Annotated in this window: 107 protein-coding genes, 1 tRNA gene and 2 pseudogenes (2 of these 110 only partly in view); 77 read left to right on the forward strand and 33 right to left on the reverse strand. The window is 72.0% G+C overall.

The window, feature by feature from the left end:
- The 20 genes and pseudogenes from murF to OH804_RS02545 form a co-directional block, all read left to right on the forward strand.
- Positions 1–1021 carry the 3' portion of a UDP-N-acetylmuramoyl-tripeptide--D-alanyl-D-alanine ligase gene (gene murF, locus OH804_RS02450; RefSeq protein ID WP_406062469.1) on the forward strand. The gene continues 377 nt to the left of window position 1, outside the view, so only the last 1021 of its 1398 coding nucleotides appear in the window; its start codon lies off the left edge, out of view; it ends in the stop codon at positions 1019–1021.
- Positions 1018–2142 (forward strand): phospho-N-acetylmuramoyl-pentapeptide-transferase, encoded by a 1125-nt coding sequence (gene mraY / locus OH804_RS02455; RefSeq protein WP_030334519.1) that lies wholly within the window; start codon positions 1018–1020, stop codon positions 2140–2142. The genes murF and mraY overlap by 4 nt, the downstream gene beginning before the upstream one ends.
- A 211-nt stretch (positions 2143–2353) precedes the next feature.
- On the forward strand, positions 2354–3799 hold the full coding sequence (locus OH804_RS02460; RefSeq protein WP_196918908.1) for an FtsW/RodA/SpoVE family cell cycle protein: 1446 nt from the start codon (positions 2354–2356) through the stop codon (positions 3797–3799).
- Positions 3799–4905, forward strand: coding sequence for an undecaprenyldiphospho-muramoylpentapeptide beta-N-acetylglucosaminyltransferase (murG, locus tag OH804_RS02465; protein WP_196918907.1), 1107 nt, complete (start codon positions 3799–3801; stop codon positions 4903–4905). Before OH804_RS02460 ends, murG begins: the two co-directional genes overlap by 1 nt.
- Positions 4902–6467: a UDP-N-acetylmuramate--L-alanine ligase gene (gene murC / locus OH804_RS02470; protein ID WP_406062472.1), complete on the forward strand. Its 1566-nt coding sequence runs from the start codon at positions 4902–4904 to the stop codon at positions 6465–6467. Before murG ends, murC begins: the two co-directional genes overlap by 4 nt.
- Complete coding sequence (locus tag OH804_RS02475; protein WP_196918905.1) at positions 6464–7282, forward strand: cell division protein FtsQ/DivIB; 819 nt, start codon at positions 6464–6466, stop codon at positions 7280–7282. Before murC ends, OH804_RS02475 begins: the two co-directional genes overlap by 4 nt.
- Before the next feature lie 245 nt (positions 7283–7527).
- On the forward strand, positions 7528–8643 hold the full coding sequence (ftsZ, locus tag OH804_RS02480) for a cell division protein FtsZ (protein ID WP_196918904.1): 1116 nt from the start codon (positions 7528–7530) through the stop codon (positions 8641–8643).
- A gap of 9 nt (positions 8644–8652) precedes the next feature.
- Entirely contained in the window at positions 8653–9396 is a 744-nt protein-coding gene (locus OH804_RS02485; protein ID WP_406062475.1) for a YggS family pyridoxal phosphate-dependent enzyme, read from the forward strand.
- Positions 9397–9587: 191 nt separating this feature from the next.
- Complete coding sequence (locus OH804_RS02490; protein WP_406062477.1) at positions 9588–10280, forward strand: cell division protein SepF; 693 nt, start codon at positions 9588–9590, stop codon at positions 10278–10280.
- A gap of 30 nt (positions 10281–10310) precedes the next feature.
- The gene (locus tag OH804_RS02495; protein ID WP_030334503.1) at positions 10311–10616 is read left to right on the forward strand and encodes a YggT family protein; all 306 of its coding nucleotides are present in this window, start codon (positions 10311–10313) and stop codon (positions 10614–10616) included.
- Between the two features lie 44 nt (positions 10617–10660).
- A complete protein-coding gene (locus OH804_RS02500) occupies positions 10661–11470 on the forward strand; it encodes a DivIVA domain-containing protein (protein ID WP_036411965.1) in 810 nt (269 codons plus the stop codon).
- Positions 11471–11550: 80 nt separating this feature from the next.
- Positions 11551–11895: pseudogene (locus OH804_RS02505) on the forward strand (hypothetical protein); the annotation flags it as partial.
- Positions 11896–12340: 445 nt separating this feature from the next.
- Complete coding sequence (locus tag OH804_RS02510) at positions 12341–12646, forward strand: DUF167 domain-containing protein (protein WP_196918900.1); 306 nt, start codon at positions 12341–12343, stop codon at positions 12644–12646.
- Positions 12647–12668: 22 nt separating this feature from the next.
- Positions 12669–14168, forward strand: coding sequence for a potassium/proton antiporter (locus OH804_RS02515; protein ID WP_196918899.1), 1500 nt, complete (start codon positions 12669–12671; stop codon positions 14166–14168).
- Between the two features lie 225 nt (positions 14169–14393).
- The gene (locus OH804_RS02520; RefSeq protein ID WP_091407724.1) at positions 14394–14813 is read left to right on the forward strand and encodes a TraR/DksA C4-type zinc finger protein; all 420 of its coding nucleotides are present in this window, start codon (positions 14394–14396) and stop codon (positions 14811–14813) included.
- Between the two features lie 64 nt (positions 14814–14877).
- Entirely contained in the window at positions 14878–15492 is a 615-nt protein-coding gene (gene lspA / locus OH804_RS02525; RefSeq protein ID WP_196918898.1) for a signal peptidase II, read from the forward strand.
- On the forward strand, positions 15489–16433 hold the full coding sequence (locus OH804_RS02530) for an RluA family pseudouridine synthase (RefSeq protein ID WP_091407730.1): 945 nt from the start codon (positions 15489–15491) through the stop codon (positions 16431–16433). Before lspA ends, OH804_RS02530 begins: the two co-directional genes overlap by 4 nt.
- Before the next feature lie 42 nt (positions 16434–16475).
- Entirely contained in the window at positions 16476–17507 is a 1032-nt protein-coding gene (locus tag OH804_RS02535) for a hypothetical protein (RefSeq protein WP_406062481.1), read from the forward strand.
- A 95-nt stretch (positions 17508–17602) separates the two neighbouring features.
- Entirely contained in the window at positions 17603–19258 is a 1656-nt protein-coding gene (locus OH804_RS02540; RefSeq protein WP_406062483.1) for an AAA family ATPase, read from the forward strand.
- Between the two features lie 56 nt (positions 19259–19314).
- Positions 19315–20145, forward strand: coding sequence for a DUF2567 domain-containing protein (locus OH804_RS02545; RefSeq protein ID WP_196918895.1), 831 nt, complete (start codon positions 19315–19317; stop codon positions 20143–20145).
- Here the strand turns inward: OH804_RS02545 and OH804_RS02550 are convergent.
- Entirely contained in the window at positions 20060–20764 is a 705-nt protein-coding gene (locus OH804_RS02550) for an LON peptidase substrate-binding domain-containing protein (protein ID WP_406062485.1), read from the reverse strand. The genes OH804_RS02545 and OH804_RS02550 overlap by 86 nt on opposite strands.
- A gap of 106 nt (positions 20765–20870) precedes the next feature.
- On the opposite strand from OH804_RS02550, the gene hisD reads away from it, so the two are divergent.
- The 12 genes from hisD to hisF all read left to right on the forward strand — a co-directional run bounded on the left by hisD (position 20871) and on the right by hisF (position 29085).
- Positions 20871–22196 (forward strand): histidinol dehydrogenase, encoded by a 1326-nt coding sequence (hisD, locus tag OH804_RS02555; protein WP_406062487.1) that lies wholly within the window; start codon positions 20871–20873, stop codon positions 22194–22196.
- On the forward strand, positions 22193–23266 hold the full coding sequence (locus OH804_RS02560) for a histidinol-phosphate transaminase (protein ID WP_406062489.1): 1074 nt from the start codon (positions 22193–22195) through the stop codon (positions 23264–23266). The genes hisD and OH804_RS02560 overlap by 4 nt, the downstream gene beginning before the upstream one ends.
- Entirely contained in the window at positions 23263–23874 is a 612-nt protein-coding gene (hisB, locus tag OH804_RS02565) for an imidazoleglycerol-phosphate dehydratase HisB (RefSeq protein ID WP_030334475.1), read from the forward strand. Before OH804_RS02560 ends, hisB begins: the two co-directional genes overlap by 4 nt.
- 58 nt (positions 23875–23932) lie before the next feature.
- On the forward strand, positions 23933–24103 hold the full coding sequence (locus tag OH804_RS02570; protein ID WP_196918891.1) for a hypothetical protein: 171 nt from the start codon (positions 23933–23935) through the stop codon (positions 24101–24103).
- 13 nt (positions 24104–24116) lie between these two features.
- Positions 24117–24749 (forward strand): imidazole glycerol phosphate synthase subunit HisH, encoded by a 633-nt coding sequence (hisH, locus tag OH804_RS02575; RefSeq protein ID WP_406062492.1) that lies wholly within the window; start codon positions 24117–24119, stop codon positions 24747–24749.
- A 36-nt stretch (positions 24750–24785) separates the two neighbouring features.
- The gene (locus OH804_RS02580; RefSeq protein WP_196918889.1) at positions 24786–25109 is read left to right on the forward strand and encodes a hypothetical protein; all 324 of its coding nucleotides are present in this window, start codon (positions 24786–24788) and stop codon (positions 25107–25109) included.
- Between the two features lie 14 nt (positions 25110–25123).
- Complete coding sequence (priA, locus tag OH804_RS02585) at positions 25124–25849, forward strand: bifunctional 1-(5-phosphoribosyl)-5-((5-phosphoribosylamino)methylideneamino)imidazole-4-carboxamide isomerase/phosphoribosylanthranilate isomerase PriA (protein ID WP_091407754.1); 726 nt, start codon at positions 25124–25126, stop codon at positions 25847–25849.
- Positions 25846–26235: a RidA family protein gene (locus tag OH804_RS02590; RefSeq protein WP_112582733.1), complete on the forward strand. Its 390-nt coding sequence runs from the start codon at positions 25846–25848 to the stop codon at positions 26233–26235. Before priA ends, OH804_RS02590 begins: the two co-directional genes overlap by 4 nt.
- Before the next feature lie 80 nt (positions 26236–26315).
- Positions 26316–26762 (forward strand): MarR family winged helix-turn-helix transcriptional regulator, encoded by a 447-nt coding sequence (locus OH804_RS02595; protein WP_406062495.1) that lies wholly within the window; start codon positions 26316–26318, stop codon positions 26760–26762.
- Between the two features lie 5 nt (positions 26763–26767).
- Positions 26768–27199 carry an organic hydroperoxide resistance protein gene (locus OH804_RS02600; RefSeq protein ID WP_406062497.1) on the forward strand — a complete coding sequence of 144 codons (432 nt, stop codon included), beginning with the start codon at positions 26768–26770 and terminating at the stop codon, positions 27197–27199.
- 46 nt (positions 27200–27245) lie between these two features.
- Positions 27246–28244, forward strand: coding sequence for an NADP-dependent oxidoreductase (locus OH804_RS02605; RefSeq protein WP_406062499.1), 999 nt, complete (start codon positions 27246–27248; stop codon positions 28242–28244).
- A gap of 73 nt (positions 28245–28317) precedes the next feature.
- Positions 28318–29085: an imidazole glycerol phosphate synthase subunit HisF gene (gene hisF, locus OH804_RS02610; RefSeq protein ID WP_112582731.1), complete on the forward strand. Its 768-nt coding sequence runs from the start codon at positions 28318–28320 to the stop codon at positions 29083–29085.
- Positions 29086–29089: 4 nt separating this feature from the next.
- Here the strand turns inward: hisF and OH804_RS02615 are convergent, their stop codons facing one another.
- Both OH804_RS02615 and OH804_RS02620 read right to left on the reverse strand, forming a co-directional pair.
- On the reverse strand, positions 29090–29551 hold the full coding sequence (locus OH804_RS02615; protein ID WP_196924558.1) for a hypothetical protein: 462 nt from the start codon (positions 29549–29551) through the stop codon (positions 29090–29092).
- 101 nt (positions 29552–29652) lie between these two features.
- Positions 29653–30354 carry a YitT family protein gene (locus OH804_RS02620; RefSeq protein WP_406062501.1) on the reverse strand — a complete coding sequence of 234 codons (702 nt, stop codon included), beginning with the start codon at positions 30352–30354 and terminating at the stop codon, positions 29653–29655.
- Between the two features lie 59 nt (positions 30355–30413).
- Between OH804_RS02620 and OH804_RS02625 the strand changes: the two genes are divergently transcribed.
- Positions 30414–31868, forward strand: a complete 1455-nt coding sequence (locus tag OH804_RS02625; protein WP_196924556.1) for a PLP-dependent aminotransferase family protein — start codon at positions 30414–30416, stop codon at positions 31866–31868.
- Positions 31869–31956: 88 nt separating this feature from the next.
- A complete protein-coding gene (locus OH804_RS02630; protein ID WP_307788803.1) occupies positions 31957–33261 on the forward strand; it encodes a low temperature requirement protein A in 1305 nt (434 codons plus the stop codon).
- 45 nt (positions 33262–33306) lie between these two features.
- Here OH804_RS02630 and OH804_RS02635 read toward each other — a convergent pair whose 3' ends face one another.
- From OH804_RS02635 to OH804_RS02645, 3 genes are all read right to left on the reverse strand, one after another.
- Entirely contained in the window at positions 33307–35133 is a 1827-nt protein-coding gene (locus OH804_RS02635) for an AMP-dependent synthetase/ligase (protein WP_406062503.1), read from the reverse strand.
- A 137-nt stretch (positions 35134–35270) separates the two neighbouring features.
- Positions 35271–36146 (reverse strand): terpene synthase, encoded by an 876-nt coding sequence (locus tag OH804_RS02640; RefSeq protein WP_406062505.1) that lies wholly within the window; start codon positions 36144–36146, stop codon positions 35271–35273.
- A 198-nt stretch (positions 36147–36344) separates the two neighbouring features.
- Entirely contained in the window at positions 36345–36974 is a 630-nt protein-coding gene (locus OH804_RS02645; protein WP_196924552.1) for a TIGR03085 family metal-binding protein, read from the reverse strand.
- 172 nt (positions 36975–37146) lie between these two features.
- On the opposite strand from OH804_RS02645, the gene OH804_RS02650 reads away from it, so the two are divergent.
- The 3 genes from OH804_RS02650 to OH804_RS02660 all read left to right on the forward strand — a co-directional run bounded on the left by OH804_RS02650 (position 37147) and on the right by OH804_RS02660 (position 41710).
- Complete coding sequence (locus OH804_RS02650; protein WP_196924551.1) at positions 37147–39030, forward strand: ABC transporter ATP-binding protein; 1884 nt, start codon at positions 37147–37149, stop codon at positions 39028–39030.
- 55 nt (positions 39031–39085) lie between these two features.
- On the forward strand, positions 39086–40876 hold the full coding sequence (locus OH804_RS02655) for an ABC transporter ATP-binding protein (RefSeq protein ID WP_406062507.1): 1791 nt from the start codon (positions 39086–39088) through the stop codon (positions 40874–40876).
- Positions 40877–40960: 84 nt separating this feature from the next.
- Positions 40961–41710, forward strand: coding sequence for a DUF2470 domain-containing protein (locus tag OH804_RS02660; RefSeq protein ID WP_406062509.1), 750 nt, complete (start codon positions 40961–40963; stop codon positions 41708–41710).
- 42 nt (positions 41711–41752) lie between these two features.
- On the opposite strand, the gene OH804_RS02665 is transcribed toward OH804_RS02660, so the two are convergent.
- From OH804_RS02665 to OH804_RS02690, 6 genes are all read right to left on the reverse strand, one after another.
- Positions 41753–42319: a hypothetical protein gene (locus OH804_RS02665; protein ID WP_406062511.1), complete on the reverse strand. Its 567-nt coding sequence runs from the start codon at positions 42317–42319 to the stop codon at positions 41753–41755.
- A 68-nt stretch (positions 42320–42387) separates the two neighbouring features.
- Positions 42388–43338 (reverse strand): hypothetical protein, encoded by a 951-nt coding sequence (locus OH804_RS02670; RefSeq protein ID WP_406062513.1) that lies wholly within the window; start codon positions 43336–43338, stop codon positions 42388–42390.
- Between the two features lie 39 nt (positions 43339–43377).
- Complete coding sequence (locus OH804_RS02675) at positions 43378–43785, reverse strand: sigma-70 family RNA polymerase sigma factor (protein WP_406062515.1); 408 nt, start codon at positions 43783–43785, stop codon at positions 43378–43380.
- A gap of 624 nt (positions 43786–44409) precedes the next feature.
- The gene (locus tag OH804_RS02680; protein WP_196924545.1) at positions 44410–45006 is read right to left on the reverse strand and encodes a TetR family transcriptional regulator; all 597 of its coding nucleotides are present in this window, start codon (positions 45004–45006) and stop codon (positions 44410–44412) included.
- A 94-nt stretch (positions 45007–45100) separates the two neighbouring features.
- Entirely contained in the window at positions 45101–45856 is a 756-nt protein-coding gene (locus tag OH804_RS02685) for an ABC transporter permease (RefSeq protein ID WP_196924543.1), read from the reverse strand.
- The gene (locus OH804_RS02690) at positions 45853–46608 is read right to left on the reverse strand and encodes an ABC transporter ATP-binding protein (RefSeq protein WP_406062518.1); all 756 of its coding nucleotides are present in this window, start codon (positions 46606–46608) and stop codon (positions 45853–45855) included. Before OH804_RS02690 ends, OH804_RS02685 begins: the two co-directional genes overlap by 4 nt.
- Positions 46609–47165: 557 nt before the next feature.
- Between OH804_RS02690 and OH804_RS02695 the strand changes: the two are divergent.
- From OH804_RS02695 to OH804_RS02710, 4 genes and pseudogenes are all read left to right on the forward strand, one after another.
- Positions 47166–47489, forward strand: a pseudogene (locus OH804_RS02695) (phosphoribosyl-AMP cyclohydrolase); the annotation flags it as partial.
- Between the two features lie 180 nt (positions 47490–47669).
- The gene (gene hisI / locus OH804_RS02700) at positions 47670–48104 is read left to right on the forward strand and encodes a phosphoribosyl-AMP cyclohydrolase (protein WP_307788846.1); all 435 of its coding nucleotides are present in this window, start codon (positions 47670–47672) and stop codon (positions 48102–48104) included.
- Positions 48101–49654 carry an anthranilate synthase component I gene (locus OH804_RS02705; protein WP_406062520.1) on the forward strand — a complete coding sequence of 518 codons (1554 nt, stop codon included), beginning with the start codon at positions 48101–48103 and terminating at the stop codon, positions 49652–49654. Before hisI ends, OH804_RS02705 begins: the two co-directional genes overlap by 4 nt.
- Positions 49651–50241: a Trp biosynthesis-associated membrane protein gene (locus OH804_RS02710; protein ID WP_196924539.1), complete on the forward strand. Its 591-nt coding sequence runs from the start codon at positions 49651–49653 to the stop codon at positions 50239–50241. Before OH804_RS02705 ends, OH804_RS02710 begins: the two co-directional genes overlap by 4 nt.
- A 44-nt stretch (positions 50242–50285) precedes the next feature.
- On the opposite strand, the gene OH804_RS02715 is transcribed toward OH804_RS02710, so the two are convergent.
- The gene (locus OH804_RS02715; protein WP_196924537.1) at positions 50286–50555 is read right to left on the reverse strand and encodes a hypothetical protein; all 270 of its coding nucleotides are present in this window, start codon (positions 50553–50555) and stop codon (positions 50286–50288) included.
- A gap of 487 nt (positions 50556–51042) precedes the next feature.
- Between OH804_RS02715 and trpC the strand changes: the two genes are divergently transcribed.
- Genes trpC through trpA form a run of 3 tightly spaced genes read left to right on the forward strand, consistent with a single transcriptional unit; the run spans position 51043 to position 53931 of the window.
- Complete coding sequence (trpC, locus tag OH804_RS02720) at positions 51043–51846, forward strand: indole-3-glycerol phosphate synthase TrpC (RefSeq protein WP_030334428.1); 804 nt, start codon at positions 51043–51045, stop codon at positions 51844–51846.
- A gap of 41 nt (positions 51847–51887) precedes the next feature.
- Positions 51888–53126 (forward strand): tryptophan synthase subunit beta, encoded by a 1239-nt coding sequence (gene trpB / locus OH804_RS02725; protein ID WP_196924535.1) that lies wholly within the window; start codon positions 51888–51890, stop codon positions 53124–53126.
- 1 nt (position 53127) lies between these two features.
- Positions 53128–53931 (forward strand): tryptophan synthase subunit alpha, encoded by an 804-nt coding sequence (gene trpA / locus OH804_RS02730; protein ID WP_196924533.1) that lies wholly within the window; start codon positions 53128–53130, stop codon positions 53929–53931.
- Between the two features lie 204 nt (positions 53932–54135).
- Here trpA and OH804_RS02735 read toward each other — a convergent pair whose 3' ends face one another.
- Complete coding sequence (locus OH804_RS02735; protein WP_406062523.1) at positions 54136–54666, reverse strand: NUDIX hydrolase; 531 nt, start codon at positions 54664–54666, stop codon at positions 54136–54138.
- Positions 54667–54768: 102 nt separating this feature from the next.
- On the opposite strand from OH804_RS02735, the gene lgt reads away from it, so the two are divergent.
- Together lgt and OH804_RS02745 are read left to right on the forward strand one after the other, a co-directional pair.
- Positions 54769–55950: a prolipoprotein diacylglyceryl transferase gene (lgt, locus tag OH804_RS02740; protein WP_196924529.1), complete on the forward strand. Its 1182-nt coding sequence runs from the start codon at positions 54769–54771 to the stop codon at positions 55948–55950.
- A gap of 15 nt (positions 55951–55965) precedes the next feature.
- On the forward strand, positions 55966–57153 hold the full coding sequence (locus OH804_RS02745) for an NAD(P)/FAD-dependent oxidoreductase (protein WP_196924527.1): 1188 nt from the start codon (positions 55966–55968) through the stop codon (positions 57151–57153).
- Between the two features lie 18 nt (positions 57154–57171).
- Here the strand turns inward: OH804_RS02745 and OH804_RS02750 are convergent, their stop codons facing one another.
- A complete protein-coding gene (locus tag OH804_RS02750; RefSeq protein WP_406062526.1) occupies positions 57172–58017 on the reverse strand; it encodes a GNAT family N-acetyltransferase in 846 nt (281 codons plus the stop codon).
- 144 nt (positions 58018–58161) lie between these two features.
- Here OH804_RS02750 and gltB point away from each other — a divergent pair, with 144 nt between their 5' ends.
- From gltB to OH804_RS02770, 4 genes are all read left to right on the forward strand, one after another.
- Positions 58162–62874, forward strand: coding sequence for a glutamate synthase large subunit (gene gltB / locus OH804_RS02755; RefSeq protein ID WP_406062528.1), 4713 nt, complete (start codon positions 58162–58164; stop codon positions 62872–62874).
- Positions 62867–64402 (forward strand): glutamate synthase subunit beta, encoded by a 1536-nt coding sequence (locus tag OH804_RS02760; protein ID WP_196924522.1) that lies wholly within the window; start codon positions 62867–62869, stop codon positions 64400–64402. The genes gltB and OH804_RS02760 overlap by 8 nt, the downstream gene beginning before the upstream one ends.
- A 175-nt stretch (positions 64403–64577) precedes the next feature.
- Positions 64578–65975, forward strand: coding sequence for an MFS transporter (locus tag OH804_RS02765; protein WP_406062530.1), 1398 nt, complete (start codon positions 64578–64580; stop codon positions 65973–65975).
- Positions 65976–66044: 69 nt separating this feature from the next.
- Complete coding sequence (locus tag OH804_RS02770; protein ID WP_196924518.1) at positions 66045–66554, forward strand: hypothetical protein; 510 nt, start codon at positions 66045–66047, stop codon at positions 66552–66554.
- A 319-nt stretch (positions 66555–66873) separates the two neighbouring features.
- Here the strand turns inward: OH804_RS02770 and OH804_RS02775 are convergent, their stop codons facing one another.
- A complete protein-coding gene (locus OH804_RS02775; RefSeq protein WP_196924515.1) occupies positions 66874–68406 on the reverse strand; it encodes a M1 family metallopeptidase in 1533 nt (510 codons plus the stop codon).
- A gap of 145 nt (positions 68407–68551) precedes the next feature.
- Between OH804_RS02775 and OH804_RS02780 the strand changes: the two genes are divergently transcribed.
- The 3 genes from OH804_RS02780 to OH804_RS02790 all read left to right on the forward strand — a co-directional run bounded on the left by OH804_RS02780 (position 68552) and on the right by OH804_RS02790 (position 74674).
- Complete coding sequence (locus tag OH804_RS02780; RefSeq protein WP_406062532.1) at positions 68552–71248, forward strand: hypothetical protein; 2697 nt, start codon at positions 68552–68554, stop codon at positions 71246–71248.
- A 97-nt stretch (positions 71249–71345) separates the two neighbouring features.
- On the forward strand, positions 71346–73874 hold the full coding sequence (locus OH804_RS02785; RefSeq protein WP_406062534.1) for an FtsK/SpoIIIE domain-containing protein: 2529 nt from the start codon (positions 71346–71348) through the stop codon (positions 73872–73874).
- A 2-nt stretch (positions 73875–73876) separates the two neighbouring features.
- A complete protein-coding gene (locus OH804_RS02790) occupies positions 73877–74674 on the forward strand; it encodes a hypothetical protein (RefSeq protein WP_406062536.1) in 798 nt (265 codons plus the stop codon).
- 30 nt (positions 74675–74704) lie between these two features.
- Here the strand turns inward: OH804_RS02790 and OH804_RS02795 are convergent, their stop codons facing one another.
- Positions 74705–75262, reverse strand: a complete 558-nt coding sequence (locus tag OH804_RS02795; protein WP_196924511.1) for a hypothetical protein — start codon at positions 75260–75262, stop codon at positions 74705–74707.
- A 316-nt stretch (positions 75263–75578) separates the two neighbouring features.
- Between OH804_RS02795 and OH804_RS02800 the strand changes: the two genes are divergently transcribed.
- Positions 75579–76223, forward strand: coding sequence for a hypothetical protein (locus OH804_RS02800; protein WP_406062538.1), 645 nt, complete (start codon positions 75579–75581; stop codon positions 76221–76223).
- A gap of 130 nt (positions 76224–76353) precedes the next feature.
- Here the strand turns inward: OH804_RS02800 and OH804_RS02805 are convergent, their stop codons facing one another.
- The 3 genes from OH804_RS02805 to OH804_RS02815 are packed head-to-tail and all read right to left on the reverse strand — an operon-like array spanning position 76354 to position 77716.
- Positions 76354–76818 (reverse strand): hypothetical protein, encoded by a 465-nt coding sequence (locus OH804_RS02805; protein ID WP_406062540.1) that lies wholly within the window; start codon positions 76816–76818, stop codon positions 76354–76356.
- Positions 76812–77492, reverse strand: a complete 681-nt coding sequence (locus OH804_RS02810) for a hypothetical protein (RefSeq protein ID WP_406062542.1) — start codon at positions 77490–77492, stop codon at positions 76812–76814. Before OH804_RS02810 ends, OH804_RS02805 begins: the two co-directional genes overlap by 7 nt.
- Entirely contained in the window at positions 77489–77716 is a 228-nt protein-coding gene (locus OH804_RS02815; protein ID WP_196924503.1) for a hypothetical protein, read from the reverse strand. Before OH804_RS02815 ends, OH804_RS02810 begins: the two co-directional genes overlap by 4 nt.
- A 244-nt stretch (positions 77717–77960) precedes the next feature.
- Between OH804_RS02815 and OH804_RS02820 the strand changes: the two genes are divergently transcribed.
- Positions 77961–78206 carry a winged helix-turn-helix domain-containing protein gene (locus tag OH804_RS02820; RefSeq protein WP_406062543.1) on the forward strand — a complete coding sequence of 82 codons (246 nt, stop codon included), beginning with the start codon at positions 77961–77963 and terminating at the stop codon, positions 78204–78206.
- A 239-nt stretch (positions 78207–78445) separates the two neighbouring features.
- Positions 78446–78757 (forward strand): DUF6244 family protein, encoded by a 312-nt coding sequence (locus tag OH804_RS02825; protein WP_307788798.1) that lies wholly within the window; start codon positions 78446–78448, stop codon positions 78755–78757.
- Positions 78758–78815: 58 nt separating this feature from the next.
- Here the strand turns inward: OH804_RS02825 and OH804_RS02830 are convergent, their stop codons facing one another.
- The 4 genes from OH804_RS02830 to OH804_RS02845 all read right to left on the reverse strand — a co-directional run bounded on the left by OH804_RS02830 (position 78816) and on the right by OH804_RS02845 (position 82500).
- Entirely contained in the window at positions 78816–79226 is a 411-nt protein-coding gene (locus tag OH804_RS02830) for a hypothetical protein (protein WP_406062545.1), read from the reverse strand.
- A gap of 69 nt (positions 79227–79295) precedes the next feature.
- Positions 79296–79739: a nitroreductase family deazaflavin-dependent oxidoreductase gene (locus OH804_RS02835; RefSeq protein ID WP_406062547.1), complete on the reverse strand. Its 444-nt coding sequence runs from the start codon at positions 79737–79739 to the stop codon at positions 79296–79298.
- A 202-nt stretch (positions 79740–79941) separates the two neighbouring features.
- Positions 79942–80928, reverse strand: coding sequence for an SEC-C domain-containing protein (locus tag OH804_RS02840; protein WP_406062549.1), 987 nt, complete (start codon positions 80926–80928; stop codon positions 79942–79944).
- A 105-nt stretch (positions 80929–81033) separates the two neighbouring features.
- Complete coding sequence (locus tag OH804_RS02845) at positions 81034–82500, reverse strand: MFS transporter (RefSeq protein WP_406062551.1); 1467 nt, start codon at positions 82498–82500, stop codon at positions 81034–81036.
- A 221-nt stretch (positions 82501–82721) separates the two neighbouring features.
- Here OH804_RS02845 and OH804_RS02850 point away from each other — a divergent pair, with 221 nt between their 5' ends.
- Positions 82722–83303: a TetR/AcrR family transcriptional regulator gene (locus OH804_RS02850; RefSeq protein ID WP_406062553.1), complete on the forward strand. Its 582-nt coding sequence runs from the start codon at positions 82722–82724 to the stop codon at positions 83301–83303.
- 41 nt (positions 83304–83344) lie between these two features.
- Here the strand turns inward: OH804_RS02850 and OH804_RS02855 are convergent, their stop codons facing one another.
- A complete protein-coding gene (locus OH804_RS02855; protein ID WP_406062555.1) occupies positions 83345–84703 on the reverse strand; it encodes a pentapeptide repeat-containing protein in 1359 nt (452 codons plus the stop codon).
- Positions 84704–84906: 203 nt separating this feature from the next.
- Here OH804_RS02855 and OH804_RS02860 point away from each other — a divergent pair, with 203 nt between their 5' ends.
- The 3 genes from OH804_RS02860 to OH804_RS02870 all read left to right on the forward strand — a co-directional run bounded on the left by OH804_RS02860 (position 84907) and on the right by OH804_RS02870 (position 88511).
- Positions 84907–85701: an alpha/beta fold hydrolase gene (locus tag OH804_RS02860; RefSeq protein ID WP_196924489.1), complete on the forward strand. Its 795-nt coding sequence runs from the start codon at positions 84907–84909 to the stop codon at positions 85699–85701.
- A 174-nt stretch (positions 85702–85875) separates the two neighbouring features.
- Entirely contained in the window at positions 85876–88092 is a 2217-nt protein-coding gene (locus OH804_RS02865) for a M48 family metalloprotease (protein ID WP_406062557.1), read from the forward strand.
- Between the two features lie 2 nt (positions 88093–88094).
- The gene (locus OH804_RS02870; RefSeq protein WP_406062559.1) at positions 88095–88511 is read left to right on the forward strand and encodes a hypothetical protein; all 417 of its coding nucleotides are present in this window, start codon (positions 88095–88097) and stop codon (positions 88509–88511) included.
- Positions 88512–88579: 68 nt separating this feature from the next.
- Here OH804_RS02870 and OH804_RS02875 read toward each other — a convergent pair whose 3' ends face one another.
- On the reverse strand, positions 88580–89452 hold the full coding sequence (locus OH804_RS02875) for an aldo/keto reductase (protein WP_196924484.1): 873 nt from the start codon (positions 89450–89452) through the stop codon (positions 88580–88582).
- A gap of 242 nt (positions 89453–89694) precedes the next feature.
- On the opposite strand from OH804_RS02875, the gene OH804_RS02880 reads away from it, so the two are divergent.
- From OH804_RS02880 to OH804_RS02895, 4 genes are all read left to right on the forward strand, one after another.
- Positions 89695–90057 (forward strand): YciI family protein, encoded by a 363-nt coding sequence (locus tag OH804_RS02880; RefSeq protein WP_091407872.1) that lies wholly within the window; start codon positions 89695–89697, stop codon positions 90055–90057.
- A 132-nt stretch (positions 90058–90189) separates the two neighbouring features.
- Complete coding sequence (locus OH804_RS02885) at positions 90190–91572, forward strand: FAD-binding oxidoreductase (protein WP_406062562.1); 1383 nt, start codon at positions 90190–90192, stop codon at positions 91570–91572.
- A gap of 234 nt (positions 91573–91806) precedes the next feature.
- The gene (pyk, locus tag OH804_RS02890; protein ID WP_196924481.1) at positions 91807–93255 is read left to right on the forward strand and encodes a pyruvate kinase; all 1449 of its coding nucleotides are present in this window, start codon (positions 91807–91809) and stop codon (positions 93253–93255) included.
- Entirely contained in the window at positions 93252–94136 is an 885-nt protein-coding gene (locus OH804_RS02895; protein ID WP_196924479.1) for an acyl-CoA thioesterase II, read from the forward strand. Before pyk ends, OH804_RS02895 begins: the two co-directional genes overlap by 4 nt.
- A gap of 68 nt (positions 94137–94204) precedes the next feature.
- On the opposite strand, the gene OH804_RS02900 is transcribed toward OH804_RS02895, so the two are convergent.
- Positions 94205–94873 carry a YceI family protein gene (locus OH804_RS02900; protein ID WP_406066399.1) on the reverse strand — a complete coding sequence of 223 codons (669 nt, stop codon included), beginning with the start codon at positions 94871–94873 and terminating at the stop codon, positions 94205–94207.
- 290 nt (positions 94874–95163) lie between these two features.
- Here OH804_RS02900 and OH804_RS02905 point away from each other — a divergent pair, with 290 nt between their 5' ends.
- A complete protein-coding gene (locus OH804_RS02905; protein ID WP_091407884.1) occupies positions 95164–95628 on the forward strand; it encodes an Rrf2 family transcriptional regulator in 465 nt (154 codons plus the stop codon).
- A 213-nt stretch (positions 95629–95841) separates the two neighbouring features.
- Positions 95842–96831, forward strand: a complete 990-nt coding sequence (locus OH804_RS02910) for a sulfite exporter TauE/SafE family protein (protein WP_406062564.1) — start codon at positions 95842–95844, stop codon at positions 96829–96831.
- Positions 96832–97187: 356 nt separating this feature from the next.
- Here the strand turns inward: OH804_RS02910 and OH804_RS02915 are convergent, their stop codons facing one another.
- Positions 97188–98627: a pyridoxal-dependent decarboxylase gene (locus OH804_RS02915; RefSeq protein WP_406062566.1), complete on the reverse strand. Its 1440-nt coding sequence runs from the start codon at positions 98625–98627 to the stop codon at positions 97188–97190.
- A gap of 242 nt (positions 98628–98869) precedes the next feature.
- Here OH804_RS02915 and OH804_RS02920 point away from each other — a divergent pair, with 242 nt between their 5' ends.
- Positions 98870–101116: a cellulose binding domain-containing protein gene (locus OH804_RS02920; protein ID WP_406062567.1), complete on the forward strand. Its 2247-nt coding sequence runs from the start codon at positions 98870–98872 to the stop codon at positions 101114–101116.
- 200 nt (positions 101117–101316) lie between these two features.
- Here the strand turns inward: OH804_RS02920 and OH804_RS02925 are convergent, their stop codons facing one another.
- Both OH804_RS02925 and OH804_RS02930 read right to left on the reverse strand, forming a co-directional pair.
- Positions 101317–102327 carry an LLM class flavin-dependent oxidoreductase gene (locus OH804_RS02925; protein WP_406062569.1) on the reverse strand — a complete coding sequence of 337 codons (1011 nt, stop codon included), beginning with the start codon at positions 102325–102327 and terminating at the stop codon, positions 101317–101319.
- Between the two features lie 72 nt (positions 102328–102399).
- Positions 102400–102879 (reverse strand): Lrp/AsnC family transcriptional regulator, encoded by a 480-nt coding sequence (locus OH804_RS02930; protein ID WP_030334356.1) that lies wholly within the window; start codon positions 102877–102879, stop codon positions 102400–102402.
- A gap of 83 nt (positions 102880–102962) precedes the next feature.
- Here OH804_RS02930 and OH804_RS02935 point away from each other — a divergent pair, with 83 nt between their 5' ends.
- Complete coding sequence (locus tag OH804_RS02935; RefSeq protein ID WP_406062572.1) at positions 102963–104141, forward strand: trans-sulfuration enzyme family protein; 1179 nt, start codon at positions 102963–102965, stop codon at positions 104139–104141.
- Between the two features lie 3 nt (positions 104142–104144).
- On the opposite strand, the gene OH804_RS02940 is transcribed toward OH804_RS02935, so the two are convergent.
- A complete protein-coding gene (locus OH804_RS02940) occupies positions 104145–104795 on the reverse strand; it encodes an NAD-dependent epimerase/dehydratase family protein (RefSeq protein WP_406062574.1) in 651 nt (216 codons plus the stop codon).
- Positions 104796–104921: 126 nt separating this feature from the next.
- On the opposite strand from OH804_RS02940, the gene OH804_RS02945 reads away from it, so the two are divergent.
- Positions 104922–105773: an alpha/beta fold hydrolase gene (locus OH804_RS02945; RefSeq protein WP_406062576.1), complete on the forward strand. Its 852-nt coding sequence runs from the start codon at positions 104922–104924 to the stop codon at positions 105771–105773.
- An 8-nt stretch (positions 105774–105781) separates the two neighbouring features.
- On the opposite strand, the gene OH804_RS02950 is transcribed toward OH804_RS02945, so the two are convergent.
- Complete coding sequence (locus OH804_RS02950; RefSeq protein WP_406062577.1) at positions 105782–106045, reverse strand: hypothetical protein; 264 nt, start codon at positions 106043–106045, stop codon at positions 105782–105784.
- A 518-nt stretch (positions 106046–106563) separates the two neighbouring features.
- A tRNA-Leu gene (locus OH804_RS02955) sits at positions 106564–106640 on the reverse strand.
- Positions 106641–106745: 105 nt separating this feature from the next.
- Between OH804_RS02955 and OH804_RS02960 the strand changes: the two genes are divergently transcribed.
- The 8 genes from OH804_RS02960 to polA form a co-directional block, all read left to right on the forward strand.
- Positions 106746–107369, forward strand: a complete 624-nt coding sequence (locus OH804_RS02960) for an ANTAR domain-containing response regulator (protein WP_130402813.1) — start codon at positions 106746–106748, stop codon at positions 107367–107369.
- 66 nt (positions 107370–107435) lie between these two features.
- Positions 107436–108623, forward strand: a complete 1188-nt coding sequence (locus OH804_RS02965; RefSeq protein WP_406062579.1) for a hypothetical protein — start codon at positions 107436–107438, stop codon at positions 108621–108623.
- A gap of 369 nt (positions 108624–108992) precedes the next feature.
- Complete coding sequence (locus tag OH804_RS02970) at positions 108993–110144, forward strand: branched-chain amino acid ABC transporter substrate-binding protein (RefSeq protein ID WP_196924464.1); 1152 nt, start codon at positions 108993–108995, stop codon at positions 110142–110144.
- 66 nt (positions 110145–110210) lie between these two features.
- Complete coding sequence (locus tag OH804_RS02975) at positions 110211–111194, forward strand: branched-chain amino acid ABC transporter permease (RefSeq protein ID WP_196924463.1); 984 nt, start codon at positions 110211–110213, stop codon at positions 111192–111194.
- On the forward strand, positions 111191–112348 hold the full coding sequence (locus OH804_RS02980) for a branched-chain amino acid ABC transporter permease (protein ID WP_196924461.1): 1158 nt from the start codon (positions 111191–111193) through the stop codon (positions 112346–112348). The genes OH804_RS02975 and OH804_RS02980 overlap by 4 nt, the downstream gene beginning before the upstream one ends.
- On the forward strand, positions 112341–113282 hold the full coding sequence (locus OH804_RS02985; protein WP_406062582.1) for an ABC transporter ATP-binding protein: 942 nt from the start codon (positions 112341–112343) through the stop codon (positions 113280–113282). The genes OH804_RS02980 and OH804_RS02985 overlap by 8 nt, the downstream gene beginning before the upstream one ends.
- Positions 113269–113982 carry an ABC transporter ATP-binding protein gene (locus tag OH804_RS02990; protein ID WP_196924460.1) on the forward strand — a complete coding sequence of 238 codons (714 nt, stop codon included), beginning with the start codon at positions 113269–113271 and terminating at the stop codon, positions 113980–113982. The genes OH804_RS02985 and OH804_RS02990 overlap by 14 nt, the downstream gene beginning before the upstream one ends.
- A gap of 125 nt (positions 113983–114107) precedes the next feature.
- Positions 114108–114942: the 5' end (the start) of a DNA polymerase I gene (gene polA, locus OH804_RS02995; protein WP_406062584.1), read on the forward strand. It continues 1865 nt past the right edge of the window; 835 of the gene's 2700 nt are visible here — the first part of the coding sequence; the start codon lies at positions 114108–114110; its stop codon lies off the right edge, out of view.

Raw genomic sequence — 114942 nt, forward strand, 5'->3', positions numbered from 1 at the left:
CCGCCTCGGGGCCACTGTGGCGCCGCCCGGCTCGTTCAACAACGAGCTGGGGCACCCGTACACCGCCCTGCGGGCTGATCCGGACACCCGCTACCTGGTGATGGAGAAGGGCGCGCGGGGGGTCGGGCACGTGCGGTACCTGTGCGAGCTGGTGCCGCCCCGGATCTCCGTGGTACTCAACGTCGGCACCTCGCACATCGGGGAGTTCGGCTCGCAGGACGCCATCGCCCTGGCCAAGGGCGAGCTGGTGGAGGCGCTGCCGCCGGACGGGCTGGCAGTGCTGAACGCCGACGACCACCGGGTGGACGCGATGGCGAGCCGCACGCAGGCCCGGGTGGTCCGCTACGGCGAGGCGCCCGACGCCGACGTGCGCGCCGAGGACGTCACGCTGGACGAGCGGGGGCACCCGTCGTACACCCTGGTGACCCCGGAGGGTCGGGCGCCGGTGCGGCTGCGGCTGGCCGGCCGCCACCAGGTCGGGAACACGCTCGCCGCGGCGGCGGTCGCCCGGGAGCTGGGCATGCCGCTGGCCGAGCTGGCCACGGCCCTCGGCGAGCTGGGGCTGGTCTCGACCCGACGGATGGACGTCTTCGACCGCCCTGACGGGGTGACAGTGATCGACGACTCGTACAACGCCAACCCGGCCTCGATGGCGGTTGCGGTGCGGGCGCTGGCCAGCATGGGTCAGGGGCGGCGTACCGTCGCGGTGCTTGGTTACATGGCCGAGCTGGGCCCGTTCGAGTACGACGGCCATGCCGAGGTCGGCCGACTCGCGGCCGAGCTGGGTGTCGACCGGCTGCTCGTGGTGGGTGAGCCGGCCGCGCCGATCCACGAAGGCGCGACAGCTGTAGCAAACTGGGGAGGAGAGTCGGTGCTGCTCACCGATCAGGCGGCGGCCGTCGAGGTGCTGCGGAGCGAGCTACGACCGGGTGATGTCGTCCTGGTCAAGGGCTCCCGGTACCGCACCTGGGAGGTGGCCGACGCCCTGCGCGCCGACGCCGGTGGGGAGCCGACCCGATGAGGGCCGTCATCGTGGCCATCGGGGTGGCCTTCCTCGTCTCGCTCTTCTGCACCCCGATTGCGATCAAGGTGTTCACCCGGCTCAAGGCCGGTCAGCCGATCCGGTCCGACGGCCCGGCCATGCACCAGGGCAAGAAGGGCACGCCCACGATGGGTGGCGTGGTCTTCATCCTGGCCACGGTGATCGCGTACGTGGCCGGGCACCTCGCCCTGACCACGCTGCCGGACCAGCAGATCGCCCAGGTGGAGCCGACCATCACCGCTCTGGTGCTGCTGGGGCTGATGGTCTTCTCCGGCGCTGTGGGTTTCCTCGACGACTTCCTCAAGGTGCGCAAGCGCAACAGCGCCGGGCTGAACAAGCGCGGCAAGTTGCTCGGGCAGATCCTGGTCGGTGCGGTCTTCGGGGTGATCGCGCTGTGGTTCCCGAGCACGATGACAAACGGTTCGGGCCTGGCGACGAACACCGAGACGGTGGGCAGCACCACGCTGAGCTTCATCCGGGACATCGACTTCCTGGAGGTCAGCAAGGTCGGCGCGGTGATCATCTTCATCTTCGTGGTGATGGCCGCGACGAACGGTGTCAACCTCACCGACGGCCTGGACGGTCTGGCCACCGGCGCGTCGGTGATGGTGCTCGCCGCGTACGCGTTGATCGCGTTCTGGCAGTACCGGCACTGGTGCGCCGACCCGAACTACACCCAGCCGTACTGCTACGAGGTCCGCGACCCGTTGGAGATCGCGTTGATCGCCGGGGCGGCGGCCGGGGCCTGTGTGGGCTTCCTCTGGTGGAACACGTCCCCGGCGCGGATCTTCATGGGTGACACCGGGGCGTTGGGGCTGGGCGGTCTGATCGCCGGCATGGCGATGTCCACCCGCACCATCCTGCTGCTGCCGATCATCGGCGGGCTCTTCGTGATCATCACGATGTCCGTGGTGATCCAGATCATCTCCTTCAAGACCACCGGTAAACGCGTGTTCCGAATGTCTCCGCTCCAGCACCACTTCGAACTGGCCGGCTGGAGCGAGGTCAACATCGTGGTGCGTTTCTGGATCATCGCCGGCATCGGTGTGGCCATCGCCCTGGGCCTGTTCTACAGCGAGTTCCTCGCCAACATGACCTGATCCGCGGGGCCGACACGCCCGAGGGGGCGTTCTGGGGGTGTCGGGCGTGTTTAGCGGTGATGATGTCGGGGTGGGGGAGGACATCGGCACTGAGGGCAGGGCAGGCGGGCGGGCGCGGCGGTCGCCGGGCGCGGCGGGGCGTACCGCGGAGGCGGTATCAACCGACGACGCGCGGGGGCCGGAGCCGCGTGCGGCGGAACCGGCGGCGCCCGTGCCGTTGCGCGGCATCGACGCGGCCGGCGGGCTCGCCGCGCTGCGCGGCCTACTGGACCGGCCGCTGACCTCCTACTACCTGCTGCTGTCCTGCGCCGGCCTGCTGTTGCTGATCGGGCTGACCATGGTCTTCTCGGCGACCAGCGTGAAGGACTACGCCGAGGACGGCAACGCCTCGGCCTCGGTGACCAAGCAGGCCATCTTCGCGATGATCGGCATCGGCGCGTTCTGGGTCTGCCAGCGCCTGCCGGCCAGCACCTACCGGTCGCTGGGCCGGCCGCTGCTGTTCACCTCGATCGGGTTGCTGCTCCTGCTCAACCTGCTGCTCGCCTACGCCCGGCTGACCGACCAGGAATCAGGGCGGATCGGCCCGATCGAGGCGCGACTGAACTGGCTGTTCGTCGGCGGGATCCAGCTACAGCCATCGGAGCTGGCCAAGTTCGCGATGGTGCTCTGGGGTGCCCACCTGGTCGCCCGCAAGGGCGCCGCGTTGGGCTGGTGGCGCGAGCTGGCCACCCCGCTCTTCCCGGTGGTCGGCCTGCTCTTCGTCCTGGTCGGCTACAACGACACCGGCACCATGCTCTGTCTACTGGCCCTGGTCGTGGGCCTGCTCTGGGCCGCCGGCGTGCGGATGCGGGTCTTCGGCGCCCTGGCGGCGGCCGGTCTGGTCGGGATCGGCCTGCTCGTCGCGGTGGCCTCGCTGGGTGCCGGCTCCGGCGAGCGCGGCGAGGACAACTACCGCTTCGCCCGGCTGGCCATGTTCTTCAATCCGCCGGACCCGGAGACCTGCAAGCTCGGCGACTGTCTCCAGTTCTACCAGGGTCGGCTGGCCATCGAGCACGGTGGCTGGTTCGGCGTCGGGCTGGGCAAGGGCAGCCTGAAGTGGGACTGGCTGCCCGAGGCACACAACGACTTCATCTTCGCGATCATCTCCGAGGAGCTGGGCGTGATCGGGTGCGTCGTGGTGCTCACCCTGTTCGCCGTCATCGCGTACACCGGGTTCCGGATCGCCCGGCGGGTCGACGACCCGTTCCGCCGGCTCGCCGCCACCGCCGTGACCACCTGGCTGGTCAGCCAGGCTGTGATCAACATCGGTGGGGTGGTCGGGCTGCTGCCGATCACCGGCCTGCCGCTGCCGTTCATCTCCGACGGCGGAAGTGCGCTGGTGGTGACGTTGGCCGGCATCGGCATGCTGGCCTCCTTCGCCCGCGCCGAACCCGATGCGGCCAGAGCACTGCATGCCCGTCCGCCGGCCCGGTGGGTCCGACTACTCTGGGCCCCGTTGCCGCCGCTTCCCGGCCGGCGTCGCCGACCGGCGACGCCGCCCGCTGGCCGAGGGTCCGTGCCCCGGTCCCGCGAGCGGCGCCATGACGATCAGGCCGCACCGCGCGGGGTCCGACAGGACCGCAGCCGCAAGGGTACGGCGAGCGAGAGGAGACGCTGATGGGTCCGCTGCGTTCGGTGGTGCTCGCGGGAGGTGGCACCGGGGGGCACGTCTACCCGCTGCTCGCCTTCGCCGACTGCCTGCGCCGACACGACCCGGGCGTCCGGATCACCTGCCTCGGCACACCCCGGGGCATGGAGAACGACCTGATCCCGCCCCAGGGCTACGACCTGCGGCAGATCCCGGCCTACCAGCTGCCCCGGTCGGTCAACATGAACCTGGTCCGCACCCCGGGCCGGATGTGGACCGCGGCGCGCGCCGCGGGCAAGGTGATCGACGAGGTGCGCGCCGACGTGGTCGTCGGCTTCGGCGGGTACGTCGCGGTGCCGGCCTACCTGGCCGCGTGGCGTCGTGAGCTGCCCATGGTGATCCACGAGGTGAATGTGCCACCGGGCGTGGCCAACCGGCTGGGCATGAAGTTCACCAAGAACGTCGCCGTCGGCTTCCCGAACCAGCCGAGCCAGGCCGAGTCGCTGCGCGACGCCACAGTGGTCGGGGTGCCGCTGCGTCGCGCCATCACCGGTCTGGACCGGTACGCGCTGCGCAACGCCGCCCGCGCCCACTTCGGGCTCCGTCCGGACCTGCCGGTGCTCTTCGTGTCCGGCGGCTCGTCCGGCGCCCGTTCGATCAACCTGGCGGTCTCCGGGGCGGCCAAGGAGTTGGCCCGCAACGGCGTGCAGGTGCTGCACGTGATGGGCGCCCGCAACGAGCCGGTGCCGATCCCCACCGACCTGCCGGTGCCGTACGTGACGCTGCCGTACCTGTCCGAGATGGAGCTGGGCTACGCCGCGGCCGACCTGATGCTGGCCCGGGGCGGGGCGATGACCGTCGCCGAGGTGGCAGCGATCGGGCTGCCCACGATCTACGTGCCGTACCCGCACAGCAACCAGGAGCAGCGGCGCAACGCGCTGCCCGTGGTGGAGGCAGGCGGCGGGCTGCTGGTCGACGACGCGGAGCTCACCCCGGACTGGCTGGAGCGCACAGTCATCCCGCTCATCCGCGACCCACAGCGGCTGTACACGATGGGTGCCGCCGCCGCGTCGTACGGCCGGCGCGACGGCGACGAGGCGCTGCGGTCCTTCGTGCTGGCGGCGGTGGCCCGATGACCGCGCAGTTCACCCCGGCCGGCACGCTCACCGCCGAGGACCTGGGCGCCGTCCACCTGATCGGCGTGGGTGGGGTGGGCATGCTCGGCGTGGCCCGGCTGCTGCTCACCCGGGGCATCCGCGTCTCCGGCAGCGACCTGCGGGAGTGGCCGTCGCTGGCGGGCCTGCGGGCGCTCGGCGGCACCATCCACCTCAGCCACGAGGTGACCAACCTCGACGGTGTGGACACCGTCGTCTACTCGTCGGCCATTCCCCAGGACCACCTGGAGCTGGTCGAGGCGCGTCGGCGCGGCCTGCGGGTGCTGCACCGCTCGGAGGCGCTCGCCGCGGCGATGACCGGCCGTCGGGCGGTTGCCGTCGCCGGCACGCACGGCAAGACCACCACCACCTCGATGGTGACGATGGTGCTCCAGCAGGCCGGTGTGGACCCGTCCTTCGTGATCGGTGGGGAGATCTCCGAGGTCGGCTCGGGCGCCCACCACGGCACCGGCGAGCACTTCGTGGTCGAGGCGGACGAGAGCGACCGCTCGTTCCTCATCTACCGCCCGTACGTCTCGATCATCACGAACGTCGAGGCGGACCACCTGAACACCTACGGCGACTACGCGACGCTGGAGGCGGCGTTCGTGGAGTTCGCGCGCCTCACCGACCCGGACGGGTTCATCATCACCTGCGCCGACGACCCGGGCGGTCGGCGGCTGGCCGAGAGCCTGCGGTCCGAGGGGCGGCGGGTCTACACCTACGGCGAGGCGGCCGACGCCGACCTGCGGTTGACCGAGATCGTCTCCTCCGCGCGGGGGGTGCGCTACCTGGCCGCTGTCGACGGCCGGTCGCTGGGCGAGTTCCGGCTGCCGGTGCCGGGACGGCACATGGGGCTGAACAGCGCCGCCGCGGTGCTTGCCGCGTACCTGCTGGAACTGCCGTTGGAGGCGGCGGAGGCCGCGCTGGCGGTCTTCCCCGGAGTGCGGCGGCGCTTCGAGCGCAAGGGTGTCGCGGACGGCGTGCTGGTCTACGACGAGTACGCGTACCACCCGACCTCGATGACGTTGGCGATGCAGACGCTGCGGGAGGTCGCCGGGGACGGCCGCCTGATCGTCGTGTTCCAGCCGTACCGGCTGTACCGCACCCGCGACAACCAGGCGGAGATCGCCGAGGCGCTGGCCCTCGCCGACGAGGTGGTGCTGTTGGAGGTCTTCGGGCCGGGTGAGTTGCGTCAGCCCGGCGAGGGCTCGGCGGCGCTGATCGCGGCCGTGGACCTGCCCGACGACCGCAAGGTCTTCGTGGAGTCGTGGGAACAGGCCCCGGTCGAGGTGGCCCTTCGCGCCCGCTCGGGGGACGTGGTGGTCACCATGGGCGCCCCGCCGATCTCGCTGATGGGTGACGAGCTGCTGGCCGCCCTGGGTGAGCGTACGGACGGTTCGGCACCGACAGCGACCGTCGACCCGGTGGCCACCACCCCGGCGATCGGTGACCCGGTGCCGGGTGGGGCCACGTCCGGCGGTGACGGCGCGGCTCTCGGTGGCACCGCCGTGCCTGGTGGCTCGGCACCCACGGCCGGATGAGTCCCGGCCCGGCCCGAGGGCGGACCAGCGCCGCCGACGGCGGTGCCCCGCGCCGCGGTCCGGCCCGGCGGTGGCAGCTGGTCCGGGCGGGCCGCGACGCGGTGCCGCCCTCGACCCGCCGGTTCATGGCCCGTGCCCGGCAGCGTCGCATGCGGGCGGCGCTGCCGTGGGCGGTGGCCGCCGGGGTGCTCGCCCTGGCCGGGCTGGTCGCCTGGACGGTGCTCGGCACCGGGCTGTTCGGCGTTCGGGAGGTACGGGTGGAGGGTGCCGACCTGGTCACCCCGGTGCAGGTGCACGACGCGGTCGGGGTGCCGGACGGGGTGCCGCTGGCCCGGGTGGACCTGGCCGCCGCCGCCCGTCGGGTCGGCGCGCTGCCGGCGGTGGAGCGGGCCACTGTCTCCCGGGACTGGCCCGGCGCGCTGGTGGTGCGGGTGACCGAGCGGACCGCGGTGGCGGTGGTGCCGCAGGGCGAGGCGTTCGCCCTGATCGACCGTTCCGGGGTGGCGTTTCGGACGGTGGAGCGACGCCCCGCCGACCTGCCGCAGGTGACGGTGGCCCGGCCGGCCGCCGACGACCCGGGCACCCGGGCCGCACTGGAGGTGCTCGTCGCGCTGACGCCGCAGTTGCGCGCGGAGCTGGTGGACGTGAACGTGGAGGGGCTGGCCCGGATCAGCCTGCGGCTGCGGGGGGACCGGACGGTGGTCTGGGGCGACGCGACCCGGGGCACGGACAAGGCCCGGGTGGCCACCGCGCTGCTCGACCAGGACACCGACCGGATCGACGTGAGCGCGCCGGATGTGGTGACCTTTCGTTGACCGGTGAGCGTGCGGGGACGTGACCCGCCGCGCTCCGCTCGGCGACACGCCGCCCGGGTCCTTGGCTCATCGCGTGGTGGCGCTTACGTTGCCTCGAAGAGCTTCAGTGGTTGACATAACTGTAAGCCTCTAGTAGAGGGTTAGGGTTTACCCCTGATCCTCGTTGGTGACAGCTGTCGTCGGCCGCTGGTCTGGCCACGCCGTACCCGGTCGGCCGAAGCCAATCTCGAAGGAAAGGACCGGAGATGACACCTCCGCACAACTACCTGGCGGTCATCAAGGTCGTCGGCATCGGGGGTGGCGGCGTCAACGCCGTCAACCGGATGATCGAGGTTGGGCTCAAGGGCGTCGAGTTCATCGCGATCAACACCGACGCGCAGGCGCTGCTGATGAGCGACGCCGACGTCAAGCTCGACGTCGGCCGGGAGCTGACCCGTGGCCTGGGTGCCGGGGCCAACCCGGACGTCGGCAAGAACGCCGCCGAGGACCACCGCGACGAGATCGAGGAGGTGCTCAAGGGCGCCGACATGGTCTTCGTGACCTGCGGTGAGGGCGGCGGCACCGGCACCGGCGGCGCGCCCGTGGTGGCCAACATCGCCCGCAAACTCGGCGCGCTGACCATCGGCGTGGTGACCCGGCCGTTCTCCTTCGAGGGCAAGCGCCGGCAGGTGCAGGCCGAGACGGGGATAGACGAACTCCGCAACCAGTGCGACACGCTGATCGTCATCCCGAACGACCGGCTGCTGGCCCTGGGCGACCGCAACATCAGCATGATGGACGCGTTCCGCACGGCCGACCAGGTGCTGCTCTCGGGTGTGCAGGGCATCACCGACCTGATCACCACCCCGGGTCTGATCAACCTGGACTTCGCCGACGTCAAGAGCGTGATGAGCGGCGCCGGCAGCGCGTTGATGGGCATCGGCAGCGCCCGCGGCGAGAACCGCGCGGTCGAGGCGGCCGAGGCGGCCATCTCCAGCCCGCTGCTGGAGCAGAGCATGGACGGCGCGCGGGGTGTGCTGCTCTCCATCGCCGGCGGCTCGGACCTTGGCCTGTTCGAGATCAACGACGCGGCCCAGCTGGTCACCGACGCGGCCCACCCGGACGCCAACATCATCTTCGGCGCGGTCATCGACGACGCGCTCGGTGACGAGGTGCGGGTGACGGTCATCGCGGCGGGCTTCGACGGCGGCACGCCCGCGTACAAGGCGGCCGAGCCGACCCGCAAGACCAACACCAACCAGCCGGCACCGCAGAGCTCTCCGACGCCGGCGCCGGCCAGCAACCCGGCTCCGGCCCAGTCGCCGCGCCGGGTGCTCTTCGACGACGTGGACGTTCCCGACTTTCTCAAGAACGGGTCCTGAGCACCGCCGATGACCGACAGCTCAGCCACTGTGGGACCGGATCGGCAGGCCGAACTCGCGGCGGGTCTGGCACAGGTGCGGTCCCGGGTCGACGATGCCTGCGTGCAGGCCGGCCGGGACCGCGCCGAGGTCACGATGATCGCGGTGACGAAGACCTACCCCGCCAGCGACGTGTTGGCGCTGGCCGGGCTCGGGGTGACCGACGTGGGGGAGAACCGCGACCAGGAGGCAGCCGGCAAGGCCGCCGAGGTGGCTGCCGCAGGGGTGCGTCCCCGCTGGCACTTCATCGGGCAGTTGCAGCGCAACAAGGCCCGCTCGGTGGTCCGCTACGCCGACGTGGTGCACTCCGTCGACAGTGTCCGGCTGGCCCGGGCGTTGGCCACCGCGACCGCCGACCGGCAGGCGCCGCTCGACGCCCTGATCCAGGTGAGCATCGACGGCGACGCGGCCCGGGGCGGGGCCCTGCCCGACTCGGCGGATCCGGGCTCCGGATTGGAGCCGGTGGCCGAGGCGGTGGCCGACGCGCCGGGGCTGCGTCTGATCGGTCTCATGGCGGTCGCTCCGCTGGGGTGGGAGCCGGAGCGGGCGTTCGCCCGGCTCGCGGAGGTTGCCGACGCGTTTCGGGCTGTCCATCCGGGAGCCACCGCGCTGTCCGCCGGTATGAGTGGGGATTTCGAAATCGCGATCCGTTACGGCGCGACACATGTCCGCGTCGGTAGCGCGTTGCTCGGAATGCGTCCCACGCTGCGGTAGCCTGACCGCGAGACAAGCAAATTACATCAGTGTTGTTTCAGGGGCGGGCGTCTCCTAGTCGGGGGTCGTGGCGTGCGACGCGAATCGCGCGCCGGGGGATTGCCGTTCCGGTCCGATGGGCATGGTTGTCCACTCGCGACGGGCGACATGGCACGGGGGCGCGTGCCGCACGGCGGACGGAAGGGCGCGGGATGGGTGCACTGCGCAAGGCGGGGGTCTGGCTCGGTCTGGTCGAAGAAGACGACGAGCGGGCCTACGACGACGGTGGCTACGACAAGGGTGGCTACCGCGACTCGCGTTACCGGCAGAGCCGGTACGCCGAGGAGTTCACCGACGACGACGAGGACGACACCGAGGAGCCGCCGGCTCCCCGGCCGCGCGACACCGGGCGGGGTCGACTCTCCGAGCGGCCGAGCGGGCGGTTGAGCGAGTCCGAGCGCGGTGACGGTGAGCGGCCGGAGCGGATCGAGCGGTCCAGTGTCCGGTCGATCACCAGGTCGTCGGCGGGCGAGACGTCCGGTGCGCTGACCTACCACACTCGGGACAACCTGGCCCTCGCGCCGCAGGTCACGTCGCGCGAGCGCGCCCTGCCCGAGGAGGAGCAGCGCTACCAGATCACCACGCTGCACCCCACCACCTACCGCGAGGCGCGCACCATCGGGGAGCACTTCCGCGACGGTGTCCCGGTGATCATCAATCTCACCGAGATGGATGAGGCCGATGCCCGCCGTCTGGTGGACTTCGCCGCCGGGCTGGCGTTCGGCCTGCGCGGTACGATCGAGCGCGTGACCAATCGGGTGTTCCTGCTCTCACCGGCTAACGTCCAGGTCACCGCTGAGGACAAAGCCAAGATCGCTGAGGGCGGCTTTTTCAGTCTGAGTTGATCCCGCCCGACCCGAGGGACGTCGCTGACCGTGTTGTCGATCTTACTGCAAGTGCTGTACCTGATCCTTTATGTCTTCCTGCTCCTTCTTCTGTCCCGGTTCGTGTTGAGCGCCGTCCTGCAGTACGGCCGTCGCTGGCAACCGGGGCGTGGAGCATCGGCAGGATTGGAATCCGTGTGGAGCGTCACTGATCCCCCTCTCAACGCGTTGAGGCGTGTGATCCCTCCGCTGCGAATTGGTACCGTGAGCATCGACCTGGCCTCCCTTGTGCTCCTGGTTATCCTGTTCGTGCTGATGGAGTTCGTGTTAGGGCCGTCGATCAGGGCATCTGCCTGATGACCGACGCGCTTTCGCGGCCGCAACTGACCCGAGGAGTTTCGATGCCGCTGACCCCGGCCGACGTCCACAACGTCGCCTTCAAAAAGCCGCCGATCGGCAAGCGGGGGTATGACGAGGAGGAGGTCGACGCCTTCCTTGATGAGGTCGAGCGCGAGCTCGCCCGTCTCATCGAGGAGAACAACGAGCTGCGCGCCCAGGTGGAGCGCGGCGGCCGTGGCGGTGCCCCCGCCGGCCCCGGCGGCGACGCCCGACTGGCGGCGGAGCTCAACGACGTCAAGGCCCAACTGGACCGGGTGCAGCGCGACAAGTCGGCGGCCGAGCAGGCTGCCCGCGCGATGCAGGCCGAGCTGGAGCAGGTCCGCGCGACCGGCGGCCCGGCCGGCGGCGTCACCGGTGACGGTGAGCAGCAGGCCCTGCGCGTGCTGATGATGGCCCAGCGCACCGCCGACGACCACGTGTCCGACGCTCGCCGCGAGGCCGACCAGCTGCTCTCCGAGGCTCGCAGCAAGGCCGAGGAGGTGACCCGGGAGGCGCGCGCCAAGGCTGACGCCCTTGAGCGGGACGCCCGCCAGCGGCACCAGGAGGCCATGGGCGGCCTGGACGCCAAGCGCACGGCGTTGCAGAAGCACATCGAGGAGCTCAAGCAGTTCGAGCGCGAGTACCGCACCCGGCTCAAGGCGTACCTGGAGAGCCAGCTGCGTGACCTCGACGGTCGTGGCCAGGGCCTCGAGGCCGAGATGACCCGCTCCGAAGCCGGCCGGGTTGCTGGCGGCAACGGGCTGGCCGCAGCAGGTCTCGCTGGTTCGTACGGCGGCGGCGGGCGCTCCGGCGCCCTCGAAGCCGGACGCTGAGCACCGGCCGGCGATCGCTGTCCGCCAATGGTGACGGTCGCCGGCCCCGCCTGGACGGTTCGACGCGGCGGGGGTGAGCCGTGATAGTCGCAAGTCTTCTGCTCATCCTCGTCGCGGTGGTGCTACTGGTGCTCGGCCTGGCCGGTGGCTCCAGCTTCCTGTTGGTCATCTCCATCGCGGCCAGTCTGCTGGCCGCCGTGGCGTTGGTGGCGGGTGCCCGCCAGGCAGCCGCCAACCGCGCCATGGCGGATCCCGGCCGGACCGACCGACGGCCCCCCGACGCTCCCCGCACGGCCAGCCAGGCCACATCGGGTGTCGCGTACGGGCCGCCGCTGGTCGAGCCGGAGGTGCCGGTCCAGCACGTGCCCACGACGTTTGGTACCGGCGGCGCCGGGTGGCGGCAACCACCCGCGTCGCCGGTCGACCATGTGCCGCCGGTCGATGAGGCGTCGCCGCTCGACCCGCCACGCGTCGACGACGAGTCGCCGTTCGACTCGCGGGGCGACGACGAGTCGCCGTTCGTGGCCGCGACGGACGAGGGGCCCTCGCGTGCCCGGCCGGTCAGCCCGGCGTCGTCGGTCGCGGCGTCGACCGACGACGTGTTCGATCCGGCGGTCGCGGCGGTCGACGAGCCGGCCGCCCAGCAGATCACGGCCGCCGAGGCGGCCCGGGTGGCCCGACTGCTCGACGACGTCGAGGTCGTCGACGGCCGACCTCGTTACCACCTCGACGGCTGCCCCCACCTGATCGGCTGGCAGCCCGAGACGTTGCCGGTCGCCGAGGCCGTGGAACTCGGCTTCACTCCGTGCGCGCACTGCGCGCCGGCGACCGCTCTCCTCGCCGACGCCCGGCCGATCTGAAGCGGCGCCGGTGCCCGCGCAGGACACGCTCACCGTTGCGGTACGGGTGAAGCCCGGCGCCTCCCGGGACCGGGTGGGTGGCCGCTTCGACGGCCCGCACGGGCCCGCTCTCGTGATCGCGGTCCACGACCCGGCCGTCGACGGTCGGGCCACCGAGGCGGCCCGCCGGGCGTTGGCCGGCGCGTTGGGCGTCCGGCCGGCCGCCGTGTCGCTGCGTACCGGCGCGGCCAGCCGGGACAAGCTCTTCCTCGTCGATCGGCCCGGCCCGGAGTTGCCCGAGGTGCTGCGCCGCCTGCGCGACGGATCCGCCGAGTGAGGACAGCCCAGGCAAGGCAGCCGTGACGCCCGGCTTGGACATCGCGCTGCTGCTCGGTGCGGCGGTGCTGCTGGTCGCTGTCGGCGCGGTGCGACTGTCCACCCGGCTCGGCGTGCCCAGCCTCCTGGTCTACCTGGCGTTGGGTGTGGCGATCGGCGAGAGCGGGCTGGGCATCCAGTTCGACGACGTCGAGCTGACCCGGACCCTCGGCTTCTGCGCGCTGATCGTGATCATCGCCGAGGGCGGTCTCACCGCCCGGTGGACCACGCTGCGCCCGGTGCTCGGGCTGGCCTCCGCGCTCTCCACTGTCGGCGTGATCGTCAGCATCGTGGTGGTCGGCGTGGCCGTGCACCTGCTGCTGGGGCTGGACTGGCGTTTGGCGCTGCTCTACGGCGCGGTGCTCTCGTCCACCGACGCGGCGGCCGTCTTCGCCACCCTGCGCCGGCTGCGGTTGCCGCCCCGGCTGGTGGCGACCCTGGAGGCCGAGTCGGGGATGAACGACGCCCCGGTGGTGCTGCTGGTGGTGCTGCTCTCCCACCAGGGCTGGGCGCACCCGTGGTGGTACGAGACCGCGCTCGTCTTCTACGAGCTGGGCGTCGGCGCGGCGGTGGGTGTGGCCGCGGGCGTCGCCGGCACCTGGGCGCTGCGCCGGGCGGCGCTGCCCTCGGCCGGGCTCTACCCGATCGCCGCGGTGGGCATCACAGTGCTGGCGTACGCCGCGGGGGCGGTTCTGCACGCCTCGGGCTTCCTCGCCGTCTACGTGGCCGGGGTGTTGCTGGGCAATGCCCGCCTGTCGCACCGGCAGGCGATTCTCGGTTTCGCGGACGGGCTGGCCTGGCTCGCCCAGATCGGGTTGTTCGTGCTGCTCGGGTTGCTGGCCTCGCCGGGCCGGCTGGACGCGGCGGTGCTGCCGGCTGTGGTCGCCGGGCTGGCGTTGGTGCTGCTGGCCCGGCCTCTCTCGGTGGCCGTCTCGGCGGTGCCGTTCCGGGTCGGCCTTCGAGAACAGGCGTTCCTGTCCTGGGCCGGGCTGCGCGGGGCGGTGCCGATCGTGTTGGCCACCATTCCGCTCTCCGAGCGGGTGCCCGGCGCGGAGCGGCTCTTCGACGTGGTCTTCGTGCTGGTGGTGATCTTCACGCTGGTGCAGACCGGGACGCTGGGGCCGTTCGCCCGCCGGTTGGGGGTGACAGCGCCGGCCGAGGCCGCCGAGATCCATGTGGAGACCGCGCCGCTGGAGCGGATGCGGGCGGACCTGCTCCAGGTGGAGGTGCCGCCCGGCTCGCGACTGGCCGGCGTGCACGTCGACGAGCTGCGGCTTCCACTGGGCGCGTCGGTGACCCTGGTGCTGCGCGACGGCGTGGGATTCGTGCCCGCGCCGGACACCCGGTTCAAGACCGGCGACAGTTTGCTGATCGTGGCGACCGCCGGGGTGCGGGACGCGGCGGAACGGCGGTTGCGGGCGGTCAGTCGGCGGGGTCGCCTGGCCCGATGGTTTGGTGAGTACGGGGATGAGGCGGTCGAATGATCTGCTAGCGTTCCCTTTGCCCCAGTTAGGCAGGGCTAGGGGCTGTTAGACGGCGCGACGGTGCGGCACGTTGTCGGACGCCTGTACGTTCCGTATTCTTGCCAACCTCCGGAGTGCGCGGCCATCGTCGCCGCGCGCCCCTTTTCGTACATAGGGGACGCCGTGGTTGGCGCCCCCTGTCCAGGCGCCGCGGACCGCGCGGTTCCCCGGCCGAGGGAGCGACCCATGGCGAAGCCATCCGACACCAGGACCGCCGGGCGCAAGCCGGTGGCCAAGGCCACCCGCAGCACCGCGGAGACCGAGAAGATCCGGGCGGCGCTGGCGGCGCGGCGGGACGAGCTTCGTGCCGAGTACGATCAGACGCTGAGTGAGATCACCGAGCTGCAGCGCGATCGGCTGACCGACTCGGCCGGGGACGACCAGGCCGACACGGGCACCAAGACGCTCGAGCGGGAGCAGGAGATCTCTCTCGCCAACAGCATTCTGGAACGGATCACGCAGGTGGAGCGCGCTCTGGAGCGCCTCGACGAGGGTGGTTACGGCTGGTGCGAGCGGTGCGGCAACCCGATCCCGGTCGAGCGCCTCGCCGCCTTCCCGTCAGCCACCCTGTGTGTGACGTGCAAGCAGCTGGAGGAGCGGCGCTGAGGTCCGTTCCCCGGCGGCGATGAGACGGTGAGCGATCACCGCCAAGACTGTCGATGGGGAGCGCATGACCGCAGTACCGTCCGCCGAACCCGGCCGCACCGACCCGGGCGGCGGCACCCGCCGGCCCCGGGCCGTCGCGATTCTCGCCGGAGTCGCCCTGGTGGCCCTGCTGGCCGACCTGGTCACCAAGCACCTGGCGCTGGCCGCGCTGACCGACCGCGAGCCGGTCCGGCTGCTCGGCGGGTTCGTCTACCTGAGCCTGACCCGCAACAGCGGCGCGGCCTGGAGCATCGGCGCGGACCACACCTGGGTCTTCCCGCTGATCACCATCGGGGTGGTCGGCTGGATCGTCTGGATGGCACTGCGGCTGCGCTCGCTGCCCTGGGCGGTCTCCCTCGGCCTGGTGCTCGGCGGCGCGTTGGGCAACCTCGTCGACCGGATCTTCCGGGCGCCGTCCCCCTTCCACGGGCACGTGGTCGACATGATCAGCCTCTTCGACCCGTACGGTCAGGTCTGGCCGGTGTTCAACCTGGCCGACAGTTCGCTGGTCTGCGGTGTGTTGCTGGCCGTCCTGTTGGAGCTGACCGGCCGCCAGCGTGACGGCCGGCGGGCGGGCCGCGACAGCGACCCGGCCACCACTGACGCCACCTCGGGCGCCGAGCAGAGGGAGCGGGCATGACCTCCGCGTTCGCCGCTGGCGGCGACCACCGTTCCCTTCCCGTTCCGGACGGCCTCGACGGCATGCGCCTGGACCAGGCCGTGTCCCGCCTGTTCGGGCTCTCCCGCACCGCCGCCGCGGCCCTGGTCGACGCCGGCGACGCACTGGTGGACGGCTCCGCCCGACCCAACTCGCACAAGGTCAAGGCCGGCTCCTGGCTGGACGTCACGCTGCCCGCCCCGGTCGCACCGCCGACAGTGGTGCCGCAGGCGGTGCCCGGCCTGCGGGTGGTCTACGCCGACGACGACATCGTCGTGGTCGACAAGCCGGTCGGGGTGGCCGCGCACCCGAGCCCCGGGTGGACCGGGCCGACGGTGATCGGCGCGCTCGCCGCGATCGGGCACCGCATCTCCACCAGCGGCGCCGCCGAGCGCCAGGGTGTGGTGCACCGGCTCGACGTGGGCACCACCGGGATCATGGTGGTGGCCAAGAGCGAGCAGGCGTACACGGCGTTGAAGCGGGCCTTCAAGTACCGCGAGGTCGACAAGGGCTACCACGCGGTGGTGCAGGGGCACCTGGACCCGCTGCGGGGCACCGTCGACGCTCCGATCGACAGGCATCCCACCCACGACTACCGGTGGGCGGTGGTCTCCGGCGGCAAGCCGAGCATCACCCACTACGACACCCTGGAGGCGTTCCCGGCGGCGAGCCTGGTCGACGTCCGGCTGGAGACCGGCCGGACCCACCAGATCCGGGTCCACTTCTCCACCCTGCGGCACCCCTGCGTGGGTGACCTCACCTACGGCGCCGATCCCACCCTCTCGGCCCGTCTCGGCCTGGCCCGACAGTGGCTGCACGCCCGCGAACTGAGCTTTTTGCACCCCCGAACGGGGGACGAGGTCCGGTTCGTCAGCGACTACCCTGACGACCTGGACCGTGCGCTCCAGATCCTGCGTGACTGAGCGGCGACCGCCCGACACCGTTCCACAGAGGGGATCTCGCCCGTGCGCGCCGGCAACCTGCTGCGGCAGCTGGACCAGCGGCTGCTGCCGCCGCTGACCCGGGCCGTGGCCCGGCTGGGCGACCGGTCGGCGCGATCCGGTGTGCTCAGCTGGGCCGCCGTGCTCTCGGCGGCGGCGGTGCTGGGCACCGCGGTCTGGGCCGTCGACGACACTCCGGTCGGCGACCGGACGGTCGGCGAGGTGACCCGGGTCGGCGTCGCCGACGGCGACTCCGTCCCCGGCTACCTGCGGTCCGCCGCGGCCGACCTGGCCGCGCTGCCCGGGTCCGCCCCGGCCGCCGAGGGCGGGACGTACGCGCTGGTCACGCTCGAGGCGTACCTGCCACCGCAGCGGCTGGCGACGGTGCTCGGCGACGTCGGGGTCTCGACCGTCTTCGGGCGGGTTCCGCTGCCCGGCAGGCAGACCGAGATCGTCAAGATCCCCGCGCTGCGGGTGCCCGACGACGTGGTCGCCGGTATGCGGCAGGTGGCGGCCCGCAAGGAGACCGAGGCCGCCGACTACCGGGCCAGGGCCGCCGCGGTCGACGGCGACGGGGTGGGCGAGCGGGAGTTGCGGGAGCAGTACGCCAGCGGCGCCGAGGTGGCCGCCGCCGAGGCGGCCGCGTACCGCACCGGCTGCGCCTGCGTCTACGCGGCGGTGGTTCGCGCGACGCCGGTGGCGCTGCGCGGCGTCGCCGCCCGGCCGGACGTGCGGGCGGTCGACCCCGCCCCCGAGGTGTACCGGTTGGACCGCACGGTCTTCACGCCACCCCTGCCCGAGCAGTTCGACGTGGTGCGCCCGCCGGCCGACACCGGGTCGAGCCCCGCACCGACCCAGACCGAGCGGCCGGCGCCGGCGATCACCGCACCGGCGCCCTCGGCCCCCGTGGGCGAATCGTCGGAACCCGCACCGGTCGTGACGACCCCGTCACCCGAACCGTCGAAGCCGGAGCCCACCGAGTCGGCGCCGCCGAGCGCCACCACCTCGCCGGACACCACCGTCGCCGAGCAGTCGTCGTCGCCACCGTCGTCGTGATCTGCGTCGGCTGGTGTGCGCTCTGAGGTGTGGTCCGAATAGGGTTGGGTTCGTAGCCTGTCAGACAGAGATCGATGGCGCTGGGAGGGCGGGCCGTGGAGGGCAGTGAGACCGGCTGGGGCCGGCCGGCCGAACCAGCGCCGCGGTGGCGCGCGTTGTTGGACCGTGCCCGGCTGGGCGGTCGCGGCACGGAGCAGACCGAGCCGGAGCGGCACGGTGAGGAGCCGCCACCGGATCCGCTGCCACGGCGTGCGGCCCCCAACGGCTACGCCGGGCGGGCACCCGCCATCGGGCATCCGGCCGACCTGTCGTACGGCGCGGAGCCTGGTTACCGGGCCGAGGCGACCTACCGGGTCGACAGTGCCTACCGGGCCGAGCCCGCCTACCGGGCGGAGCCGGCGTACCGCGCGGAGCCGGCGTACCGGACCGAGCCGGGTTATCAGGCCGAGCCGGACTATCGAGCGGAGCCGGCGTACCGGACCGAGCAGCCGGACTACCGCGCTGAGCCCGGCTACCGGGCTGAGCCGGGCTACCGCGCTGAGCCGGGCTACCGCGTCGAGCCGGGTTATCGCGCTGAGCCGGACTATCGCGCCGAGCCGGGCTACCGCGCCGAGCCGGACTACCGGGCCGAGCCGACGTACCGGCCCGAACCCGAGCCGCCGGCGCGCGGCCCCGACCCGGTTCCGTCGCGCTACGCCTTGCTCGACAACGGCTACCGGCCGGGCGACCCGCCGATCGAGTCGCGGTACGCGCTGCTGGAGACCGGCTACCAGCCGGAGACCGGCTACCCGGCCGCCGCGCCGCCACCCCCGCCGATCGCCCCGCCGCCCGCGCCGCCGGTCGTCCTACCCGTTCCGCCGGCACCCGCCCCGGCGGTCGGCTCGGCGGTCGCCGAGCGTGCCTACCCGGCGCGGATCGAGTGGCGGCCACCGGCCGTGGACCCGGAGCAGGAACGCGCCAACGGGGTGCTCCAGCGGGACCTGGGCACGCCCCGGGTGTTCGCCTTCGCCAACCCCAAGGGCGGGGTGCACAAGACCACCGCCACAGTGCTCGCCGCAGCGACCGTCGGCAGCGTCCGCGGCAAGGGCGTGCTGGCCTGGGATGACAACGAGCTGCGCGGCACCCTCGGCCTGCGCGCCGGCAGCGCCCGGCACGCCCGGACGATCCGGCACCTGATCAGCGACCTGGCCCAGATCGAGATCCTGGAGGGCGCGACCCTGCTGGACCGGCTGGACGACTACCTGCGGCACGCCTCCGACGGCTCGTACGACGTGCTGGCCGGGGAGGAGAGCCCGCGCTTCGCCCAGCGACTGGACCAGTTCACCGTCCGGCGGGTGCTGGAGCTGCTGCGGCGCACCCACGACGTGGTCTGCGTGGACACCGGCAACAACGTGGAGAGCCCCAACTGGCGCACGGTGATGCAGGCCGCCGACCAGCTGGTGGTGACCACAGTGCCCAGGGAGGACGCGGCGTTCAGCGCGGACTGGATGCTCGACCTGCTGCATGAGGAGGGCATGGGCGAGTTGGCGGACAACGCGATCACCCTCATCTCCTGCCCGACCCCGGGTCGCTCGACCCTCCAGGACGACCTGGAGCGGCACTTCGCCACCCGTACCCGGGGCGTGGCCGTCGTGCCGTACGACCCGGCTCTGGAGACCGGGTCGTCGATCGAGTACCACCAGCTCCAGCCGGAGACCCGGCAGGCGTGGCTGCGGGCCGCGGCGATGATGGTCGAGCCGTTCGCCCGGTGAGCTGGTCTGCCGCCACCGGAGCCCCGGCCCCGCACCGGGCCTGAGAGGATCATCGGGTGAGCCCGGACAACCCCGACCCTGAGCGGCCCGTCGACGAGCCCGACCAACCCGCGCCACCCCGTACGCCGGACGAGAAACCGTCGCAGGTCGACCCGTCGGCGGAGACGGCGCCGAGCGGGTCCGACCCTGGCCAGGTGCCGGCCTCGGCGGCGTACCAGAGCTCGCTGGAGCTTCGGTTCGACGAGCCGCGTCGACCGCTGCGTGCCGTGGCGACCGTGCTGGGGGCCGTGCTCGCGCTGGCCGCGCTGGGTGTCCCGCTCGGGTTGCTCTGGGCCGCGCTCGCGCCGGACACTCCGGTGCTCAAGACCGCCGAGGGGGCGATCTACGCCGAGCCGCAACCGGAACAGCCGATCGCCGCCGACGGCTGGTTCAGCCTGCTCGGGCTGGCCTTCGGGCTGATCGTGGCGCTCGCCCTGTGGTTCGTGCTGCGTCGGCGGCGCGGCCCGGTCGGGCTGCTCGCCGCGGTGCTCGGCGCGCTTGTCGCCGCGCCGGTGGCCTGGCAGGTGGGGCGACGGATCGGCCTGGCGACCTTCGACCGGTTGCTGGCCACCGCCCCGGCCGGGCAGGCGTTCAGCAAACCCGCCGACCTGCGCGCCGGTGGGGTGGACTGGCTGCTCGGCGTGCTGCCGGTGCCGCACGGCAACCTGCTGCTGCCGGCGTTCGGGGCCGCTGTCATGTACACCCTGCTGGCCGGCTGGTCGCGGTGGCCGGGGCTACGCCCGGAGCCCGAGCCGGGGGAGTTCAGTTGGGTGTCGGCGGGGACGCCAGCTCCGACAGCGGCACCGGAACCGCCCGCACCTGACGCAGCAGAGCCGCCTCGCGGTTGAGCAGCCGCAGCTCGGCGCGGAGCCGGGAGGCGGTGTCGTCGATGGCCAGCAGCCGCTGCCGGTCGTCGACGGTGAGCGCCGCGGTCGCCGCCACCAGGTGCGAGAGCACGGTCGGGTCCTCCGGCAGTTGCTCGGAGATCTCCTCCGGGTCGGAGCGGATCAGGCCGAGGTACTGCCGGAACACAGCGATCACCCGGGCGGCCAGCAGATCGGCCACCTCGTCCGGGCCGCCCGGGTCGGGCAGCCACTCGACGTCGGCGGTCAGGTAGGGCTCGGCGCTGTCGTCGACCTCGGCGATCCGGAACCGACGGCGACCGACGGTGACGATGTCGAAACCACCATCGGCCAGCTCGGTCACCTGGCGCAGCTCGGCGGTGCAGCCCACCTCGTGCAGCGTCACCTCGCCGACGCCCGGCGTCGCCCGGCCGCCGGGACCGGCGGGCGCGACCTCCCAGCCGGCCTGGATGGCCACCACGCCGAACTCCCGCGGGGCGCCCTCGGGCAGGTCGACCAGGTGTCGGACCAGCGCCCGGTAACGCTCCTCGAAGATGTGCAGCGGCAGCACCAACCCGGGAAAGAGCACCGTTGCGAGCGGGAACACCGGCAGCCGTGCGGTCACATGGTCGAGCCTAACCAATCTCGACCCCGGGGGCGTGGCCCGGCTCACCGTCCCGGCGGACGGGCGGCCCGGGTGGACGTCGGGCCGGCCGCCTAGACTCGCAAGGGTGCTGAATCGGATCGACCTGCGCGACGGTCTCGGTGACCCGCGCCGCCTGCTGCCCCGTGCCCAGCTCGACGTGTCCGTCGCCGTCGAGCGCATCCGGCCCCTGGTGGAGGCGGTCCGTGAGCATGGGTACCCAGCGATCCGGGAGGCGAGCGAACGGTTCGACGGCATCTCCCCGGAGGTGCTGCGGGTGCCCGTCGAGGCGATCACCGCTGCGGAGGGCGTGCTCGACCCGGCGGTGCGTGCCGCGCTGCTGGAGTCCATCGCCCGGGCCCGTCGGGTGCACGCCGACCAGCGGCGCACCGACCACACCACCCAGGTGGTGCCCGGCGGCACTGTCACCGAGCGGTGGCTGCCGGTCGACCGGGTCGGCCTCTACGTGCCCGGTGGCCTGGCGATGTACCCGTCGACGGTGGTGATGAACGTGGTGCCGGCCCAGGCGGCCGGGGTGCGCTCACTGGTGGTGGTCAGCCCGCCGCAGAAGGACAACGGCGGCCTGCCCGACCCCCGGGTGCTCGCCGCGTGCGCGCTGCTCGGCGTCGACGAGGTGTACGCGGTGGGCGGGGCCCAGGCGGTGGCGATGCTGGCGTACGGCGCTGCGGTGGACCCGGCGGGTGAGCTGCGGTGCGACCCGGTCGACCTGATCACCGGCCCCGGCAACATCTGGGTGACCGCCGCGAAGCGGCTGCTGCGCGGCGTGGTCGGCATCGACGCCGAGGCCGGGCCGACCGAGATCGCCATCCTGGCCGACGACACGGCCGACCCGGCGCACGTGGCCGCCGACCTGATCAGTCAGGCCGAGCACGACCCGCTCGCCGCGAGCGTGCTGGTCACCCCGTCGGTGGCCTTGGTCGAGGCGGTCGAGGCGGAGTTGGCCCGGCAGGTGCCGGCGACCAAGCACACCGAGCGGGTCACCACGGCGCTGACCGGTGAGCAGAGCGGCGTGGTCCTGGTCGACGACCTCGAGGCGGGACTGCGGGTGGTCGACGCGTACGCGGCCGAGCACCTGGAGATCCAGACGGTCGACGCCCGGGAGTGGGCGCTGCGCGTCCGCAACGCCGGGGCGATCTTCGTGGGCGCCTGGTCGCCGGTGTCGCTCGGCGACTACTGCGCCGGGTCCAACCACGTGCTGCCCACCGGAGGCTGTTCCCGGCACTCCTCCGGCCTGTCGGTGCAGTCCTTCCTGCGCGGCGTGCACCTGATCGAATACACCGAGGCCGCGCTGCGCGACGTGGCCCCGCACGTGGTCACCCTTGCCAACGTGGAGGACCTGCCCGCGCACGGCCAGGCGGTCCAGGCCCGCTTCCCGGGAGGGGGACCGGCGTGACCAGCCTGGACGATCTGCCGATCCGCGCCGACCTGCGCGGGCTGTCGCCGTACGGGGCGCCGCAACTGGACGTGCCGGTGCGGCTCAACACCAACGAGAACTCGCACCCGGTGCCGGAGCCGGTGGTCGAGGCGATCGGCAAGGCGCTCGCGGCCGAGCTGCGCGAGCTGAACCGCTACCCGGACCGGGACGCGGTGGCGCTCCGCGCCGACCTGGCCGAATATCTCGGGCACGGGCTCACCGTCGACCAGGTGTGGGCGGCCAACGGCTCCAACGAGATCCAGCAGCAACTGCTCCAGGCGTTCGGCGGGCCGGGGCGCACCGCGCTCGGTTTCGTTCCGGCGTACTCGATGCACCCGCTGCTGGCCCTCGGCACCAGCACCCGGTGGGTGCCCGCGGCGCGCGGCGTCGACTTCGGGCTGACCGCCGCGGAGGCGGTCGACCAGGTCCGCGAGCACCGGCCGGACGTGGTCTTCCTCTGCTCGCCGAACAACCCCACCGGCACGGCACTGGACCCGGCGGTGATCGCCGCGGTGCTCGACGTCGCGCCCGGCATGGTGGTCGTCGACGAGGCGTACGCCGAGTTCGCCCGGCCGGGGACGGTCAGCGCCCTCGCGGTGCTGCCCGGCCACCCGCGGCTGGTGGTCACCCGGACGATGAGCAAGGCTTTCGGCTTCGCCGGCGGCCGGCTGGGTTACCTGGCCGCCGACCCGGCGGTGGTGCGGGCGGTGCAGCTCGTCCGTTTGCCGTACCATCTCTCCGCGCTCACCCAGGCCGCCGCACGCGCGGCGGTGGCCCACCGTGATGCCCTTCTCGGTACGGTGAGCGCGATCATGGCGCAGCGGGACCGGATCGTGGCGACGCTGCGCGAGCGGGGGTTGCGGGTCGCCGACAGCGACGCCAACTTCGTGCTCTTCGAGGTGGGCGGCGACCAGACCGTCGTCTGGAACGCCCTGCTGGCGCAGGGGGTGCTGGTCCGTGACGTCGGCCTGCCCGGCTGGCTGCGGGTGACCGCCGGCACCGCCGCCGAGACCGACGCCTTCCTTTCTGCAATGGAGACTTCGCAATGAGTCGGACCGCCCGGGTGGAACGGATCACCAAGGAGACCAAGGTCCTCGTCGAGATCGATCTCGACGGCACCGGTGCCGCCGAGATCAGCACCGGCGTCGGTTTCTACGACCACATGCTGCACCAGATCGCCCGGCACGGCGGCTTCGACCTGACCGTGCGCACCGTGGGTGACCTGGAGATCGACGCGCACCACACGATCGAGGACACCGCACTCGCCCTGGGCGCGGCGTTCGACCAGGCGCTGGGCGACAAGGCCGGCATCCGGCGGTACGGTTCGGCGACGGTGCCGATGGACGAGGTGCTGGTCCGGGCCGCCGTGGACCTCTCCGGTCGGCCCTACGTGGTGCACGACGAGCCGGTGCTCGCGCCGTACATCGGGCCGGTGTACGCGACAAGCATGACCCGGCACATCTGGGAGTCCTTCGGCCAGGCGGCCCGGGTCACGCTGCACGTCGACGTGCTGCGGGCGGCCCGGCCGGGTGGTCACCCGGACGCGCACCACGTGGTGGAGGCCCAGTTCAAGGCGGTCTCCCGTGCGTTGCGCGAGGCCACCTCGATCGACCCGCGTTCGGCCGGGGCGATCCCGAGCACGAAGGGCGCGCTCTGATGAGCGCGAGGAGTGCAGCGAAGCGGAGCCCCGCAGTCGCGAATGGAAGGCGGGTCTGATGGGCGGCGCGTTGCCGACGTTGCTGCTGATCCTGGCCGGGGTGCTGGTCGGTGGCACCTGGTCGCTCTACCGGCAGGGCGCGCCGAAGGCCGCCGTGTTGATCACCGCGGCGCTCGCGGTGCTCGCCACTGTCGCCGGGGTGCTGCGGCTGCTGCCGGAGAACGGGTGATCGGGGTGACGACATGAGTGACGTGGTGGTGCTCGACTACGGTTCGGGCAACCTGCGATCGGCGGAGCGGGCGCTGGCCGCCGCCGGAGCGGACGTCCGGGTGACCGACGACCTGGCCGCGGCGGCTGCCGCCGACGGTCTGGTGGTGCCGGGTGTGGGCGCGTACGCGGCGTGCATGGCCGGGATCGAGGCGCTGGGCGCCGGCCCGGTGATCGCCGAGCGGGTGGCCGCTGGCCGGCCGGTGCTCGGCATCTGCGTGGGCATGCAGGTGCTCTTCGAGCACGGCGACGAGCACGGCGTGGTGACGAAGGGGCTGGGGTTGCTGCCCGGCGGGGTGACCCGGCTGGCCGCCACCCGGTTGCCGCACATGGGCTGGAACACGGTCCGGGCTCCCCGGGAGTCGGTGCTGTTCGCCGGGCTGACCGAGGAGAGCCGGTTCTACTTCGTCCACTCGTACGCGATGGGCGACCCGGCGGCGCTGGCCGCTGCCGGTGCCACTGTGACCACCGCCCACCACGACACGGATTTCGTCGCGGCGGTGGAGCGCGGCTCGTTGTCGGCGGCCCAGTTCCACCCGGAGAAGTCCGCCGACACCGGTGCCGCGCTGCTGCGCAACTGGCTCGCCACGTTGCCCAGCGGTGACTGAGCGTCGTCGCGCGGTGCCCGACCGCCGGGTGTCGCGGTGAGCCGGGAGCGCGCCCGCCGGCGGGCGGAGCGGGAGGCGCAGCAGGCCCGGGAGCGGGCGGTCCGGCAGCGCCAGGTCGCTCGCCGGCAGCGCCGTCGCGCTGTGGTCCGCGGGTTGACGCCGCGGCTGCGGCGGGGTCGCTCTGGGCGGCTGGCCCGGCACACTCGGGGTGAGCGGGCCGCGATCGTGCTGCTCACCGGCGCGGCGTTGATCCTGATCTGGACGTTCGTCGACAACATGGCGTTGCGTATCGCGCTGATCGTGCTCTTGCTGCTCGTACTGCCGGCGATCGTCGTGATCGCCCTGGACCGTCGTACCTGATCGAGGAGAAGACCTTGAGCCTCACCCTGTTACCCGCCGTGGATGTCGCTGACGGCCGGGCTGTCCGGCTCGTGCAGGGCGCCGTCGGAAGCGAGAGCATCTACGGCGACCCGTTGGACGCGGCGCTGGCCTGGCAGCAGGACGGCGCGGAGTGGATCCACCTGGTCGACCTGGACGCGGCGTTCGGTCGGGGCACCAACGCGCACCTGCTGGCGGAGGTGGTGCGGCAGTTGGACGTGAAGGTGGAGCTCTCCGGCGGTATCCGTGATGACGAGTCGCTGCGCGCGGCGTTGGGCACCGGGGCGGCCAGGGTGAACATCGGGACCGCCGCCCTGGAGGACCCGGTCTGGTGTGACCGGGTGGTCGCGGAGTACGGCGACCGGGTGGCCATCGGGCTGGACGTGCGGGGTCACACCCTGTCGGCGCGGGGTTGGACCCGCGACGGCGGTGACCTGTACGAGGTGCTGGAGCGGCTGGACAAGGCGGGCGCGAGCCGGTACGTGGTCACCGACATCACCAAGGACGGCACGATGCGCGGGCCGAACCTGGATCTGCTGCGCGAGGTGTGTGCCCGTACCGACCGGCCGGTGATCGCCTCGGGTGGCGTGTCCACACTCGATGACCTGCGGGCGTTGGCGACCCTGGAGTCGGCCGGGGTGGAGGGCGTGATCGCCGGCAAGGCGCTCTACGCGGGTGCCTTCACTGTGGCCGAGGCGCTGCGGACGCTGGCCGAGGCGTGACGACGACCCGGCTGGGGTCGGGTGGCCCGTGGGAGCAGCGCTACGGCTACTCCCGGGTGGTCCGGGCCGGTGAGCGGGCCTGGACGGCCGGGTGCACGGCGACTGTGGACGGGCGGGTGGTGCACGTCGGTGACGCGGCCGCGCAGACCGCGCAGGCGCTGCGGATCGGGTTGGCCGCGCTCGCCGAGGTGGGTGCGGAGCCGGGCGACGTGGTTCGGACCAGGATGTACGTGACGGACCGGTTGCACGCCGACGAGGTGGGCCGGGCGCACAACGCGGTGTTCGGCGCGGTCCGGCCGGCGGCGACTCTGGTGGTGGTGGCCGGTCTGCTGGACCCGGAGCACCTGGTGGAGGTGGAGTTGGAGGCGTACCTCGGCGATCGCTGAGGTACGCCGCCCTGCGGCCCTGGCGGTCACCCGCGCCCCGATAAGTTGTGCACAATTTAATTGTGGGCTACGGTTCGGCGGTGACCGATGACCTGCTGTTGCGCCGACAGGTGTGCTTCGCGCTCTACGCCGCGTCGCGTGCCCTGACCGACGTCTACCGGCCGATCCTCGACGAGTTCGGGCTGACCTACCCGCAGTACCTGGTGCTGCTGGTGCTCTGGGAGCGCCCCGACGACGCCCCCACGGTGTCCGAGCTGGGCACCGAGCTGCGACTGGACTCCGGCACGCTCTCCCCGCTGCTCAAGCGGCTGGAAGGAGCGGGCCTGGTGGTTCGGCGGCGGTCGGCGCGGGACGAACGGCGGGTCGAGGTGGGCCTCACCGAGCAGGGGCTGGCGCTGCGGGAGCAGCTCTGCGACGTCCCGCTGCGGATCGCCCTGGCCACCGGGCTGGGCATCGATGAGCTCGTCGCGTTGCGCGACACGCTCACCCGGGTCACCGACACCATCCACCGACAGAAGGAGCAGTGACTCTCATGCAGGCTGTCTACACCGCGTCCGCGACCGCTACCGGCGATGGCCGCGACGGCCACGTCGAGACCTCCGACGGCACCCTCGTGCTCGACCTGGCCGTGCCGAAGGAGATGGGTGGCGCCGGCGGTGCCGCCAACCCCGAGCAGCTCTTCGCCGCCGGCTACGCGGCCTGCTTCCACAGCGCGCTGCGGCTGGTGGGTCGTCGGGCCAAGGCCGACGTGAGCGGCTCCGTCGTCGCGGTTGAGGTGGGCATCGGCCCGAACGGCAGCGGCGGTTTCGGGCTCACCGTGCAGCTCGTCGTCGACCTCCCCGCCGTGTCCCGCGAGACCGCCGAGCAGATCGTCGAGCAGGCCCACCAGGTCTGCCCGTACTCGAACGCGACCCGCGGCAACGTCGACGTCACGCTGACCGTCCGCGAGACCCTGGCCGCGTGACCTCGCGGCCCAGGCCCCCATCCGCGGACGAGAGGACGACCACCCCGTGACCAGCAACCGCGAGATCCACCTGGCCAGCCGCCCCCAGGGCTGGCCCACCGAGGACACCTTCCGGCTCGTCGAGACCGAGGTTCCGACGCCCGGACCGGGCCAGATCGTGGTCCGCAACCAGTACATGTCCGTCGACCCGTACATGCGGGGACGGATGAACGACGTCAAGTCGTACGTCGCGCCGTTCGCCCTCGACGCGCCGCTCGACGGTGCCGCGATCGGCGAGGTGGTGGCCAGCGAGGCGGCGGACATCGCCGTCGGGACCACAGTCCTGCACGGGCTGGGCTGGCGGGAGTACGCGCTGCTCGACGCCACCGCCGCCCGGCCGGTCGACCCGAGCGTCGCCCCGGTCAGCGCGTACCTCAGCGTGCTGGGCATGACCGGGCTGACCGCGTACGCCGGGCTGCTGGAGGTCGCCGCGATGAAGCCCGGCGAGACGGTGTTCGTCTCCGCCGCGGCGGGCGCGGTCGGCAGCCTGGTCGGCCAGATCGCCAAGCTCAAGGGCGCTGGCCGGGTGGTCGGCAGCGCTGGCTCCCCGGCCAAGGTCGAGCGGCTGCGGGCCCTGGGCTTCGACGCCGCCTTCGACTACCACGACGGGCCGGTCCGTGAGTCGTTGCGGGCGGCCGCCCCGGACGGTGTCGACGTCTACTTCGACAACGTCGGCGGCGATCACCTGGAGGCGGCGATCTCGGCCATGAACCTGCACGGCCGGGCCGCGATCTGCGGCATGATCTCGCAGTACAACGCCACCGAGCCGTCGCCCGCGCCGCGCAACCTGGCGCTGGTCATCGGCAAGCGGCTCACCCTGCGCGGCTTCCTGGTCAGCGACCACAACGACGTGCGGGGGGCGTTCGTCAGCGACGTCGCCGGCTGGCTGCGCGAGGGCACGCTGTCCTACGACGAGACGATCGTGGACGGCATCGAGAACGCCCCGGAGGCGTTCATCGGCGTGCTGCGCGGCGACAACCTCGGCAAGATGCTCGTCAAGGTGTGACCCAGGCCTCGTTAACGGCGGTCGACCCGATCGGGTCGACCGCCGTGCCGCGGGCGGAGGATAGGCTCGCGGCATGACGGTGGCGGTGCGGGTGATCCCCTGTCTGGACGTGGACGCCGGGCGGGTGGTCAAGGGGGTCAACTTCCTCGACCTGCGCGACGCCGGCGACCCGGTGGAGTTGGCCGCCGCCTACGACCGGGCCGGCGCGGACGAGCTGACCTTCCTCGACGTCACGGCGTCCTCCAGCGACCGGGGCACCATGCTCGACGTGGTGCGCCGCACCGCCGAGTCGGTGTTCATCCCGCTGACCGTCGGCGGTGGGGTCCGGCAGGTCGCCGACGTGGACACGCTGCTGCGTGCCGGCGCGGACAAGGTCGGCGTGAACACCGCCGCCATCGCCCGTCCGGAACTGATCGCCGAGATCGCCGACCGGTTCGGCCGGCAGGTGCTCGTGCTCTCCCTCGACGTGCGGCGCTCGCCGAACGGCGGCACGCCCAGTGGCTTCGAGGTCACCACCCACGGGGGTCGGCGTGGCACCGGCATCGACGCGGTGTGGTGGGCGCACCGGGGCGCCGAGTTGGGCGCGGGGGAGATCCTGCTCAACTCGATGGACGCCGACGGCACCAAGGCGGGCTTCGACCTGGAGTTGATCGCCGCCGTGCGAGCGGTGGTGGACGTGCCGGTGGTGGCCAGCGGCGGCGCCGGCGAGGTGGCCCACTTCCCACCCGCGATCGGCGCCGGCGCGGACGCGGTGCTCGCCGCCAGCGTCTTCCACTTCGGCGAGCTGACCGTCGCCGAGGTCAAGGACGCGCTGCGCCTCGGCGGCCATCCGGTGCGCTGAACCCTCAGCGCTCGCCGGAGTGCCCCTCCGGTGACCGGCGCGGGCTGGGGATCGAACGGACCGCGTACTCCTGAACGGCGGCCGCGTGGTCGGCCTCGTCCAGGATCCAGTCGGCGCTGCCAGGCGCGTGCCGGCGGGTCAACACTCCCTGCACGGTGTCCACCATCGTCGCCACACCCGCGCGCGGGCGGGTCCGCCACAGTTGCTCGCCCTCGGCGGTGATCCGGAACCAGCCGTCGGCGACGCTGACCAGCCCGGCGCCGACCAACCGCTGGACCGCGGCCTCCACCTCGTGTCGCTGCGGAATCGCGTGGTTGAGGTGGTCGGCGGTGGAGAGCACGTCGGTCAGGCGGACGCCCTCCGGCCGCCGGCTCGTCGCCGACCGACGGTGCCGTCCGGCCCCACTCGCGATGACGAGCGACACGAAGATCCAGGCGTCGTTCCAGCGCCAACCGTTCTCCCCCATGCAGAGATGATGACGGCGCGCGTCGCGGAAGGGAACACCCACCCGCCAACCGGTGCGCGGCACCACCGCCACGTACCGGTTCGCAAACGGTCGGTGAGGGTTCAGCCGGCCGGGGTGGCCGGCGCGGGGCTACCCGGCGGGGGCGCGGCGCTGTCGGGTGCGGTGCCCTCCGGCACGGCGCTGTCGGGTGCGGTGCCCTCCGGCACGGCGAACAGCGGGATGAAGAACTGGGCCAACGGACCGATGGCCAGCGCGTACGCGACGGTGCCCACGCCGACCGTGCCGCCGAGCAGCCAGCCCAGCGCCAGCACGGTGACCTCGATGACGGTGCGCACCAGCCGGACCGACCGGCCGGGTCGGCGGGCCACGTACCCGGTCATCAGACCGTCACGGGGGCCGGGCCCCAACCGGGCGCCGAGGTAGAGAGCGGTGGCGGCACCGTTGGCGACGATCCCGGTGACCAGCATCGCGATCCGGACGCTGAGTGGGCCACCCGCGGGCAGCAGGGCCACCGTGGCGTCCACGACCAGGCCGATCACCACGACGTTGCTGACCGTGCCGAGGCCGGGCCGCTGCCGCAGCGGGATCCAGAGCAGCAGGACCAGCGCGCCGACGCCGATGGTGACAGTGCCGAAGGAGAGGTCGGTCAGCTCGGAGAGCCCCTGGTGGAACACGTCCCACGGGTCGAGGCCCAGGTGGGAGCGGATCATCAGGGCCATGCTGACGCCGTAGAGCGCGAGCCCGAGGTAGAGCTGGACCAGCCGTCGAACCGGCCGGTGCCGCAGATTGCCAAGCAGTGCCATGCATGCCACCCTAGGTGCCAATCCTCGTTGAGGAAGAAGCCAATATCCGAGGAGTGGCTATGACTGGGCAGGTGCGCGGCGTCCAATTGGCCCGTCTGCTCGGGCAGTGGCACGCCCTGCCGGGCCGCCGACGCAGCCCCGACTACGCCGCGCTGGCCGGCTCGGTGCGTGGGCTGCTCGCCGACGGCCGGCTGCCATTGGGCGTCCGCCTCCCGGCGGAACGGGAGCTGGCCGAGGCGCTGCGGATCAGCCGGACCACTGTCACCGCCGCCTACCGGGAGCTACGCGAGACCGGGCACCTGGCCAGCCGTCGGGGCGCCGGCAGCTGGACCATGCTGCCCGGCAACCACCGGGTGGCCAGCACCGGCCTGTGGACCCCGCTGGACGACCGGGAGATGCTCGACCTCGGCGTCGCCGCGCTGGCCGCCCCGCCGCAACTGCTGTCGGCCGCACGGGCGGCCACCGAGGACCTGCCCCGCTACCTGAGCGGGGCCGGTTACCACCCGACCGGCATCATCGAGCTGCGCGAGGCGGTGGCCGAGGCGTACACCGCCCGGGGTCTGCCCACCTCGGCCGACCAGATCATGGTCACCAGCGGCACCCAGCACGCACTGGATCTGGTGCTGCGGCTCGCCCTGGCACCGGGTGGCACCGTGCTGGTCGAGTCCCCGACCTACCCCAACGCCCTCGCCGCGCTGGCCGGCCGGCGGGCCCGGATCAGCACCCACGGTCTGGCCGCCGACGCCGGCTGGGAGCCCGACCTGCTGCTGGGCAGTCTCCGACAGACCCGGCCCAACCTGGCCTACCTGATTCCGGAGTTTCAGAACCCGACGGGGCACCTGATGCCCGCCTCGCTGCGCGAGCGCGTGGTGGCCGCCGCGCACGCGGTCGGCACCGATCTGATCATCGACGAGTCCTTCGTGGACCTGTCGATGGACGGCACCGAGGTGCCACCCCCGGTCGCCACGTACGACCGGCACAGCCGGGTGGTCAGCATCGGCGGAATGAGCAAGCCCTACTGGGGTGGCCTGCGGATCGGTTGGGTGCGGGCGTCCGCGCCGCAGGTGCAGCGGCTGGCCGCCGTGCGGGTCGGGGTCGACATGGCCAGCCCGGTGCTGGACCAACTGGTCGCGGTGCACCTGCTCGCCGACGCCGAGGCCATCGTCGCCGACCGCCGCGTGCAGTTGTCCGTCCAGCGGGACGCCCTGCTCGGCGCGCTGGCGCACCAACTGCCGGAGTGGCGGGTCACAGTGCCACGCGGCGGTGTGACGCTCTGGGCCGAGTTGGACGGCCCGGTCTCGAGCGCGCTGGCCCGGGCCGCAGAGGAGGTCGGCGTACGCCTGGCCCCCGGCCCCCGGTTCGGCCTGGACGGCACCCTGGAGCGCTTCCTGCGGCTGCCGTTCACCCTGCCCGCGGCGGACCTCGTGGAGGCCGTCGGGCGGATCGCGGCGATCCGCTACGACCTGGACCGGGCCGGCCGCCAACGGTGGCGGGAGCCCGCCGTCATCGCCTGAGCCAGCGCCGAACCAACCACCGACATCCGCCGGCACCATTATGCCGGGAATATGTCATTCGCCCCAGCTCGGCTGCCAGACTCTCCTGGTGGACCAGGGTGGCGGGACACGCGGGGTCCGCCGCAGTGCGCCGGGCTCGCGGGCGACCCCGCTCGAACTCTTCTACGACCTGGTCTTCGTGTTCGCCTTCCTGCACGTCACCACGGCCACCGCGGGCAATCTGACTGTCCGGGGCCTGGCCCAGTGCCTGGTGCTGCTGGCCCTGCTCTGGTGGTGCTGGTCGGGGTTCGCCGTGCTGGGCAACCTGATCCGTACCGACCAGGGGATCGTCCCGGCGGTCGGCTTCGTCACCATCGCCGCCGCCTTCGTGCTGGCGCTGAGTCTGCCGAAGGCGTTCGTCGACCGTCCCGGTGGGCTGTTCGGTCCGCTGGTCTTCGCGACCTGCTACTTCCTGGTTCGGGTGAGCGAGAGTGTGATCTTCCTGTGGATCGGCCGCCGGAACCGCGACGTGCGTCGACGCTGGCAACTGCTCGCCCTGCCGGCGTTCGTGGCCACGAGCCTCATCGTGGTTGCCGGGTTGCTGCCGCAGCGACTCTTCGACGGTACGGCCGAGTCGGTGGCCCGCCTGCTGTGCTGGCTCGCGGCCCTCGGCGTGGAGTACGGGGCCGGACTGGCGCTGCGGGGCACCGGGTGGACGGTGCTCTCCGCCGGGCACTGGGCGGAGCGGCACGGCCAGATCGTCCTGGTCGCCCTCGGCGAGGCGATCATCGCGCTCGGGTTCAGCCCCAGCGCCACCGCCAATCTGCCGCTGACCTGGCCGGTGCTCTTCGCCGCGGTTCTCGGCATCGCGGTGGCCGCCGCGATGTGGTGGGCGTACTTCGACACACTGGCGCTCGGCATGGAGCAGACCCTGCACCGCACCCGCGACCCGGACGCGCGCGCCACCCTGGCCCGGAACGCCTACAGCTACCTGCACCTGCCGGTCATCGCCGGCGTCATCCTGTTCGCGCTCGGACTCAAGGGGTTGATCCACGAAGGCGCCGATCCCAACACACCGAGCTGGGGCGTTCCGCTGCCGAGCTTCGACCTGCTGGCGCTCTACGGTGGGGTCGCGCTCTACCTGCTCGCGCTCATCGTGCTCGGCCGGCTGATGCTCGGCGCCCCCCGCTGGCCCACCATCGGCGGGATCCTGCTGCTGGCCGCGCTGGTGCCGGTTGCCGGGTCGCTGCCGGAGCTGATCGCGTTGGGCATGTTGGCAGTGGCCACGATGCTGGCCGTGGCCGCGCAGACGGTCGTCGACTCGCGGCGCCGGGCCGGGGTCCGGCAGATGGCGTTCGAGGAGCAACTCGCCGCGGAAGAGGAACACACGAGGTGGCGGGGTCACCACCTGTGAGGGCCCCGTGCCGGCCTCCTCGCCGGCACGGGACCCTCGGTCGGCTCAGAGTTCGGCGAGGGTGCCGGCGTACATCTTGTCGATCTCGGCGGCGAAGTTGCTCTCCACACCACGCCGCTTGATCTTCAACGACGGTGTGATCTCGCCGTCCTCGATCGTCAGGTCGCGCGGCAGGATGGCCACCTTCTTGATCGTCTCCCAGCGGTTGAGCTTGGCGTTGAGCTGGGCGACGTACTCCTCGACCATCGTCTGGGCCTCAGCCGACGCGACGATCTCGGTGTAGCTGCGCCCTTCGAGGGGGCCGCCGGCGACCCAGCCCCGGACCGCGTCCGGGTCGAGGGTGACCAGCATCGTGCAGAAGTTGCGCGCCTGGCCGACGACGACCGCCTGCGAGGTGTACGGGCAGATGGCCTTGAACATGCCCTCGATGTGCGACGGCGCGATGTACTTGCCGCCCGAGGTCTTGACCAGGTCCTTCTTGCGGTCGGTGATGCGCAGGTAGCCCTGCTCGTCGAGGGTGCCGATGTCACCGGTACGGAAGAAGCCGTCCTCGGTGAACGAGGCGGCGGTCTCCTCCGGCAGGTTGTGGTAGCCACGCATCACCGGGCGACCCCGCACCAGGATCTCCCCGTCGGTGTCGATCTTGCACTCCAGGTCGCCCATCGCCCGGCCCACGGTGCCGATCCGCAGACCGGCCGGGGGGTTGACGAAGTTGCCGGCGCTGGTCTCGGTCAGGCCGTAGCCCTCGGAGATCGGCAGGTTCGCGGCGGCGAAGAAGGTGGCGATCTCCGGGCTGAGCGGTGCCGCGCCGGACACCAGCACCCGCATCCGGCCGCCCAGCCGGGCCTGGAGCTTGCTGAACACCAGCTTCTCGGCCAGCCCGTAGCGCAGCTTCAGCCCGGCCGGCACCGGCTTGCCGGCCTGCTCCAGGGTGACCTTCTCCTTGCCGACGCCGACGGCCCAGCCGAAGATCTTCGCCTTCGCGCCGCCAGCGCCCTGCGCGGTGGTCACGGCCTTGTTGTAGACCTTCTCGAAGACGCGGGGGGCGCCGCACATCAGGGTCGGACGGATGACCGAGAGGAGGTCGACCAGCTTGTCCACCCGCCCGTCGACGTAGGTGGGCAGGCCGACGTGGATGGCGCCGCACAGCAGGGTCTTGCCGAACGAGTGGGCCAGCGGCAGCCACAGGTACTGCAGGTCGTCGTCGCGCAGCAGCCCGACCTCCGCCTGCGCCACGGCCTCCCAGCACCAGCCGCCGTGCAGCAGCTCGACGCCCTTGGGTTGGCCGGTGGTGCCGGAGGTGTAGATAAGGGTGGCCAGGTGGTCCGGGCCGATGCCCGCCACCAGCATGTCGATCAGCTCCGGCTCGGCGGCCAGCGCCTGGACGCCGCGCTCCTCCAGGTCGGCGAGCGTCAACTGCGTGATCGCGGCGGTCGGGTCGACCGCGCCGTCGAGGAGCACCACATGGGTGAGCGCGGGCACTGTCGCCCCGGCGATCTTCGCCGCCTGGGCCGGGTTCTCCGCGAACAGCACCTTCGACCCGGAGTCGGCGATGATGTACGTCGCGTCCGCCGGCTCGGTGGTCGGGTAGACGGTGGTGGTCGCGCCGCCGGCGCACATGATGCCGAGGTCGGCGATCACCCACTCCAGCCGGGTGTTGGCGAGGATCGCGACCGGGTCCTCCTGGCCGACGCCCAGGCCGTGCAGGCCGGCGGCGACCGCCTTGGCGCGCTGGCCGACCTGCGCCCAGGTCAGCCAGACGGGCCCCGAGTCGTCAGGGTTCGGGGACGCGAACGCGTTCCGGTCGGGGGTGGCCGCCACGCGCTTGAGGAACATGTCCGGGATGGAGCGGTACGGTACATCGAGAGCCATCGCTGTAGCCGCCTTCGGGGGTGGTGGCGTGACGGTCGTCACGTCATGATGGTTACCGAAGAGTATTGCGTGGCACCGTGCATCGGCTAGTCCTGGTGATCGTCCGGCCGTCCCATCCCACCAACCGGTACGGCCGATCAGGCGTACCGGGCGGCCACCACCGACCAGTCGTAGGTGGCCCGGACCCAGTTGCGCCGAGTGGCCAACACGTCGCGCATCCCGTCGTCGCCGGCGGCGCGGAGCACCTCCTCCGCGTCCAGGTACGTCGCCAGCCCCTGGTTGAACCGGTGCGCCGCACTCCGGAGCGCGGTCGCCTCGTCGGCGTTGCTGGCCTGGGCGATCACAGTGACCAGGTTGTGCGCGTCCGGGTCGGCCTGGCTCTCCTTGCCGTAGGAGAAGAGGTCGTTGCACCAGCAGACCAGGTCCACCGCCAGAAGGTCCAGGGCGACCAGCCCGGGGTCGGCCCGCTGGGCTGGCCCCGAGGGCCGCGTCGACGCCAGGTCGGTCAGGGTGAGGCAGGGGTGCACCCCGCCGATGTGCCGGCGCAGCTGCACGTACTCCGCAACCTCGGGCACGCGCCGACGCTCCCGGTTGGCCGCCTCCCAGAGCAGCGCCAACAGGTACTCCCGCATCTGGCTGACGAACCGCAGCAGCAGTCCGGCGTGAGCGTGCAGTCGGGTCCGGCGGCAGAGGTCGTGCAACGCGTCGCCCAGTGGCCCGACGGCGGGCGGTGCGGCGTCCGGGTCACCGCACCGGTCCAGCACGTCGAGCAGGGTGCTGATCGCCGGGCCCAGTCGGGTCGGGTCGGCGCCGAGGCCGTCCTCGTCGCAGGCGTCGTCCATCACGAAGAGCCAGCTGATCAGGTCGGTGAGCAGACGCAGGCCCTCCACCGAGCCGTCCGGGCAGGCGCGGCCGGCCAGCCCGGCGGCGTCAGCCCGTTCCAGCCGACGCACACGTTGGCTGGAATCGACCAGCCCGAACGTGCCGGCCCAGTCGATGCTCTCACTCGCCACCTGGTCCGTGGCCCCATGGCGCCCGGTGGGAAACGGGGGTTCCCGCAGCGCCGAAATCGCGAAGTCCCGCACAATGTGCCCCCACTCCGTGCCGCTCGGCGCGGAGCGGCGCGGTGAAGCGTACGGGAGGAAGTATCAATGTGTGTCGCTGGGTGTGGAATTTCTACAGTTATCCCGTGACCGTTTATGCACAAACAGTCACATGCCCAGGTTGGCGGCGCGCAGTCGCCGAGCCGCCTCCGCCGAACCGTTGAGTTGGACCCGGGCGACCCGTTGCCGGCCGGAGAAGAACAGCACCAACTCCGCCGGGGCGCCGACCAGGCGCAGCGGCTCACCACCGCGACCGACGGAGACCTCACCATGGCCGGGCGCCTGCACGTAGAGGTCCGCCGGAAAGCGGCGCAGTGCCAGCCGGGCCATCGGAGCGGCCCGCTTCCAGAGCGCGCTCTGCAGGCCGACGGGCAGATCGCGCGGCTGCCACCCGGAGCCGGCCCGCCGGACGTCCTCGTGGTGGATGAAGAACTCCATCGTGTTGGCCAACTCGTCGGTCACCGGGTTGCTGATCGGGCTCCACAGCGGCGGTCGCCGCACCTGCGCCACCAGGTCGGGATAGGGCCCTGCGGCGAGTCGCCGACGGACCCGCTCGGCGTAGCCGCGCAGCGGCGGCAGCACGATCCCGCCCGCCGCGTCCGGACGGCGCTCCCGCAGCACCAGATGCGCGGCCAGGTCACGGGTCGCCCAGCCTTCGTTGATCGTCGGGGCGGACGGCCCGAGGGCCAGGAGAAGATCGGCCAGCGCCTCGCGCTCGGCTCGGGCGTACCGCGGCATGGCCCGATCGTAGGCCCGGTGGCCCGTCGGCGCGCGACAGCGGACGCCGGTCGGCGCCGACGGTACGCCGACGTCCGGTACGTGACGGTCGACATATCCGGTCAGGGTCGGCGGTGCTGGCCCTGACCGGTAAGGATGAGGGAGATAATTGCGGCTTACGGCGGGGGAGAGCGTGGCGAGCAAGACAAGTCGGGACGTTCTCAGTCGAGGGCTGGGCGTCCTGCGACAGGCGATCCGTGAGCAGCCACGGATCTTCTCGGTGGCGGTCGTCGGCAGCGTGCTCTTCGGCGGGATGATCATTGTCAGCGCCCGGGTCGTCGGGTCGGTCATCGGTGAGGTGGCGCTTCCGGCCATCGAACGCGGCGAGGTGGGCGCCGGCACCCTGGCACTGGCCGCTACCGCGTTGTTCGGGATCAGCGTGCTGCGGGTGGCGGGCATCTTCGGCCGCCGGCTCGGCGCCGGCTACATGCAGTACCGACTCCAGGCCTCCTACCGCCGCAGGGTCACCCGCCGGTACCTGGAGCTGCCGCTGTCCTGGCACCACCGCAACTCCACCGGCACCCTGCTGTCCAACGCCAACTCCGACGTGGAGGCGGCCTGGTATCCGATCGCGCCGCTGCCGTTCGCCGTCGGCACGTTGGTGATGCTGGTCGGCGCGATCGTGTCGCTCTTCGCCACCGACTGGGCGCTCGCCCTGGTCGGCCTCGCGGTCTTCCCCGCGCTGTTCGCGCTCAACGTCGTCTACTCCCGCCGGATGGCCCCCCGGCAGGCCCGGGCGCAGCGCCTGCGCGCCGAGGTCAGCGGGATCGCCCACGAGAGCTTCGACGGCGCCCTGGTGGTCAAGACGATGGGCCGCGAGGCCCAGGAGACCGCCCGGTTCGCGGGCCGCGCCGGTGAGTTGCGCGACTCGCTGATCGCTGTCGGCCGGCTGCGCGGCATCTTCGACCCGCTGCTGGAGACGCTGCCCAGCCTCGGCACCCTCGCCGTACTGGTGGTCGGGGCGTTCCGGCTGCGCCAGGGCGCGATCAGCGTGACCGAACTGGTCAGCGTGGCCTTCCTCTTCACAGTGCTGGCCTTTCCGGTGCGGGCCATCGGCTGGGTGCTGGCCGAGCTGCCACGCAGCGTCGCCGGCTGGGACCGGGTGCGCCGGGTGCTCGACGCCACCGGCGAGATGCCGTACGGGCAGCGGGTGCTCGATAGGGCCGGCGCCGGTCCGGCCACCCTCACCTTCGACGACGTGCACTACTCCTACCCGCCGGCCGAAGCACACCCGCCCGGCGCGCAGGTCCTCGGCGAGGTCGGCTTCACGGTGCCCGCCGGTCGGACGGTCGCCCTGGTGGGGCCCACCGGCGCCGGCAAGTCCACCATCGCGTCGCTGGCGGTGCGCCTCGTCGACCCGGACTCCGGCACCGTGTGCCTGGACGGCGTGGACGTGCGCGAGCTGACCTCCGCGTCGCTGGCCGGCACTGTGGCCCTGGTCGCCCAGGTGCCCTTCATCTTCGACGACACGGTCCGCGCCAACATCGCCCTCGACCGGCCCGGTGTCGACGACGAGGTGGTCTGGGCGGCGCTGCGGCTGGCCGAGGCGGACGGTTTCGTCGCCGCGCTGCCCGACGGCCTGGACACCATGGTCGGCGAGCGGGGCACCTCGCTCTCCGGCGGTCAGCGCCAGCGGCTCACCCTGGCCCGCGCGCTGGCCGGTCGACCGCGCCTGCTGGTGCTCGACGACGCGACCAGCGCTGTCGATCCTCGAGTGGAGGCGGCCATCCTGGCGGGGCTGCGGTCGTCGACCGCGGCGGCGGGGGTTCCGGCCGCGTCGATCCTGGTGGTGGCGTACCGCCGGGCCACCATCGCGCTCGCCGACGAGGTCATCTACGTGGAGCAGGGCCGGGTGGTCGCCCGGGGCACCCACAGCGAGTTGTTGGCCACCGTGCCCGGCTACGTCGACCTGGTCACCGCCTACGAGCAGGCCGAGGTCGAGCGTGCGCAGGAAAGTTCGTACGGCGACGACGTGGCGCCGCTGCCGTCGGGCCTGGAAATCGAGGTGGATCGGTGAGCGCGAGGAGTGCAGCGCAGCGGAGCCCCGCAGTCGCGAACGAAAGGCGGGCCCGGTGAGCGCGGCTACGGAAACGAGTGACACGCAGGAGGCGCGGGAGGAGACCACCTGGCAGACCCTGCGTCGGGGCCTGGCGCTCTCGCCGGAGCTACGGATCGGCCTGGTCGGCACGCTGGGCCTGGCGTTGGTCTACATGGTCGGTCGGGTCGCCGTGCCGGTCGCCGTGCAGCAGGGCATCGACAAGGGCCTCGTCGGCGGTCTGAATCTGAACGTGGTCTGGACGGTGGTGGCGATCACCGCGGCGATCCTGACGATCACCACGCTCTGCGGCTACCTGATGATGCGCCGGCTGTTCACGGTCAGCGAGACGGCGCTGGCCAACGTCCGGACCCGGGCCTTCCGGCACGTGCACGACCTGTCGATGTTGCACCAGCAGTCGGAGCGGCGGGGTTCGCTGGTCTCGCGGGTGACCAGCGACGTGGACCAGATCACCCAGTTCCTCCAGTGGGGCGGGGTGATCCTGCTGGTCAACCTCGGTCAGCTGGTGGTCACCACCGCCGTCATGCTGGCGTACTCCTGGCAGTTGACAGTTGTGGTGTTGGCCGCGTTCCTGCCGGCGGTGTTCGTCATCCGGCAGTTGCAGCGCCGCCTCGGCAGCGCGTACGCGACGGTGCGCCAACGCACCGGCACGTTGCTGGGCGCGATCGGCGAGAGTGTGGTGGGCGCGCCGGTGATCAGGGCGTACGGCATCGCCGGGCGCACCGAGCGGCGGCTGGACGAGGCGATCGACAGGCAGCGGCTGGCGCAGCAGCGGGCGATCCGGATCAGCATCGTGGGCAGCTCGGTCGGGGAGCTGGCGGCGGGGGTGGCGCTGGCCGGCGTGGTGGTGCTCGGCGTGCTGTTGGGGGTGGACGGCACGCTGTCGATCGGCCAGTTGACCGCGTTCCTCTTCCTGGTGACGCTCTTCATCCAGCCGGTGCAGATCGCCACCGAGGTGCTCAACGAGGCGCAGAACGCGATCGCCGGCTGGCGTCGGGTGCTGGACGTGCTGGACGTCGCCCCGGACGTGGCCGACCCGGGGGAGCAGGGGCGGGAGTTGCCGGGCGGGCCGCTGGACATCCGGTTCGCCGGGGTGCGGTTCGCCTATCCGGGTGGTCCGCCGGTGCTGCACGACATCGACCTGGAGATCCCGGCGAAGAGCCGGGTGGCGGTGGTCGGTGAGACCGGCAGCGGCAAGACCACCTTCGCCAAGTTGCTGACCCGGCTGATGGACCCGTCGGACGGGGCGGTGCTGCTGTCCGGGGTGCCGCTGACGGATGTCCGGTTCGGCTCGCTGCGCTCCCGCGTGGTGATGGTGCCGCAGGACGGGTTCCTCTTCGACGCCACAGTGGGGGACAACGTCCGGTTCGCCCGGCCGGAGTTGACCGACGAGCAGCTGAGGGCCGCCTTCACCGAGCTGGGCCTGTCGGACTGGCTGGAGGGTCTGCCGGCGGGTCTGGACACCCCGGTCGGGGAGCGCGGCGAGGCGCTCAGCGTCGGGGAGCGACAGCTCGTCGCGTTGGCCCGCGCGTACGTGGCCGACCCGGACCTGCTGGTGCTCGACGAGGCGACCAGCGCGGTGGACCCGGCGACGGAGGTGCGGCTGCAACGCACGCTGGACGCGGTCACCCGGGGTCGGACCACCCTCGCGATCGCGCACCGGCTCTCCACGGCGCAGGCCGCCGACGAGGTGATCGTGGTGGACCGGGGTCGGGTGGTGCAGCGCGGCCCGCACGACGAGTTGGTCCGCGACGCCGACTCGGTGTACGGCCTGCTCTACGCCTCCTGGCTGGAGCAGACCCGGTGAGGTGCGGCGGTGTGGTGGACGCCGACGGGTGGGTGCTCTAGGCTCCGGGTTAGGTAAGCCTAACCTCTGAAGGAGGTCGCGCCCATGCGGCCCAACTCCGCCGAGATCGTCCGTACCCTCGTCGCCGGCCGCCTGCCCGGCCTCGTGCACCTGGCCCACCGGCCGGGCCCGCACCACGCACGGCACGTCACCGACTCGGACGGGCGGGTGCTGCTGCTGGTGCCGGTGGCCAGCCACCTGGCCGCCGCCCTGCAACCGGCCGCCGGGGGCAGCGACGTCGCGGTGGTCCTCGACGTGCTCGACCTGCCGCCCGCCGCAGGCGCGCCCGGCCTGGGTCGCGCCTGGGTGTCCGGCTGGGCGGCCGAGCTGCGCGGCGACGAGGCCCGCCAGGCGGCTGTCGACTTCGCCGCGGTGGAGCCGACCGGTGACCTGCTCGACCTGGGCACCCGGTTCCGGCTGTTCCGCTTCGAGGTGGTCGAGGTCCGCTGGGAGCGGGCCGGCGTCGTGCACCGGATCGACCCGGTGGAGTACGCCGAGGCCGAGCCGGACCCGGTCCACCCGGTCGAGGCCCGCCTGCTCGCCGACCTCGCCGAGTGCCACGGCGCCCAGGTGGCCGATTACCTGCGCCGGCAACTCGGGCTGACCGAGCAGACGCCGGACGGGCCGCCCCGGGTGGTGCGCATCGACCGCTACGGGCTGGTGGTGGCCCTCGGCCGACCCGGCGCCCGGCGTCGGGTCCGGCTGGCCTTCCCCGGCCCGGTAACGGACCCGGCCGACCTGCCCCGGCTGCTGCCGCCGCTGCGCCTCACGGCCGACGCCCGCCCGCCGCGCTGACCCCTCCCCGCCCCGTCGAGAGTGCACTCGGACATGAGACTGTCAGTCGAGTTGGGCCACGATCTGGCCAGTGGTGTCGCGGCCGACAACGGCGGTGATATCGGTGAGGTTCATCCCGTCGGGCTCGGCGTCGCCGCGGGGAAGCCAGACCGCATACGCGCCGACCTGGCGACCGCCGGTCGCGGGCAGCGGATGGACAGCGGCCGTGGCAGTCTGGTCGAACATGGTCACGGAGACGCTGGTGACAGCACCGCGCACGGCCCCAACCAGAATGATCTCCCGCGATTGTGGGTCCAACGGCGCGGGGTAGGGCAGCGGTTTGGCAGGCAGCAGCGGTGGACCGATGGTGTCCAGAGCCGAGGGCGCGGGGTCGCAGAAGACGCTCTCGTTCTCCTTGCCTTTTTCGTGCTTCCCTCCGGCGCGGGCCGCGCGTACACAGAACGCGCCCTCGGCCAACCAGGCGGAGGTCTCCCAGCCGGGTATACGCGCGTCCAACAATACGGGGCGGCCTGTGGTCGGCGGATGCCCGGCGGAGGCGGTATGCCCGGCAGCACAACCCTGCACGGCGAGCAGTCCGGCTACGACGATCGCGATGATGCGAGTGCGCATGTCTTGAGTATTCCGGCTAGATGTCCCCGCGGCGACCAATAGCCCGCCGCGGGGACGAAGTTGTCACGTCAGCAGAAGCAGGCGTATTGCCAGCCGATGCGGTAGTTCATGTACACGGTGGGAGTGCTCCACGGCAGCCTTACCGTGCTGGCACCCGACGCGCTGCGGCTGTCGTTGGAACCGCCTGCGCTACCGCCGTGCCATTCCACCTTGTGGACCGTCTGGTTCCAGGTCACGTTCCAGCCGTCGTTGCAGAGCGGCACCTGGTACGAGAGTTCGACGACCTGGCTCAGACCGACGGTGAACTGGCCGCAGTTGATCCCGTTCTGGTTGGCAGACGGTGATGCCTCGATAATCTCGGCGCCGGAACCGGACCAGGTGATCTCGGTGAATCCCTTCGATAGTTCCTTGCCGCCGCCGAGCACGCCGGTGCCCCAGCCGTGCGCTGTCCCGGAGCCCGCCCCGTACCAAGCTGAGGCGTCTGCATCATCCACGTTGTACAGCTTGTAGCAGCCGGACCACTCGAATTCGGGGTCCGGGTAGTTGGTCTCGCTGTAGACACAGCCGGAGGCCGCAATCGGTGGCTCATCCAGGAGTGCGACGCCCTGTGGTTGTGCCTCCCGCCACGCCTCGGCAGGGCTGAATCCCGCAGCGAGTGCGTCGGCGTAGACGCTGCGGCCCGCAGCCGAGTATGCGGCGGCCTCGGCCGAGGACTGGCCTACGCCCTGTGGGTCAACGATCTGCACCTCGCGGTCGTAAACGCGCCGACCGTCCTGCGTGGTGGTCGGAGACAGGGAACCCGTGAAGATCACCTTCGCGCCGGCGGACGCGACGACGGTGATCCCTTCGGTGTAGCGCAGGCGAACGGCCGAGCCGCTGTACAGAGGCTCGGCGGACAGCAGGGCCGGGCTCCAGGCCTTCTCTTCGCCTGCCGGCGCGGCTTGCGCCGCTACCGCCATCAGCATCGGACCGGCCACTAGTGCGGCGGTCACGGTGCCGAGTGTGCGATGCAACTTCATTGACTGGCTCCTCCGTTAACCATTGATGCACGCTGCTACTTACACGCGAGGTCGGGCGGCGCATGCTGCACGCGGCGGCGGTCGACTTCCTAGATCGCGACGCAGTGCCTCGAGCGCTCGCGCGGTCTGGCTGGTCACCGTTCCCGTCGTGCACCCGAGCGCCTGTGCTGTCTGCGTGACGCTGAGGTCGCAGAAGAAGCGCAAGGTGAGGACGGCCCGCTGACGCGGACCTAGCCGTTGCAGCATGGGCAACAGGGATAAACGATCATCGACGGCAGTATGCGACGCAGGAGCCAGCACGATATCCGTTGCGGTGATGGGCATTGTGGTGCTCTCGTGTCGCCAGCGCGGCCGACGACGTTCTGTCAGAAAGTTGCGGACCACGACACGGTGGGCGTAGGCGCCGAGTCCTGTCCGCCGATCCAACCGGTTCCAGCGCTGGTACACCTTGAGTAGCGCCGCCTAAACAAGATCCTCCGCCTCGTACCAGTCGCCGCAGATGTAATAAGCCTCACGCCGTAGCCAATGTTGAATTGAGCGGACAAATCTTTCGAACTCCACCTTGTCTACTTCGTTCGTCATTGGCAGCGTCGCCTCCCCCGCAACTCTGGCTATGCAGCAAGCGGGGGTCAGCGCTGCGTGTACGCCTGAGAACCCCGTGCTACTCAGGTAGGCCAACATATCGACATAAGTCGATTAGGTCCAGTATTGATCTGCTATGTAACGTTTAGTTCGTAATCGTTGTGGCCTGTGGCCTGTGGCCTGTGGCCTGTGGCCTGTGGCCTGTGGCCTGTGGCCTGTGGCCTCGCGTCCCAGTCAAGATCAAACATGAATGCGGTCCGCCGCTACCAACTCGGCGTTGACCAGCCAATCCAGCGCCCGCTAGTGCTCGCGTCCCACGTGCCGGGATCACGGGAAGCGAGGTGACTGTCCGGCGACCGTCAGCTGGAGGAAGTCACCAAGGTTAGCGCCTAGATCAACTGCTTACCGTTGTTGTGGTCTGGAAACCACGGGCGGGCCCTTGGGTCGGGACAGAAAGTGCAAGATCGCGAGGGGTGGGCGGGGTTGGGGTCAGCCCGGCAGCGGACCGGCGAGGTAACGCTGAATGGTCGGACCGACCGCGGCGGCCAGCACTTCCGGGTCCGCTGAGGCGACCGGCTCCAGGCGCACCACGTGCCGCATCATGGCCAGGCCGATCATCTGGGTGGCCACCAGGGAGCCCCGCAGCGGTAGTTCGGCCGGGTCGACGTCGAAGTTTTCGAGCACCCGGCGCAGCACCTGCGTGGTGATGAACTCGCGGAGCAGCCGCGCGGTCCACTCGTTGCTGACCGCCGAGCGCAGCAGGGCCACCCCGGCGCTGCCGGCCGGAGAGTCCCAGACGCCGAGGAAGATCCGCACCATGCGTTCACCGACGGCGTCCCGGTCACCGGCGAGCACCTGCGGCACCAGCTGACCGGGGTCGACCGGGAAGTTCATCGCGGCCAGGAAGAGCTGGTCCTTGCTGCCGAAGTAGTGGTGCACCAGCGCCGGGTCGACCTGCGCCGTGCCGGCGATGGCCCGGATCGACGCAGCGTCGAAGCCACGTTCGGCGAACGCCGTCCGCGCCGCGTCGAGAATCGCCTCCCGGGTGCCCGGATTGCCGGGTCGCCGGCCGGTTCGCCGCGTCATCGCCGCCCTTCGTTCGTCCGCCTGGCCCGTCGTGGCCCGGCCCGCCCCGCGCCGGGGTCGGCTGCCGCACTGGCGGCCGGCCCCGGCACGGACGTCAGCCGCTGCGTCGGCGCAGGGTGGCCGCCGCGAGCACCAGCGCCAGCACCACCGCACCGAACACCACAGCGACGTCGCGCCACATCCGGCCGGTCGGTTCGGCGTGGGCGCCGACCTCCTGCAACGCCTCGATGGCGTACGACAGGGGGAAGGCGTCACTGAGCGCCTGGAGCCAGCCGGCCATCTGGTCGCGGGCCACGAACAGCCCGCAGAGCAGCAGTTGGGGGATCACCACGACTGGCAGGAACTGTACTGCCTGGAACTCGGTGCGCGCGAAAGCACTGCACAGCAGCCCGAGGGCGACGCCGAGCACGGCGTCGAGCACGGCGATCCCGAGCACCAGCCCGATGCTGCCGGCGGTGTCCAGATCGAAGATCCAGTACGCCACGGCGGCGGCGACGGCGGCCTGCACGGCGGCGGCCAACCCGAACGCGATGCCGTACCCGAAGAGCAGATCGAGCTTGCCCAGCGGGGTGGTGAGCAGCCGCTCCAACGTGCCCGAGGTGCGTTCCCGCAGCATGGCGATGCTGGTCACCAGAAACATGATCACGAAGGGGAAGATGCCGAGCATCACCAGCGCGATCCGGTCGAAGGTGCTCGGCTGCCCGGGTGGGGTCGGCTGGTCGGCGTACATGAAGTAGACCAGGGTGAGCAGGACAGCCGGCACCACCACGAGCAGCGCGATGGTCCGCCGGTCGTGCCGGAGCTGACGCAGGATGCGGCCGGTGGTGGCGGCGAGGATTCGCGGGTTCATGCTGTCTCCCGTGCGGCTGTCGCGTCGGTGCTGGTGGCGGCGGCCTCGCCGGCCCGGATGAGCCGTAGGAACGCCTCGTCGAGGTCGTCCACTCCGGCTGCGGCGCGGACCGCGGCCGGGCTGTCGTCGGCGATCAGCCGCCCCTGGCGGATCAGCAGCAGTTGGTCGCAGCGCGCCGCCTCGTCCATCACGTGGCTGGAGACCAGCAGGGTGGTGCCGGCGGCGGCCATCGCGTGGAACCGCGCCCACAGGTCGGCCCGCAGCACCGGGTCCTGGCCGACGGTCGGCTCGTCGAGGATGACCAGCTCGGGCTCCCCGACCAGGGCGCACGCCAGCGAGGCTCGGCTGCGTTGACCGCCGGACAGGGTGCCGACCAGTTGCCCGGCGGCCTCGGCCAGCCCGACGTCGCTGATCGCCCGGTCGGCCTCGACGCGCCCTCGCCCGTACAGGGCCGCGAAGTAGCGGGCGTTCTCCCGGACGGTCAGGTCGGCGTAGACGCTCGGCGCCTGGGTCAGGTAGCCCACCCGGTGCCGCAGCGCTGGGGTGCCCGCCGGTTGACCGAGCACGGTGACCGTCCCGCCACCGACCAGCTGCACCCCCACCACCGCGCGCATGAACGTGGTCTTGCCGCTGCCGCTGGGGCCGAGCAGCCCGGTCACCGCGCCGCGCGGGACCCGGCAGCTGATGCCGTCCAGCACCCGCCGCCCACCCCGGTCGACGACCAGGTCTCGGACGGCTATCGCATCGCCCATCACGCACCTCCACGGAAACTCATCATCTGTTGAACTCAACGCTAGATGAAATACCGCGTACCGCGCAACGTCCGCGCCGGTGGCCGACTGTCGGCCGTTGCGCGCAGCGCGAGAACGGGCAGTAGGCTCCGGACCGGACACGAAGTCCGCCAACGGGCATTGCGCGCTGATCGGACGTGCGGCACGATGGCGCGGTGGGTCACGCTCCGTTACCGGATAGCGGTTTTCTTGAGGACTGGGCCGCGCGGTTGCGGCAGGCCGCCGAGCGGCCGGTCGTCGGCATCCTGTTGCGCGGCAGCCACGCCCGCCGTGCCGCCACCGCGCACAGCGACGTCGACCTCGACGTGTTGGTCGGCGGCGCCCCGTACGCGGCCCGGCGGGCCTACCTGGCGGAGTCCGCAGGTCAGGTCACCCACGTCTCGGTGGCCGCCCGCGACGTCCGGTCCTGGGTGCACCACCTCGGCGAACCGGCCGACTGGGCCTTCGGGCTGCCGGTGACCGCGCCGGCACGGCTGCTGTGGGCCGACCCGCACTGGCGGCCCCGGATCGACCTGCCGGTGCTCTGTCAGCCCGCCGAGCCACCCCGCCTGGAAGAGCTGATCGCCACGCTGGGTAAGGCCGCCGCCGCCCGCGCCGCCAGCGACCGCCTCGGTGTCCGGCTCGCCGTCGCCGACCTGGCGCGGCTCTGCCCCTCGGTGCTGCGCCCGGCCAACCCGTCCGTGCGGGTCCACTCCCGCCGGGCGGCCTTCGCCGCGGCCCTGGAACTGCCGGTGGCCCCACCCGGCTACCGGACGGACATGCTGCTGTGCCTCGGGCTGCGTCCGGGCGCCACCGGGCAGCTCTGGGCCGCCGCCGTACGGCTGGTCGCCGGCACGCTGCCGTTGATTCGGCCGTACGCCGAGGAGATCGCCGACACGGCCGGCGCGGACCTGGCCGCCGCCCTGGTCGACGGTCGGCTGGACCGCTACGTCGCCCAGCTGGCCCGGCCGGCCGGGCCCCCGCCGCAGCCCTGCCGGGAGCGGTCGGCGGTGCCCGCGCCGCGTGCGGGAGAATTGGTGACTGTGCCCGTACCTGACCCGCCGGTGACCGGCGTCCCCAGCGATCCGAACGAGCTGGCCGCGCCCGCGCCGGCGCGCCCGTCCCGGCTCGACCCGGCCATCGCGGCCCAGCTGCGCCGCACCGCCGACGGCCTGGTCGCCGCCGTGGTGCGCGCACACGACTCCGGTGAGGTGCTGATGGTCGCCTGGATGGACGACGAGGCGTTGCACCGCACCCTCACCACCGGCCGGGCCACCTACTGGTCGCGCAGCCGACGCGAATACTGGGTCAAGGGCGCCACCTCGGGGCACCACCAGTACGTGCGGTCGGTCGCCCTGGACTGCGACGGGGACGCGCTGCTGGTGAGCGTGGACCAGGTCGGCGCGGCCTGCCACACCGGCCACCGGACGTGCTTCTTCACCGAGCTGCCCGTCACCGGGACGGAGGCACACCGATGACCGACGGCACACTCAGCCCCGACCTGGGCACCTTCACCGAGCTGGCCGCCGAGTGGCGGGTCGTGCCGGTCACCCGGCGGCTGCTGGCCGACGCGGAGACCCCGGTCGGGGTCTACCGGAAGCTGGCCGGTGGGCCGGGCACGTTCCTGTTGGAATCGGCCGAGCAGGGCGTCGGCTCGGCCGGCATGGCCTGGTCGCGGTACTCGTTCATCGGCGTACGCAGCAGCGCCACCCTGATCGAACGCGACGGCGTGGCGACCTGGCTCGGTCAGCCGCCGGCCGGGCTGAGCACCGAGGGTGACCCGGTGCGGATGCTGCGGGAGACGGTGGCGGCGCTGGCCGGCCCGGTCGGCGACCCGTCCAACGGCCTGCCGCCGCTGACCGGGGGCATGGTCGGCTACCTCGGCTACGACCTGATCCGGCGCTTCGAGCGGTTGCCCGAGCTGACCGACGACGACCTGGGCGTCCCGGAGCTGGGTATGATGCTCGCCACCGACCTGGTGGTGCTGGACCACTACGACGGCTCGGCGATCCTGGTCGCCAACGCGGTGCTGCCGCCGTTGGACGCCCCGGACCGCGCCCCGCAGGTCGCCGCCGCCTACCACCACGCGGTGGGCCGGTTGGACGCGATGACCACGGCGCTGTCCCGGCCCATCCCGCCGATGATCTCCACCGTCGAGCGTCCGCCGGCCGGCGAGGTGCTCTGCCGTACGCCCGACGGCGGTTACCCGAAGGCGGTGGAGGCGGCCAAGGAGGCGATCCGGGCCGGTGAGTGCTTCCAGATCGTGCTGTCCCAGCGTTTCGAGCGGACCACCCACGCCGACCCGCTGGACGTCTACCGGGTGCTGCGCACCAGCAATCCCAGCCCGTACATGTACCTGCTGCGCTTCGACGGGTTCGACATCGTCGGCTCGTCCCCGGAGGCGCACCTGAAGGTCACCGGGGCCGCGGACGGGCGGCGCCGGGCGTTGCTGCACCCGATCGCCGGCACCCGGCCGCGGGGCGGCACCCCCGCCGCCGACGCCGCGCTCGCCGCCGAGCTGCTCGCCGACCCGAAGGAACGGGCCGAGCACGTGATGCTTGTCGACCTCGGCCGCAACGACCTGGGTCGGGTCTGTCAGCCCGGCAGCGTGGAGGTGCCCGAGTTCGCCACCATCGAGCGGTACAGCCACGTCATGCACATCGTCTCCACAGTCACCGGCACGCTGCGTGACGACCAGAGCGCCTTCGACGCGCTGGCCGCGACCTTCCCGGCCGGCACGCTCTCCGGGGCACCAAAGGTGCGCGCCATGGAGATCATCGAGGAGTTGGAGCCGGTCCGTCGTGGCCTCTACGGCGGCACCGTCGGCTACTTCGGCTTCGGCGGCGACCTGGACATGGCGATCGCCATCCGGACCGCGCTCATCCGGGACGGCCGCGCCTACGTGCAGGCCGGGGCGGGGGTGGTCGCCGACTCGGACCCGGCCGCCGAGGACCAGGAGACGCGCAACAAGGCTGCGGCCGTGCTGGCCGCGATCGCGGCGGCCGAAACCCTCCGGCCGGCCCGATGAGTGGCGGGGAGCCCTCCGTCGTGGGCCGGCGCGCGTTGACGTACGCCGTGCTGCTCTGCCTGGCCGGCGCGGGCCTGGCGCTCTGGGCCGCGACGCGTAGCTGGTCGGTCGAGCTGACGGTGCGTCCGGCGCCGCTGCCACCGGTGCGTGAGGCCCGCAGCGGTGCGAGCCTGCTGCCCTGGCTGCCGGCGTTGGCCCTGGTGACCTTGGCCGGGGGTGGTGCGGTGCTGGCCACCCGGGGCCGCCCGCGGCGGGTGCTCGGTGTGCTGCTCGGCGTGCTCGGTCTGGCCGTGGCGGCCGGAGGTGGGTACGGGCTGGTAGCCGACGTGGGCGGCGCGGTGAGCCGGCAGTGGCCGGCGCTCTGCCTGCTCGGCGGCCTGCTGGCCGCGGTGGGCGGCTGGTGGACGGCGTTACGTGGCGGTGACTGGCCGGCGATGGGCGCGCGGTACGAACGTCCGGCGCGGACCGCTCCGGAGGCCGCGTCGACGCAGAGTGACCCGGCTGGGCCGCCGACGCCGCTGGCGGGGCGGCGGACCACCGAGGCGTGGGACGCGCTGGACCGGGGCGAGGACCCCACGACCGACTGAGGTGGTGGCCGCGACGGCCGACCGACGTGGGTGGCCGTCGGTTGTCAGCCGACCGGCTGGCGCTCCCACTGGGTACGGCTACTGGCGGCGCGGGCGGCGGTCAGTTCGGCGACCAGGCGGTTCAGCTCGGCGCGTTGGTCGGCGCGGGCCCGGTCGGCGCAGACCGCCTCCCAGGCGTTGCCCCGTGCCGTCCGCATCCGTCCTTCGCCCACCACGGCCCGCTCCACGGTGTGCACCACTCCGACGGCGAGCGACGCCACCGTCCGCGAGATGGTGGTCAGTCCGATGGTCGGGTGCGGCTCGGAAATGCTCATGGTCACCTCGCACGAGGAGTTGCTGCGGTCGGGGCAGGCGCGCCATCGAGTCTGCCCGAGGACGATGCTGGCCCGTCGACGTTTCGCCGCGGTGACCGCCCGGTCAACTGTCCCGCCTCGGCCGTGACCAGGGACCGTCCGTTCGGCCTTGAGCTTGCTCACAGCATCGATCGGCGTCGTTGTCGTGGGGCGCGGAACAGAAACTGGTGGCATGATCGATGGATCGGCCCGGTCTGACTGCGGCCGCCAGGCTCCCTACCGCGTGACGGTGGTCGATACCGGAGGTGGCGCTGCGTGACAACCCGTTCACGGCAAGTCGGCCATTATGCCGCAGCCCTTTTCGTGAGCAGCGCCATACCCCCGGCGTCCGGCGTCGATCGGCTGCCCCTAGCATCGGCCCATGACGCCCGGAGAGGGGAGTCCATTCGTGACTGCTGAGCATGCGCACGCGGAGGGGGACGAGGCCGGCCAGGCAGCGTCCGTAAGCGTGCTCGACGAGATCCTGGCTGGCGTACGTGAAGACGTCGCCCGCCGTCAGGAGCAGGTTCCGCTGGAGCGGATCCGTGAACTGGCAGCGGCTGCGCCGCCGCCCATGGACGCGTACGCGGCGCTGCGCAAGCCCGGCGTGGCCGTGATCGCCGAGGTGAAGCGCTCGTCGCCGTCCAAGGGCCGGCTGGCCGAGATCGCCGATCCGGCCGACCTCGCGGTCGACTACGCTGCCGGTGGGGCGCGGGCGATCAGCGTGCTGACCGAGGGGCGCTGGTTCGGCGGGTCGCTGGACGACCTGGCGGCCGTCCGTGCCGCGGTCACCGTGCCGGTGCTGCGCAAGGACTTCGTGGTCTCCAGCTACCAGATCCACGAGGCGCGCGCACACGGCGCCGACCTGGTCCTGCTGATCGTCGCCGCCCTCGAGCAGAACGTCCTGATGGGTCTGCTGGAGCGAATCGAGTCGCTGGGCATGACCGCCCTGGTCGAGGTGCACGACGAGGAAGAGGCCGACCGCGCGCTGGAGGCCGGCGCGCAGGTGATCGGGGTCAACGCCCGTGACCTGCGTACCCTTGAGGTCGACCGGTCGGTGTTCGAGCGGATCGCGCCCGGCCTGCCCAGCAGCGTCGTCAAGATCGCCGAGTCCGGCGTTCGTGGCCCGCACGACCTGATCCGATACGCCTCCGCGGGCGCCGACGCGGTCCTCGTGGGCGAGGGCCTGGTCACCCAGAAGAGCCCCCGCGAGGCGGTCGCCGAGTTGGTCAACGCCGGCAACCACCCGGCAACGCCCCGGCCGGTGCGCTGACCCCGCGCCGGTCTGACGTCCCAGCAGCGAGAGGATTCCCGATGAGCGCCGACGCGCTGGCCCCGGTGGCCGGCCCGCAGCCCGACTCCGCCGGCCACTTCGGCCGCTTCGGCGGTCGGTTCGTTCCCGAGGCCCTGGTGGCCGCGCTGGACGAGCTCGACGGGGCGTGGCGTACGGCGATGGCGGACGAGTCCTTCCGGGCCGAGTTCGGCGCGCTGCTGCGCGACTACGCCGGCACGCCGTCGCTGCTCTACGAGGCCCGGCGGTTCTCCGCGAAGGTCGGCGCGCGGGTGCTGCTCAAGCGGGAGGACCTCAACCACACCGGTGCGCACAAGGTGCGCAACGTGCTCGGCCAGGCGCTGCTCACCAAGCGGATGGGCAAGACCCGGGTGATCGCGGAGACCGGTGCCGGCCAGCACGGTGTCGCCACCGCGACCGCCGCCGCCCTGTTCGACCTGGAGTGCGTGGTCTACATGGGCCAGGTCGACACCGAGCGGCAGGCGCTCAACGTGGCCCGGATGCGGATGCTCGGCGCGACGGTCGTCCCGGTCACCAACGGCTCGCGCACCCTCAAGGACGCGATGAACGAGGCGATGCGCGACTGGGTGGCCAACGTCGACGAGACGCACTACCTGATCGGCACCGCCGCGGGCCCGCACCCGTTCCCGGCGATGGTGCGCGACTTCGTCCGGGGCATCGGTGACGAGGCCCGCCAGCAGTGCCTGGACCTCACCGGCGCGCTGCCGGACGCCGTCACCGCCTGCGTCGGCGGCGGTTCCAACGCGCTCGGCATCTTCCACGCGTTCGTGGGCGACGAGGCCGTGCGGCTGTACGGCTTCGAAGCCGGTGGCGACGGGGTGGCCACCGGCCGGCACGCGGCGAGCATCACCGGCGGGTCCGCCGGGGTGCTGCACGGCACCCGCACGTTCGTGCTCCAGGACGCTGACGGGCAGACCCTGGAGTCGCACTCGATCTCCGCCGGCCTGGACTACCCCGGCGTCGGCCCCGAGCACGCGTGGCTGCACGACACCGGCCGGGCGAACTACCTGCCGGTCACCGACGACGAGGCGATGGCCGCCTTCGAGCTGCTCTGCCGCACCGAGGGGATCATCCCGGCGATCGAGAGCGCGCACGCGCTCGCCGGCACCGTCGCGCTGGCCCCGAAGCTCGCCGCGGAGCTGGGCCGGGAGCCCACCATCGTGGTCAACCTCTCCGGGCGGGGCGACAAGGACGTGCACACCGCCGGTGACTACTTCGGCATCCTCGACAAGGAGCGGTGAGATGAGCCGGATCGGGGTGGCCTTCGACAAGGCCCGCGCCGACGGACGGGCACTGCTGGTCGGCTGCATGCCGGCTGGTTTCCCCACCGTCGAGGGCAGCATCGCCGCGATGACCGCCATGGTCGAGGCCGGCGTCGACGTCATCGAGGTGGAGATCCCCTACTCCGACCCGGTGATGGACGGGCCGGTGATCCAGCGGGCCAGTGACATCGCGCTGGCCGGGGGCGTACGCACCGCGGACACGATGCGCATCATCGAGGCGGTGGCGGCGACGGGCGCTCCGGTGGTCACCATGACCTACTGGAACCCGGTCGAGCGCTACGGCGTGGACGTCTTCGCCCGTGACCTCGCCTCCGCCGGCGGCACCGGCCTGATCACTCCGGACCTCATCCCGGACGAGGCCGACGAGTGGCTGGCCGCCTCGGACGCGCACGGGCTGGACCGCACGTTCCTGGTCTCGCCGTCGTCCACCGACGCCCGGCTGGCGATGACGGTGCGGCACTGCCGTGGCTTCGTCTACGCGACCGCCGTGATGGGGGTGACCGGCGCCCGGGCGCGTACCTCCGACGCCGCCCCGACGCTGGTCTCCCGGGCCCGCGCGGTCACCGACCTGCCGATCGGTGTCGGCCTGGGGGTGGGCACCGGCGCACAGGCCGGCACCGTCGCCGGTTACGCCGACGGTGTGATCGTGGGTAGCGCGCTGGTCCGGTGTGTGCTGGACGCGCCCACCGAGGCCGACGGGCTGGCCGCACTGCGCACCCTCAGCGCCGAACTCGCCGAGGGCGTCCGCAACCCCACCCGCTGAGCCGGCCCTCACTGAGCCGGCCCTCACTGAGCCGGCCCTAGCTGAGTCCGGCCGGACCGCGCAGCGCGGGGGCATGTCTTGTCTGTTGAGCCTGATGCCTGTGAGTCATATTGATGACTCACAGGCATCACGCTCAATCGAATCTGGCCTGGCAGGCGAGGCTGTCCGCGACCACGCGGCGAACCTCGGAACGGTTGCGGCTTGTCAGGGGTGCAGGGACCGTGCCGGACGGCCGTCCTCGGCTGGGCGGGCCGCCGGCAGCGGCGCGGAGGCGACGGTTCCTGGCGCGCAGCCGACGTCGCGGAGCACGCCGGAGCAGCCGGCGGTCGCGTCGGCGACGGCGGCTCGGGTGAGCGGGGTGACCACCTCGGGCAGCGCCTCGGGGAAGTGCCAGGACAATCGGCAGCCCGGTGGTGGGTCGGTGGCGGGTCGGATCCCGGCCGCGCGGGCCCGGAACACGTGCACGAGGACGTCGGGCAGTGGCCCGGCGCGTCCGGCCGCGGCCTCCCCGGGAGGGCCGGTCAGCTGGTAGACGCCGACCAGGTCGATCAGCTCGATGTCCCAGCCGGTCTCCGCGCGGATGTCCCGTAGGGCCGCCCGCACCGGGCCCTCGGCCGGGCGCAGCCGTCCGCCGGGCAACGCGTAGCGGCGCGCACCCCGGCCCTGCTGGCAGAGCAGCACCCGCCCGGTGTCGTCGGTGACGACCGCGGCGACCGCCCAGGTGAGCGCGCTCATGGACAAAGAGCCTACGGCGGTGCAAACCAGAAGTCACCGGGATGCGCGCTCCAGCGGCCCGGGGTGCCGCTGCGGGGGTGTGCAGCGGTAGCGTGTGCACCCGTGACCCTCGCCTCGCTCTCCCCCCAGGCGGCCCTGCCCAGCCCCAGCACCGCGGTCTGGCAGCTCGGGCCGGTGCCGATCCGGGCCTACGCGCTCTGCATCATCGCCGGCATCGTGCTGGCCTGCTGGGTGACGGAGCGCCGGCTGCGGCAGCGCGGTGTCGCGCCCGGCGCGGTGCTCGACATCGCCGTCTGGGCGGTGCCCGCGGGCATCATCGGCGCCCGGATCTACCACGTGGTCACCTCACCGGAGAAGTACTTCGGCGCCGGTGGGGACCCGATGAAGGCGTTCGCCATCTGGGAGGGCGGTCTCGGCATCTGGGGCGCGGTCGCCGGTGGCGCGCTCGGTGCCTGGATCGCGGCCCGACAGCTCGGCATTCCGTTCGGCGTGGTGGCCGACGCGCTGGCCCCCGGGCTGCCGCTGGCCCAGGCGGTCGGCCGGATCGGCAACTGGTTCAACAACGAACTCTTCGGTGGCCGGACGACGCTGCCGTGGGGCCTGGAGATCCATCGGATGGACCCGGACAACCCCGGGCACGCGCTCCGGGACGACGCCGGGCAGCCGATCCTCGAACCGGGCCTCTACCAGCCCACCTTCCTCTACGAGGCGCTGTGGAACCTCGGCGTCGTGGCCCTGGTCCTCATCCTCGACCGCCGGCTCAAGCTGGGCCGGGGCCGGGCGTTCGCGCTCTACGTGATGGGTTACACCGCCGGCCGGTTCTGGATCGAGCTGATGCGCACCGACGAGGCCAACCAGATCCTCGGCGTCCGGCTCAACGTCTGGACCGCCGCCCTGGTCTTCCTCGGCGCCCTGATCTACTTCGTCCGGGTGCGCGGCCCCCGGGACTACCTGATCCCGCTCGGTCCGGCGGCGACGACGACCCCGCCCCCCGCGTCCGACCTGTCCCAGGTCGACCTCTCCGAGCGGGAGACCCCGTCGCGGGCCGCCGCGCCGGAGGGCTACCGGGTGGTGAGCGAGGAGCAGTACGCCACCTGGCAGGACACCGGCGTCGTACCGCCGACGACCGACGACGACTCCCGGCCGGACGACGGCGAGCCGTCCGACGACGCCGCCGCGACTGACCTCGCGTCGAGCGACGACGAGCCGGCGGACGATCCGTCCGCCGCTCGCACCGACCGGGCCGACGCCACTGGCGCGCGTCCCGCCGACCGGGACAGCTGAGCGGGGGCGGCACCGATGCGAAGCGCGGTGGTGGTCGGCGCGGGGGTCGGTGGCCTCGCGGTGGCCGGCGCGCTGGCCCGTTCCGGCTGGCAGGTCACAGTGCTGGAACGCGCCGAACGGGTCCGACCCGAGCCGACCGCCGTCGTGCTCTGGCCCAACGGCGTCCGTGCGCTCCAGGCCCTCGGCCTCGGCGCCGGCCTGGCCGCCATCGCCACCCCGTTGCCCGACGGCGGGGTTCGTCGCCCGGACGGGCACTGGCTCGTGCAGCCCCGGCCCATCCCGGCCGACCGGATGCCGGTGGTGGTGCACCGGGAGGATCTGCACGACGCGCTGATCGCCGGCCTCGGTGAGCGGGTCGAACTGCGGACCGGGGTGACAGTGCGCCACGTCCGCGTCGAGCCGGGCGAGCGACCGGGAGTCAACGACGGGCGGCACACCATCGAAGCCGATCTGGTGGTTGCCGCCGACGGCACGGACAGCGGCATCCGCCGCCAACTCGCGCCCGAGTCCCGGGTGGTCAGCTCCGGGTGCGCCGCCTGGCGGGCCGTCATCCCCTGGTACCAGGCACCTCGACTCCCCGACGATCAGCCACTGGCCGGCGAGATTCTCGGCGCGGGTTACCGGTTCGTGGCCGCGTCGCTGGGCGAGCGCGGCTCCTCGGGCGGGTCCACCCGGGGCGGCATCTACTGGGTGGCCACCGCCGCCGGCGCGCCCCGCCCGGAGCCGCCGGAGACCCAACTCGCCCTCCTGCGCCGCTGGTACGCGGGCTGGCCCGCGCCGGTCGGCGCGCTGCTCGACGCCACCGACCCGGCCGACCTGGTCCAACAGGAGGTTCGCGAGCTGCGTCCGCTGCCCCGGGCGTACGGCTTTCCGGTCGGGCCCGGTGGGGTGGTGCTGCTCGGCGACGCGGCGCACGCCATGCCGCCGCACCTCGGGCAGGGCGCCTGCCTCGCGTTCGAGGACGCCGCCACGCTCGCGTCGCTGCTGCGGGAGGCTCGACTGCCCGACGCCGTCCAGGCGTACGACCGGGTGCGTCGCCCCCGGGCCGCGACGGTGGTCCGGCAGACCCGGCGGATGTCGGCGGTGCTCCAGACCCGGGGCCGGTTGGCGCTGCGCGCCCGGGACGCCGCGCTGGGCACGATCAACTCACGGCTGCTCTCCAGCGCCGTCGCCACCGCCGCCCAGTGGCGCCCCCCGACCTGAGCCGGGTCGCCGGGCAGGTCAGGGGATGAGGGCGGCGGGTTCGGCGATGCAGGCGGTGCCGATCCGGCGGAAGCCGACCCGCAGGTAGACCCGCGCGATCTCCTCGCTGCCCGCGGAGAGAAAGACCAGCTCGGTGCCGGCCGCCAGCAGTTCCCGGGCCAGGGTGGCGGTGAGCGCCGCGCCCAGCCCGCGTCGCCGGGCGGACGGCAGGGTGGCCACGCCGGCGATCTCCGCGACGTCGTCCACCCGCATCGCCATGCCGCTGGCCAGCGCCCCCTCGGTCGGCGTGCCGGCCAGCGCGGAGATCCGTCGGCCGTCGGCGATCCGGGCGCGTTCCTCGTCGAGCGCGGCCAGTTCGAGTTCGGTGACGGCGGCGTCGCGTTCGGCCGGGCCGGCCTCACCGGGGGCGGTGCCGGCGGCGGCGAACGACACCGCTGCCACCGCACGCCGGGCGGCGACGTCGGCGGCGAAGCCGGGGGAGTCCGCTGCCAGCACCCGCACCGCCGCGTCGGACAGCGTCGCCGGGTCGGGCAGCGCGCTCGGGTCGAGCACCATCAGCGGCGCCTCCAGCACGCTGAGCCCCGCCGAGCGGGCCACCGCCAGCAGTTCGGGGGTCGTCTCGTGCACCCACTCGAAGGCTTCCGGCAGGCCAAGCTTCCGCTGGCGCTCGCGGACCGCTGTCACGTCGGCCAGCGACGGCGGCTCGGTGGCGTCGATCCGGGGGCGGGCGTAGAACGGCCACCCGGTGCCTTCGCGGACGAACAGCACCAGCCCGCCATGATCCTCCGCACCGGCGACGTCGCGGGGCACCGCGTCGTAGAACTGTTCCAACCGGTCGAAGACGTGCTTGTGTCGCGGATCCACCGCGCGAGACTACACGTCCCAGCCAGTGGACGGTGTGATCAATCTCGGGTGGCCGTGCGACCCCGGCCCTAACGTAGACTCAATAGACCCACGGGCCGACGTCGTCCCCACCATGATCCAACCTGAGTGACGACAGGAGGCCCGGTGGCTCAGCCGTACGCGGACACAGAACAGCCGCACCCGCACAGCCCGCAGGCGTCCCCGACGCCCCACCCCCGTCCGTCGGCCCAGGGCCTCTACGACCCAGCCCAGGAGCACGATGCCTGCGGCGTGGCCTTCGTGGCGGACCTGCACGGCCGGCGTTCACACTCGGTCGTCGCCAACGGGCTCGGCGCGCTCTGTCGGCTGGACCACCGGGGCGCCCGCGGCGCGGAGCCGAACACCGGCGACGGCGCGGGCATCATGATCCAGGTGCCGGACGCGTTCCTCCGCGCGGTGGCTGACGTCGCGCTTCCCCCGGCGGGCGAGTACGCCACGGGGCTGGTCTTCCTTCCCGACGACGATGTCGCCGAGGCGCGTGCCCGTCGGGTGGTCGAGAAGTACGCGCTGGTCGAGGGCGCCGACGTGCTCGGTTGGCGGGACGTGCCGATCGACCCGAGTGACCTGGGCGAGACGGCCCTGGCGGCGATGCCCCGGGTCCGGCAGCTCTTCCTGGCCGCGCACCGCCTGACCGACGCGCCCGACGGGCCGGCCGGTTCCCCGCTGCGCGGCATCGAGCTGGACCGGGTGGCGTTCTGCCTGCGTAAGCAGGCCGAACGGGAGACCGCCGAGCGGGGCGTCCCGGCGTACTTCCCGTCGCTGTCCAGCCGCACCATGGTCTACAAGGGCATGCTCACGCCCGACCAGTTGCCGGCGTTCTACCCGGACCTGCGCGACGAGCGGGTGGACAGCGCCATCGCGCTGGTGCACTCCCGCTTCTCCACAAACACCTTCCCGTCCTGGCCGCTGGCGCACCCGTACCGGTTCATCGCCCACAACGGCGAGATCAACACGATCCGGGGCAACCGCAACTGGATGCAGGCCCGCGAGGCGCTGCTGCGCTCGCCGAACGTGCCGGGCAACATCCGGCGGGTCTTCCCGGTCTGCACCCCGGCCGCCTCGGACTCGGCGAACTTCGACGAGGTCCTGGAGTTGCTGCACCTGGCCGGGCGGAGCCTGCCGCACGCGGTGCTCATGATGATCCCCGAGGCCTGGGAGAACGACCCGGGGATGGATCCGGCCAAGCGTGCCTTCTACCGCTTCCACGCCAGCCTCATGGAGCCGTGGGACGGTCCGGCGTCGGTGGCCTTCACCGACGGCGAGATCGTCGGCGCGGTGCTGGACCGCAACGGGCTGCGTCCGGGGCGCTGGTGGCAGACCGACGACGGGCTCGTGGTGCTCGGCTCCGAGGCGGGCGTGCTCGACCTCGACCCGGCCCACGTTGTCGCCAAGGGGCGCCTCCAGCCGGGCCGGATGTTCCTGGTCGACACCGTGGCCGGGCGGATCGTGCACGACGAGGAGATCAAGTCCGAGTTGGCCGCCGCCCAGCCGTACGGCGAGTGGCTGCACGCCGGGCTGATCGAGCTGAACGACCTGCCGGCCCGCGAGCACACCGTCTACACGCACGACTCGGTACGCCGCCGGCAGCAGACCTTCGGCTACACCGAGGAGGAGCTGAAGATCCTGCTCGGGCCGATGGCCCGCACCGGCGCCGAGCCGCTCGGCTCGATGGGCACGGACACCCCGATCTCGCCGCTGTCCACCCGGCCGCGGCTGCTCTACGACTACTTCCACCAGCTCTTCGCCCAGGTCACCAACCCGCCGCTGGACGCCATCCGCGAGGAGCTGGTGACCAGCCTGGCGTCGACGATCGGGCCGGAGGGCAACCTGCTCGACCCGGGTGCGGCGAGCTGCCGGCAGATCGTGCTCCCACACCCGATCCTCGACAACGACGAGCTGGCGAAGATCCTCTCCATCGACGAGGACGGCGACCTGCCCGGCTTCAAGGCGGTCCGGGTCTCCGGGCTGTACCGGATCCGGGAGGGCGCCGCCGGGATCAAGGCACGGCTGACCGAGATCTGCCGGCACGTCTCCGAGGCGATCGAGGACGGCGTGCGCATCCTGGTGCTCTCCGACCGGGACTCCAACGCCGACCTGGCGCCGATCCCGTCGCTGCTGCTCACCGCCGCCGTGCACCAGCACCTGGTGCGCGAGCAGACGCGTACGCAGGCGGCGCTGATCGTCGAGTCCGGCGACTGCCGGGAGGTGCACCACGCGGCGGTGCTGATCGGCTATGGCGCGGCGGCGGTCAACCCGTACCTGGCGTTCGAGTCGGTGGAGGACATGATCGCCACCGGCGCGTTGGCCGGGGTGGAGCCCGCCGCGGCGGTGCGCAACTACGCGAAGGCGCTCGGCAAGGGCGTCCTGAAGATCATGTCCAAGATGGGCATCTCGACTGTCTCCTCGTACTGCGGTGCGCAGGTCTTCGAGGCGGTCGGCCTGGACAGCCGGCTGGTCGAGCGCTACTTCCGGGGCACCCCCAGCCGTATCGGCGGGGTGGGTCTCGCGGGCGTGCACACCGAGGTGGCCGCCCGGCACGCGCTGGCCTGGCCCCCGGCCGGCACCGCCACCTCCGACCGGTTGGAGGTCGGTGGCGAGTACCAGTGGCGCCGCGAGGGTGAGCTGCACCTGTTCAACCCGGAGACGGTCTTCCTGCTGCAACACGCGACCCGCAGCCGGCAGTACGACGTCTTCCGGCAGTACACCGGCAAGGTCGACGCGCTCGCCGCGCAGGCCGGCTCGCTGCGCGGGCTGTTCACACTGCGCACGGGGGTCCGGCCGGCGGTGCCGATCGAGGAGGTCGAGCCGGCCACCGAGATCGTCAAGCGGTTCGCCACCGGCGCCATGTCGTACGGGTCGATCTCCGCGGAGGCGCACGAGACGCTCGCCATCGCCATGAACCGGCTCGGCGGCAAGTCCAACACCGGTGAGGGCGGCGAGGACGTCGAGCGGTTGCACGACCCGGCGCGTCGTTCGGCGGTCAAGCAGATCGCCAGCGGCCGGTTCGGTGTGACAAGCGAATATCTGGTCAACGCCGACGACCTCCAGATCAAGATGGCCCAGGGCGCCAAGCCGGGCGAGGGCGGTCAGCTGCCCGGCAACAAGGTCTGGCCGTGGATCGCCCGGACCCGGCACGCCACTCCCGGCGTGGGTCTGATCTCCCCGCCGCCGCACCACGACATCTACTCCATCGAGGACCTCGCCCAGTTGGTGCACGACCTGAAGTGCGTCAACCCGGCTGCCCGGGTGCACGTCAAGCTGGTCAGCGAGGTCGGCGTCGGCACCGTCGCCGCCGGTGTGGCGAAGCTCAAGGCGGACGTCATCCTGATCTCCGGCCACGACGGCGGCACGGGTGCCTCCCCGATGAACTCGCTCAAGCACGCCGGCACCCCCTGGGAGCTGGGGCTGGCCGAGGCGCAGCAGACGCTGTTGCTCAACAAGCTGCGCGACCGGGTCACGGTGCAGGTCGACGGCCAGCTCAAGACCGGCCGGGACGTGCTGATCGCGGCGCTGCTCGGCGCGGAGGAGTTCGGCTTCGCGACCGCGCCGCTGATCGTCGAGGGCTGCGTGATGATGCGGGTCTGCCACCTGGACACCTGCCCGGTCGGCATCGCCACCCAGAACCCGGTGCTGCGGGAGCGCTTCACCGGCAAGCCGGAGTTCGTGGAGAACTTCTTCCTCTTCCTCGCCGAGGAGGTCCGGGGTTACCTGGCCGAGTTGGGCTTCCGGTCGATCGAGGAGGCGATCGGGCAGTCCGAGGTGCTCGACGTGGTCCCGGCGGTGACGCACTGGAAGGCGCACGGGTTGGACCTGGCGCCCGTCCTGCACCTGCCGGAGCTGCCCGCGGGTGCGGCCCGACGCGGGGTCCGCGCGCAGGATCACGGCCTGGAACAGGCGCTCGACAACGAGCTGATCGCGCTGGCCCGTCCGGCCCTCGAGGATGGGGCGCCGGTGCGGGTCGAGGTGGCGGTGCGCAACGAGCACCGCAGCGTCGGCGCGATGCTCGGCGGTGAGGTGACCCGTCGCTTCGGTGGCGCCGGCCTTCCCGAGGACACCATCGAGTTCGTGCTGCACGGCACGGCTGGGCAGTCGTTCGGGGCGTTCCTGCCGCGCGGGGTGACCCTGCGCCTGCACGGCGACGCCAACGACTACGTGGGCAAGGGCCTCTCCGGGGGCCGGCTCATCGTCCGTCCCGACGCTGCGGCGCCGTTCCTCGACCCGGACGCCGAGCCGGGCCAGCGGGCCGAGGATCAGATCATCGCCGGCAACACCATCCTGTACGGGGCCACGGCGGGCGAGGTCTTCCTGCGTGGCCGGGTGGGGGAGCGGTTCGCGGTCCGCAACTCGGGCGCGATCGCCGTGGTCGAGGGCGTCGGCGACCATGGCTGCGAGTACATGACCGGCGGCACGGTGGTGGTGCTCGGCGCGACCGGCCGGAACTTCGCGGCCGGCATGTCCGGCGGCACGGCGTTCGTGCACCACCTGGACCGGGCCCGGGTCAACGCGGAGCTGGTCGACCTGATGCCGCTGGGCGAGCAGGAGCAGTCGCTCCTGCACGAGCTGGTCCAGCGGCACGTGGCCGAGACCGGGTCGGCGGTCGCCGAGGAGCTGCTCAAGCGGTGGCCGGAGGCGGTCGCCGAGTTCACGGCGGTGGTACCCCGCGACTACCGCCGGGTGCTGGAGATCATGCGGGCCGCCGAAGCCGCCGGCCGCGACGTCGACGACGCGGTCATGACAGAACTGACCGCACCCGCTGTGCCGGCGATGCCGGTGCCGCCCGCCCCGCGGGTGGCTGCCCAGGAGGTGGCACGTGCCTGACCCGAACGGTTTCCTGCGCTACGACCGGCGGCTGCCGGCCCGCCGCCCGGTGCCGGTGCGGATCAGCGACTGGCGGGAGGTGTACCCGCCGGCCGGTGAGGAACTGGTCCGTGAGCAGGCCACCCGATGCATGGACTGCGGCATCCCGTTCTGCCACGACGGCTGCCCGCTGGGCAACCGCATCCCGGACTGGAACGACCTCGTGCGTACCGGCAACTGGGACGCCGCGGTGGAGTCGCTGCACGCCACCAACAACTTCCCGGAGTTCACCGGCCGGCTCTGCCCGGCGCCCTGCGAGGCGGCGTGCGTGCTCGGCATCTCCGGTGGTCAACCGGTGACCATCAAGCAGGTCGAGGTGGAGATCGCCGACGCCGCCGCGGCGCGGGGGTTCACCCCCCGCCCGGTGCCGGCGCCGTCGGGCCGGTCGGTCGCCGTCGTCGGTTCCGGGCCCGCCGGCCTCGCCGCCGCCCAGCAGCTGGCCCGCGCCGGTCACGCGGTGACTGTGTACGAACGCGACGACGCGATCGGTGGCCTGCTCCGGTACGGCATCCCCGACTTCAAGTTGGAGAAGCGGCACATCGATGCCCGGTTGGCCCAGCTCACCGCCGAGGGGGTGCGCTTCCGCACCGGCGTGAACGTCGGGGTGGACGTCACCGCCGAGCAGTTGCGCGCCGAGCACGACGCGGTGTTGCTGGCGGCTGGGGCGTTGCAGGGCCGGGACACCCCGGAGACCCCGGGGCGGGCGCTTCGGGGCGTACACCAGGCGATGGCGCACCTGGTCGCGGCGAATCGCGCGGTCGCCACCGCGGCCACCGACCAGGCCGGTGTGGTGGCCACCGGTGAGCGTCGGCTGGCGCCGGCGGTGTTGCCGGACGGCACCCCGATCGACGCGGCCGGCAAGCACGTGGTGATCATCGGCGGCGGTGACACGGCGGCCGACTGTCTCGGTGTCGCGCACCGCCAGGGCGCCGCAGGCGTGCACCAGCTCGACCTGTACCCGCAGCCGCCGCAGGAACGCGACGAGGCACGCGACCCGTGGCCGACCTGGCCGTGGGTGTTGCGCAGCTACCCGGCGCACGAGGAGGGTGGCGAGCGGGTCTTCGCCGTGGCGGTGCAGGAGTTCGTGGACGACGGCACCGGCCAGGTGCGGGCGGTGCGGATCGCCGAGGTGACAGTGGAGAAGCGCGACGGCCGCCGGGTCGTCACAGTGGTGCCGGGTTCCGAGCGGGAGCTGCCGGCCGATCTGGTGCTGCTGGCGATCGGCTTTGAGGGCACCGAGCAGCAGCCGCTGCTGGCCCAGTTCGGCGTGGCCCGCAACCCTCGGGGCGCCATCGACGCCAACGAGGGCTGGCAGACCGAGGCCGACGGGGTGTTCGTGGCCGGTGACATGCACCGGGGCGCCTCGCTGATCGTCTGGGCCATCGCCGAGGGGCGGGCGGCCGCCGCCGCCATCCACGGCTATCTGGGCGGTGTTGGCGCGTTGCCGGCCCCGGTCGGCCCGACCGCGCAGGCCCTCGCCGCTCGCTGAGTCGCGGGCGTCCGGTCGGTGCGGCAGCTACCGCTGCCGCGCCGACCGGGCATTCCCGCTGGTGAAGCCGCTCACAAAAGTGGGCAAAGAGGTTTAAGTCGGCAAGACTGGCTGGCTGCCGAACCGCGCCGCGATCGGTGTGAATGATCATGCTGCCGATCGTTGGAGGGTCGTCGTGGCCAGAGGTGCCACCTTCGCCGCGTTGCGCCACCGCAACTACCGGATCTGGGCGCTCGCCGGCTTCGTCTCCGTCATCGGCACCTGGATGCAGGTCCTCGGGGTCAACTGGTACGTCCTGAAGGAGACCGGCTCGGCGACGTCCATGGGCTTCGCCGTGCTGCTCCAGGCGGCGCCCACGTTGCTGCTCAGCGTCTGGGGCGGTGTGCTGGCCGACCGACTGCCGGCCCGCCCGCTGCTGATCGCCGCCCAGGTCGCCCACGCGGCGCTCGCCGCCGGACTGGCGGCGGTCGCCCTGACCGGGGTCGGCGGCCTGCCGCTGATCTTCGCGATCTCCCTGGCCACCGGTGCCGTCTCGGCGATCGAAGGCCCGGTGATGGGCCGCTGGGCCGCCAGCCTCGTCGACCGGGAGACGCTGGGCAACGCCCTGGCGCTCGGCTCGCTCACCAACTCCGCCGGCCGCATCCTCGGCATGAGCCTCGGTGCCGTGGTGGTGGCCGCCGTCGGCCCCGCCCTGCTCTTCGGCATCAACGCGGCCAGCTTCGCCGCCGTGGTGGTGGCGCTGTTCGCCGTACGCCCGGGAGCCGTGCCCGGCCTTCCGGTCCCGGACGGCGGACCGAACCGGGGCGGTGTCCGGGCCGGGTTCGCCTACCTGCGCGGGCAGCCGGTGCTGCTCCTCGCGCTCGCACTGTCGTTCGTGCTCGGCAGCCTGGGCCGCAACTACCAGGTGACCATGGCCGCGATGAGCGACGGTCCACTGCACGGCGGCGCCTCCGGGTACGGCTTGCTCTCGACAGTGTTCGCTGTCGGAACGGTGGTGGGTGCGCTCGTCGCAGCCCGGCGGCGATCCCTGGGCTACCGGACGCTAGTCGTCGCGGGCCTGCTCGCCAGCGGGTTGCAGATCGTCGCCGGCCTCGCACCGGGCACCTGGAGCTTCGCCGCGGTGATCCTGCCGATCGCCGCCGCCGCAGTGGTGATCGACACCACCGTCGGCACCCGCGCCCAGCTCGACACCGACGGCGCTATGCGAGGCCGGGTGCTCGCCGCCCTGGCGGTCACCGGCTCGGTCTCCGCCGCGGTCGGCGCCCCGCTGCTCGGCTGGCTCGCCGAACACGCCGGCCCCCGGCAGACGCTCGTCCTCGCCGGAGCCGCCGCGGCGATCGCCACGACGGCGGCCGGCGTCGCCCTGGACCGGCAGCGTGACCGCGCGGCGACCCTCGCGCTGGTCGTGCCGCGACCCCGTCATCCGGTACGACGGGCGGCGTTCCGGGCCGCCCGCATCGTCCGGCCCACCGGCGCGGTCTGTGTCATCGCGCCCGCCCACGCCGGTGCGGCTCGCCCAGGCCCGGTCCGGCTCAGGGAGTTGGCCACCGCCGGGCCGGCGGCGAACCGCTGAGACAGCTGTCACCCTCGGCGGCCCGCTTGCGGGACAGGGCGACACGAAGATCATCGTTACGCTGCGATCGTGGAGATCGAGGAACGCCTACGGCGAACCCGCCGATGGCTGTGGATCGTGCTGATCGGGCTCTTCCTGAGCGGTGTCACAGCGTTTCCGCTGGAGATCGAGGTGCGCTGGCTGCTGCGCGCACTGGACCCGCTCGCCGGCCAACTGCCCGCGCTGGTCGCCTGGATCGAGCGGGTGCACACCGGGCTCGTGACGGCCGGCGAGGACTACCCGTTCCTGCTCTACGGCACCGACTGGCTGGCCTTCGCCCACCTGGTGCTGGCGGTGGCGTTCTGGGGGCCGCTGCGTGACCCGGTACGCAACGTCTGGGTGGTGCAGGTCGGCATGATCGCCTGCGCGGGCATCGTCCCGCTGGCGCTGATCTGCGGCCCGATCCGGGACATCCCCTGGTTCTGGACGCTCGTCGACCTGTCCTTCGCGGTCGGGGCGTTCCCGCCGCTCTGGTTCGCGTACCGGCACATCCGCGCCATCGAGGCGAGCACGGCCGATGCGGCGACGCCGACGTCCTGAGCCATCCGACCTCTGCCCGATCTGCGCACGCTGTTCCGCGCTGGCACCGCCCCTGCTGCTGGCGACGGCCCCGTCGGTAGGCCAGCGACCGCTGTACGTCCTCACGTCCTTTGCTCTGCTTCAACCCAGGCAACGCCGCACGTCCGATATTCGGACAACCGATGTTGCGTCCGTTGAAGCAGAGCAAAGGACGTGCAAGGGCGGGACCCCCCCGGGTCGCAGTGATGATGGCGGCTGAGTTTGCTCCGGCAAGACCAGCGAGCACCGACGGAAGGGGCCGCCGCGTCAGCGACGGCCCCTCGTCGGTGCTGGCCTGCCTCTAGTGCGACATCAGGTGGTGGGCCTCGCGGATCTTCGCCCAGGACTTGGGCTCGGTCGGCGGGGCGGCCTTGCGGGCGGTGGTGGCCACGTCGGGCCGACCGGCGGTGAACAGCCAGGTGGTGAAGAGCTCGTCCAGGTCCAGTCCGGAGATCCGCTCGGCCAGGGCCTGGAACTGCTCGATGGTGCCGTTGCCGTACCGGCGCTCGGCGGTCCAGGTCGGCAGGATCTCGAAGAACGCGTCGTCGCCGACGGCCAGCCGCAGCTGGTGCAGGGTCATCGCGCCCCGGTCGTAGACGGCGTTGTCGAAGACCCGAGCGGCACCCGGGTCACCGGGCAGCACCTGCCAGAACTCGTCGTCGGCCGGGTAACTGGCGTAGGTGAAGTCGAAGACCTCCTGGGCGGTGCCCTCACCCTGCTCCTCGGACCAGAGCCACTCGGCGTACGAGGCGAAGCCCTCGTTGAGCCAGATGTTGCGCCAGTCGGCCACCGAGACCGAGTCGCCGAACCACTGGTGGGCCAGCTCGTGCGTCACCACGTAGGTGTTGGCGCCGCGTCGCCAGAAGCCCGGCCCGTACACCGGTCGGGTCTGCGTCTCCAGGGCGAAGCTGATGCCGTCGACCGGCCCGGCCACGCCGCCCTGCGCCTCGAACGGGTACGGGCCGAAGATCCCGCTCTCCCAGTCGACGATCTCGGCGGTCCGTTCGATGCTGGCCCGCGCGGCCGGCCCGAGGGCGCCCAGCGAGGTGCTGTACGCGTTGATCACCGGCTGGCCGCTGGGGCTGGTGTCGGTGACGATGTCGTACTGGCCGATGGCCATGAAGGCCAGGTAGGTGGCGGTGGGGGAGGTGGTCCGCCAGATCCACCGGGTGCGGTTGCCGGCCTCGGCCAGCGGCGGTCTCGGCTGCACGCCGTTGCTGATCACCTCGACGCCGGTGGGCACCGACACCGAGATGTCGTAGGTGGCCTTGTCCAGCGGGTGGTCGTTGCTCGGGAACCACCACCACGCCGACTCGGGCTCGTTGACGGCGAGGGCGCCGTCGTCGGTACGCGTCCAGCCGGTGTAACCGTTGACCAGGGCTTCCGACGGGACACCGGAGTAGCGCACGACGATGGTGAGCTGTTGACCACGGGTCACCGTGCGGGCCGGAGTGACCACCAGCTCGTGCGCCCCGGCGGTGCTGGTGCTCGCCGCCCAGCCGTTGACCCGCACCGACTCCACGTCGAGCAGGAAGTCCAGATTGAACGTCGAGAGGTCCTGGGTGGCGGTGGCGAGGATGGTGGTGGTGCCGGTGAGCAGATCGGTGGCCGGCTCGTAGCGCAGCCGGACGTCGTAGTGCTCGACGTCGTACCCGCCGTTGCCGTAGTCGGGGAAGTAGCTGTCGCCCAGTCCGGGCGCGCCGGGTTGCGGCGCGGCGGAGACGACCGGACGGCCCCAGGCCGTCGGGGCGGCCTGGCCGGGGGTGCCGGCGAGCATGGTGCCGGCGGTGGTGAGGGTCAGGGCGGTGGTGGCCGCCGTGAGGACTCGTCGCACGGGGTGGACTCCCTCCATCGGGTGTTCGCCACGCCAACCTAATCGACAACTGTGAACGTCGCCGGCCCGCCACACCCAGGGGCGGTCGTCAGCCTCTGGCGTGCCTTGCACCGCAAGGTCACACTGTGTTGATCGGAGGTGACACGTGCGGCGCTCGGAGTTACCCAAGCGGGAGTTGATCGGCCAACGGCAGTCGACAGCGGGCCGGGAGCGGCTGCCAGCCGGCGGTTTGGAGTTGTTCGCGCTGCTCGCCCGGCTGCTGCGGCGACCCCGTCGCGGTGACCGCCGGCTGCCACTGCTGTGGCTGGTCCGCTCCGACACCGCGGATCTGATGGTGCCGCTGCGTCGGTTCCTCGGCCAGGGCCCCCGGCGGCGGGTCCCGCACGCCGTGCTGGACGCCGACGTGCCGCCCGGCGCCGGGGACGTGCCGGCGCTGCTGCGCGAACTGCACCGGCAACTCTCCCTGGAGGCCTTCGGCGCGGCCCGACTGCGCTTCCGGCACTACCCGCTCGCCGACTGGCTGATGCAGCAGAGCCTCAGCCTGAGCATCGACGCCGACGACAGCCGCGCCGCCCTGGTCCGCCGGCTGCGCGACCGCAGGGGCCCGCGTACGCCGGAGGCGTTGCCCTCCGGCGGCGACGCCGTCAGCATCGTCTCGCAGGTGCTGCTCTGGCTGGTCCGACGGGCCGTGCCGGGGGTGGTCTTCCGGGCTGCCGTCTCCGGGCGGGTGCCGGTGCTCGGGCGGCACTACAACTGGTTCATGCGCCAGCAGTACCTGGCGCCCCGGCAGTCGGTCACCTTCCTCGGCTTCGCCGAGCGCCTCACCGCGGGCTGGCGCGACGGGGAACAACCCGACCAGGTCAACAAGCTGCTGCTGCACGCGTTCCTGGAGGACCTGCGGCAGGCGTACCGGCGTCGGCCGTGGCGTCCGTCGGACTGGCGGCGCACCGCGTACCCGGCGCTGCTGATCGACAACGTCGCCCCCGGCAACGTCGGCGGGGAACTGGTCCGCCTGATCGGCGACGTCCGCACCGAGACCGGCCGCAACGACCCGCTGCTGATCGTCGCGTCCGGTGGGCAACCCCCTCCGGACCTGCCCGAGCCGCACCCGTTGACGGAGGCCGACGAGGCGTACGACGAGTGGGCCGGTGCGCTGCCGGAGATGCGGCGGCTGCGCCGCCCCGCCACCTGGCTGGTGGCGTTGCGTCCGGACGAGACCGACACCGGCCCACCGTCCCGTGGCGGGCTGCGGCCCTTCTCCGCGCCGGACCCGCCGTGGTGGTCGCGGCGCTTCCTGCCGGCGGCGCTGTGCCTGGTGCTGGTGGCGGCGCTCGGCCTGTGGGTGGCCAGCCGGTGGGGGCCGGGGTGTCACCCCACCCTCACCGGCCAGGTGTCGGTCGAGGTGGTCGGCAGCGGCGAGTGTGTCGGCTACAGCGACAGCGCCGCGCAGGTGTTCAACAACGACCCCGGCCAGGATCGGCTGCGCACCGTCCAGGAGCGCATCTTCGCGCAGAACCGCGCCGCCGAGGAGGTCTGGCAGCGCAGTGACCGACGGCGGCCCTTCCTCACCCTGGTCTACCTCGGCACCCTCACCGGCAACCGGACCCGCGCGGACGAGGAGTCGTACGTCTCCGAGCGCGAGGAGCTCGAGGGGATGGCCACCGCCCAGTACGCGTTGCTGAAGGAGTCGGCCGGCGCGGACGGCGCGGCGCTGTTGCGCATCGTGGTTGCCAACGGTGGCCGGCAGATGATCTACGCCGACCGGGCCGTGGCGATGCTCGCCGAACTGGCCCGGGACGACCCCACTGTGCTCGGCGTGGTCGGGCTGGTGGAGAGCCGCAGCAGCACCGCCCGCGCGCTGCGCGAGCTGAACCAGGTCGGGCTGCCGGTGCTGGCGCCCACCCTCTCCGCGGACAAGATGGACGCCAACTCCCGCCTCTACCTGCAGATCTCCGCGCCGAACAAGGACCAGGTGAAGCTTGTCGACGCGTACGCCAAGCAGGTGCTGAAGGTCAACGAGGCGCACGTCTTCTACACCACACTGGAGGGCAGCTCCCTCACCGAGGACCTCTACGTGGGCACCCTCGTCGACGGGCTCCGACAACAGTTCGGCCCCCGGATCACCCGCCTCGACGAGTGGCGCACCGGGCAGCGGCTGACCGACGAGTGCGGCTACCCCGGGCTGCTCTTCTACGCGGGTCGATGGTCCGAGTTCGACGGTTTCCTGCGGGCGCTGCGCGAGTGCGGCGGCAACCCGCCCCGGCACCTCGTCGCCGACGACTCGGCCAACCGGTACATGGCCAACCCGGGGCTGCGCGCCGCCGCGCCCGGCAACCTGCCTGTCACGTACGTCTCCAAGGCGTCCCTGGCCACCTGCGCGGTGCTGCGGGCCGCCCAGGACCGGCGCGACGACGACGCCCGGGCCAGCTTCCTGTCCTGGATCCAGGCCGACGACCTGCTCGACCCTCCGCGCTGCCGGCCGGGCTCTGAGGAGCAGGTCGGCGAGCGGGTCAGTCTCTCCTACGACGCGTCGATGATGCTGGTCCGGGCGGTGGAGAGCCTCGCCGCCCGGCTGCACCACGCCAACCCCCGGCAACGCTGGGAGCCGGATTCGGTCAACCCGGTGGGTGTGCACGCCGAGGTGCTCCGGCAGAACGCCGGGCAGGGCTACCCGGGGGTGGCCGGGCTGATCCGGTTCACGCCCGACTCGGGGGAGCCGGTCGACAAGCGGCTGGCCCTGATGCGGGTGGAGCAGGTGCCCGACGTGGCGAGGGCGCCGGTGGAGGTGTTCCGCTGCGGGGCGGCCGACGCGTCCGGTCCGGCGGCGTGCGGCCCCGCCTGACCGGTCCGGCGTGACACGTCCTCGCAGGACTGTCCGGGTGCCGCCGGTGTCCGTTAGGGTTCCTGGGACCAGGCGGCCGTGGCGTTGGGGGCAGAGGGTGGGCAGGCTCGCGTCGGCGTACGGGCAGGCGGTCAGCTCCCACCGGGCGGCTCGGGCGCATCTGGACACTGCCCGCAACGCACTGGGTGCGGCACCGACCGCCGCCGCGCCGGTCGGCGACGACCTGGTGACCGGCCTCGCCCGCCTCGGCGCTGCCCTGGCCACCCCCGCCCCGGGCGTCACACCGCTGACCGACGAGCCGACAGCGGTGCGGATCGGCGAGGCGTCCACATCGGACGGCGCCTTTCCGGTGCTGGTCCCGCTCGGCGGCGGCCACCACCTGGCAGTGGACACCGACGCCCGCGACCCGCAGGTCGCCGGGCTGCTGCGGGCGCTGGTGCTGCGGCTGGTCGCCACCGCGCCCCCCGGTCAGGTCCGCGTCGCCGGCATCGACACCGCCGCGCTCGGCGCCACCTTCGGCCCGCTGCGCCCACTGCTCGACGCCGGGGTGCTCGACCCGCCGGCCACCAGCGACGCCGAGGTGGCCGCGCTGCTGGACGCCGCCGAGCAGCACGCCCGCGCCGCGCAACACGGTCAGCCCGCCGCCCGTCGCCTGTTGGTGGTGGTCGCCACCGCCGCGCCGCCGCCACGCGAGCTGGCCCGGCTCGCCGCGCTCACCCACGCCGGCCCGGCCGCCGCCGTGTGCGTGCTGCTCGCCGGCCACCCGTCCCGGCTGCCCGGCGAGACCGCGCCGCCGCTGGGCGGCACCACAGCAGTGCGGCTCAACCAGGGGTACGCGCACGTCGGCGACCCGCCCGGCACCCCGTTCAGCGCCGACGGCAGCGGGCTCGCCGCGCCCGTCCTGCTCGACGGCGACCCGCCGCCCGCCTCGGTACGCGCGCTCGCCGAGCACCTCGGCACCGCCACCCGTCGCGCCGACGCGTTGCCCTTCACCGACCTGCTGCCCGAACGGCGCTGGGCCGAGTCCGCCGGCAACGGCCTGCGGACGGTGATCGGCCGGGCCGGCGGCGCCGCGCTGACGCTCGCCTTCGACGACGCCACCCCGCACTGGCTGGTCGGCGGGCGCACCGGCGCCGGCAAGACCGTCTTCCTGCTCGACGTCCTCTACGGGCTGGCCGCCCGCTACTCGCCGGCCGAGTTGCAGCTCTACCTGCTCGACTTCAAGGAGGGCGTGAGCTTCACCGAGTTCGTGCCCACCGGCCGGGACCCGTCCTGGCTGCCGCACGCCCGTGCCGTCGGCATCGAGTCCGACCGCGAGTACGGCCTCGCCGTGCTGCGCGAGCTGCGTCGGGAGGCGCAACGCCGGGCCACCGCACTCAAACGGCACGGCGTCACCAAGCTCGCCGACCTGCCCCCTGACAATCCGCTGCCGCGCATCGTGACAGTCATCGACGAGTTCCACGTGCTGCTCGCCGGCAACGACGCGCTGGCCCGCGAGTCCGTCGACCTGCTGGAGGAGTTGGCCCGCAAGGGCCGCTCGTACGGCATCCACCTGGTGCTCGCCAGCCAGAGCATGACCGGCATCGAAGCCCTCTACGGGCGGGCCGAGGCGATCTTCGGGCAGTTCGCGTTGCGGGTGGCGCTGCCCGGCGGTGGCGGAGTGCTCGACCAGCTCAACGCCGCCGCCGCGGCCCTGCCGGTCGGCTCGGCCGTGGTCAACACCGCCGCCGGCGCGGTCGGCGCCGACACCGTGCTGCGCTTCCCCGACGCGCACGCCGCCGCGGCGGACCTCGCCGCCTTACGCCACGAGCTGTGGCAGGCCCGCCCGCCGGGCTCGCAAGCACCGGCGGTCTTCAAGGGGTACGAGGCCGCACGGATCGAGGACGACCCGACCTTCGCCGGGTTGCGCCCCGGTGGCCGACGGCCGATGGCCCTGGTCGGCCGAACCGTCGACGTGCACGGCACCACCGCTCTGTTCCTGATGGACACCACGCCCGGCCGGCACCTCGCCGTGGTGGGCACCGCACCGACCGGCGCGGACGTGCTGCGCGCCGCGACGATCAGCCTGGCCCGACAGCACACCCCCGGCGACGCCCGGTTCCACATTGCCTGCCTGGTCACCGTCGCCGACCCGGTCGCCGACGACACCGAGACGCTGCTGCGGGCCGCCGGGCACCCGGTGCAGCGCCTCGACGCGGCCGGGCTGCGCGACCGGATCACCGCCCTGACCGCCGAGCCAGCCGGCCGTGAATACCTGGTGGTGTTCGGCATGGACGCCGCCGCGCCCGTCCTCGGGGCCACCGACCCCGGCACCTTCCGCTCCGGCCTGGACGACCTGCGGACCGTCCTGCGCCAGGGCCCCGGGCACGGGGTGCACCTGCTCGGCTGGTGGCGGGGGCTGCGCCGGCTCGCCGACGACCTCGGCGGCACCCAGAACCGCGACGACGTCGCCTGCCTGGTCGCGCTCAACGTGCCCGGCGCCGAGCTGGCCCTGCACCTCGGAGCGCACGACCTGACCTACACGCCCCGCCCCGACCGGGCGCTGCTGATCGACCGGCACGACCAGCGCACCCGGCTGATCGTCCCGTTCGTCGGCGACGGGCACGAGCCGGACGGGGAGCGGTGACGGTGTCCTTCGAGGAGTACGCGGCGATGGCCCGACAACTCTCCGCGCAGCACCGCGCCGGGGAACAGCACGCCGCCGCCGAGTCCGCGCGCCGCCGCGACCTGCACGCCGCCGTCGACTACCTCCAGCAGCGGCTGACCGCCCAGGGGCAGCGCCTCGACCAGCTCGGCCGAGCCATCGGCATCGACCAACCACCTCCTGCCCCGGCCCCTCCTCCCACCCCACCCGGATCCGGGGACGGCGGACCCGCCGGCGCAGCCGGCGCGCCGGGGCGGGCGGACGTCGGGGCGTACCCCCAGCTGCCGGCGGGGGAGGCGCGGCTGGCGCTGCCGACGGCGGTGAGCCCGGCGGGCGGCGGGGTGCCCGCGCAGCGCTCGGCGGCGGCCGACCCGGCGGTGGAGTTGGAGCTGGCCCGGCGGATGGCCGACGAGGCCGACCGGCACGGCCAGCAGGCGGAGTTGCTGGCCCAGCGGCCCGCGCTGCTCCCGACGTGGTCGCCGCTGGCCCGCGCGGTAGCCGTCTACGCCGGGTGCGGGGCCGCCGCCGGGGTGCTCGTGCTGATCCTGGTGCTCGCCTCCGGGGTCGGCCTGGTGGACGGGTTCACCCTCGGCGCGTGGATCTGCGCGGGGTTGCCGGCCGTGGCGTTCTTCGGTGGGTACCTGGTGCTGGGCCGGTGGGGGCGGCCCGCGATGGTCGCCGGCACCCCGCCGCGATACCTGCCGCTCGGGTTCCTGATCTGCTTCCTGCTGGTGCCGATGGCCTACTGCGCGTACCTGCTGATGGTGCGCGGCCTGCGCTGACGGTGCGGCTGGCCGGCTCGGGCCGACCGGCTAGTCCAGGTGGTAGGTGATGCTGCCGGCGTCGCTGAACCTCTGCTCGGCGCCGCTGTTCGAAGGGCTGAAGACGCGGCAGGCGCAGCCGTCGACGGGCCGCCCCGCCGACGCTTCGGCGTAGTACCAGACCTGACCCAGCTGGGCCTTGAACGTGCGACTGGTCCGCGCTGGCACCTCGACCGCCCGGTGCGGTTCGCACTGAGCGTCGAAGAGCCACAGCACGTACGGCTCACTGGCCGCCGAGGCGGTGCCGCGCACCGGTTCACCCCACCGGCCCTCGGGGATGTCCCGTTGGAAGTACGCCACCGCTTCCTGGCCCTTGGTCCTGGCGATGCACGCCCGGTCGAGAGGTGCCCGAGATTCCAGGGTCGGGTTGGGCGCGCCCGGCGCCGATGACGATGACTGGAGGCTGCTGAGGATGCTCTGCCCGTCACCGGTCGCGACGGAGACGACGAGCAGGAGCGCGAGCAGCCCGATGAGACCGCCGGACAGGCCAATGGCGGGAGCCCGGCGACCACTGCCAGCCGATGTCGTGTCTGTCCTCTGAGCCGTCACGCCACGTCACCCCCGTTGCCAGCGGCCACCGAGTCTATGAGGCTTCGCGCTCCGGCATGGTCCCGAGCCTCGGCAACACGGTCTGTCGTCCGTTGCTCCACTGTGTTCGCTTGCCTCGCAGTCTGCGGCGCTGGGCACCACACCTCCCGGCCGTCCACCGTGTTCGGTCCCGTGCCGTAGTCTCGCGCCCCGAGCGCAGTCGGTGCGCCGTCCGCCTGCCGAGGGTCTGGATCATCACGCCTCGACGTCTCGCGAGCGGTAGGTCGAAAGGTTGGTCAGGGAATTGCAGGGACAGACGTCCACCCAGGTTGAGCCGATGCCGGCAGGTGGCGGGATTGCCGTTTCGCCGATCAACGCCGATGCTGCCGCAGGCACGGCGACGCCTCGCTCCGAGCCAGGGCTGTCGGTCGTCGCCGCATCGCAGCAGGCCGGCCCGGGCGCTGTGGTCGCGGGCTTCGGGCTGATCGCCGTCGGCGCCGTCGGCGGCTGGATGATCTGGCGCAGCGGCGCCTCCGCGGCGAAGATCCAGCCCGAGGACACCACTGGCGTCTTCCTCACCCTGTTGGTCTTCGCCGCAGCTGTCGAGCGGATCCTCGAACCGTTCTCGCGGTGGCTGCCGGGGCGCGCCGCCGAGGCCGCGCTGTCCCGGACGGTGGCCGACGTGACCGGTCGGGTCGACGGCCCCACCGAGGCCGACCGCGAGGCGGTCGCCGTGGCCACCGCCAAGGTCGCGCGGGCCAAGGCCAACCGCACCATCGTCGCGTGGGGTCTCGCCAGCGGGTTGGCGACCGTGGCGTCCAGCGCCGGCGGGTTCTACGTTCTGCACGCGGTCGCCGGCGGCGACTGGAACGGGGTGGCGGTCTGGGTCGATGCCGTCGTGACCGGCGTGATGGTCGGCAGCGGCACCAAACCGCTGCACGATCTGATCACCCGGGCACAGAACGGCCCGCCGTCGGCGTAGTTGGGCTGTTGTGGCCTGTCCCGGCCGCCGCCGGGCGTGATCCACTCGGTTTCATTGAAGTCGGGGTATCCCGCGCCAGTGGGATACCCCGACTTCAGCTATCCCGTGTCGATCTTCGGCCCTGTTGCGCTCACTGCCGCGCCGGTTCGCCTACCTGCTGGGGATCCGCATCGTGCGCCGTGTCATCGGCAGCGAGTGCGGCCGCCACGAGAACGTCGTCGAGTTCGCGGTCGGTGAGACCTTCGTCTTCGAGCAGGCCGAGCAGCAGCACCGTCCGCGCGACGATCGCCGCCACGTCGTGGGGCACCGGCGGACGCTCACCGAGCGCCGCCCACACCAGCGCCTCGGCGAGCATCGGGTCGACGTCGCGCCCGGTCGCGTCGTAGCGTTCCCGAGCGGACGCCACGAACCGGATCACCGGCGCGCGATCCTGCCCGGCGACGAACCGCCGCCGTACCGCCACCAACAACGCACCGGCGAGCAGGTCCGCGTACCGCCGCCAGTCCGACTCGGCAAACCGGCCCAGCCGGCGTTCGTGGCCGCGCAGCCGCCCGGTCAGCAGGCCGCGTAACGCCGCGTGCGGGTCGGTCACCATCGTCGCCTCCTGATCATCGTGAGTGCTCTCCGGTGTGCGCGTGGCCTGGTCAGACGATGCCGCCGGGTCACCAGCGCGCTCGCCGCCCGGCAGCCGCGAGCGATCACTTCGGCGTTGCCGGCGTCGCTGGCCCTGCCGTTGTCGCTGTCGTGATCGGCGTCGCTGTCTTGGTCGGCGGCGTTGTCGCGGCTGGTGGGCTGGGGCAGCGCGGGCGGTGCCGCCACCGAATGGCCGGTCAGTGCCGCCACCGAACGCTCGATCCGGCGACCGCCGACCGCGAGCCGGGCAACGACCAGGTCCAACCGGGTGATCGCCGCCGCGAGGTGCCGGGCCGCGACCACGTCCGCCACCTCCCGGGTACGCCGCAGCCGGTCCTCGGCCGCGCCCAGCCGCCAACGGACCCGAGCGGCCAGAATGGCGGCCCGGTCCGCGTCGAACCGAGCGGCGTGCAGACCGGCGAGCAGGTCCCCGACCGAGCCTCCCGGTGACTCCCGATCGGCGGCCAAGCCGGCGTAGACCAGACTCAACGCCCGCCAGCACTCCGTGACCGCGTCCTGCCAGGGCAACGGCCGACCGGGCGGCCCCGCCCCGTGCAACTGCGCGCCCGCCCGATCGGCAGCGGAGATGGTCGCCAGCCAGGCGGTCCGCAGGTCGTCCACGGCATCGGTGCTCATTCGCCCGCCTCGGCACTGGACTTGACCAGCAGGGCGAAGCGCACATCGGCACAGGGGTAGTCGACGCCGCACTCGCACAACCAGCGACGGACCACGCGGGGCGGATGGGCGAAGAGGACGTCATCGGCGTCCTCGACGTCCTGATCGGACACGAGGCGATGGCGTTGCTCGGGTAAGGCTTGGGCTGGTGGGTCGGCGGGGCATTCGTCGGGTCGATCGGGCATCGGGGGCTCCCGTCGGGTCGTCTCCTAGCTGCTCACGGCTCTTGCGTCGGGGCGGCGTGCGGGCACGCCCCGGCACGCCCGGCCGAACGGGGGGACCGACGACCGGGCGCTTCCTGCGCGGTGGGAACGAACCAGCTCCGGGTTGCAGACCTGGGAGCCAGCCAAGACAGAGCGTATATAACAAGTCATGTAAGCGCAAGCATCGACCGCACATTGCTTGCTATACAAAGTTCCTCGTGATCGAATGGCAGGGCAGACCTGGGAGACACCAATGCCCGCCAAAGCGAAGTGGGCGCTGATCGCCGACGGCATCCGCGCTCAGATCAAGTCCGGCGAACTTGCGCCGGGTGACAAACTGCCCTCGACCTCCGAGCTGTGCCGTCAGCACAACGTCTCGGCCATCGTGGTTCGTCAGGCCATCAACGCGCTCAAGATCGAGGGCTTGGTCGAAGGCGTGGGTGGCGTCGGAGTGTTCGTCGCCGAAGGCTGAACGTCCGACCCGCCCCGACGCCTCTCGGTCCTGCGTTGTTCCAATCTTGGACAGTTTCCGTTAGCTCGGCGGGCCCTCGTAACGGAAACTGTCCAAGATCTAGGTTGCCGCCCGGCTCGATCGAGGTTCCGTAGGCAAAACTCCGTCAAAGTCGCGCGCTCGGGGAGATTTCTGCCCCTGAGGTGATGCGGGAGCGAGGGGCCGGTCGCGCTGGGTGCGCGGATCTCGTACGCTCCCATGTGGTCTCCGCTGTGGTGGAGGCGATGGTCGATCACGGGGAGGTGCGCGTGAGCGCAGCACAGATCATCGCGAGGTTGGCGGCGGCGTCGCAGAAGCTGGACGAGGCGAAGGCCAAGACCGCAGCGGCAGCACAGGACGCGGCCGAGGCGCGGGCACTCGTTGCGGGCGCGCTGGAAGGCGTAGCCGCCGGTCCGCTGGTCGGCATGATCGACTCTTACCGTCAGGCGCTCGCGCAGGCGTCCCAGGGTGGCGACCCGGCCAAGCAGCATGTGCAGGAGACGATCGCCAAGGTCCGAGCGCTGGGAAACTGACCACGGGTGGTGGCAGCGCAATCCACCAACCACCCGCGCGACTTGCGATTCCGCTCGCTCAGCGGGTGATGCGGAACGTCTGCTCGAAGGTCGGGTAGTCGCAGACGTCCTGGTTGCACAGTTCGAATCCGCCGCTGATCAGTGCGACACCCTTGTGCAGGACCAGCCCGCCGCCCTCCACCCATGCTCGCCCGGTCACCGCCTGCGGCTCGCCGGTGCAGCTGTTGAGGGGCGCCCAACCGCCCGCGTAGGCGACCCTGTCGCCCGACCGCTGCCGGACGATCAGCTCTATCGCGCCGGACAGGCCGGCTGGGCAGGTCACGGTGAGGGTGATGTCCACGGCGACGCCGCGCGCGACAAGGGTCGCGGAGGTGACTTCGACGCTGCTCGCCGCGCTGGCCGGTGTCGGCGCCAGTACGACGGAGAGTGACAGCCCGAGCAGTGCGATGGTGGTGATGATGCGGCGCACGACGGTCCTCCTTGCCGGAGTGGGGTGCTTACCTGCCGTCACCCTAGCCCTCAGCAGCCATGAGGGACATCAATCGCATTCGATGACGACGACCGGGATCTCGCGGTCGGTCTCCTTCGCGTAGCGGGCGTACGTCGGGAAGACCTTCGTCATCACCGGCCACAGCCGGGCGCGCTCCTCGCCGGTCGCGGTCCGGGCCTGACCCGTGATCCGCTCCGCGCCGACCTGGATCTCCACCGTCGGGTCGGCGTTCAGGTTCAGATACCAGGCGGGGTGCTTGGCCGCGCCGCCGTTGGATGCCACCAGCAGGTAGTTGTCGCCGTCGCGCCCGTACATCAGGGCCGTGCGGCGCAGTGTGCCCGATCGGCGTCCGCGGGTGGTGAGCAGCAGCGAGGGTACGCCGTGGAAGGTGCCCCCGTCGGCGCCGTCGGTCCGCACGTAGCGCCGGATGTGGCTGGCGACCCAGCCGACCGGGCTGTCCTCGACCGTCTCGTGCTGCTCGTGTGTGGTCACGCCATCGCCTCCATCGTCGAGCCCGGACGGTCGAACGGGGTGTCGATCATACGCGGGCCTTATGCGCCGGCCGGCGCTCAAGAGGGTGCTGGCGGTTGTGGTCGAACGTGATGCCTGTGAGTCATCTTGATGACTCACAGGCATCAGGCTCTCCAGGGACATGGCCTCCCGGGGCCGCAGGGACCGAGCCGGCGGGGGAGGGTCAGCCGCGCGAGCGGGGCAGGCAGCACTTCTTGTACTTGGCGCTGGATCCGCACCAGCAGGTGTCGTTGCGGCCGGGCGGCCAGGCGGTCACGCCGGCCTCGTCGAGGCTGTCGGCGTACTCGTCGAGGGTTTCCTCGCTGGTGGGGTCGCCTCCGGTGCGTTCGGCGAAGGCCGCCAGGTCGGCGACCGTGCCGGCGACCACCCCCAGGTCGGCGCCGCCGATCCCGGAAGCCTCGACGAGGGCGCGTTCGAGCTGGGCGCGGTGCTCGTCCCAGGTGACGGGGTAGCTGTCGACGAGGGTGGGCCAGTGCAGCAGCAGCGCGGTGAACTCCGCCTGCGGCCAGAACAGCAGCGTCGCCGGGCCGTCGTCGAGGGCGTCGAGCGCGTGGGTGCTCGCGGCGCGCAGCCGGTCGGCGAGGTTGTCGTACTCGTCGTGGGGGAGGCCCTGCTCTTCGCGCAGGTCGTGCCGCTGCTGGGCCAGGCCGTAGATCATGGCGGCGGCCTCGTCCTGGGCGTCCTCGGACGCGTGCTGCTGGGTGCGGGTCCGTTCCAGGATGGCGTCCAGCGCCTCGGTGAGCCACTCCAACGCCGTGTCGGTGTGGCCGGACTCGGCCAGCTCGTCGATCAGGTACGTGGCCGTTGGGTCGGTCTCCAGCAGCGGACGCAGTGCGGTCAGCTCGGCCATGCCCTCGTCGGTGCGCCCGAGGCGCAGCAACAGGCCGCCGCGCACCGCTCGCGGGTACGCGTTGTCGTCCGGCTGCTCGGCGATGGCGCGGGTGGCCAGGGCGAGCGCGTCGGCCAGGTCGCCGGCCTGCTCCAGGATGTCCACTGCGACCAGCAGGGCGTACCCGGTGTCGTCGGGGTCCGCGACCCGCCCCTCGTCGACGGCGCCCACCAGTTCGGCGACGAGCGCGGCCGGGTCGGGGCTCTTGAGGCCCAGGGAGCCGATCTCTTCGATGCGGTCGGCGGTCAGCAACTCGGACATGGGCGCATCCTGAAAGACGACGGACGGTGGGTGGGGGAGCGGCCAGCGTACTCCTGGATATGCCGCAGCCCGGGCGGTGAACCGCCCGGGCTGCGACACGTTCCCTCAGCGGGTCGCTGGCATGGTGGCGAACTCGCCGGCTAGCTCCGACTCGACGATCGTCGTGGCGGACGGCCGGCGACCGGCCGACGCCCGCCGGGCGGACGGGACGGCGAGGGCCGCGAGCGCGGCGGCCAGGGCGATCGCCGTGAGGACGAGAAACCCCATGGTGAAGCCGGCCTCCCGGGGCAGGCCGTTGGCCTGCGGGTGCGCGGTGATCACGCCGCTGACCACGGCGGCGCCGATCGCGCCGCCGATGGTGCGGATGTTGGCGTTCATGCCGGTCGCCACGCCGGTCTGGCTGGCGGGCACGCTGGCGACGATCAGGTTGGCCATCGACGCGAAGGCCAGGCCGATGCCGAGGCCGACCAGGCCACCGGCGATGGCGACCTCCCAGCGGGTGTCGTGCGCGGTGGCGAGCATCGCGGAGGCGGCCACGTTGAACGTGGCACCGGTGGCGAGCTGCGCCTTGGCGCTGAAGACCGCCTGGAGCCGCCCGGCGACGAGGCCGGCGACGAACATCGCGACGAGCATCGGCAGCATGAGCAGACCGGCCTGGCTGATGCTGGCGCCGAAGCCGTAGCCGGCGATGGCCGGGGTCTGGAGGAACTGCGGGAGGAACGCGTACACGGAGAACATCGACGCGCCGTAGAGCAGGGCGACCAGGTTGGTGGTCCAGACGCCGGGCAGGCGCATCATCCGCATGTCGATCAGCGGGTTGGCCGAGCGCACCTCGGCGACCAGCCAACCGGCCAGCAGCACCACGGCCAGCGCCAGCAGACCGAGCACCCGGGTGGAGGTCCAGCCCCAGGTGGCGCCCTGGCTGATCGGCAGCAGCAGCGCGACCAGCCAGCCGGAGAGCAGCAGTGTGGCGCGCCAGTCGATCCGACCGGGGGTACGGACCGGCGACTCGGGCACGAACAGGTGCGCGGCCACGGCGGTCAGCCCGACCACGACCATCGGGATCCAGAACAGCCAGCGGTAGTCCAGCGTGCTGACGATCGGGCCGGCCAGCACGATGCCCAGGCCACCGCCGACGGCGACGATGGCCGAGATGGCGGCCACCGCGGTGGAGACCCGTGCGGCCGGGAACTCGTCGCGGATGATGCCGAACGACAGCGGGAAGACCGCTCCGCCGATGCCCTGGACGACCCGGGCGAGGATGAGGACGCCGATGTTCGGCGCGATGGCGGCCAGCAGGCAGCCGAGGGCGAGGGCGGCGAGCGAGACGACGAGCATCCGCTCCTTGCCGACCATGTCGCCGACGCGTCCGAGGATCGGGGTGAAGATCGACGCGCTGAGCAGGTAGGCGGTCAGGACCCAGGTCACTGTGTTCTGGGAGGTGTGCAGGTCCTGCTGGATGGTCGGCAGCACTGGGGTGATCAGCGACTGGAGCATCGCGAAGAACCCGGCGCCGGCCGCGAGCACGGTGAAGGTGAGCCGACGCGAGCCGCGTCGGGAGGTCACTGCCACGAGAGAAAACTCCCTGATTACGTACGGGAATGAAGGCTTGTCGCCCGTCGTCTGCGACGGGTGGTCTGTCGGGCCCGGGCGATCGGGGTGGCCAGGCGGCGATCGGGCGGGGTCCCGAGGTAAGCTAACCGGAGGCAGGCCTCCGGGATTCCGGAGGGGTGCCTCCACTAAGTTAGCGGAGGGGTGCCTCCGGATGCAACCAGGGTGAGGTGACGCACGTCATGACCAGCGCGGGGCAGGCGCCCGAGGTCTTCGCCCAGCGGCCCAAGCGGGCCGACGCGCGGCGTAACTACGACGCCCTGATCACGGCGGCGCGCGAGGCGTTCGCCGAGAACGGGGCTGCCGCCTCCCTGGAGGACGTGGCCCGTCGGGCCGGCGTGGGCATCGGCACGCTCTACCGCAACTTCCCGACCCGGCGGCACCTGTTCGAGGCCGTCTACGTCGAGGAGGTCCGGGAGCTGTGCCACTCCGCCGAAGGTCTGGCCGAGGTGCCACCGTGGGACGCGCTCGTCGCCTGGCTGCACCGCTTCGTCGCGTACGTCGCCACCAAGCGGGCGCTGGCCGAGCAGTTGCTGCGAGACTCCGAGATCTTCACCAGCTGCCGCACGGAGATCTTCTCGGCCGGTGAGCCGCTGATGCGTCGCGCGCAGTCCGCCGGTGTGGTCCGTGACGACATCGGCTTCGACGACGTGGTGCGGCTGATCAGTGGCCTCACCATGGCCCAGTTCCCATCACCCGAGCAGCGTGACCGGGTGCTCGGCGTGGCCATGGACGGCCTGCGTCCGCCCGCCACCCCACGCTGACGACCCAGCCAACCAGCCCGCGCTGACGCCTGTTCGGCCGGTCAGCGGTCGACCAGCAGCAGCCACTCGTCGTCGAGGGGTTCTGCCGTCGTGCCCGCCGGCCAACGGTGACCGGGATCGGTCACCGCCCGGGCCTGCTCGACCTGGGGTGGCCGGCTGAACTGTGTGTCGCGGAAGCTGGCCATGCCGTGGAACCGGGCCCGGCCGAAGTTCGCGGCGTCGACGAAGCGGGCCCTGTCGAACAGCGCCTCCGCGCCGAACACCGTCCAGCGGAACAGTGCCATGTTCGTGAAACGGACGGAGTGGAAGCCGGCCGACCGGCCGAACTCGGTGTGCTCCATCGACAGGGCGCCGTCGAAGACGGCCTCCCGGAACGTGGTGGTGTCCTCGAAGCGGGTCGCGTCGAAGCTGGTCGGCTGACCGAAGGTCACCCGGCTAAACGAGGTCGGGCCGGCGAAGCTGGCACGCCGACAGGACAGGCCGTCGGAGAACACGGCGTCGTCGAAGCTGGCCGTACCGCCGACGCGAACGTCGTCGAGCACGACCTCGCCGTCGGCCGCGAGCCCCTCGAAGACCACGTCGCCGAAGGTCGCCGCCCCGAGCAGCAGACGCCCCCGCGCCGTCGCGCCCGCGAAGGTGGTCGTACCGGTGAACGCCGTCTCGGTGAAGTTCGCGTCGACGAGCGTGCAGCCCGTGGCGTCGAAGTCGACGAGCGCGGCACCGGTCAGGTCCAGCACTACCTCCGGCCAGTGGGCCGCGTCGTCCGCGCGCAGGTGCCGGGTGAGCACGCGCTGCGCGCTGCGCCGGACCTCCGTCTCGCGCGGCTCGCCGTCGGGCGCCGGCATTCGCAGGTACGCGCAGAGCACCGCCGCGATCGTCGGGCGCTGCCCCGGATTGTCCTGGCCGAGGCGCTCCAACGCGTGCAGGCCGCCGAGGCGTACCGCCGCGCTGTCGTTGCCGAGCAGCTCGACCGCCCGGGTGTAGAGCTCGGTCAGCCGACGCTCCGCCGCGTCGTGTTCGGCGGCCCCGGACTGCCGGTCCTGGTGGCGCTGCGCGGCCTCGGCCACCGTCTCGGCGTGCGCCTGCACCCGGTCGCGGTGTACCTGGTCCCGGGCGGCGACGCTCTCCTGGTGCCGCTGCGCGCGTTCGGCGATCCACTGGCGGCGGGCGGCGAGCAGCAGCGCGAGCCCTCCGCCGGTGCCGGCGACGACGGTCAGGCCGGTGCGGATCGCGTCGATGCGCAAAGTGGCGCGGGTGTCCGGTTGGCTGGCCCGGTCGGCCTCGGTGAGCAGCAGATCCAGCACCAGCCAGCCCAGGGCGACGGCGACCAGCAGGCCGACCAGGACCAGCCACCACGGCATCACCCGCAGCTCGCGCTCGGTGGGTTCGTCGACAGCCACGGCCACAGCATGCCAGCCACCGTCGGTGTCCGATATGGAGCGTGGCGGTATGACCGTTTACGCCCCCGCCGGAACAACGGGTTACCGGCGCGTAACAAGTCATTGACGTTTCTAAATTGTTGCGGGGATGATCGTCGCACGGTCGACCGGAACCCCCACCCACCTGCCCGGTTCGCCGGGTGCCTCCCCCCGGAGGTGCAGCCATGCTGCTCCGAAAGACCGCCCTCGTCCTGGCCCTCGCCACCGCCGCGCTGCTCGCGTCCGCCGCCACGGCGACCGCCGCCCCCGCCTCTCCCGTCCCGGCCACCGCCGCCCCCACGGCACCCTTGGCCGCCGCGGCGGCCAACCCCGTCATCGTGGTCGGCGGGCTCAGCGGCATCGCCGTCGCGTACGAGCCGATCGCCGCCCGCCTACGCGCCGACGGCTACCGCACCTTCATCTACCAACTGCCCGGGCTGGGCCTCGGCGACATCCCCACCTCGGCCCGCGCGTTCGCCGGCTACGTCAACCAGGTACGCGCCAGCACCGGCGCGGCGACAGTGGACGTCGTCGCCCACTCCGAAGGGGGCCTGGTCAGCCGGTACTACCTCAAGCGGCTCGGCGGCACCGCCACCGTCGGCCGGTACGTCAGCCTGGGCACACCGCAGTACGGCACGTACGTCGCCAACATCGTGGCGTTCCTGGGCCTGGGCAGCTGCGCCGGCGTCGTGGCCTGCCAGCAGATGACCATCGGCTCGGCGTTCCTCGCCGACCTCAACGCCGGCGACGACACCCCGGGCGCCGTGCGCTACACCACCATCCGCACCTTGCAGGACGAGCTGGTCCGGCCGACCGGAAACGCCGCCGTCAACGACGGTGCGACGAACGTGCTGATCCAGGCGTACTGCCCGCTTCGGGTGGTGGGGCACCTCGGTCTGGTGCTCGACGGCACGGCGTACACCATCGTGCGGGGCGCCCTGGTCGACGGCCCGGTGCGACCCAACTGCCTCGCGCTCTGACCAGCTCCGGTGCGGCGGTCCCGGAGGGGACCGCCGCACCGGACCCGCGACGCTGAGTGTCGGGTGCGCGACGATCCTCCGAATCGGTATGGCAGACATCAGATGTCCTCGATAGCCTGCTCCGGCTGTCCATTCCCGACAGTGGACGCCATCCTCCGAGAAGGAGCAGCGCTCATGACCGAGCCGCCCACAGTGCCGCCGGAGAACACCCCGCCGACCGTGCCGCAGCTCGACGTCCGGGCCGCCCAACCGCCGTCGGCCGACACCCCGCCGCCCACCGGCGGGTTCGCCGACCGCCCACCGGGGTACCCCAGCGCGCTGGTCTGGCTGCGCGCCGGAATCCTGCGGGACTGGCGCGGCGTGCTCGGCGCGTTCGTCGCCACCTGGTTCTACCTGCCGGTCGCGCTGCTCCTGGCGTTCTGGGGCGGTCTCCTGTTCGGCATCGTCGGGCTCTTCGCCGTCGGGACCGGCGCCGACGACCAGGTGCCCCAGGTGCTGCGCGACGCCCCGCTGATCGGCTCCCTGGTCGAGGCGTTCCTGACCCGCTCCGGCGGGCTGCTCGGCGGCGTGGCCGGCTTCGCCATCGGCTTCCTGGTCGGCTTCCTCGCCGTGCTGGCCCTGCCCTGGATGGGCGTCGCCGACGAACCCTTCGCGCTGCTCACCGGCCTGATCGGCACTGTCGTCGCGGCGGCGCTGATCGGGGTCCTCTACACGCTCTACCGGGTGCTGCTCGAACCACGCCTGCTGGTCGTCTCGGGTGCGCGCCAGCCCAGCCGCCGCGAGTACGCGCGGCTGCGCCCCATGCTCGACGACTGCGCCCGACGGCTCGGCCTGCCCAGCGTGCCCCGGCTGCTCATGGAGGACGACCCGGTAGTGAGCAACGCCCGGACGTACGCCCGGCACGTGGTGGTCACCACCGCCGTGCTGACCGAACCGGACGACGAGGTGGCCGCGCTGCTCAGCCACGAACTGGTGCACTGGCGCACCGGGGACGAGATCACCAGCGCCTTCGTCCGCGGCGTCGGCCTGCCGCTGACCCTCGCGCACGCCCTGCCGACCTGGCTGATGCGGACGTTCCCGCACCCGGGCACCAACTTCGTGGTCTTCGTGTTCTTCTGGCCGATCCTGCTCACCATGCGGTACGTGGTGCTGCCACTGCACGCCCGCGACGTGCGGGCGGCCGAGTACCGGGCCGACCTCGGCGCCGTGCTCACCGGGCACGTCGACGGGCTGCGACGCATCCTGGAACGGCGGCTGTCCTTCGAAACCGGGCGCAGCGGCTGGGACGAGGCGGTCTGCGCCACCCACCCGCCGCACGAGCTGCGGCTCGACGCGCTGGAGCGGGCGTCGCTGGCCGGCGCGCCCGACGGGGCGGCCCAGCCCGTCACCGTCGATGGGCTGTTCAACTCCGCCGGCCCGGTCGGCACCCGCCGCACCTGGCTGCTGGTCGGCGCCCTCACAGTGGTCGCCTGCCTCGGCACCAGCGGGCTCGGCGTGGTGCAGTGGGCGTTCTTCCGGCCCCAGGCGGCGATCGACGGCTACTTCTCCGCGCTCGCCGACCGGGACAGCGAGGCCGCACTCGGCTACCTGACCGGCCAGGGCAGCGACACCGACACCAAGCTGCTCGCTCAACTGTTGCGCGGCAAGGGCTACCAACCACCGACCGACGTCGAGATCAGCTCGTTGGAGCGCGACGGCGACAGCGCCACCGCCACTGTGGCGTACCGGCTGGGTGACGTGCGGGAGACCACCACCCTCACCCTGTTCCGCACTGGCGAGACCACCGCCGGGCTGTTCCACGGCTGGCGGGTGAGGGGTGGGCCGATCCCGCTCAACACCGTGATCGCCGACCCCGGGGTACGGCTCAACGGTGTGGAGTTGCCGGTCGCCACCGAGGGCCCGCGACTGGTGCTGCTGCCCGGCGGCTACACCGCGACCGGCCCGTCCAGTGCGCTCAGCGAGACGCCGAGCGTGAACCTGCTGGTCGGCCCAGGGGAGACCGCCGCCGTCCTGCAACTGGCCCCGGTGCTCAAGCCGGCGGCGATCGAGGCCGTCGAGGCCCGCGTACGCGTCTGGTTGGACGAGTGCGCCAAGCAGACGGTCGCCGCCCCGCCGGGCTGCCCGTTCCGCTACTACGGCGGCTCCACGCAGAAGGTCACCTGGAAGATCCTGGAGTACCCGAAGCTCGCTGTCGAACTCAGCGGCCCGAACAGTGCGCAGGTCTCCACCCCGTACGAGACCCAGGGCAAGGTGCAGGTCAGCGGCACCACCACCTACTTCGGCGGCAGCTCACCGTTCAAGGACGAGGACGGGTTGAGAGTGACCGGCGTCGCCACCGCCGACGGGGACACCGTGACCTTCCGACCCGCCGCCGACTCATCGGGAGACTGACAGTGACCGACAGCGACACCGCAGCCCGGCTGCCCGTCCGGCTGATCATCAACCCCCGGCAGCGTCAGCCGTCGTCGGTCGACCTGCTGACCTGGATCCACCGCCGCCCCGAGTACCGGCCGGTGGTCCGGGCGGCCGGTGGCGGCGGGGGCCGGCCGGGGTTCAGCGACGCGGTGATCATCGCGGTGCTGGCCCAGGGACTGCTTCCGGGACTGTTCAACCTGTTGCAGTCCTGGGTCGACCAGCAGCGCACCGAGGCCAGCATCCGGATCCAGACCGGGGATGCCGAGGTGGAGTTGCAGGTGAGCGGGCGGACCGACTCCGCTCGCCTGCTGGCCCAGGCGACGGAGGCGCTGCGCGCCGCCCGGGAGCCCGGTCCGGAGCCTGGTTCCGCGCCCGGTCCGGACGCCGCCGGCTGAACCGACGGCGTCCGGGATCTCCGGGTTCAGGCACCGCCGGGTGACCCGACGGCGTCCGGAGCGGCGGGTCAGCTCGCCTTGGCGAGCGCCTCGAACTCGTCGTCGGTGAGCCGCACGTCGGCGGCGCCCACGTTCTCCTCCAGGTGCGCCACCGAGGACGTACCGGGAATCGGCAGCATCACCGGCGAGCGGCGCAGCAGCCAGGCCAGCGCGAGCTGCGCGGGCGACGCGCCGTGCGCGTTGGAGATGGCGTCCAGCGGGCCGCCCGGGCGGGCCAGCTCACCGGTCGCGATCGGGAACCACGGGATGAACGCGAGGTCGTTGCGCTCGCAGAACTCCAGCACGTCCTCGGCGCTGCGGTTGGCGAGGTTGTACAGGTTCTGCACCGACGCGATCGTGGTGATCGCCCGAGACTCCTCGATCTGCGCGACGCTCACCTCGGACAGCCCGATGTGCTGGATCTTGCCTTCCTCGCGCAGCAGGGCCAGCTCACCCAGCTGGTCGGCGAGCGGCACCTTCGGGTCGATCCGGTGCAGCTGGTACAGCGGGATGCTGTCCAGGCCGAGGTGACGCAGGCTCAGCTCGCACTGTTGGCGCAGGTACTCCGGGCGGCCCAGCGCCCGCCAGTCGCCGGGGCCGGAGCGGCTCAGCCCGGCCTTGGTCGCGATCACCAGGTCGTCGGCGTACGGGTGCAGAGCCTCCCGGATCAGCAACTCCGACACGAACGGCCCGTACGAGTCGGCCGTGTCGATGAACGTCACGCCCAGCTCGACCGCACGGCGCAGCACGCGAACCGCCTCGGCCGGGTCCTTCGGGTCACCCCAGACACCCGGGCCGGTGATCTGCATGGCCCCGTAGCCGAGCCGGTTGACGGTGACGTCGCCACCGATCCGGTACGTGCCGGACGCCTTCGCGGGCTGCTCACTGATATTTGTCGCCATTGCCCGATCCCCAATCGTCTCGTCGTGGCGGGCGTGGACAGCGCGGGCGTGAAGAGCCCACCCGCCACTGATGGATCATCCCCCGGAACCCCGCCCTCATGCCGCTGGTCGGCCGACTGTGGGCGCGGACACCCCGTCGGCGCGTCGAGCCGAGTTGCCGGGAAGCGCCCGGTACGACAGGGGTGTCCGTGCGACGCTGGCCGGAGCCGGTGCGTTCCGGCGTGACGGCGGAGGGAGCACCCATGGGAGTGCCGCAGGTCAACTTCGCGCTCGACACGTACGAGTGCATCGTGATCTATCCCGGCGCGGCCGGGCGGGCCCTGCCCGCGGAGACCGTGCAGCGGTTGCAGGCCGAGCACGCCGAACACATGCAGGCGTTGCAGCGACGCGGCATCGTCCTGGTCGCCGGCTCAGTGGACGGGCCGGCGCGCGAGCCCGATCCGCCGATCGGCTTCGGGCTGGCCCGCACCGGCAGCGTCGACGATGTGCGCAGCGTGCTGGAGGCCGACCCGGCGGTGCAGGCCGGGCTCTACCGGGTGGAGGTGCTCACCTTCCTCTGCCCGGCCGGTTCCCTGGAGTTCCCGCTGGTCAAGGCGGGCAGCTGAGCCGCCGGCCCATCGGTGGCTGTCGTGATGGTGACGGCGCTCGCCCGCCTGCCGGTGCTACGGTCGCGCCCAGCGCGGGCCGCCGCCGGGGCGTACCCGGTGTCGTGGGTCGGCCCCGGTCGAGGAGTCGCCATGCTCTCCGCCGCCACCCCCGATGTCGCGTCCGCCGCCGCCCGACTGCGTGCCCTTCTCGGCGACCGGCTGCACGAGCCGGGCGACCCCGGTTACGCCACCACCACCCGGCTCTGGAACGGCGCCGTGGCGCGCACGCCCGCGCTGGTCGCCCGGTGCCGGGACGCCGACGAGGTGGCCGGGTCGGTCCGAATCGCCGCCCGGTGTCACCTGCCCGTCTCGGTCCGCTCCGGAGGGCACGACTGGGCCGGCCGGGCGCTGCGCGACGGCGCTCTGGTGCTCGACCTGACCGGGCTGCACGCCGTCGAGGTCGACCCGGACAACGCCACGGTGACCATCGGCGGTGGCACCACGGCGGCCGAGTTGCTCGCCGCCGCCCGCCCGTACGACCTGGTGGTCCCCACCGGCGTGGTCGGCGCCGTGGGGATGGCCGGGCTCACCCTCGCCGGCGGGTACGGCCCGCTCTGCGGTCGGTTCGGTCTGGCCCTGGACAGTCTGCTCGGCGCGGAGGTGGTCCTCGCCGACGGCCGTCGGGTCACCGCCGACCCCCGCCACGACGCCGAGCTGTACTGGGCGCTGCGCGGCGGCGGTGGGAACCTCGGCATCGTCACCGAGCTGCGCTTCCGCGCGCACCGGCTGCCCGGCGTCCTGGCCGGCATGATCATGTTCGCGCTCTCCGAGGCGCCGGCCGTGCTGCGCGGCTACGGCGCGCTGGTCGCCGAGGCCCCGGACGAGCTGACAGTGATGGCCGGCTTCCTGCCCGGCCCGGCCGGTGAGCCGGTGATCTTCGTGTGTCCGTTCTACAGCGGCCCGGACCTGGCCGCCGGGGCGCCGTGGATGGACCGGCTGCGGGCGCTGGGCACCCCACTGGTCGACCAGATCGGCCCGATGCCCTACGCGGACGCGCTGCGGATGTTCGACGGCGGAATGGTCGACGGCAACCACTACCTGCTGCGGACCCGGTGGTTGCCCGCGCTCACCGACGGCACCGTTGACACGCTCGTCAACGCGGCCCGGCAGGTCACCTCGCCGTTCTCCGCGCTGGCAGTGCACCACTTCCACGGCGCGGCCAGCCGGGTCCGACCCGCCGACACGGCGTTCGGCCTGCGCACCGACCACCTGATGACCGAGGTCATCGCGGTGTGGGCGCCCGGCGACGAGGTCGGCCCGCACCGCGAGTGGGCCGAGCGGACCTCCGCGGCACTCGCCCCGCACGCCCTGCCCGGTGGTTACCCCAACCTGCTTGCCCCGGAGGAGACCGACCGGGTCCGGCTCGCCTACGGCGCGAACTGGGCGCGGCTGCGCCACGCCAAGCGCCGCTACGACCCCCGCGACCTGCTCCACGCGGTGCCCACCCTGCCGCCCTCGGTACCCCCGGAATGAGCCGCCACCGACCGCCGTCGGGCCACTCGGAGTGGGCCGCCGCCGGGAGCACCCCGACAGCGCACGTCACCGGAGGCGTACGATTCCCGGCGCGCGGTCGCTGATGCCCGTCGCCACAACGTTCCCGGTGCGGTTCCGCCCGCCGGCCCGACGCGCACCGCGCGTCGTTGGACAACTGTTCCACTGCCTGCAAGGGGTCGGCCCCGAGTCCGACCTGAAGGAGAGACTAGCCTGATGGGCGTGACACGCCGCGCGAAGATCGTCTGCACTCTTGGACCCGCCACCTCGTCCCCGGAGCGCATCCGGGGTCTTGTCGAGGCCGGCATGAACGTGGCGAGGCTCAACTTCAGCCACGGCAGCCACGCCGACCACGAGGCGGTCTATCGACTGGTCCGGGAGGCATCGGAGGCGGCGGGTAAGCCGGTCGCCGTCCTCGCCGACCTGCAAGGTCCCAAGATCCGGCTCGGTCGGTTCGCCGACGGCCCCCACGAGTGGCGCACCGGTGACTCGGTCGTCATCACTGGCGACGACGTCATCGGCACCAAGGATCGGGTCTCCTGCACCTACACGAAGCTGCCCCACGAGGTGAAGCCCGGCGACCGGCTGCTGATCGACGACGGCCGGGTCGCCGTCGAGGTCACCGACGTCACCGGCAACGACATCCGCTGCCTCGTCACCGAGGGCGGCCCGGTCTCCAACAACAAGGGCGTGTCGCTGCCCAACGTGGCGGTCAGTGTGCCCGCCATGTCGGACAAGGACGCCGAGGACCTGCGCTTCTCCCTGGGGCTCGGCGTCGACCTGGTGGCGCTGTCCTTCGTCCGCTCCGCCGAGGACATCAAGCTCGTCCACAACATCATGGCCGAGGAGGGCGTGTTCCGCCCGGTGCTCGCCAAGGTCGAGAAGCCGGAGGCGGTGGAGCACCTGGAGGCCATCGTGCTGGCCTTCGACGGTGTCATGGTCGCCCGTGGTGACCTCGGCGTCGAGATGCCGCTGGACGAGGTCCCGCTGGTGCAGAAGCGCGCCGTGCAGCTGTGCCGGGAGAACGCCAAGCCCGTCATCGTGGCCACCCAGATGCTCGACTCCATGATCGAGAACTCCCGCCCCACCCGGGCGGAGGCCTCCGACGTCGCCAACGCGGTGCTCGACGGCGCGGACGCGGTGATGCTCTCCGGCGAGACCAGCGTCGGCAAGTACCCGGTGCTCACCGTCAGCACCATGGCCAAGATCGTGACGACCACCGAGGCCGGTTCGATCGGGGTGCCGCGGTTGCAGCACGACCCGCGTACCCACGGTGGCGCCCTCACCGTCGCCGCCTCGTCGATCGCCCGGGCCATCAACGCCAAGGCACTCGTCGCCTTCTCGCAGACCGGCGACACCGTGCGACGGCTGTCCCGCCTGCACTGCGACCTGCCGCTGCTGGCCTTCACGCCGGTCCCCGAGGTGCGCGACCAGCTCGCCCTCACCTGGGGCGTGGAGACCTTCCTGATGCCGTTCGTGCAGCACACCGACGACATGTTCCGCCAGGTCGACCAGGCGCTGCTCGGCCTCGACCGGGCCAACCCCGGTGACTACGTGGTGATCGTGGCGGGTAGCCCGCCCGGCACCCCCGGCTCGACCAACACGCTGCGCGTACACCAGCTCGGCTCGCTGGTCGACGCCGCGTCGGCGCGGGCGCTGCAGTGAGCGACGGTCGGGTCGCGGTCGGCCAGGCGGCGGTGGACCAGCTGCTGGAAGTCCTGGACCTCGACCCGACCGGCGAGATGACCTTCCGGGGGATGAGCCCCCCGGTCGGCCCACAACGGGTGTACGGCGGCCAGGTCGCCGGTCAGGCCCTGGTCGCCGCCGGCCGCACCGTCGACCCGGAGCGGTTCGTGCACTCGCTGCACGGCTACTTCGTCCGCCCCGGCGACCCGGTCGAACCGATCGCGTACGAGGTGGAGAACATCCGCGACGGCCGGTCCTTCTCGGTCCGCCGCGCTGTCGCCCTCCAGCACGGGAAGCCGATCTTCTTCATGTCGGCGTCGTTCCAGCGGGCCGAGGAGGGCCTGGACCATCAGGCTCCGGCCCCGCTGGACGTACCCCCGCCGCAGGACGTGCCGACGATGACCGACAGGCTCTCCCGCTACCCGGAGCGGCTGGGCATCTGGGGTCAGATCCCGCGACCGATCGACGTGCGCTACGTGGGTGAGCCCGGCTGGGTCCGCCCCGGCGACCGGCCCGCCGACCCGCACCAGCGCGTCTGGATGCGCATCGACGGCAAACTGCCCGACGACCCCCTGCTGCACGCCTGTGCGCTCACCTACGCCTCGGACCTCACCCTGCTGGACTCGGTGCTCTCCGCACACGGCGAGGTGTGGGGGCCGGGCGGGTTGGTCGGCGCGAGCCTGGACCACGCGCTCTGGTTCCACAGGCCGTTCCGGGCCGACGAGTGGTTCCTCTACGACTGCCTGAGCCCGTCGGCGTCCGGCGCGCGTGGGCTGGCCACCGGCCGGATGTTCACCACCGACGGCCGGCAGATCGCCAGCGCCGTCCAGGAGGGTCTGCTGCGCCGCGTCGGCGCCTGACGCTCTCGTCCATCCCGCCAGTCAGCTGTCACTCATCCCCGCCAGGCCTCTGGCGGGGATGAGGCGCGTCAGGCCTGGTGGATGGCCTCCCCGGCGATCTCGATCTGCACCGTCTTGCCGACCAGCACCCCGCCGCTCTCCAGGACGACATTCCAGAGCAGGCCGTAGTCCTCACGGTTCATCTCGGCCGTCGCGCTGAAACCGAAGATGTTCTGCCCGTACGGATCCTGACGGGCACCACCGAAATTCACCGCCAGGTCGACGGCCCGGGTGATTCCCTTCACGGTCAGCTCACCGGTGAGGACGAATCGTCCGGGAACACCGTCGGACTGCGGCGGAACAATGTGACTCCGGCCTCGTCCGCCCAGTCGATGGTTGCGCAGACGCGCCCACTGGAATATGGGGTCCTCGTTGCCCTGCCATTTGATGCCGGTGCTTCGATATTCAAGGGTGGGAAAACGCTCCACGTCGAGGAAGTCGGCACTCTTCAGATGCGTGTCCCGGTCGACGCTTCCGGTGGTGATGCTCGCCGACATGATGGTGGCCGTCACCGAGGAGAGCAGCGGGTCCTCCGCCACGTAGATCTGGGCGGTGGCCTCGGCGAACTCGCCGCGTACCGGGCTCACCATCATGTGCCGGGACAGGAAACCGATCCGCTTGTGCGCCTGATCGAGAAGATAGGTGCCGGCCACCGGGATGGTCATGCCGTCCCAGGTGCGGGTGGCGATATCGGTCATCGTGTTGCCTTCCCCCCGAGCACAACCCGGGTGTTTATCAATATGTTGCTGGCGGCCGGGCAAATGGCCAGACATTCGTTCTCACGCCCAGCATAGGGACGCTCCGGACCGGCATTTCGGCCGCCACCGTGCCGTGGATCATGAGCTACTTCACCGGCCCTGCCGGCGGCCGTTCACCGGCCCTGCCGGTGGCCCGGACGGGCGCAGGCAGGGCCACTTTCCATCGATGCGTGGCCGATCGGCCGAGGGTCGGCCGCCCGCGCGGTTGACCAGGGACTAACCTTGCCGACATGCGCCTCTCCGCCCGGGTCGACTATGCCCTCCGCGCGGCCGCCGAGCTTGCCGCGACGGCCAGCGGCCCCGGGCGCGGCCGGCCGGTCACGGCCGATCAGATCGCCCGCGCCCAGGAGATCCCGCCGAAGTTCCTGGAGAGCATCCTTCTCCAGCTGCGCCGGGGCGGCATCGTGCACGCCCAGCGCGGCCCGGAGGGCGGCTACTGGCTGGCCCGCCCGGCCGAGGAGATCTCCCTCGCCGAGGTCATCCGGGTGATCGACGGGCCTCTCGCCCACGTACGCGGGCAGCGTCCCGAGCAGCTCGGCTACCACGGCCCGGCGCACGCCCTCCAGGAGGTCTGGATCGCGCTGCGAGCAAGCGAGCGGGAGATCCTGGAACTGGTCAGCGTCGCCGACGTGGCCGCCGGCACCCTGCCCGCGCGTGTCACCGAGCTGGCCGCCGACCCACGCGCCTGGATCTGATCGCCGGCTCGGTTTCCGGCCTCACGTCACCTGGCCGCTGACCTCGCGCGCCCGAAAAGCGCGCCGTTCGGTTCCCGGCCTTGCGGCACGGGACGCTGACCTGGCGCACCGCCCCGCCGCGTCCCATCCACCGATCGGGGGCTTGACCCTGACTGCCCCATCCCGCATTGTCGACCAAGTCGATAGGAGATGCCGAAAAGTCAGGGGGCGCTCGTGCGCAAGCTGTTGGTCCTCGCTCTGGTCGGGCTCGTCGCGCAACTGATCGATGGTTCGCTCGGCATGGCGTACGGCTTGACCTCCTCCACCCTGCTGCTGGTCGCCGGGGTCGCCCCGGCCGCCGCCTCGGCCTCGGTGCACCTGGCCGAGATCGGCACCACGCTCGCCGCCGGGTTCGCGCACTGGCGGTTCGGCAACGTCGACTGGCGGGTGGTCACCCGCATCGCCCTGCCTGGCGCGATCGGCGCCTTCGCCGGCGCGACAGTGCTCAGCTCCATCTCCACCGAGGCCGCCGCACCGTGGATGGCCGGCATTCTCTTCACGCTCGGCGCGTACCTCCTGGTCCGCTTCGCCCGACCGCTGCGCACCGACCGGGCCGGCGGGCGGCTACGCGGTCGTTTCCTCAGCCCCCTGGGCCTGGTCGCCGGCTTCGTCGACGCGACCGGCGGCGGCGGGTGGGGCCCGGTGGCCACCCCGGCGTTGCTGGTGTCCGGCCGCATGGAACCCCGCAAGGTGATCGGCTCGGTGGACACCGCCGAGTTCGTCGTGGCCGGCGCGGCCAGCGTCGGCTTCCTGATCGGGCTGGGCACGGAGGGGTTCCTGCTCCCCACTGTCGCCGCGCTGCTCATCGGCGGGCTCATCGCCGCCCCGCTGGCCGCCTGGCTGGTGCGAATCGTGCCCGCCCAACTGCTCGGCGCGGCAATCGGCGGCGTGATCGTGCTGACCAACGCCCGCACCCTGATCCGTTCCGCCGAACTGGACGGTCCGGTCCGCCCCGCCCTGTACGTCCTCCTCGCCGCCGGCTGGCTGGCCGCCCTGGTGTTCGCCGTGCGCGCCCTACGCCGTACCCGCCGCGCCCGCGCCGAAGCCGCGAACGCTTCCGCCGCCGCGAACGCTTCCGCCGCTTCCGCCGCCGCTGCCGGCCCGTCCGCCGAAGAAGAGGTCCCGGCCGATCTCGCCGCAATGGGTACGTCCGCCCCCCGCTGAATCCCGTTCCGCCCGCCCGCGGCCGATACCCGGTCACGTCGTCATCGCCGAGGTCGACTCACCAAGATCGCGCAACATCCTGGATGTAGTGGCATCCCGGCGCTTCGTGGCCACTACGTCCTGGATCGAGCGTGACCTTGCTGGCGGTGGGCGCCCGCGAATCCCGCTCCCGGTCGGCCGCGCGCGGCGTTCGTCGTCAAGATCCGCGCAATATCAGGGATGTTGGTGTCTCCCGCGCGTCGGAGGCGGCAACATCCGGGAAGTTGCGGAGATCTTGGCGCGGGCGCGGGCGCGGGCGCGGGCGCGGGCGCGGGCGCGGGCGCGGGCGCGGGCGCGGGCGCGGGGCGAACGGGGGGTTAGGGAGTGAGCAGGGTGTTGGCCGCTTCGGAGAGCAGGGTCCAGGCTTCGTCGATGTGCGCTTCGGCGGTCCGGGGTGAGCCGACCGCCAGCCGCAGCGTGTAGCGGCCGGCGACGCGGGTGTGCGTCAGGTGTACCCGCCCGGTGGCGTTCGCCGAGGCCAGCAACGCCGCGTTGGTGTCGTCGTCGGCGCGTAGGCGGAAGCAGACCAGTGAGAACGGGTGCGCCGCGGCCAACTCGAACCGGTCGTCGGCGCGGACCCGCTCGGCGAAGCGTTCGGCCAGTGCCACCCCGGAGCGGATGTGCGCCCGCAGCCCTTCGGCGCCGTACCAGCGCAGCACGAACCACAGTTTGAGGGACCGGAACCGCCGGCCCAGCGGCACCTGCCAGTCCCGGTAGTCGATCACCGCACCGGATTCGGAGGCCGCGTTGCGCAGGAACTCCGGCAGTACGGTCAGCGCCTCGATCAGTTCGGCGCGGTCGGCCACCCAGAACGCGTCGCAGTCGAAGCCGGTGAGCAACCACTTGTGCGGGTCGAAGCAGTAGGAGTCGGCGTACTCCAGGCCGGCGTGCGTCCACCGCAGTTCGGGGCAGACGGCGGCGGCGCCCGCGTACGCGGCGTCCACGTGCAGCCAGATCCCGTGTTCGGCGCAGATGGCCCCGATCTCGGGGAGCGGGTCGACGGCGGTGGTGGAGGTGGTGCCGATGGTCGCCACCACGACGGCCGGCACGTCACCGGTGGCCAGGTCGGCCTCGATGGCGGCCCGCAGCGCGCCTGGCAGCATCGCCTGGGTGTCCGGGTCCACAGCGATCGACCGGATTCCGTCGCTGCCCAGCCCGGCGATCCGTACCGCCTTTTCGATAGACGAGTGCCCGTGGAGGGAGGTGTAGGCGCGGTAGCGCCGGTCGATGCCGGTGTGCCGCCAGCGGCCGCCGCTGACCCGGTGCAGCGCGGCCAGGGTGGCCACCAGCGTCGCCGAGGAGGCCGAGTCCTGGATGACCCCACCGCCGGTGCCCGTGGAGCGGAACCGCTGTGGCAGGTCCAGCAGGTGGGCCAGCCAGTCCATCATCACCGTCTCCACCTCGGTGCAGGCCGGGCTGGAGGCCCAGAGCATCCCCTGGACTCCGAGCCCGGAGCTGACCAGGTCGCCGAGCACGCTCGGGCCGGAGGTGTTGCCGGGGAAGTAGCCGTAGAAGCCCGGGTGCTGCCAGTGGGTCAGCCCCGGCACGACGATCGAGTCCAGGTCGGCGAGGATCGCCTCGACCGGTTCGCCGCCGGTGGTGGGCGGCTCACTGGGCAGTGCGGCGGCCACCGTGCCCGGGGGGTCGGCCGGGGCGACAGGTCGTTGCTCCACTGTCGCCCAGTAGTCGGCGATCCAGTCGACGACGGCGTGACCGGCGCGACGGAATTCGGCGGGGTCCATGTGGTGAGCGCTCACCCGGACGAGTTGATCAGGCAGGGATCGCGGAGGCAAGACCCACGGCAAGCGACAATCATCGATGTTGCGTGTCGGAAAGCGCTTGCCTTACGATGCGCGGTGAGTCGGATCCGTGAGTTCCAGGGCGTTTCACCCCCGATCAGAACGCCGTCCACCGCCGTCGCGGTGGGGTCGGTCCACTGTGCTTCCCGGGCAGGGCCGGTGGGTCATGGCGATCACCACCGGATCCCCGGAGGCAGTGCATGCACCCGTCCAGACATCGGCTGATCCTGCTCGCCGTCACGACGGCGGCCACCGTCGTGGCCGGCACCCTCGGCACGGTCGCCGCCTCGGCCGCCGCCGTCGGCTGCCGGGTCGACTATCAGATCACCAACCAGTGGCAGGGCGGCTTCGGCGCCAACGTCACAGTCACCAACCTCGGCGACCCGGTCAACGGGTGGGCCCTCACCTGGTCGTACGCCGCGGGCCAGCAGGTCACCCAGGCGTGGAACACCGCCGTCACCCAGTCCGGCGCCCAGGTGACCGCGCGCAACGTCGATCACAACGTCGCCATCGCGACGAACGGCAACGCCTCGTTCGGCTTCAACGGTTCGTGGACCGGCAGCAACCCGGTGCCGAGCAGCTTCGCGCTCAACGGCACCACCTGCACGGGCGCCCCACCCACCGACGAGCCGACCACCCCGCCACCCACCACCCCGCCGCCCACCACGCCACCCCCGACCACGCCGCCACCGTCGGCCGGGGTGGTGCAGATGGAGAACCTGGACCGAGGGTTGGTCAGCGTCCGCTCCGGCAGCGGCAACCTGGTCTCCTGGCGGCTGCTCGGCACCGAGACCTCCGGGGTGGCGTTCAACCTCTACCGGGGATCCACCAGGGTCAACGCCAGCCCGATCACCGGCGCCACCAACTACCTCGACAGCGGCGCGGCGGCCGGCTCGGCGTACACCGTGCGGGCCGTGGTGGGCGGCGCCGAGCAGGCGGCGTCGGCGCCGGCGTTGCAGTTCGGCGCGGGCTACCTGGACGTGCCGTTGCAGGTCCCGGCCGGGGGCAGCACCCCGAGCGGCGAGAGCTACAGCTACAGCGCCAGCGACGCCTCCGTCGGTGACCTCAACGGCGACGGCAGCTACGAGATCGTGCTCAAGTGGGAACCGTCGAACGCCAAGGACAACTCCCAGTCCGGCTACACCGGCAACGTCTACGTCGACGCGTACACACTCACCGGCACCCGGTTGTGGCGGGTCGACCTGGGCCGCAACATCCGGGCCGGCGCCCACTACACCCAGTTCCAGGTGTACGACTACGACGGCGACGGCCGCGCCGAGGTGGCCATGAAGACCGCCGACGGCACCCGCTCCGGCACCGGTCAGCTCATCGGCTCGTCGTCGGCCGACCACCGCAACTCCAGCGGCTACGTGCTGTCCGGCCCGGAGTACCTGACCATGTTCAACGGTCAGACCGGTGCGATCGCCTCCACCGTCAGCTACGACCCACCGCGCGGCACCGTGTCGTCCTGGGGCGACTCGTACGGCAACCGGGTGGACCGTTTCCTCGCCGGCACCGCCTACCTGGACGGGCAGCGCCCCTCGCTGATCATGGCCCGGGGTTACTACACCCGCGCGGTGATCGCGGCCTGGGACTTCCGCAACGGCACGCTGACGAAGCGCTGGACGTTCGACTCGAACTCCTCCGGCAACGGCGCCGCCGCCGGTCAGGGCAACCACCAACTCTCGGTGGCCGACGTCGACGCCGACGGCCGCCAGGAGATCGTGTACGGGGCCGCCACCATCGACGACAACGGCCGGCTGCTGCACTCGACGGGCAACGGTCACGGCGACGCCCTGCACGTCGGTGACCTGGACCCGGGCCGCGCCGGCCTGGAGGTGTTCAAGGTCGACGAGGACGCCAGTAAGCCCAGCTCCTACTTCGCCGACGCCCGTACCGGTCAGGTCCTCTGGTCCACGCCGGCGTCCGGGGACAACGGCCGGGGTGTCTCCGCTGACATCTGGGCGGGCAGCCCCGGCGCGGAGTCGTGGTCGTCAGCGGTCTCCGGACTGGCCAACACCCGGGGGCAGAACGTGGGCCGCAAGCCGTCCTCGGCCAACTTCCTCGCCTGGTGGGACGGCGACCCGGTGCGGGAACTGCTCGACGGCACGAAGATCGACAAGTACGGCACCGGCGGCGAGACCCGGCTGCTCGACGGCAGCGGGGTGGCGTCCAACAACGGCACCAAGTCCACGCCGGCGCTCTCCGGCGACATCCTGGGCGACTGGCGCGAGGAGGTGATCTGGCGGACCACCGACAGCCGGGCGTTGCGCATCTACAGCACACCCACGCCGACCAGCACGCGGATCTACACACTGATGCACGACCCGCAGTATCGGGTGGCTATCGCGTGGCAGAACACGGCCTACAACCAACCGCCGCACCCGGGGTTCTTCATCGGCAACGGAATGGGCGCTCCGCCCACGCCGGATATCCACCTACGTTGATGAAACCCCTGGCGGTCCCGAGCGGGGTCGCCTAGGGTGGCAGGCACCGGGCCGCAGCCGCGGAATCCGCTCAGCTCCGGCCCGGTGCGCCACACCGCGGCATTCCCAACCCGTCCCGACCGGGAATGCCGTACCACCACCGGAACCAACATTAGGCACCGTCCGGGTCGGCGGGGTGACGCTGACGTGAAGATCGTGTTTCACGCCGTCCGGCGTAGACCGCCCGCCACCTGCTCGGCGATCAATTCGTACGACCGCACCCGGTCCTTCACGTCGTACACCAGCGTGGTCAGCATCAGCTCGTCCGCACCGGTACGCTCCACCAGCTCGGTCAGTTGCCGACGCACCGTCTCCGGCGAGCCCATCGCCTGACCGTCGCGGCGCGCCACGACGAACTCCCGCTCGATCTCGGAGTACGGGTACGCCGCCGCCTCGTCCGGCGTCGACAGCGGCTCCGGCCGCCCGGAGCGCAACTTCAGGAACGACAGGGCGCTCGGCCCGGCCAACCATTCGGCCCGCTCGTCGGTCTCCGCGCACACCGCGTTGACCGCCACCATCGCGTACGGCTTGTCCAGCCACTGCGACGGCCGGAAGTTCTGCCGGTACAGGGCCAGCGCCGGCAGGGTGTTCTGCGAGCTGAAGTGGTGCGCGAAGGAGAACGGCAGACCGAGCAGGCCGGCGAGCTGGGCGCTGAAACCGCTGGAGCCCAACAGCCACACGGCCGGCTGCTCACCGCGACCCGGCGTGGCGATGATCTGCCCCGGCTTCTCCCCGCTGAAGTAGTTCATCAGGTCCGTCAGCTCGCGCGGGAAACCCTCCGCCGACAGGCCCTCCGTGGTGCGCCGCAACGCCAGCGCGGTCACCTGGTCGGTGCCCGGCGCCCGCCCGATGCCCAGGTCGATCCGACCGGGGTGCAGCGCCTCCAGGGTGCCGAACTGCTCGGCCACCACCAGCGGCGCGTGGTTGGGCAACATCACCCCGCCCGACCCCAACCGGATCGTCGAGGTGTTCGCCGCAAGGTGCGCCAGCAGCACCGCGGGGGCGGAGCTGGCGATCGCCGGCATGTTGTGGTGCTCGGCCACCCAGAACCGGTGGTAGCCGAACTCCTCGGTGCGGCGGGCCAGCTCGGTGGTGGCCTGCAACGCCGCGCCAGCGGTGGTGCCCTTGGCGACCGGAGCAAGATCAAGAACAGACAACGGTACGGTGATCACACGGTCAGCCAACCCGTCGCCGGCCGGTTTTGTTCCGGCATACGGGTTTTCGTCTGCCACCTCACCCGCCGCTCAACCCATCCCGCGCGCCTGCTCGAAGATCAGACTGGTCTGCGTGTGCTGCACCACCGGGTCCACCGCCAGGTGGTCCAGCACGAAGTCCCGCAACGCGTCACCGGACGCCGCCCGCACATGCAGCACGTAGTCCTCCGCGCCGGCCACGTGGAACACCGACACCACCCCCGGCAGCCGCACCGACCGGGCCCGGAACGCGTCCACCGCCGCCCGCTCGTGCGCTGTCAAACGCACCGACACCAACGCCTGCAACGGCAGGCCGAGCGCCGCCGGATCCACCTCGGCGTGGAAACCGCGGATCGCACCACGCTCGCGCAGCGCCCGGGTGCGCGTCAGGCACGTCGACGGCGCCACGCCCACCCGCTCGGCGAGGGCGTTGTTCGGCAGCCGGCCGTCCGCCGCCAGCTCGGTCAGGATCGCGCGGTCCACCTCGTCCAGGGCCGGATACGGCCGCACATCATTCGGCTCAGGGGGCATTGCGCCATCCTCGCCCGAACCGAACACGGAAACCAACCCGACTCACAGAATGATCTGCCGAACCATTGCCCACCGGCGGCCGGATGTTCGACGCTACCGCCATGACAACGATGGACACCCGGGCCGTACACGCCGGCCGCGACGACCTCCGCACCCTCGGCGTGCACGTACCACCCATCGACCTGTCGACCACCAACCCACTGCCCTCCGTCGACGACGGCGGCGCCGCGTACGAGCAACTCGCCACCGGCGGCACCCTCCCCACCGACGGCGGCGCCGTCTACCAACGGCTCTGGAACCCCACCGTCGCCCGCTTCGAAACCGCCCTCGCCGAACTGGAAGGCACCACCCAGGCCGTCGCCTTCGCCAGCGGAATGGCCGCCCTCACCGCCACACTGCTCGCCGCCGCCCGCGACGACCGCCGACACGTCGTCGCCGTCCGCCCCCTCTACGGCGGCACCGACCACATCCTCGCCACCGGCCTGCTCGGCACCACAGTCACCTGGACGCGCCCCGACGAGGTCGCCACCGCCATCCGCCCCGACACCGCACTGGTCATCGTCGAGACACCCGCCAACCCCACAGTCGACCTGGTCGACATCGCCGCCCTCGCCGCCGCGGCCGGCGACATCCCACTGCTCGTCGACAACACCGTCGCCACCCCCGTACTGCAACAACCCGCCCGGCACGGCGCCACCCTCGTCCTGCACAGCGCCACCAAGAGCATCGGCGGGCACGGCGACGTCCTCGCCGGTGTCGTCGCCTGCGACGACACCTGGGCCGTACGACTACGCCAGGTCCGCGCCGTCACCGGCGCGATCCTGCACCCCCTCGGCGGCTACCTGCTGCACCGCGGCCTGCAAACCCTGCCGCTGCGAGTCCGCGCCCAACAGGCCACCGCCGAGAAACTCGCCGGCTGGCTCGCCGACCACCCCGCCGTACACCGGGTGCACCACCCCTCGGTGCACGACCCGGCGGCGCTGGTCGGGCGGCAGATGTCCGGACCCGGCAGCCTGCTCGCCTTCGAGGTACGCGGCGGCGCGCCCGCCGCGGCCGCCGTCGCCGGCGCCTGCCGCCTCATCACCCACGCGGTCTCCCTCGGCGGCGTCGACACCCTCATCCAACACCCCGCCTCACTCACCCACCGGCCGGTCGAAGGCGACGCCAAACCCGCCGCCGCCCTGCTGCGCCTCTCCGTCGGCCTCGAAGACCCCGAGGACCTGCGCGCCGACCTCGCCCACGCCCTCGACACGATCGCCTGACCGTCAGCGCAGCTCGCGGTTGCCCAACACCCGCACGGGCGAACCCTGCCGAGCCACCCGCAACATCGCCCTACCGATCCCGTCGGTGGTGGTGACCTGGTTCGGCAGCAACCGACGCAGCACCGGAAACAGCGGACGGGTGACCGCGTACCCGAACCGGTACCACCCCGTCTTCGACACCGCCCCGTACGTCGGCTGGATGAACCCCGGCCGCGCCGCGTAACCGTTGGGCAGTAGATCCATCACCGCGTTCTCGGCACGCCCCTTGACCCGCGCCCACATCACCCGACCCCGCCCCGACGAATCGGTCCCCTGACCCGAGACGTAGACGAACGTGACCTGCGGGCTCACCTCCGCGAACAACCGCGCCGCCGCCATCGGGTAGTCGTAGCTGACCCGCGTGTACGCGGCCTCGTCCAGACCCAACGAGGACACCCCCAGGCAGTAGAAACACGCATCGACCCCGGTCAACTCGGCGCGCACCGCTTCCAACTCGCCGACGTCCGCGACCGTCAACTCCCGCAGCTTCGGATCCTGCCGGCCGGTCGGCCGCCGACCGACAGTCAGCACCTCCCGCACGTCATCGGCGAGCAGGCACTCGCGCAACACGCCCTGACCGACCATCCCTGTCGCACCGAAGACAACCACCCTCATCAGATTCCACCCCTGTCGTCACCCTCGCCACTCGCGTCCTCGCAGGCTCCCACGATCGGCATGACCGCCGACGGCTGGGGAAAGCACCGCCGACCCACACCACCAAACCGGCAGGGGGAGACGAACGTGCCGTTCATCACCGTGGGCACCGAGAACAACACCGCCATCGACATCTACTACGAGGACCACGGCTCCGGCCAGCCGGTCGTGCTCATCCACGGCTTCCCGTTCAACGGCGCCACGATGGAGAAGCTGGCCAACCCGCTGCTCAACGCCGGCTACCGCGTGATCACCTACGATCGCCGAGGATTCGGCGCCTCCAGCCAACCGGACACCGGGTACGACTACGACACCTTCACCGCCGACCTCGACACCCTGATGACCGAGCTGGACCTGCGCGACACCATCCTCGTCGGTCACTCGATGGGCACCGGTGAGGTGACCCGCTACCTCAGCAGGTACGGCTCGTCCCGGGTCAGTCGTGGAGTGCTGCTCAGCCCCCTGGCCCCGTTCCTGCGCAAGACCTCGGACAACCCCGAAGGGGTCGACGGAAGCGTCTTCGACGGCTTCAAGCAGGCCGTCCTCGCGGACCGGTTCGCCTACCTCACCGCCTTCTGCACCAGCTTCTTCAACTACGACAAGACCAAGGGCAAGCAGGTCAGCGAGGAAGCGTTCCGGGCGCACTGGGCCATCGGCCGGCTCGCCTCCGCGAGCGCCACGTATCAGTGCATCGACGCCATCTCCACCGACTTTCGCGCCGACGTGCCCCGTATCGACGTGCCGATCCTCATCGTCCAAGGTGACCAGGACGCGGTACTGCCCTACCCGGTCACCGGCCAGCGGCTCGCCCCGATGCTGCCCAACGGCAAGCTCGTCACCCTCAAGGGCGCCCCGCACGGCATCCCGTGGACGCACGCCGACGAGGTCAACAAGGCGATCATGGACTTCATCGGTGAGCCAGCCATGGCCCGCGCCTGAGCGTCAGGTCAGGACTTGGGGCCGACGTGCCGGTCCAGCGTGGCGACCGCGTCGCGTCGCGCCACCGACAGCGCGTTGCGTCGGCTCATCCGCCAGTCGACGCCGAGCAGATCGAGGCTCCACTGGCAGAGCCCCATGATGTCGGCCGACTCGTTGACGAACATGTAGCGCGGGTAGACGTACGCCCTGCCGCGGACGGTCACCCGGTTGGCGAAGCGGCAGCCGTCGGAGTGGAACAGCCCGCGCAGGAAGTCGCCCGGGTGTGCCGTCACGAGATCGCGCTGCCAGTCGGCCAAGATGATTGGGCGTTCGTGTTTCTTGCCAGGGCCGTGCTGGGGGAGCAGACACGGCCAGTGCTTGCCGGAACTTTGCACGCTGACGCAGCCGACCTGCCGGACGCGCTGCACCCTCGCGGCTAGCACCGCTCGCATAGCGGCGTCACAGGCGTCGATCAGGCCTGGCCAGCTGTCGCTGCAGGCGATGCGAAGCACCGGGACCCGGGCGGACGTGACGAGATGACCGTCGCCCAGGTAGAGGCCGAGCAGGTATAGGTATGAAGACGGATCTGTCTGAATGTTGACGTTGGGCCGGCAGCGGAAGCAACGGGACTCGGTGCCCTGCTGTTGTGGCTCAGCCTGCCCCCTGCACCAGCCGCGGACGGTCGGATAGGGAAGTCTCAGTCGTCGGGCGACCTCAGCGACCGTGCTGCCGGCGAGGTGCTGCTGCCGTGCTCGTAGGCGCAGTTCAGGTGGGTGCACAGCACGATTTTGGAACAGCCGTACGACAAGTTTGGTGCCCCCGGTGGGATTCGAACCCACACTGTCGGAGGTTTGAGCTCCGCTTCTCTGCCGGTTGGAATACGGGGACGCTTGGCCGAATGCTCTGGTGGCCTCCCATAGGTTACCTACTACGCTGAGGGCGGTGACACCCGGCTGGGCGGGTGTTGGGTTCCGACTGGTGGGGGTAGGGCTGGTGGCTGAGATGCCGACGGATGCCGAGCGCAGGCGCGTACTGATCGCCGAGGACGAGGCGCTGATCCGGCTGGACCTCGCCGAGATGCTTGTCGAAGAGGGTTACGAGGTGGTGGGGGAGGCCGGTGACGGCGAGACAGCCGTGCGCCTCGCCGAGGAGTTGAAGCCCGATCTCGTCATCCTCGACATCAAGATGCCGATCATGGACGGGCTGGCTGCCGCCGAGCGCATCGCCGGTGCCCGGATCGCCCCGGTGATCATTCTGACCGCGTTCAGCCAGCGTGACCTTGTGGAGCGGGCGCGGGCGGCGGGCGCTATGGCGTACCTGGTGAAGCCTTTCCAGAAGAGCGACCTGGTCCCGGCGGTGGAGATCGCGCTGTCGCGCTACTCGGAGGTCGCGGCGCTGGAGGCGGAGGTCGCGAGCCTGACCGACCGCCTGGAGATCCGTAAGTCGGTGGAGCGCGCCAAGGGCGCGCTGATGACCACGTACGGGATGACCGAGCCGCAGGCGTTCAAGTGGATCCAGCGCACGGCGATGGATCACCGGATGACCATGAAAGAGGTCGCCGAGCGGATCCTCGCGGAGACCGCCGGCGGCGAGGTGTCGCAGCAGCCGACGGTCTGAGCGCTCCTGGTGACAACGGGCTGCGCGGGGCCACCGTGCGCGGGGTGTGGTGGTTAGCATCGACGGGTGTCCGTCCGACGGGTGATCGCGGTGTTCGGCCTCTTCGTGCTGCTGCTTGCCGGGTGCGACGGGCCGGCCGCGCCGAGCGACGCGGGGTCGACGACCGCCGCCGCGCCACCGCTGCGGCCGGGTTGGCAGCCGCTGACGTTGCCGGCGCCGCCGGGTGGCCCGGGCCGTCCGCTGGTGCGGGACGCGGCGTCGTGCGCGGGTCGGTGGTTCGTGGTCGGTGGCGTCCTGGACGCCGAGGGCGGCACCCGTCCGGCGGCCTGGACCAGCGTGGACGGTACGACGTGGACGGTGTTGCCGGTGCGTCCGGATTCCTTCTACGGACGGCAGAACGTGTTCCTGTCGGCGGCCTGCCGCGATGGTCGGGTGGCGTTGATCGGCGCGAAGGTCGGTGGTGCGCACGGTTATCCGCGGGTGAGCACGTGGCGGCAGGTGGCCGATGGCGCGCTTGTCGAGGTGCAGGCGTCGTTCGAGACGTTCGGCGGGCCGACGGCGGTGAACGTGTCCCGGCTGGCGGCCGGTCCGCAGGGTTGGTTGATAGTCGGTAACCGGTCGGCGGGTGCCGCGTCCTGGGTGGGTTCGCCGGACGCGGCGGAGTTCGCGCTGGTCGAGGGGGCGCCGGAGCTTGCCAGTGACGCGGTGGGGGTGACCTGGGCGTTCGACGCGGTGGCGACGTCGTCGGGGTGGCTGACGGTGGGTGGTCTGTTGCCGGCTGGCCGGATCGACCGGGACCCGGCGGTGTGGTCGTCGCCGGACGGGCGGTCGTGGCGGCGCACGGTGTTGCCGGGCGGGTCGGAGTACGAGGAGATGCAGCGGGTGGTGCTGGCCGACGGCGTGCCGGTGGCGGTCGGGCTGCGTGGGGGGACGTTCGGCGCGTGGCGGCAGGAGGCGGCGGGTTGGCTGGCTGTCGGGGCGTTCGGGCGGCGGGCTGGGGCCGGGGTGCCGGGGGTGGGGTCGCTGGTGTCGTCCGGGGGCAGTCTGTTCGCCGCGGTGATGGATGGGGCGCGGCATTCGGTGTGGGTGTCGAGCGATCGGGGTGGGTCGTGGCGGGAGGCGACGATGCCACTCGATGTGCCGGCGGGTGTTGATCGGGATGTGACGCTGGTGGCGGTGGGTGACCGGTGGTGGTTGGCGGCGGACGACGGCACGCGCGCCGGGTTGTGGTGGGCGGCCGGCCCGGGCGCCTGAACGTTGACGGTGCTGTGGCGCTGCGCCCCCGGGTGTGTGACCCGTGCGGGCGTTTCCGCAGGTCAGTCGGCTTTTTGTCAGGGTGCAGGCGGTCCGGGTTGGTGCGGGTGGACTTCGACCGGGCGTGGATTTAAGGACCGTCTGGCGTATTCACCTGTTACGGACATCGACATGATTGCCCACGTCTTCGTAACGGTTTCGCAGACCCAGCCTTCAGGCCTTCCGGGACGGTATGTCGTGTCGGTACGCTCCGCCATCACGAGCCGTAACGCAGGGGGAGTCCCTGCGGGGTGGGTGGAATTGCGGGTTTGCTGCTGTCGCCGTCTCTTCGGGTCAGTCGCGTCCGCATCTCGAGGAGGTCAGGAAGCCGTGAGGCGAAGCTATGTACGGGCGCTGGGCACCGTGGCGCTCGCCGCGACCCTGGTGGTTGCGGCTGGTTGCCAGGATTCCGGTGGCGGCGACGGTGGGACCGCGTCGGGTGACTGCGGTGGCAAGATTGCGATCTTCGGCGCGTTCACGGGTGACAACGCGGGTCTGGTGATCCCGTCGCTGAACGGCGCGAAGCTGGCCGTGAAGCAGTTCAACGCGGCGAACCCGAACTGCAAGGTCACCATGCAGGAGTTCGACACCCAGGGTGACCCTGCGGTGGCGACCCCGTTCGCGAACCAGATCGCGGGGGACAACTCGTTCCTCGGTGTCATCGGTGGTCACTTCTCCGGTGAGTCGGACGCGACGATGCCGATCTACCAGGCTGCCGGCCTGGCGATGGTCAGCCCGTCGGCGACCCGCACGGACCTGACCCAGAAGGGCAACACGTCCTTCTACCGGGTCGTCGGTCACGACGGCACGCAGGCCGGTGCCGTGGCCAGCTACATGAAGACCCAGAACGCGAAGAAGGTCTTCATGATCGATGACGCCAGCGCGTACGGCGCGGGCATCACCGAGGAGCTGGGCAAGCAGCTCGGCCCGCTGGTCGTGAACAAGGACAAGATCCAGGAGCGGCAGGCGCAGTTCGACGCCACCATCTCCAAGATCAAGTCCGCGCAGGCCGACTTCGTCTTCTACGGCGGTTACACCCGTGAGGCCGCTCCGCTGGTGAAGCAGATGCGTGCCGCTGGTGTCCAGGCCAAGTTCGTCGGCCCGGACGGTCTCTACGACACCGCGTTCCCGAAGGGTGCCTCCGGCGGCGCCGAGGGTGCCATCATCACCTGCCCGTGCCTCCCGGCCGACAAGGCCGGCGGCACCTTCTCCGCCGACTTCCAGAAGGAGTACGGCATCCCGCCGGGCTCCTACGGCGCTGAGGGCTTCGACGGCGCGACGATCTACCTGGACGCCTTCAAGGCTGGCAAGAAGAGCCGCGCGGACATCCTGGCGTTCGTGAAGTCGTACGACAAGCAGGGTGTGTCGAAGTACATCAAGTTCGACTCCAAGGGCGACGTCGACCCGTCGAAGGTCGTCATCTGGGCGTACCAGATCAAGGGCGAGGCTATCGAGGCGCTGCAGGAGCTCAAGCTCAGCTGACGCCCACGAAATGGAGTGCGGCCGGGGTGTTTCACCCCGGCCGCACTCGATTCAAGGAGACCCCCGGTGCATTTCGATGAACTGATCGGTCATCTCGGCCAGCACACGGTCGATGGCCTTTCCAAGGGCGCCATCTACGCCCTGATCGCCCTTGGCTACACACTCGTCTATGGCGTCCTTCGTCTGATCAACTTCGCACACTCCGAGGTCTTCATGGTCGGCACCTTCTCGGTGCTGATCCTGTGGAACCAGCTCGGTGTGAAAAATAACCCCCCCATCGGCCAGGCGATCCTGTTCCTGGTGCTCGGCCTCATCGTCGCGGCGGTCGCCTCGGGCGGTACGGCGCTGGCGCTCGAGCGGGTCGCGTACCGGCCGCTGCGGCGCAAGAACGCTCCGCCGCTGATCTTCCTGATCACCGCGATCGGTCTGTCGCTGGTCTTCGTGGAGCTCTTCGGGCAGGTGCTGCCCAAGCTGCTCGGTGGCGCGCTGCCGGATGTGTTCGGCCGGCCCCGGCAGATCGTCGGCATGCCGACGATCATCCAGCAGGAGACCCTGTTCACCATCGGCAACACCGCGATCACGAACATCCAAGTGATCGTCTTCGTCGCGGCCGTGGTGATGATGGCGCTGCTGGACTGGTTCATCAACCGCACCCGGTACGGCCGGGGCGTGCGGGCGGTGGCCCAGAACCCGGAGACCGCTGCGCTGATGGGTGTCAACCAGGAGCGCGTGATCATGCTGATCTTCGTGCTCGGTGGCATCATGGCCGGCGCCGCCGCGCTGTTGTGGAGCATGCGGTTCGGCTTCACCCAGAACAGCATCGGCTTCGTGCTCGGCCTGAAGGCGTTCACCGCCGCCGTGCTCGGTGGCATCGGCAACCTGCGCGGTGCGCTGCTGGGTGGTCTCTTCCTCGGCATCGTCGAGGTCTACGGCGCCACGCTTTTCGCCTCCAACTGGGAGGACGTCATCGCCTTCGTGGTGCTGATCGTGGTGCTGATGTTCCGGCCCACCGGCCTGTTGGGTGAGTCGCTCGGGAGGGCCCGCGCATGATCGACAAGATTCGCTCCGCAGACCGCCGTCGGGTCGGCATGCTGACCTCCATCGGCGACCGCTGGCGGGCGCTGACGAAGTGGCAGCAGGCCCTCGGGCTCGCCGCCTTCGTGGCGATCCTCTACTACCTTCCACTGCTTGGCGTTCCGGGCCTGACCTGGTTGCGTACCGACTCGATCGAGGGCGGTAACAACTGGGCGGGTGTGCTCTTCGTCTGTGCCATCTACGTGCTGGTCGCCATCGGCCTGAACGTGGTGGTGGGTCTCGCCGGCCTGCTCGACCTGGGCTACATCGGCTTCTTCGCCATCGGGGCGTACAGCGTGGCGCTGTTCGGCTCGGTGAACTCGCCGGTGGTGAAGTGGATCCAGCAGGAGTTCAACCTGCCGCCGACCTGGGCGGTGACCTGGGCGATCTGCCTGTTCATCGCGATCGTGCTGACGATGATCTCCGGGGTGCTGCTGGGCTGGCCGACGCTGCGGCTGCGCGGTGACTACCTGGCCATCGTGACGCTGGGCTTCGGCGAGATCATCCGCATCGTGGCCCGTAACGCCACCGGCCTGACCAACGGCCCGGTCGGCATCTCGGCCATCCCCGGTCCCGAGGGTGCGCCGTCGCCGGACAACAAGGTCTTCGGTCTGATCGACGCGAAGCCCTGGTACTGGCTGGCGATCACGTTCGTACTGATCATGGTGTTCCTGGTCCGTCGGCTGGAGCACAGCCGGGTCGGCCGGGCGTGGTTGGCAGTGCGGGAGGACGAGGACGCCGCAGCGGTGATGGGCGTGTACCCGTTCAAGTTCAAGCTCTGGGCGTTCGCCATCGGTGCGGCGCTCGGTGGCCTGTCGGGCTTCCTCTTCGGCAGCCGGAACGCGTTCATCGACCCGACCCAGTTCAACGCGAACCTGTCCATCCTGTTCGTGGCCATGGTGGTGGTCGGTGGCTCCGGCAACATGATCGGAGTCTCGCTCGGCGCGGTGCTGCTGGCGTACCTGCCGGAGCGGTTCCGCGACTTCGCCGACTACCGGTGGTTGGTCTTCGGCCTGGCCATGGTGTTGGTGATGATCCTGCGTCCGCAGGGCCTGGTCCCGAGCCGGCGGCGTGCCCGCGAGTTGAAGGACCGCGCGGCAGAGGCAGAGGAGGCGCCCGCTCATGTCTGACCAGTCCACCAGCACCACCACGCCGAAGATCCCGACGCAGGCGGGGCCCCGGACGGTACTGCTCGAAGTCGACGACGTCACGCTCCGCTTCGGCGGTGTGGTCGCCCTCGACAAGATCAATTTCCAGATCTACGAGGGCGAGATCCTCGGCCTCATCGGGCCGAACGGTGCCGGCAAGACCACCAGCTTCAACGTGATGACCGGGGTCTACAAGCCGACCTCCGGCGCGGTCCGGTTCCGCGGCCAGAAGGTGACCGGTCGCAAGCCGCACCAGATCAGCCAGCTGGGCATCTCCCGGACGTTCCAGAACATCCGGCTCTTCCCGGAGATGACGGCGCTCGAGAACGTCATGGTCGGGACGGACTCCCGGCACAAGACGAGCGTGCCCGGTGCGCTGTTCCGGCTCTACCGGGTACGGCCCAAGCCGGAGGAGCTGCCGCAGGTCACCGCCACGTCCGGGATCGTCCGGACCTGGCAGCAGGTGCGCCTGTCGGCCGCCAAGATCTTCGGCCTGTCCCGGCACATCCTGGAGGAGCGGGCGGCCGAGAACAAGGCGATCGAGCTGCTCCGCTTCGTCGGGATCGCCGACCGGGCCAACGACGAGGCGCGCAACCTGCCGTACGGCTACCAGCGTCGGTTGGAGATCGCCCGCGCGTTGGCCACCGAGCCGAAGCTGATCTGCCTGGACGAGCCGGCCGCCGGCTTCAACCCGGCGGAGAAGGAGGAGCTCCTCACCCTGATCCGCAAGATCCGTGACATGGGCCTGACCGTCCTGCTCATCGAGCACGACATGCGCCTGGTCATGGGGGTCACCGACCGGATCGTGGTGCTGGAGTTCGGCCGCAAGATCGCCGAGGGTGCGCCCGCGGAGGTCAGCCGCGATCCGAAGGTGATCGCCGCGTACCTGGGGGAGCCCGCCGATGACGCTGCTTGAGCTGGAGAACGTCGCCGTCGCGTACGGCCGGATCGAGGCGCTGCACGGGATCAGCCTCACCGTCAACGAGGGTGAGGTGGTGGCCCTGATCGGCGCGAACGGCGCCGGTAAGACCACCACCATGCGGGCCATCTCCGGGACCCGGTCACTGGCCGAAGGCAAGATCACGTTCAACGGCGAGGACATCAGCAAGCTCCGGGCCGACCTGCGGGTGGTCCGGGGGCTGTGTCAGTCGCCCGAGGGACGGCAGATCTTCCCGGGTATGACGGTCATGGAGAACCTGGACATGGGGGCGTACACCCGGCGGGACTCCGCCGGCATCGCCTCCGACCTGGAGCGGGTGCTGACCCTCTTCCCGCGGCTGGCCGAGCGGCGCAAGCAGGCCGGTGGCACCCTCTCCGGCGGCGAGCAGCAGATGCTCGCGGTCGGTCGGGCGCTGATGAGCCGACCGAAGCTGCTGCTGCTCGACGAGCCGTCGATGGGCCTGGCCCCGCTGGTGATCCGGCAGATCTTCGACATCATCACCGAGATCAACCAGCAGGGCACGACGATCCTGCTGGTGGAGCAGAACGCCCAGCAGGCGCTGTCGCGGGCACACCGCGGCTACGTGCTGGAGACCGGTCAGATCGTGAAGGAGGGGTCCGGTCAGGACCTGCTGCACGATCCGTCGGTCAAGGAGGCGTACCTCGGCGTGGCCTGAGCCACCCGAATCGGCGGCCGGTCATCCCCTCGCGGGGGTGGCCGGCCGTTCGGCGTTCGGCTCGGCGTCGCGGCACCCCGTGCCGAGGGCCAGGGATGTCGGTGCGACGGACTAGAGTCGCTGCCGTGACAGCTACGACACCGCGCCTGCTTCTCGTCGACGGACATTCCATGGCATACCGGGCTTTCTTTGCCCTGCCTGTGGAAAACTTCTCCACCACGACGGGTCAGCCGACCAACGCGGTGTACGGCTTCACCTCAATGCTGATCAACGTGCTCCGCGACGAGCAGCCCACCCACATCGTGGTGGCCTTCGACGTCTCCCGCCACTCCTTCCGCACCGACAAGTACGCGGAGTACAAAGCCGGCCGCAGCGAGACCCCGACCGACTTCAAGGGCCAGGTGAGCCTGGTCAAGGAGGTCCTGGCCGCGCTGCAGATCCCGGTGGTGGAGAAAGAGGGCTTCGAGGCCGACGACGTGATCGCCACGCTCGCCTCCCAGGCCCGCGACCAGGGCATGTCGGTGCTGATCAGCAGCGGCGACCGCGACGCGTTCCAGCTGGTCGACGACCAGATCACCGTCCTCTACCCGCGCAAGGGCGTCTCCGACCTGGCCCGGATGGACCCGGCGGCGATCGAGGCGAAGTACGGCGTCCCGCCCCAGCAGTACCGGGACCTCGCCGCACTGGTCGGCGAGACCAGTGACAACCTGCCCGGCATCCCGGGCGTCGGCCCGAAGACCGCCGCCAAGTGGATCACCACGTACGGCGGGGTGGAGGGCGTGATCGCCCGGGCCGACGAGATCAAGGGCAAGGCCGGCGACAGCCTGCGGGAGCGGCTCGCCGACGTGATCCGCAACTACGAGATCAACTGCCTCGTCTCCGACCTGGAGCTGCCGCTGCGCCCGGAGGACACCCGCTGGACGGGGTGGGACCGGGAGGCCGTGCACCAGGTCTTCGACA

This window comes from Micromonospora sp. NBC_00860, from assembly GCF_045207375.1.
Lineage (GTDB): Bacteria > Actinomycetota > Actinomycetes > Mycobacteriales > Micromonosporaceae > Micromonospora > Micromonospora vinacea.

What these genes read in the sequence shown, in the direction of transcription:
- mraY (WP_030334519.1), top strand. Translation starts at nt 1,018, where the DNA reads ATGAGGGCCGTCATCGTGGCCATCGGGGTGGCCTTCCTCGTCTCGCTC.
- murG (WP_196918907.1), top strand. Translation starts at nt 3,799, where the DNA reads ATGGGTCCGCTGCGTTCGGTGGTGCTCGCGGGAGGTGGCACCGGGGGG.
- murC (WP_406062472.1), top strand. Translation starts at nt 4,902, where the DNA reads ATGACCGCGCAGTTCACCCCGGCCGGCACGCTCACCGCCGAGGACCTG.
- OH804_RS02475 (WP_196918905.1), top strand. Translation starts at nt 6,464, where the DNA reads ATGAGTCCCGGCCCGGCCCGAGGGCGGACCAGCGCCGCCGACGGCGGT.
- ftsZ (WP_196918904.1), top strand. Translation starts at nt 7,528, where the DNA reads ATGACACCTCCGCACAACTACCTGGCGGTCATCAAGGTCGTCGGCATC.
- OH804_RS02485 (WP_406062475.1), top strand. Translation starts at nt 8,653, where the DNA reads ATGACCGACAGCTCAGCCACTGTGGGACCGGATCGGCAGGCCGAACTC.
- OH804_RS02490 (WP_406062477.1), top strand. Translation starts at nt 9,588, where the DNA reads ATGGGTGCACTGCGCAAGGCGGGGGTCTGGCTCGGTCTGGTCGAAGAA.
- OH804_RS02500 (WP_036411965.1), top strand. Translation starts at nt 10,661, where the DNA reads ATGCCGCTGACCCCGGCCGACGTCCACAACGTCGCCTTCAAAAAGCCG.
- OH804_RS02520 (WP_091407724.1), top strand. Translation starts at nt 14,394, where the DNA reads ATGGCGAAGCCATCCGACACCAGGACCGCCGGGCGCAAGCCGGTGGCC.
- lspA (WP_196918898.1), top strand. Translation starts at nt 14,878, where the DNA reads ATGACCGCAGTACCGTCCGCCGAACCCGGCCGCACCGACCCGGGCGGC.
- OH804_RS02530 (WP_091407730.1), top strand. Translation starts at nt 15,489, where the DNA reads ATGACCTCCGCGTTCGCCGCTGGCGGCGACCACCGTTCCCTTCCCGTT.
- hisB (WP_030334475.1), top strand. Translation starts at nt 23,263, where the DNA reads ATGAGTCGGACCGCCCGGGTGGAACGGATCACCAAGGAGACCAAGGTC.
- OH804_RS02570 (WP_196918891.1), top strand. Translation starts at nt 23,933, where the DNA reads ATGGGCGGCGCGTTGCCGACGTTGCTGCTGATCCTGGCCGGGGTGCTG.
- hisH (WP_406062492.1), top strand. Translation starts at nt 24,117, where the DNA reads ATGAGTGACGTGGTGGTGCTCGACTACGGTTCGGGCAACCTGCGATCG.
- OH804_RS02600 (WP_406062497.1), top strand. Translation starts at nt 26,768, where the DNA reads ATGCAGGCTGTCTACACCGCGTCCGCGACCGCTACCGGCGATGGCCGC.
- hisF (WP_112582731.1), top strand. Translation starts at nt 28,318, where the DNA reads ATGACGGTGGCGGTGCGGGTGATCCCCTGTCTGGACGTGGACGCCGGG.
- OH804_RS02615 (WP_196924558.1), bottom strand. Translation starts at nt 29,551, where the DNA reads ATGGGGGAGAACGGTTGGCGCTGGAACGACGCCTGGATCTTCGTGTCG.
- OH804_RS02620 (WP_406062501.1), bottom strand. Translation starts at nt 30,354, where the DNA reads ATGGCACTGCTTGGCAATCTGCGGCACCGGCCGGTTCGACGGCTGGTC.
- OH804_RS02625 (WP_196924556.1), top strand. Translation starts at nt 30,414, where the DNA reads ATGACTGGGCAGGTGCGCGGCGTCCAATTGGCCCGTCTGCTCGGGCAG.
- OH804_RS02635 (WP_406062503.1), bottom strand. Translation starts at nt 35,133, where the DNA reads ATGGCTCTCGATGTACCGTACCGCTCCATCCCGGACATGTTCCTCAAG.
- OH804_RS02645 (WP_196924552.1), bottom strand. Translation starts at nt 36,974, where the DNA reads ATGCCGCGGTACGCCCGAGCCGAGCGCGAGGCGCTGGCCGATCTTCTC.
- OH804_RS02660 (WP_406062509.1), top strand. Translation starts at nt 40,961, where the DNA reads ATGCGGCCCAACTCCGCCGAGATCGTCCGTACCCTCGTCGCCGGCCGC.
- OH804_RS02665 (WP_406062511.1), bottom strand. Translation starts at nt 42,319, where the DNA reads ATGCGCACTCGCATCATCGCGATCGTCGTAGCCGGACTGCTCGCCGTG.
- OH804_RS02670 (WP_406062513.1), bottom strand. Translation starts at nt 43,338, where the DNA reads ATGAAGTTGCATCGCACACTCGGCACCGTGACCGCCGCACTAGTGGCC.
- OH804_RS02680 (WP_196924545.1), bottom strand. Translation starts at nt 45,006, where the DNA reads ATGACGCGGCGAACCGGCCGGCGACCCGGCAATCCGGGCACCCGGGAG.
- OH804_RS02685 (WP_196924543.1), bottom strand. Translation starts at nt 45,856, where the DNA reads ATGAACCCGCGAATCCTCGCCGCCACCACCGGCCGCATCCTGCGTCAG.
- OH804_RS02690 (WP_406062518.1), bottom strand. Translation starts at nt 46,608, where the DNA reads ATGGGCGATGCGATAGCCGTCCGAGACCTGGTCGTCGACCGGGGTGGG.
- OH804_RS02705 (WP_406062520.1), top strand. Translation starts at nt 48,101, where the DNA reads ATGACCGACGGCACACTCAGCCCCGACCTGGGCACCTTCACCGAGCTG.
- OH804_RS02710 (WP_196924539.1), top strand. Translation starts at nt 49,651, where the DNA reads ATGAGTGGCGGGGAGCCCTCCGTCGTGGGCCGGCGCGCGTTGACGTAC.
- OH804_RS02715 (WP_196924537.1), bottom strand. Translation starts at nt 50,555, where the DNA reads ATGAGCATTTCCGAGCCGCACCCGACCATCGGACTGACCACCATCTCG.
- trpB (WP_196924535.1), top strand. Translation starts at nt 51,888, where the DNA reads ATGAGCGCCGACGCGCTGGCCCCGGTGGCCGGCCCGCAGCCCGACTCC.
- trpA (WP_196924533.1), top strand. Translation starts at nt 53,128, where the DNA reads ATGAGCCGGATCGGGGTGGCCTTCGACAAGGCCCGCGCCGACGGACGG.
- OH804_RS02735 (WP_406062523.1), bottom strand. Translation starts at nt 54,666, where the DNA reads ATGAGCGCGCTCACCTGGGCGGTCGCCGCGGTCGTCACCGACGACACC.
- OH804_RS02745 (WP_196924527.1), top strand. Translation starts at nt 55,966, where the DNA reads ATGCGAAGCGCGGTGGTGGTCGGCGCGGGGGTCGGTGGCCTCGCGGTG.
- OH804_RS02800 (WP_406062538.1), top strand. Translation starts at nt 75,579, where the DNA reads ATGCCGGCAGGTGGCGGGATTGCCGTTTCGCCGATCAACGCCGATGCT.
- OH804_RS02805 (WP_406062540.1), bottom strand. Translation starts at nt 76,818, where the DNA reads ATGGTGACCGACCCGCACGCGGCGTTACGCGGCCTGCTGACCGGGCGG.
- OH804_RS02810 (WP_406062542.1), bottom strand. Translation starts at nt 77,492, where the DNA reads ATGAGCACCGATGCCGTGGACGACCTGCGGACCGCCTGGCTGGCGACC.
- OH804_RS02815 (WP_196924503.1), bottom strand. Translation starts at nt 77,716, where the DNA reads ATGCCCGATCGACCCGACGAATGCCCCGCCGACCCACCAGCCCAAGCC.
- OH804_RS02820 (WP_406062543.1), top strand. Translation starts at nt 77,961, where the DNA reads ATGGCAGGGCAGACCTGGGAGACACCAATGCCCGCCAAAGCGAAGTGG.
- OH804_RS02840 (WP_406062549.1), bottom strand. Translation starts at nt 80,928, where the DNA reads ATGTCCGAGTTGCTGACCGCCGACCGCATCGAAGAGATCGGCTCCCTG.
- OH804_RS02850 (WP_406062553.1), top strand. Translation starts at nt 82,722, where the DNA reads ATGACCAGCGCGGGGCAGGCGCCCGAGGTCTTCGCCCAGCGGCCCAAG.
- OH804_RS02860 (WP_196924489.1), top strand. Translation starts at nt 84,907, where the DNA reads ATGCTGCTCCGAAAGACCGCCCTCGTCCTGGCCCTCGCCACCGCCGCG.
- OH804_RS02865 (WP_406062557.1), top strand. Translation starts at nt 85,876, where the DNA reads ATGACCGAGCCGCCCACAGTGCCGCCGGAGAACACCCCGCCGACCGTG.
- OH804_RS02875 (WP_196924484.1), bottom strand. Translation starts at nt 89,452, where the DNA reads ATGGCGACAAATATCAGTGAGCAGCCCGCGAAGGCGTCCGGCACGTAC.
- OH804_RS02880 (WP_091407872.1), top strand. Translation starts at nt 89,695, where the DNA reads ATGGGAGTGCCGCAGGTCAACTTCGCGCTCGACACGTACGAGTGCATC.
- OH804_RS02885 (WP_406062562.1), top strand. Translation starts at nt 90,190, where the DNA reads ATGCTCTCCGCCGCCACCCCCGATGTCGCGTCCGCCGCCGCCCGACTG.
- pyk (WP_196924481.1), top strand. Translation starts at nt 91,807, where the DNA reads ATGGGCGTGACACGCCGCGCGAAGATCGTCTGCACTCTTGGACCCGCC.
- OH804_RS02900 (WP_406066399.1), bottom strand. Translation starts at nt 94,873, where the DNA reads ATGACCGATATCGCCACCCGCACCTGGGACGGCATGACCATCCCGGTG.
- OH804_RS02905 (WP_091407884.1), top strand. Translation starts at nt 95,164, where the DNA reads ATGCGCCTCTCCGCCCGGGTCGACTATGCCCTCCGCGCGGCCGCCGAG.
- OH804_RS02920 (WP_406062567.1), top strand. Translation starts at nt 98,870, where the DNA reads ATGCACCCGTCCAGACATCGGCTGATCCTGCTCGCCGTCACGACGGCG.
- OH804_RS02930 (WP_030334356.1), bottom strand. Translation starts at nt 102,879, where the DNA reads ATGCCCCCTGAGCCGAATGATGTGCGGCCGTATCCGGCCCTGGACGAG.
- OH804_RS02935 (WP_406062572.1), top strand. Translation starts at nt 102,963, where the DNA reads ATGTTCGACGCTACCGCCATGACAACGATGGACACCCGGGCCGTACAC.
- OH804_RS02940 (WP_406062574.1), bottom strand. Translation starts at nt 104,795, where the DNA reads ATGAGGGTGGTTGTCTTCGGTGCGACAGGGATGGTCGGTCAGGGCGTG.
- OH804_RS02980 (WP_196924461.1), top strand. Translation starts at nt 111,191, where the DNA reads ATGATCGACAAGATTCGCTCCGCAGACCGCCGTCGGGTCGGCATGCTG.
- OH804_RS02985 (WP_406062582.1), top strand. Translation starts at nt 112,341, where the DNA reads ATGTCTGACCAGTCCACCAGCACCACCACGCCGAAGATCCCGACGCAG.
- OH804_RS02990 (WP_196924460.1), top strand. Translation starts at nt 113,269, where the DNA reads ATGACGCTGCTTGAGCTGGAGAACGTCGCCGTCGCGTACGGCCGGATC.